This is a genomic window from Hansschlegelia plantiphila, assembly GCF_027922265.1.
GTDB classification, from domain to species: domain Bacteria; phylum Pseudomonadota; class Alphaproteobacteria; order Rhizobiales; family Methylopilaceae; genus Methylopila; species Methylopila plantiphila.
On sequence record NZ_BSFI01000004.1, the window covers coordinates 1 to 111,872 of the forward strand.

Consider the following 111,872-nt stretch of genomic DNA (forward strand, 5'->3'; position numbering starts at 1 on the left):
ACGACCGTGTGCTCAGTTCGGTGAGCTACTCGTTGGCGGGCCAGTATATCGAGCGGTTGAGGCTGACCGGCGACGGAGACGTCAACGGAACCGGCAACTCGCTGAGCAATATAATAGCCGGCAACTCGGGCGATAACGTCATAGACGGCGGCAAAGGCTCAGACCGGATCGGGGGCGGCGCGGGCCGCGATACATTCGTGTTCGCCAATGCGCTCAGCGCGAGCAATGTCGACGTGGTCGCCGACTTCAAGGCGATCGACGACACGATCCGGCTCGAAAACGGAGTATTCACCGGTCTGTCGGCAGGTGGATTATCATCCGACGCGTTTTACATCGGGACCGGCGCGCACGACGCCTCCGACCGCATCATCTACAACGCAAATTCCGGCGCGCTGTTCTTCGATAGAGATGGGACGGGATCGGTCCAGGCCGTTCAGTTCGCGACGTTCGAAAACCACGCCACGATCACGGAGGCGGATTTCACGGTGGTGTAGCGCGCGCCCGGGCAAAGCCCTGACGAGGCGCGCCATAGTGCCGGGGCGGGAGAACGGTCAGGGCTTCTTGTCAAGCGCCAGCTTCTCGGAGAGCCGGTCGAGGATCTCGGTCTGCTTGTCGTTCGCCTCCTTGATAGGGCCGATGCCGGCGGTCCAGAGCGCGCCGGTGCCGCCTCGACGACTGCCGCTTTGGCCTCCGGGATCCGCGCCACGATCTTGTCGATCAAGCGCCGTCGGATTGTTTGAGGCCGGCGACAGACTCGGGGTTGTTCGCCTTGGTGAACTCAAGCGTTTCGGAAACGACAGTTCCCTGCACGATCGCGGCTGGCAGAAGCCCTGCGTCGAGCTTGCGGGCGAAGATCACCTTCAGACCCGTCTCCATGGTCCGATAGAGCGAGAGCGCGAGCTTCTCGTCCTTGATCGCCTTCAGGGCGCTCGCCGCCCGCGCCGCGACCCATGCGCCGAGGATCGAGAGGAGGCCGAGCCCGATCCCGTCAATGGCGGTGATCGCCTGAGGCCGCATCTCGGCCCAGAGGTCGCCGACGAACGGACCCGGCGCCACGGCGGACGAGACGTCGAGCGCGTAGGAGGCGAGCGAAAGCGCGAGCAGGCAGCAGACGCCGGCCCGGACGAGCAGGTTCATGGGAGGTGCTCCAGTAGTTCGAAAGGAGGGCTGTACGGCGCCCGCCGCCGCCCGACGTCAGTTCAGACGCGAGGAGATCGAAGCGATGAGCGACGAGAAGACGAAGCCGCCATACGGGACGTCCATTTCGAAGCCGGACGAAAAGGCCGGGGTCGAAGTCGGCGGTGGGGACAAGGCCGCAGCCGCGCACAGCGAAGAGGCCAGGAAGGAAAGCCGCCACGACCATTCGCCTGACGACGAGATCGAGGAGGACGATTGGGGCGAGGCCTGATCTTCGACGTCAGGCCGCCGCCTCGATCGCTGCGACGCGCGCCTCGAGCTTCGTCAGGCGCAAGGTGAATTCGTCATTGACCGGGCTGGCGGGGCAACGACTGGCGCCGCCTCGAGCGCCTCAAGCCGGCCGTGGATTGCGGCGCGGGTCTTCGGCCCGGCCATGCCGTCCGTCGCGAGGGACGCGCCGACGGCCGAGCGCGACCGCCTCGAGGGCGAGCTGGCGGACGCCGGCGCGGTGGAAAAGGTCGTCGGGTGCATCCGGCCGCGATCGAGAGCTACCGGCGGGACATCACGGCACTCTCGGAAAGCCTCAACCGCACCTTCGCCGACAGCGACAGGCTGCGCGATCGCCGCCTTCCGCTCACTGGTCGAGACGGTGACGATTCAGCCCATCTGTCGCCGGCGAGAAGGTCGTGGCGAACGTGTAAGGACGCCTCGGCGCGCTGCTTGATCACGACCTGTTCCCTACGCGCAAAGTGTCGGGGGGGTCGGTGGTAGCGGAGGAGGGACTCGAACCCCCGACACGCGGATTATGATTCCACGTTAAGCTACCGATTTTGTTGCGCTTTTTCTCCAACTACGGAGTAAAGGCATCGTGTTGCATCAGTACCTTACCGGCGTTCTGCCAACTAAAACTGGTCCTCCCCCGGCACGAAAACGGTCGCTCCGATTGCCCCTCGGAACGACCGCTATCGACGTTGCCACGCGGGATTGCAGCCCGCGCGAATACCGCGGGAAAGGACCCCGACGATGCTTCAAAATTACAGTGAACCTGTTCGAAACTCAAGCGATCGCGCCGCCAGTATCCTCGGCGCGGGCGATCCGCTGGACCGCAAACTGCGGCTCACTCAGTTCCCGGATCGGGCGGCGGCTAGCAAGACTGATCTGAATCTCTCGCTACGCGAGTTGGGCACTTCGATCCGTGAAGCATGCGCGGCCGAAAAGAGTGGCCTGCCGTGGTTTAAGCTTGCTGTTTTCGGCGACATCCGCACCGAGCGGCGGTGCCTGAGGCACAACGCGAACGTCGTCGAAGTGACCGGCGTCGAGGCCGATTACGACGACGGCGTGCTCTCGGCCCTTGAGGCAGTCGACCGGCTGACGGAGGCCGGGATAACCGCGCTCGTCTATGAGACGCCGGGCAGTACGCTGGAGCGGCCGAAGTGGCGAGTGCTGGCGCCGTTCTCCCGAGAGTTGGAGCCGGGCGAGCGCGACCGCCCCATGGCCCGCTTACACGGCCTCTTCGGAGGCGTCTTCGACCCGGCGTCCTTCACGCTGTCTCAGGCCTATTACGCCGGCAACGTGGAGGGGAAGCCCGACGTCGGCGTCCGGCTGGTTAAGGGCCGCCGCTACCTCGACGAGGCCGACGACCTCGACGCCGGGGCGATCGGCCGCCCGGGGCGCTCCAGCGGGGGGTCGAGCGCCACGGCGGGCGTAGCAGGTGATCGGACCTATCTGCCTTTCGACGAGTTCGCCGACGCCGTCCGCGCGATCCCGAACGACGACGCCTCCTTCGACGTCTGGCTCAAGATCGCAATGGCGGTGCACCACGAAAGCGCCGCTTCGGACGAGGGGCGGACGCTGGCCCATGAATGGTCGGAGCGGTCGACCAAGTACGACGCGGACGACCTTGATCGCCGATGGGGCTCCTTCGGTCGCAATGGCGGCGCGACGGTGACTGGCTGGGAGGTGCTGAGACTCGCTTCCGACCATGGCTGGCGCAACCCGGCGAAGAAGCGCGCTCTGGAGTCGATGCCGCCCTCCGACGTCGCGATCGACCCTGTGACTGCGCGACTGAACAAGAGCTTCGCGGCGGTCCGGCTGGGCGGTCGGACCCTCGTCGCCGAGTCGAAGCCCGACGGGTCGTTCGACCTCGGAAGTGTCGACGACCTCCACCGCTGGCACGAAAACGACCTCGTCCTCGAACCGGGCGGCCGGGCGCGGGAGCCCGCGTCGAAGCATTGGATGCGCGACCCTGACAGGCGGCAGTATCGGGGCATCGTCTTCGACCCGTCCGGCCATGCGCCGCCGGCCGCCCTCAATCTCTGGACGGGCTGGGCGGTCGCGCCGGAGGCGGGCGCGACATGTGAGCGGATCGTCGAGCACGTCCGCGAAGTGGTTTGTGACGGCAAGCCGAAGCAGTTCGGCTACGTGATCGGATGGCTTGCGCACCTAGTCCAGCGACCCGCTGAGAAACCGGGCGTGGCGTTGGTGCTGAAGGGCGGGAAGGGCGCGGGCAAGGACACGCTCGCGGAGGTCGTGCGTCGGATCGTCGGGCAGCGGCACGTCGCCCACGTCGACAACCCGGAGCGCCTCACGAGCCGCTTCAATGCGGGATTTGCGACCGCGATCGTGGGCCACGTCGAAGAAGCGTTTTGGGCAGGCGATCGGGCCAAAAAGGGAGCGCTTCAAGCGTTGATCACATCGCCGACGATGACGCTGGAGCGGAAGGGAATCGACCCGATCGTCGTCGATTCTTTCCTGCGGCTCATCATGACGACGAACGAAGACTGGGCTGTGCCAGCGTCGGCCGACGAGAGGCGATATGCGATCTTCGACGTCTCAGATTTCCGGATTGGTGATCGTAAGTATTTTTCGGCGCTTTACGCGGAGATCGAAGGCGACGGGCCGGCGGCCTTCCTCAACTACTTGCTGGGCGTCGACCTTACGGATTTCGAACCGCGCGACGTGCCCCAGACGGCGGCGCTGCGGGACCAGAAGGTCGCCTCGCTTCAGGGTTTCGACCGCTGGTGGTTCGACATCCTTCATGAAGGTGTCTTGCCCGGAGACCGTGCCGCTTGGGAAAGCGGCGAGGTCGAAGTTCCGCGTGACGCGCTTCGGGACAGCTACGACGCTTTCATTCGAGACCAACGGTTTCAGGGCGCAGCGATCAACGCCACGCAGTTCGGTCAAAAACTCAATCAGGTGCTGCCGAGCGTCCAGACGATCCGCCCGCGTTCGGAGCGCGGAGCGCGTCTCCGTCTCTATGTTGTGCCGATACTCGACCGATGCCGCGAAGAATTTGAGGCGTGGATCACGATGCCGGTCGATTGGGGGGCTTAGCGGTCCAACTGGTCCGGCTGCACCCTGAAAACAGAGCTTCAGTTGGACCAGTAATTGTCAAGCATTCTCAGGGATTTACTAGCTATGGTCCAACTGGTCCAACCGGTCCAACTGAATATCAACTCATACGCACATGCGCATGCAGGCGCACGCCCACGCGCATGCGCGCATACACGGGGTACGAACCTGCCCGGACCAGCTGGACCAGTTGGACCACCCCAAGAAGGTCAACGGTCTGCCAAGGATGCTCAGTTGGCCCACGGGCTGGGCCAGATGGCCCGGATGCCGGTATCGGGCAAAAGCGTCTTGCCCGGACGACGGGTCCCTCCGGGCGCCGCCACGCCGCGGGGCGCGCTGAGCCGCGATCTATCACTCGGTGAAAACGTTTTTACTGCGATTTCGCGGGAGGCCGGTCGTTATGAGTAAAGCGGCTTTTACCTCGCGCATCGCCAGCATTCTCGGCGACGACGACGACCCTCCCTCCATCGAGGTCGTCAACGCGGCGGCCGTCGGCGATCTCGTCGGCGTCACGGGTCGACGTATTGAACAGCTCGCCAGCGACGGAGTGATCCTCCGGATCGGCGTCGGGCGTTTCGACAAGCGCGCTTCTGTCCGGGCCTATTGTGATTTCCTCCGCGCTGGCGCGACCGGGCGGGGCAACGTCGACAAAGCTTATCGGGACGCGAAGACGCGTGCTGCGGCGGCCCAAGCCGAAAAGATCGAAACAGCGAATGCAGTCGCCGCCGGCGAGTTGGTCTCCGCAGCCGACGTCGCCGCCGCTTGGTCGACCATCCTCGCGGACGTTCGCGCCGCGATGCTGGCGATCCCGAGCCGAGTCCAGGGTATCGATCGCCACGCGATCGAGTTGCTTGACCGGGAGATCAGAGAAGCGCTGGAGGGTCTCGCTGATGCTGGCTGATCTTCGACGCGACGCTCTGAAGGCGCTACGGCCTCCGCCGAGGATCGACCTAGCCGACTGGGTCAGCGCGAACGTCTTTCTGCCGTCGAGCCTCGCAGCTCATCCCGGACGAATGCGGCTGTGGCCGCATCAGGTCGAAATCGCCCGGAGTATGGGTGCGCGGGACGTCGAGCGGGTCTCGATCCTGAAGTCGGCGCGTATCGGATACACGCAGCTCGGCGTGGCGGCGCTCGGCAACTTCGTGGCGAACGATCCCGGCCCAATCCTCGTCGTCCTGCCTGCCGAACAGGACTGTCGCGATCTTATGGTCGGCAATGTCGAGCCGACTTTCGCGGAGTCGCCGGCGCTTAGGGCCGCGCTGTCGTCGACCGCCTCAGATCGCGACACGCTTTTCAGTCGGCGCTTCCCGGGCGGCTCGCTCAAGCTGGTCTCCGCGCGGGCTCCTCGAAACCTCCGTGGCCATACGGCTCGCGTGCTGTTCCTCGACGAGGTCGACGCATTCGAAGTCGACGTCCGCGGCGAAGGCGATCCTGTCGCGCTCGCCGAGCGGCGCACGACGACCTTCAGCAACCGCAAAATAATCATGGGTTCGACGCCCGTTCACGAGCAGACGTCGCGGATCGTTCGCGCCTATGAACGGTCCGACCGTCGCGTGTATGAGTGCGCCTGTCCCGCCTGCGGCGAGCGCCACGAGCTGCGCTGGAAGGACATCCGCTGGCCCGACGACGCGCCCGGTCGGGCCTTCTGGAGCTGTCCGGGGTGCGGTGGCGTCGTCGAAGACGCCGACAAGGCTACGTTCGTCTCCGGCGGCCGCTGGCGGCCCACGGCGTCCCATGTGAAGGGGCATCACGGCTACCGGGTCTCGGCGCTCGTGAGCCTCCTGCCGAACGCGAGCTGGGGTCGTCTCGCGGGCGAATTTCTGGAGGCGAAGAAGAGTCCTCAGACGCTCCAGACATTCGTCAACACCGTGCTGGGCGAGGCATGGCGCGACGACGGCGAAGAGCTGGACGAAGGCGCCCTTGCGGGTCGCGCGGAGGGTTTTGGTCTCGACGAGCTTCCGCCGGAAGTACTCGTCGTGACCGCTGGCGTTGACGTGCAGGACGACCGGATCGAGATCACGACTGTCGGCTGGACCAAGGACGGCGCGGCGCTCGCACTCGGTCATGGCGTCGTCTGGGGCTCCCCGCTCGACGAGGAAACATGGCGCGAGGTCGATGACCATCTCCGGCGCACGTGGAAGCATCCGAACGGCGGGCTCCTTCGGGTCGACGCCGCGATCGTCGACTCCGGCTCCGGCGGCCATACGGACGCCGTCTACGCGTTCTGTCGTCCGCGGACCTCACGGCGCGTGTTCGCCGGCAAGGGCGTCCCCGGCTTCGCCCGGCCAATGGCGGAGGTCTCCAAGGCGCGAGCGCTCCGGCTGGTCCTCGTGGGCGTGGATGCGATCAAATCGCAGATCGTGAACCGCCTTCAGTCGGGCACGTCGATCCGGTTCTCGGCCGGCTTGTCGGCGACGTGGTTTGAGCAACTCGCCTCGGAGAAGCGCGTCGTCCGGTACACCCGAGGGCAGCCCTTCCGCGCCTTTGAGCGCATTCCCGGACGTCGATCGGAGGCTCTCGATTGTCTGGTCTATGCGTTCGCTGCTCGCCAGATGGTAGGGGTGGACCCAGGGCGTCGGGAAAATGAGCTTTCGAGCGAGGCTATGCCGGCCGAACGACTGACAGTAATCAAAAGCGCTTGGCTCTCAAATTCGAAATTTTCGATACGATATTGAGTATCTTTGACGTGTATTGCCGCGCCTTCTCCGCTGGTATCCTAACTGACCCATGCACTATTATATTTCTGACTTCGAGTGCTTCCTGAATAGTCGAAAGATCATAGTTGTTCAATATGTCTTCCCGATGAAGACGATCGATAACGGATCTAATCGAAAGTCTATTAAATTTCTCTCCGTCTTGGGTTAATATCTGTTTCGCAACTTCCTCGAATGCGTTCCAAGCATCGATCAGCTCCAGCGTATAACCTGCGGCAAGACGCTCTTGGATTTCAAAATCGTCTCTCGATTTCTTATACCGGACAACGGCGGCTGCTAAGACAGCGAAAAACAGCCCACTGGCTCCGGTAAATAATATCAACTGCTGTCTGAAAGAAATTTCAAGTTTATAGAAGTCAAAAAGAAAATATAAAATCGATCCTATGGCAACGGTCAATCCAAATACTTGATAAATGTACATTGTAGTATTGAACATGTAATCGCGCCTTGAGCGAGATAATACAGAATCCGACTCAATGCTTTTTATATTCTCGACGGAGCTTTTGATTTCGTCGGCCATCTTAGGAGCCCCTCATTATTGATATAGTTGTTACTATAATAGTAAGGGCGGCAAGGCCTAGGAATATGAGCATATTGACTTGATTTGTGAGACTAGAGGGATCGTAAAGCATTCCTACTATGAACGATAAAGCTGAAGACACAGCATTTAGTATCTTGGGCCATATCGTTATTTTGGGGGAGCCAAAAGTTTGTTTTTGTGATGACACGGCGTCATTGACCATGCCTTGGGTAATTTCAGTTGTGCCATCGGTGCTGTTTCGGGTTGCTTCGATTCGATTTGCCTCTTTGATCAAATCGACGGCGTATTGTTCGACAGCCTTTTTCAAGTGCTCCCGTGCGGGTGCCGTAAAGCCCCCGAGATCGTCTTCTGCAATCTGAAAATCGAGAGGCATGTTTTGTCGTGCTTTGGCTGCGAAGCTACGAGCATAAGTTGAACGCTCGGCGAAGCCTAGCCGCTAAGAAGCCCAAGTGACGTTCCACACAGCCGAAACGGTGAGATGGACCCGTCACGATCAGCTTGGGCCTCAGGAGAGGACTGAGAGACCAAGACCTGCGGGTCGGCTGATCGGGCGGACGCCTCAGGGGAGAGCGCCCAAACAGCGGGCGAGATACGCCAACGAATCCGACAGGCGTTTAGATGGGTAAAAATCGCCAAAAAATATTTCTTATCAAACGAACGATCGTTACTTTGAAACTTTGTTACCAAAAACCCAAGATTTTCTAGGCAGGACATCTGACAAGGCATTGTGAGATAATGTTTACGGCAAGATGATTTTTACCGCGTAGTGTTTGTTATTTGAATCTTATTGCGACGGAGCGTGGCTCCTCATAGATTGGCGAAAGTCAACTAGGAGGGCCCTCCCGTGAGCGAAGTCGAGCACTACGGCGGACTGTTTTACGTGCCCGAAGTTCAGGAGCGAGACCCGTCGCTCCTCCCCCTCGGGGTCGTGGCCGCTTTGACCGCTCGGCCGGGCGATGACCTTTCGCTTCTCCGAGACCGACTCGCCCATCACAGGAAAGAGGGCCACCTGACCCCCGCCGCTCGGGAATCCGGCGTCAAAGGCGCATGGCTCTTCGATCTCGGCGGCGTCGTGCTGGCGGCGATCCTGCTCAGGCTTTGCGAGCTAGGGATCAAGAACGCCGAGGCCGTTCGGGCTGTCGTCCTTGCCGCAACCACGTGGACGGCGGAGGACTTCGAGGCTCTCGGCGGACCGGGGGTGTCCCCACTCGGCGAGGTCATCGCCCGCCACGAGCAAGGCGAGCGCTCGTTCGGCCTTCAGCTCCATTCGCTTGCGCCGCAGGCCAGCGGCCCCATTCGCTATGCAGCCCGGCTCTACTCGACCCGCCGGAACGAAGGAACGTTCTGGCACGTCCCAACCGACGGGTATGACTCCCGCGCCGTCGTCTCGATCGACCTGATCGACATCCTCGACCGCATCACCGCTCGTCGTCAGGCCCACTGATGCTCGACCGCGCCCGCGCCTTCGTTGCCGACATGATCCGCCCGGCCGCACCGGGCAGCGTCCGCCGTTTCGACGGTGCGACGGGCGGCCGGCGTGCGGGAGGCATTGGTTCGTTCGGGTCGATCAATCCTGAGATCGGCGGCGCGGCGGCAACGGTCCGCGGCCGCGCTAGATACCTCGCTCGGAATAACTCTTGGCTTGCGAACGGCGTCGCCAACTGGACGGCCGCGCTCGTCGGCAGCGGCATCCGTCCGACGAGCCCCAGCCCGGACGCGGTCGCGACCTTCGATCGCTGGAGCCTCGACGCGGACGCGGACGGTCGATCAGATTTCTTCGGCCTTCAAGCAGCGATTGCGCGCCACCTCGTCGAGGACGGCGAAGCGTTCGTTCATCTCCGGGCGGATGACGACGGCGGCTTCCGTGTCCGGGTTCTGCCTCCCGAACAGGTCGACGAGACGTTGACGCGCGATCTCGGCGACGGCCGCGCCATCGTCCAAGGCGTGGAGTTCGACGCCGCCGGCCGGCGCGTCGCCTACTACGTGACGCCCCAAAACCCGACGCAGCAATTCATGACCTACGCCGCGCCTGTGCGGGTCGACGCGGCCGACGTCCTTCATATCTTCGCCCCGCTCGCGGCCGGACAGGTGCGCGGCATTAGCTGGCTCGCCCCCGTGATCCTGCCCGCGAGCGAATTGGACCAGCTCACGGACGCCCTTCTGGTCGGGGCCAAGGTCGCGGCGATGCATGCCGCGTTTCTGGTCGACTTGAATGTTGCTGGCGAGCCGTTCGACGGCGACCTGACGAACGTCTCTCTGGAGCCCGGCACCGTCCGACGGCTGCCCAACGGCTTCGACATGAAGTTCAACACGCCGCCTCAGACGCAGCAGACGGCCGAGTTCGTCAAACACTCGCTCCGCGGCCTCGCAGCGGGCCTTGGCCTGCCGTCGCACATGCTCGACGGCGACCTCTCCGGCGCGAACTACAGCAGCCTTCGGGCGGGCCTGATCCCGTTCCGGCAGCGGGTCGAGCAGATTCAATATCACGTGCTCGCGCCGCAGCTTCTCCGGCCCGTCTGGGATCGCGTCCAGTTGCTGTTCGGAGATCACGACGCACGCGCTGAGTGGCTCCCGCCGGCATGGCAGCAGGTCGACCCGCAGAAGGCCCTCGAAGCGGATACGGCGGAGATCACCGCCGGCCTCGCCTCGCGCCGTCAGAAGGTCGCGGAGCGCGGCTGGAGCGTGGAGGAACTGGACGCCGAGATCGTCGCCGACCGGGCGCGTGAAGAGGCTCTGGGGCTGAGCTTTGGGGCCGCCGCGGTCACTCCGAACGAAGACAAGTCCGACCCCGAGAAGGAGCCAAAGCCGTGACCGCGACCGTCCGCGATTTTCGCGAGATTGACCCCGCCAAATTCAAGGCTGCCGCGATCCTCCTCATGAAGGGGCACGGCAACCCGCCGCGCCGCCTGGTGCGCGCCATGAAGCACGCCCCGGCGAAGCTGGTCCTCGCCGGCCTCTTCGACGTGTTGCGGCTCCCGTATCTCGATCTGGAGATCGACGGCCAGATTATTCGGGTCGTCGAAGCGCAGGGGACCGCCTGATGATCACGCTAAGCGCAGGGCATCGGCGCGAGCCCGAACCCGAGGTAATGACCCGTAGAGCCGCCACGAAGGGCAGCTTCGACAGCGAGGCCATGGTGATCACGGCCGTCGTGGCGAGCGGTTCGCCCGTCGGTCGGCGCGATGCGCGTAGCGGGTTCAACGAAGTGCTCGACGTGGCCGGCGCTCGCCTGCCGATCGACGTGCCTTTGCTGGACTCCCACAATCAAGGTCGGGCTGCGGCCACGATCGGCCGCGCCTTCAACTTCCGGCGCGAGGGTGACGTCATCCTCGCCGACATCCGCTTCAGCACGGCGCCGGACGTCCAGCCCATCGTGGATCGCTTTCGCGACGGCACTCTCAATTCCTTTTCGGTTGGATACCGCGTCTCTCGTTGGGAAGACACGAACGCTGCCCCGCGTGTCCGCACTGCAAAGGACTGGGAAATTTTTGAGGTCTCGGTCGTGTCGATCGGGGCTGATCCCAACGCACGCAAAAGGAGCGGGGCAATGGACGACGAGACTGACGTGATCGACGCGGCGGCCGCTGAGCCGACGATCGTCGAAACCCGAGCCGCCATCCGCGGGATCGCCCGGACGGCGGGCCTGCCGACGACATGGGCCGATGAGCAGATCGACAATGAGGCGACCGTCACGGAAGCGCGCGCCGCCGCGTTCGAGGCGATGCAGGCGCGGACCCGGCGCACGCCGGCAATCCGCACCGCGGCCCCTGTCGCCGACGGCGAGGTCCGCTTCCGCGCCATGGAAGACGCTCTCGCCGTCCGCACGACGGGAGCGCTGCCGATTGACGCGGCCCGCGCCGAAGCCGCCCGGCCGTTCGTCGGCCATAGCCTCCGGGACTTCGCCCGTGAGGCCCTGACCCTCCGCGGCGTCTCGACGACGGGGATGAGCCCCGACGAGCTGTTCCGTGCGGCCATGCACACGACGACGGATTTCCCGAACCTCCTTACGGGCGCGGGCCGGCGAAGCTTGCTGGCGTCGTATCAGGCCGCGCAGAGCGTCCTCAAGTCGATCAGTCGGCAGGGCAGCCGGGTCGACTTCCGCTCGGGCTCGACGATACGCCTGGGCGAACTGGGCGCTCTCCAGCGTGTGAGCGAGGCGGGCGAGATCAAGGCGACTTCGCGTGCGGAGACGGCCGAGAGCTACGCGATCGATACTTATGGCGCAATCTTCTCGATCAGCCGCAAGGCGCTCGTGAACGACGATCTCGGTGCGTTCAATGACTGGTCCCGCGCCGCCGGGCAGGCCGCCGCGACGACCGAGGCGAACCTGCTCTACGGGCTGCTCTCGCAGAGCTCGGGCGCGGGGCCGACCATGAGCGACGGGAAGAGGCTCTTCCACGCGGACCACGGCAACACAGTTACTTCCGCCACCCTGTCGAGTCCTGCTTTGTCGATCGACGCTCTGTCCGCGGCCCGCCTCGCGTTGCGCCTCCAGACCGGCGTTGACGGCAAGACACGGATCGCGGCGACGCCGAAGTATCTCGTCGTCGGGCCGAAGCTGGAGACGCTCGCCGAGCAGGTCTTGGCGGCGCTCTCGGCCACTACGACGGACGGCGTGAACCCCTTCTCCGGCAAGCTCACGCTGCTCGTCGAGCCGCGGATCACGGACGTTTCTTGGTACGTCTTCGCCGATCCGGCACAGCTCCCAGTCCTCGAATACTCCTACCTCGCAAGCGCCCCGGGGCCGCAGCTCTCCGAACGGGAGGGCTGGGACGTCTTGAGCCGCGAATTCCGCGTCTTCGAGGACTTCGGCGCGGGCGCGATCGACTGGCGCGGCGCCGTCCGCAGCTCAGGCGTCAGCTAATGCCCGCGACCGCCGAGCAGCTTCGCCAATGGCGGGACGGGCTGATGCAAGCCCGTCTCCAAGGGGTCCGCGAGTACCGCGACTCCAACGGTGAGGCCGTCACCTACAAGTCGGATTCCGAGATGGCTCGCGCCATCGCGGCTGCCGACGCTGAGATCGCCGCCCTCGCGGGGCCGCGGCCCAACGCCTTCACCTTCCAGACCTCGAAAGGACTCGACCGATGAAGAATTACGTTCAGGCCGGGGTCAATCTGACCCTTCCTGCCCCCTACGCCCTGAAGGGCGGCGACGGCGCTCTCGTCGGCCTGATCTTCGGCATCGCGGCCGAAGACGCGGCTCAAGATGGCGAAGTCGACCTCGTGACGAAGGGCGTCTTCAACCTCGCCAAGGTTGGCGCGGACGCCTTCGCCGTCGGCGCGGCCGTCTACTGGAACAACACGTCCAAGCTCGCCACATCGACGGTCGGCAGCAATGCCAAGATCGGCGTGGCCGTGTCGGCGTCGGTCTCAGGCGCGGCCTCGGTCGCTGTCCGCCTCAACGGCGCCTTCTGACGTGTCCCGTCGCCCGCCCATGTTCAGACAAGCCGACGTCGTGAGAGCCGTGAAAGCTGCTCGCGCATCGGGTCTTGACGTGGGTGGGATTGAGATCGCGCCGGACGGGCGCATTATCGTTCACAGTCAAGCCGAGAAGGTTCCCGCGAGCCCGCTCGATGAGTGGAAGGCGAAGCGCGATGCGCGTGCGGCTGAAGGGTCTTAACAAGGTTACGAAGCGGCTCGCCGATGGGCGGACCGTGACTTACCACTACGCATGGAAGGGTGGACCGGCGCTGCCGGGGAAGCCCGGGTCGGCAGAATTCGTTGCGGCGTACAACGAGGCGGTCGCCAAGCGCACGGCGGCTCCAGATGGAGTCTTGCTGAAGGTACTACGCGACTATCAGTCATCGTCGAACTTCGATGGGCTCGGCGAACGGTCCAAGAAGGACTACGTGCGCCAGATCAAGCGCATCGAAGCCGAGTTCTCAGACTTCCCACTCGCCGCGCTTGCGGACCGCCGCACGCGCGGGGAGTTCATGGCGTGGCGCGACCGGCTGGCGAAATCGTCGCGTCGGCAAGCTGACTACGCCTATGCGGTGCTCGCGCTCATTCTCGCATGGTCGTTCGACCGCGGACTCGTTCTGTCCAATCCGTGCGAGCGCGCCGGCAAGGTCTATCGGTCAAAGCGTGTCGAGAACGTTTGGACGGCCGACGACGAGGCGGCATTCATGGCGAAAGCGCCGGCTCACCTGCGGCTCGCCTTCATGCTCGCGCTGTGGACCGGACAGCGGCAAGGCGACCTCTTGCGGCTGCCGTGGTCGGCCTATGACGGCCAACGCATCCGCCTGAAGCAGGGCAAGACCGGAGCCCGCGTGTCCGTCCCGATTGGCGCGTCCCTAAAAATCCTGCTCGACGCCACGAAGAAGCGTGCCGTCACGATCCTCACGACTGAAGCAGGAACGGCGTGGACAGAGTCCGGCTTTCGGGCGTCATGGCGCACCGCCGTGAAAAAGGCTGGGGTCGTTGGGGTGACGTTCCACGACCTTCGCGGCACGGCCGTGACCCGACTTGCCCTCGCGGATTGCTCGGAAGCGGAGATCGCGACGATCACCGGCCATAGCCTGAAAGATGTCGGGGCGATCCTCGACGCGCACTATCTGCGGCGTGATTCCGGCCTTGGCGTCTCGGCTATCCGTAAGCGCGAGGCGCACGAAGCCGGAACGAAAACTCCCAACTGAACGCCCAACTAACCGTCGAGAGTTAAAGTCGAGAGACCGAAAAAGCGTAATAAAATCAATTGGTAGCGGAGGAGGGACTCGAACCCCCGACACGCGGATTATGATTCCGCTGCTCTAACCAGCTGAGCTACTCCGCCCCGGCGGCCCGACATCGGCGGGCGCGGCGCGGGCGGATATAAGAAAGCGGCGGAGACGGTGTCAAGCAGCGCCGGTCCGGGATGGACCGAGGTCCTCAGCGCTTGGGACGCGCCGTCTTCGCCGCGGACGCGCCGGACGGGTCATAGCCGACGAGGATGCGCCAGCCTCGGAACCGGTTGTCCGGGATCGGCACCACGATGTTGTCCTCGATATGCGTGAAGTCGGCCATGCCCTGGCCGGCGGGCACCGTCACGTCGACCAGATGGCTCTGCGAATAGACCGGCTTGTCCGCCTCGTCGACGACCGCGATGCGCAGCGGCACGCGGTAGGTTCCCGGTGCGCCCTTAGGTCCAAGGATCAGGCGGCCGACGACGCCGACCCGCAGTCCCGCCTCGACTCCGAGATTCGAACACTCCCGCGCGGTGTCGGCGAGCGTCGCCTGGTAGCGCAGCTGGAACGGGTCCGTCGAGCCGGCGGCGTCGTAGACCGGATAGGCGGCCGCGCCCGTCAGGATGTCGATCGGAGGGCATTCGCGCTTGATCGCGAGGTCGACCGGCGGGGTGACGGGCGGCGGGTTGGCGTTGCCAAGCAACAGCTTGGTCGCAAGCGAGTCGGATTGCCGGGGGCCGCCCGCATCTGCGCCCTGGTCGCCGCCGACCGTGCTGCAGGCTGTGAGAAGGCCCATGAACGCCGCGGCCACTGGCACGCGCATCGCCTTCGGCAGGATCGGGTGGACGCCACGCATACGCAAAATCCCCGGGCCTCGGCCGCTCCGCGATGGGCGGCGCGCGAGTTATAGCAACCGGTTTCCGGGCTTGGGAAGGCGGCGCCGCGACTTGACACCCCGCTCCCCGCCGCCCCATCTCGGCGTCTGGCCGCCGTCATCGGCCGCACGCGCCGCCGCCGAGACTGCAACGCGATCCCCCGAGCTCGATGACCGCTCCGAAGCCGCCACTCCGCATCCTGCTCTGCGCGCCGCGTGGCTTCTGCGCCGGGGTGGTGCGGGCGATCGACGTGGTCGAGGCCGCGCTCGCGCGCTTCGGGCCGCCGGTCTATGTGCGTCACGAGATCGTGCACAATCGCTATGTGGTCGACGCGCTGAAGCGCAAGGGCGCGGTGTTCGTCGAGGACCTCGACGAGGCGCCGGACGGCGACGCGCCGGTGGTGTTCTCCGCCCACGGCGTCGCGAAGTCGGTGCCCGAGGCGGCGCGCGCCAGGAACCTGATCGCGATCGACGCGACCTGTCCGCTGGTCACCAAGGTGCATCGCGAGGCGGAGGTCCATTTCCGCCGCGGGCGACTCGTCGTGCTGATCGGCCACGCCGGCCACCCCGAGGTCGTCGGCACGATGGGGCAGCTGCCGGACGGCGCCGTGCTGCTGGTGGAGACCGAGGCGGACGTCGAGCGTCTTGAGATTTCACCCGACCGCGAGCTCGCCTATGTCACGCAGACCACGCTGTCGGTTGACGACACGGCGGCGGTCGTCGTCGCGCTGAAGCGGCGCTTCCCGGCCGTGGTCAGCCCGCACAAGGAAGACATCTGCTACGCCACCACCAACCGCCAGGAAGCGGTGAAGCGGGTGGCGCCCCAATGCGACGCGCTGATCGTGGTGGGGGCGGCGAACTCGTCGAACTCGCAGCGGCTGCGCGAGGTCGCGGAACGGGCGGGCTGCCCGGTGGCCCAACTCGTCGCACGCGCGGTCGACATCGACTGGGCGGCGTTCACTGGCATCCGCACCCTCGGAGTGACGGCGGGCGCCTCGGCGCCCGAGGTGCTGGTCGACGAGATCATCGACGCCTTCGCCGAACGCTACGAGGTCGAGGTCGAGACGGTGTCGACCGCGGACGAGAACGTGTTCTTCCCGCTGCCGCGGGAGCTTCGGCCGGCGGCCGAGTGACGCCCCCAGCCGCGTCGCCATTGCAGGGGCGGGCGGGAGTTCGTAGGAGGGGCGCCATCGCTCGCGCCCCAGAGTCCGTCCCGAATGGCCGTCTACACCGAAGTTCCGGACGACGAACTCGCAGCCTTCGTGAAGGCATACGACATCGGCGAGGTCGTCTCTTTCAAGGGGATCGCCGAGGGCGTCGAGAACTCGAACTATCTGCTCGCGACCACCAAGGCGCGCTTCATCCTGACGCTCTACGAGAAACGGGTGAACCGCGACGACCTGCCATTCTTCCTCGGCCTGCTCGAGCACCTCTCGGCGAAGGGCCTGACCTGTCCGCAGCCGGTCGCCGGGCGCGACGGCGAGGCGCTCCGAATGCTGTGCGGCCGGCCGGCGGCGCTCGTCACCTTTCTCGACGGCGTGTCTGTGCGGCGTCCGACTGCTCGGCACTGCGCGGAGCTCGGCCGGGCGCTCGCCGAGCTCCATGAGACCGGCAAGGGCTTTGCGCTGAGGCGGCCAAACGCGCTTTCTGTCTCCGGCTGGCGGCCGATGGCGGAGGCCGCGAAGGGCCGCAGCCAAGCGGTATCGCCGGAGCTCGATGCGATCGTCGCGGCCGAACTCGATCATCTTGAGGCGACCTTTGCGCGGCTCGACCTGCCGAAGGGCGTGATCCATGCGGACCTGTTCCCCAACAACGTGTTTTTCCTCGGCGACCGGCTGTCGGGACTGATCGACTTCTACTTCGCCTGCGACGACGCCTTCGCCTACGACGTCGCGATCTGCCTGAACGCCTGGTGCTTCGAGCCGGACCAGTCTTTCAACGTCACCAAGGGGCGCGCGCTGCTGTCGGCCTATCACGCGACCCGGCCGCTCGAGCCGGACGAGGTGGCGGCGCTGCCCACGCTCGCGCGTGGCGCCGCGATCCGCTTCCTGCTGACGCGGCTGGTCGACTGGCTCGACACGCCGGCGGGCGCGCTGGTGAAGAAGCTCGACCCGCTCGAATACCTCAAGAAGCTACGCTTCCATCAGCAGGCGAACGACGCCACAGCCTTCGGCTGGCGGCCTTGAGCGGGACGCCCCCGCGCGCGGCGCCCGAAGGCGTGCCGACGACGCCCGGCGCGGTCGAGATCTTCACCGACGGCGCGTGCTCCGGAAATCCGGGCCCGGGCGGCTGGGGCGCAATCCTGCGCTTCGGCGACGCGGAGAAGGAAATCTGCGGCGGCGAGGCGCTCACCACCAACAACCGGATGGAGCTGACGGCCGCGATCACCGCGCTCGAATCCCTGAAGCGGCCGTGCGTGGTCGTGGTTCATACCGACAGTCAGTATCTGCGCGACGGCGTGATGAAGTGGCTTGGCGGTTGGAAGCGCAACGGCTGGAAGACCGCCGACAAGAAGCAGGTCAAGAACCAGGATCTGTGGATGCGGCTCGACGACGCGCTGAAGGTCCAGACGGTCGAGTGGCGCTGGGTGAAGGGTCACGCAGGCCACGTCGAGAACGAGCGCGCGGACGAACTCGCGCGCGAGGGCATGAAGCCCTTCGCCAAGGCGAAGGGCGGCTGAGGTGAGTGTTCAGGCCACCGACGCCGCGCCGACCCCTTCCTCCGACACGCTGACGGCGGCAAGCGTCGCACGGTTCGCCTCCCGGACCGCCGCCGCCGCGTCATCGTAGAGGAAGGGGAGGAAGGCGTAGCGCACGCCGCTCGTCACCTTCGACACCGCGTGCAGGAACGAGCACGAGAACACCACGGCGCCGCCGGGCGGCGGCTTGAAGGAGCGCGGCCCGAACTCCGGAAAGCTGACCTCGCCGCCGTTGAAGTCGCCGTTCAGGTTGATCGACACCGCGAAGCGGCGATGCGCGGTGCCGGACGTCGTGTTGTCGCGATGGGCGCGGAAATGGCCGCCATCGTCGGCCGAGTAGCAGCCGACGATGTAGCGCTCCATCCGCGTGGCGTTGAAAGCATGCGCCTTCATGATCTCGGGCGCGACGCGGCGGCGGAAGCGGATCTGGATCTGACGGATCAGCTCCTTGTCCTCGATCTCGACGTCACGCCGGCGCTTGTGGGCGTGGTCGTGGACCCCGACCGTCTTGCCGTCAATCTGGCGCATGAAGCCGGATTCGACGCCGCCGGTCGCCTCGTAGAGGTCGATGAGGCGCCGGCAGAGTTCGGGCTCGAACACGTTCGGAAGGAACAGCACGGGCGCCTGCAGCTCGATTCCCGCGAAGCGGCCGGGCTCCGGCAGATGCTCGATCAGCTCGAACACAGTCTTCATGTCCGAGCCGTCGGGCGCGAAGGGCACGTTGGCGAGCACGCGCATTGTCGGGTCGAGCACCAGCCAGAAGCGCCGCGCCTGTATCGGCCCTCGATCGGGCGCAGAATCGCGCGCGATCGCTCCGTAGAGCCGGCTGACCTTGCCGTCCGTATCGAAGAAATGGCGGACTCCAGGCAGCATCATCTGCACCCGCCCCTCGGTCTCGTCGCGCGGATCGAGCGTGACGCCGAAGAAGCACGCGCGCTGGTCGTCGAACAACCGCCGGTTCGCGGCCACCGCTTCGAGCCTCGCCTTCGCCTGCGGTTCGGCGGAAGAGGCGTAAAAGCACAGCACGAGGTAGCGCCCCGCCGCCGTGTCGAAGGCGTAACGTGGGTTGCCGGTGGCGCGCTGGCTGAACCAGGGCGCCGGATCGCCGCGGGCGATATGAACGAAGGAGGCTGGCTCGGCCATGCGCGTCGATCGTGGTTCCCGGCGGGCGCGGCCTTGCGCCCGCGACACAATGTGCCCGATCACGATGCGAGGAAAGTCAGGCTTTCTCCTTACGCCGCAGCGTGCAGGGTTTAGAATCGGAGCGTCGGCCCGCGTTCGCGTCGCCGGCGTCCGTCACAAGATTCCCGGGGTCGGCGCGCGATACTTGCGCGGGTGGCGCCTCGGGCGGGAAGACCGTGAATGAGCGAAGCGAGCTTTTTCGGCGATCTGCTCCAGACCATCGCGGAACGCGGCCGGCGGCTGCTCGCGCTCGGCGGGGGCGATGGCGGCGCGCGTCCACAGGACATGCGCACGCTCTGCGACACGCTGCTGTCGAGCCGAGGCGAGGCGTCGGGCATCGCGCTCGCGAAGGCTGTGCTCGATCGCTGGACGCGAGCGAGCGAAGAAGAGCGGCGTGACTTTATGACGATGCTGCTGGAGCAATACGGGCCGGACGAGGTGGCGCTGGGACAGGCGATCGCGGCCTACCAGGCGGCGCCTTCCCCACCGACGGCGCAGGCGCTGCATGGAGCGTCGGAGTCGCGCCGGCTTGAGCTTCTGCGCCGTCTCAACCTTGCGCCCGAGGGCATGTCGACGCTCGTCCGGATGCGCGAGGCGCTTCTGCGGATGAAGGCCGACGCGCCGGCGCTCGGCGTGGTCGACGACGATTTCGCGCATCTCTTCACGTCGTGGTTCAACCGCGGTTTCCTGGTGCTGCGGCCGATCGACTGGGCGACTCCAGCGAACGTGCTAGAGAAGATCATCCGCTATGAGGCGGTGCACGAGATCCGCGACTGGGACGAGCTTCGCCGTCGCGTGGAGCCGACCGACCGGCGGTGTTTCGCATTCTTCCATCCTCGACTGATCGACGAGCCGCTGATCTTCGTCGAGGTCGCGTTGACGACCACGATGCCCGCGACCGTCGAGGAGGTGCTCGACCCCGCCCGGGCGCCGATCCGCGCTGAGGAGGCGAACGCCGCGGTGTTTTATTCGATCTCGAACTGCCAGCACGGCCTGCGCGGTGTGTCGTTCGGCAACTTCCTGATCAAGCAGGTGGTCGAGGATCTGAGGCGGGATCTGCCGGAACTTTCCACCTTCGTCACGCTGTCGCCCGTACCCGGCTTCGCCGCCTGGCTCGCCCGTGAGACCCAGGGCGACGGATCCCCGACCCTGAGCGCCGAGGATCGCGCTTTGCTCGCCGAAGCGGACGACCGCGGCTGGGTGGACGACGAGGCCAAGGTCGAGCGGCTGAAGCCAGTGCTGACGCGCGCATGCGCGTCCTATCTGCTCAACGCGCGCAATCCGCGTGGCGGGGTGGCCGATCCCGTCGCACGCTTCCATCTCGGCAATGGAGCGCGGCTCGAACGCGTTAACTTCCTTGCCGATCGCTCGGCGCGCGCCGGGCGTCAGGCGCACGGGATGATGGTCAACTACCTCTACGAACTCGACGAGATCGAAGCGAACCACGAGGCGTTCTTCGCGCGCGGCGAGGTGGTCGCATCGTCGTCGGTCCGCAGGCTCGCGCCCCGCGGCCGACCCGTGACGGCGGACGCCACGCCGGCGCGGTAGCAGGCCCGCAGGCCTGCAAGCGGCCTGGTGGCTCCAGCGGTGTTGAGCGTCGCTGCGACAAACGCGCTCGCTGCATCACAAAACCCTCGCTGCCCGGCGCCCGCGTGGGCGACGGCTTGTTTGTGACATTTGCCGGCGTCCATATCGCTTTCCACACGGCGTTCATGCGGCGTCGGCTAGCCGGCGTCCGCGCACGACCTAGGGAGACGACGGCTCATCATGGCGGCGAAACATGACCACGCCCTCGCCGGCGGACCCGAGGAGAGCCCGGCCCCGGCGCCGGCCGGAAATCCGGTCGCGGACAGCCGCGAATTGGAGCTGAAGCTCGATCTTTCGGCCGCCGCGCTCAAGGCGGTGGGCGAGCGGTTGGCTGGGCAGGAGAACGCGTCGCGACGCCGCGCCGTCTCCCTCGTCAGCGGTTACTTCGACACCGAGCAGCAAGATCTTCACAAGGCGGGCGTCACGCTCCGCATCCGACGGCAGGGGCGCAAGCGCACCCAGACGCTGAAGCACGGCGAAGGGGGTTTCGGCCTGTTCGACCGGCTGGAGATCGAACGCCGCGCGACCGGCGACGCGCCCACCTTCACCGATGAGGAGAGCGAGGCGCTCGGCCGGTTGATCAACGCGCCGCCGTCGGCCGATCAGCTCGCGGCCGTCTTCGCGACCACGGTCAAACGCACCGTCTTCGACATCGCGCACGGCGAGAGCACAATCGAGATTGCGCTCGACACGGCGTCGATCGAAGCGGGCGAGCATCGAGTCGAATTCTGCGAGCTGGAACTTGAGCTGCGCGCAGGCGCCGCGGCCGAGCTGTTCGGCGTCGCGCGGGAGCTCCTCGACGTCGCGCCTCTGCGGGTGAGCGTTCAGGCGAAGTCGAGCCGCGGCTATGCGCTGCTGGAGAATGGCGAGCCTCGCGCCTTCAAGGCCCAGGGATCCCCGATCCGGCGCGGCATGACGGTGGAGCAGGCGTTCCTGGCGGTAGCCGCGGACTGCGTCACGCAGTTCCGCCGGAACGAGGACCTGCTGCTGACGCAGCCGACGAGGTCCGCGATCCATCAGGCGCGGGTCGCGCTGAGGCGGCTGCGGTCGGGCTTCGCCATCTTCAGGCCGGCGATCGCCGACTACCGGGCGCCTGTCCTTGTGAGCGAACTGAAATGGCTCGCTGGCGCGCTCGGCGCCGCGCGCGATCTCGATGTGCTGATCGAGAAGCAGGCGACCGTCGCCGAGACCTCCGACGAGGCCGCCTCAGCGCTGCCCGAGCGGCTGCTAGCGAGCCGCGCCAAAGCCTATGGCGACGCGCTCGACGCTCTGCAATCGCGCCGGGCGCTCGACCTGATGCTCGACCTTACGGAATGGGCGGCGGTCGGCCGCTGGCGCGCCGATCCGCAGACCGCCGCCGCGCGGGAGACGAAAATCGAGCGCTTCGCCGTCGAGGTGCTCGACCGGCGGCTCCGCCGGCTGCTGAAGCGGTCCCGTGGGCTTGTGAAACTCGCGCCGGAGAAGCGGCACGAGGCGCGCCTTGAGGCCAAGAAGCTGCGATACGCCGGCGAGTTCTTCGGCGCGCTCTATGATGGCGGCCGCAGCGGCAAGCGGTACGAGCGGTTCATGAAGCGTCTTGTCGGGCTGCAGGACCAGCTTGGCGAACTGAATGACATCGCGACCGCGCAGACGCTGACCTATGGCATCGCCCAGGATGCGGGCGCCGCTCGCGACGGCCCGTCGGCCTTCGCCGCGGGCATGCTCGCCGGTCGCGCCGAGAGCCGCACGGCGGAGGTCGTCGAGAAGGCGAGGATCCGCCGCGCCAAGCTGAACAAGGCGAAGCCGTTCTGGACGTGAGGCCGCGGCCACGAGAACGACGAGAGCGCCGAACGGAATAGGAGATGACCTCAAGGCAAGGCAGAATCAGCGCCGATCAGGCGCATCGCCGCGTCATGGCTGGACCTCCGCGGAATTCTGTCCGTCGAGCCGGAGGATCGCATAGTCCGCGGGAATTGCGTCGACTGTGGACGGTTGCGGCGCAAGGCGGCTCGATTTCGTCGGCGAAGGCGGTGTTGACGTCGCGCCGCACGCCCATGGTGATGCTGAACGCCATCGGCAGCCGCGCGCCATCGAAGGCCGGCGTTACCTTGATGATGACGAGGGGCGGCGTCTCGCGGGACGCGAAATAGCCGGCGAGCGGATCCCAAACCACAGCGACGTCGACCTCGCGAGGCCACGGCGTCGATGATGCGCGACGGCGGATGCGGCTCACTGCATTCATCATAGAGGTTGTAGGCGCGGACGTTCGCGACGATCCCCGCCGCGACAGCGGACGAAGCGCCAGCGGGCCGCTGGCGTGCTCGCGTTGCGGCTAAGCGGCCCTAAGTGAGCAGCGCGAGGGCGCCGCGATATTTCACGAGCCGCCGCTTATCCCGCTCGGTGACCTCCGGCAGCCGCGACAGGTCCATGTTGTCGGCAAGGTCGGCGATCATGACCTCGCGCCCGATCGGGTCGTGGCCTGCGCGGACGATGAAGTCGCGATAGCTTTCGCCATCCCGACGGGTGACCGCGTCCACCCCGGCAAGCGCCACTTCAGAGAAGCCCTCTGCGCGAAGCTGTTCGATCGTCCAGGGCGTGTTCTCGATGACGTCGTGCAGGACGCCCACGATGCGGGCGTCGCCTTCCGGCAGACAGGCCGCCACCCTCAGCGGATGCAGGATGTAAGGCTCGCCGGCCTTGTCAGTCTGGCCGGCGTGCGCCTCGGTCGCGATCTCGATCGCTCTGTCGATCGTGCTCATTCCGCTCCCCCACACCACGTTGGTCGAACCCATGGCTGATCCCATTTCATTCGACGAGCCGCTGGGCAGGGTATAGCGTGACGTCGCCGTTCACATGATCGCTGGGCGAAGGTCCGAGCCGTGTCTCGCTGAAGGCCCCAACTGTCATGAGGCAATACGAGGCCCCCGAAGACGCTCAGACGCTCGCGATGGCTATCGTCGAGACCATTCCCGAGCCGTTCGTCGTTTTGGACGACGCGCTCTGCCTGATCGCCGCTAACGACGCCTTCTACAAGATCTTTGATATCGATCCCGCGCGTTCGCTCGGGATCATGCTCTACGACCTTGATGAACGGCAGTGGGATATCCCCGTGTTGCGCGGGTTTCTCGAACTGGCCGTTCCTCAGCACAGAGCCATCGCGGATTTTGAATTCGAGCGCGACGTTCCACCTCTCGGTCGGCGGATCATGCTGCTGAGCGCCAGAACAGTGCGTTATGAGGGGTCCGATCGTTCGAACACTTTGCTAGCGTTCCGAGACGTCACTGAGGCGAGAAAGGCCGAAGCGGAAAAGCAAGCCCTGCTGGAGCATACCGAGAAGCTGCTGGAGCAACAGCGTGTGCTCTTCCAGGAAATGCAGCACAGGGTCGCAAACAGCCTTCAGATTATCGCGAGCATATTGATGCTCAAGGCTCGAGCTGTAACCTCAGAGGAGACCCGCCATCATCTCGAGGACGCCCATCAACGAGTAATGTCCGTGGCGGCGGTTCAGAACTATCTTCACCTCACCGACGGGATCGATCAGATCGAGGTCGCCGCCTATCTCAGGAAGCTCTGTGAAGGGCTCGCCAAATCGATGGTGCTGGATAGCAATCCGGTGACCATCGACGTTACCGCCGACCGGAGTTCCATTCCTTCCGCGAACGCCGTCAGTCTCGGCCTCATCGTCACCGAATTGGTGATAAACGCGATCAAATACGCCTTTCCAAGCCCCAGACTGGATGCCCGCATCCTCGTCAGCTATGAGGTCCAGGATACGGACTGGAAGCTTGTCGTTTCCGACAACGGGAGGGGCAAGATCGAGACAAACGCACCGCCGGAACCCGGTTCCGGCCTTGGCTCTCTCATCATCAAGGCCCTAGCCCAGCAACTCGATGCGCAAGTCGCGCTCACATCGACCGATGCAGGCACAAGCGTGGCGATCACCCGCGCGACATTTACCTCCCGGATGCCCAACGCGGCCTGAAGCGGGCTGGAATTCCGGTTCGCACAGGCGGCGAACCATCATCTGGGATGCAGGCGTGATGCGCCGATACGTCAGCCCGCGACCTCCGCCGGCCTGCACGCCGGCGCAGGTCGCGTTGTGGCTATTCAAGGCGACCCGATCGCCGGGATCGCCGATCAGGCACATTCCCCGACCGCTCGTTGGGACTTCATCGGAGTTTCTGCGCCGCTCCGCGCCAAACCGCTTCGTTTGATACCTTCCGTTCCGCTGCGCTCCGACGAACGGAAGGACACAGAACCCGGAAAATCGTTCAATTCTAAGGGGAAAAACGTGGAGCGGGCGACGGGAATCGAACCCGTGTGTGCAGCTTGGGAAGCTGCCGTTCTACCATTGAACTACGCCCGCGGCGGGCGGGAGCATAAGCGGGCGTGGGGCGGGGGACAAGACGGGGTCGGCTCTCTGTGCGCGTGGTCGTGATGGGATGCGGCAAGGTCGATGTCGACGCCACGATGCGACAGGCGTAGGAAGGCGCCTCTCCCGGTGGCCGGCCGCGGCCGGGAGAGTGTCGCAAGCGTCGCGTTCCAGACGGAGTTCCCCGATGTCCTCCCGCACGGCCTTCATCGCAGGCGCCTTCGTTTTCGTTCTCGGCGCCGCCGGACTCGCCGCCGCCCTCTTTCAGCTTCAGGGCGCCGGTCAGACGGCCACGCAGGCGTCGAGCGTCGGGGGGCCTTTCACTCTTGTCGATCAGGACGGCGCGACCGTCACGGAAGCGGCGCTCAAGGGCAAGCCGCATATCGTCTTCTTCGGGTTCACGCACTGTCCCGACATCTGCCCAACGGCGCTGTTCGACATCACCCAGGTTCTCGACGCGATGGGGCCGGACGCTTCGAAAGCCGGCGCGCTGTTCGTGACCGTCGATCCGGGTCGCGACACGCCAGAGGCCATGAAGGCCTATCTCTCCGCCTTCTCGCCGCTGATCCACGGCCTGACAGGCACGCAGGAGCAGGTCGACGCGATGGTGAAGGCATACAAGGTCTACGCCAAAAAGCAGCCGCTTGAGGGTGGCGACTACACGATGGATCACACCGCGGTGGTCTATCTGATGGACAAGAACGGCGCGTTCGTCGCCCCGCTCAACCTCAAGCGTCCTCCCCAGGAAGTCGCCGAGGAAGTCCGCTCTTACACCTGAACGGTCTCCGTCAGGTCTGAGGCGGCGCGGCGCGCCGGGTCGAGACGCCGTGCGTGGTCTTCTCCCAATGGCTCGTCTGGCCGCGCGCGATCTGATAGAGCGCGCGCCACGCCGCGGCGCCGACCAGCAGCCAGTAGAACGGCAGGGTGAAGAGACCGGCCGATAGCGTCGCCGGCCCGCGGCGTTCGACGCCCATCCAGCCGCAGGCGAGTCCGGTCGAATAACCGACGATCAGACTTGCGACGCAGAAGCCCGCAAAGGTCGCGTCCGCGAGGCTCGTCGCCGGCGCCAGCAGCGAACCGTCGACCGCCCGCCACAGGATGGCGAGCATGACGACGGGATAGGCGAGCGCCGTGAGCGCAACCCCGCCGACCAGCATCAGGGCGGCGCCGAGCGCGAGGGGGTCGAGCTTCGCTGCAAGACCCCTGACGCCGCGGCCGTGGACGATCGTCGTCACCATGAAACCCTTCATCCAGCGGGTGCGTTGCTTGAGCCACGGCCAGACGCGCGTCGGCGCCTCCTCCCATGTGGTGGACGCGATCGTGCGGGTGGTCCAGCCGAGCCGAGCGAGCCGCAGGCCGAGGTCTGCGTCTTCGGTCACATTGCCAGCGTCCCAGCCGCCGACGCTCCGGAGCGCCGCCGTGCGAAAATGGTTCGACGTGCCGCCGAGCGCGATCGGCAGACCGAGCGAGGCGAGCGCCGGCAATACGACGTCGAAAAGAGCGGCGTATTCGATCGCGAACTGGCGCGCGAGCCAGCCGTCGGCAAGGTTGTCGATCGCGAGCCGCGCCTGCACGCAGGCGAGCGTCCCGGGGCCGCGACGGAAGGCGTCGAGGGCGAAGCGCAACTGGCTGGGATCGGGGTGATCCTCGGCGTCGAACACGGCGAGATACTGCCCGCGCGCGGCGAGCAGACCGGCGTTGAGCGCCCGCGGCTTGGTCTTCGGCCCTCCGGGCGGCAGCTTGAGCACCTCGATCCCCGGTCGCGGCGGACGCCGGTCGAGCGCGCCGAGGGTGTTCCGGTCGTCGGCTTCGACAAGAAGCTTGATGTCGAGTTTCGCCGCCGGATAGTCGAGCCGTTCGAGGGCGTCCAGCAGGTCCGGCACCACCGCGGCTTCCTTCGCCAGCGCGACGAGCACCGTGTAGATCGGCAGATCCCGGTCCTGCCCGCGGGCGGGCGGCGGCAGGTCGGTTTCGGGCGTGCAGGCGACCCATAGCCTGAAACTGTTCAGCGCGGCGAACATCAGGCTGCTGAGGGCGAGCGCGGCGCTGCCGGCCGCCTCGAACAGGAAGCTAGAGACCGCGCCGGCGATGACGGCGACGATCGTCGTCCAGCGCCAGAACGCGCCGATTTCCGGGAGACCTCCTGCGACGGTAAGCTTCGGGAACAGCAGCGAGGGCCCCTCGCAAGCCCGCGCGGCGAGCGCCGATCCTGCTCGCGCCACGACGAGGTCGGCGAAGGCGCGCGGGCCGGCAAGCACGAAATCGGACCGTCGACCGCGGCGCTTCCGCGTCACCAGCGCAAGCCGGCCGACATGGGGGCCGCGCGCCGCGATGAAGAGGCGGGGGCGGCCGCGCCGATCGCGAAGTCGGACGGCGCCGGTGCGCAGCGCCATGGCGCAGGCGTCGGCGTCGATGCCGGGGCCCTCGAAATCGTCCGGCCCGAGGGCGTCGACGCCGATGCCGCGCGCCAGCAACAGGACGAGCTCATCCTCGCCCAGGCCGGCGATCCCACACAGCGCGTCGAACGGCGCCACGCCAGCGCGCGCGGCCTCGCGCTGCGCTGCGAGCAGGGGGCCAGGGGCGAAGCCGGTGGCGGCGAGCGCCGCCAGTTCCGGCGGGAGGACTGGAACGACAGAATGGTCCGTCGAAAGCGCCCGCAAAGCGGGGCGCTGCGCATCCGCGAAAACCTGCGCGGCAGTCTCGCGCCCGGCCGAACTCCAGGATGTCATGCAGGCCGCTCCCCCCGGAGACCTGCGGCGCCGCCGCGTTCATTCCCGACCGAACCCGGAAAGGGTAGAATCGGGACGAGCGAGGAGTCGAGTCTATTGCAACCTGCCAAGATTTTTCGGGGGCCGCTGAGCGTTATGCTCGCCGTGGCGTCGTTCGCCGTGGCGCAGCCGGCCCCCGCCGGGGCGATCGACCCGCCGACCGTGGCGGTCCCACGCTATTCCGATCCCAAGGCGCGGCTCGAGCGGCCGGACCTGCCGGCCGGGCGGATCGTGAAATGGGCGACGGGAGACGACTATCCGCCGTTCCACTACATTGACGCCGACGGTCAGCCTGCAGGGTTCGCGGTCGATCTCGCCCGCGCGATCTGCTCCGAGCTGAAGATCGCCTGCACGCTGCAGGCCTGGCGCTGGGACGCGCTGCTCGACACGATCGACAAGCGGCAGGCCGACGTCATCCTCGCCATGGCGAAGCCTACCCCCGAGATCCGCGCCCGCTTCGCGATGTCGGAACGCGTGCATCAAACCCCCGCGCGCTTCGTCGCGCGCAACGAGGCCGCGCCGAAGGACGTCACTCCGGAAGCTTTGGGGGGCAAGACGATCGCCGTCGTCGCGGGCTCGGCGCATGAAGCGTTCCTGAAGGCTTACTTTCCGCAGAGCCGTCTGAAGCCGTTCGACAAGGCCGATGCGGCGCGCGCCGCCGTGAAGGACGGGCAAGCCGATCTCGCCTTCGGCGACGCGGTCTCGCTCGCCTTCTGGCTGAACGGCACGGCGTCGGGAGGCTGCTGCAGCTTCGCCGGCGGCCCCTATATCGATGCGCGTTATTTCGGCGAGGGGGTTGGCGCGCTGCTGCGGCCCGGCGACGAGAAGCTCCGGCAGGCGATCGATTACGCGCTGCAGCGGCTCGACGAGTCCGGCGCTTTCGCCGAGATCTATCTCAAGCATTTCCCCGTCGGGATCTGGTGAGCTCGAGATAATTTGCGCGGCGCGCCAGGCCTCTCTACCGTGCGCGTCCTTTCGGACTTCGGAACCTGTTTCGCATCATGACGACCCTCGCCGCCACGGACTCCTCTCTCGTCGATTTCGCCCGCACTTCGAGCGCATGGCCGTTCGAAGAGGCGCGAAAACTGGTCGAGCGGCTGAAAAAGCGGCCGAAGGACGAACCGGTGCTGTTCGAGACCGGCTACGGCCCGTCGGGACTGCCGCATATCGGCACGTTCGGAGAGGTCGCGCGGACGACCATGGTCCGCAACGCCTTCCGTCTGCTGACCGAGGATCGCGTAAAGACGCGGCTGCTGTGTTTCTCCGACGACATGGACGGGCTGCGGAAGGTCCCGGACAATGTGCCGAACCGGGAGATGCTGGCGAAACATCTCGGCAAACCGTTGACCGAGGTTCCAGACCCGTTCGGCAGCCCCGAAGGCTCGTTCGGGGCGGCGAACAACGCGCGGCTCAGGGCGTTCCTGGATCGGTTCGGCTTCGAGTACGAGTTCGCCTCGGCGACGGACTATTACCGGTCCGGCCGCTTCGACGCTGTGCTGATGCGGATGCTCGAGCGTTTCGATGCGGTGATGGAGATCATGCTGCCCTCGCTCCGCGCCGAGCGCGCCTCGACCTATTCTCCCTTCCTGCCGATTCATCCGAAGACCGGGATCGTCATGCAGGTGCCGATCGACGAACGGAACGTCTCCGCAGGCACGATCGTCTGGCGCGACCCCGACACCGGCGAGCGCTTCGAGACCAAGGTCACCGGGGGCCAAGCCAAGCTGCAGTGGAAGCCGGACTGGGCGATGCGCTGGACGGCGCTCGAGGTCGACTACGAGATGGCGGGCAAGGACCTGATCGACAGCGTGAAGCTCGCGGGCGAGATCTGCCGCGCGCTCGGCGGTCAGCCCCCGGAGGGCTTCAACTACGAGCTGTTCCTGGACGAGAAGGGGCAGAAGATTTCGAAATCGAAGGGCAACGGGCTGACGATCGACGAATGGCTGGCCTACGCCAGCCCCGAGAGCCTGTCGCTCTACATGTACCAGAAGCCGCGCGAGGCGAAGAAGCTGCACTTCGACGTCATTCCGCGCGCCGTCGACGAGTACTTCCAGTTCCTCGGCGGCTTCGAGCGTCAGGAGGCCAAGCAGAAGCTCGGCAATCCCGTCTGGCACATTCACGGCGGCAATCCTCCGAAGGAGGTCCTGCCGGTTTCGTTCGCGCTGCTGCTCAATCTGGTCTCCGCCTCCAACGCCGAGAACCGCGCGGTGCTGTGGGGCTTCATCGGTCGCTACGCGCCGGGCGTCACGCCCGAGACGCACCCGAAACTCGACGAGCTCGTGGGTTATGCGCTGCGCTACTACGAAGACCATGTGAAGCCGACCAAGCGCTTCCATGCGCCAGACGAGGTCGAGCGCGCGGCGCTGGAGAGCCTCGACGCCGCGCTTGGCGTCCTGTCCGTCGATGCGACGTCGGAGGAGGTGCAGACCGCGCTCTACGACGTCGCGCGCGCCGTGCCGCGCTACCAGGATTTCTCCGCGAAGGGCGCGACGCCCGAACGACCGGGCGTCAGCCAGGAGTGGTTCTCCGCGCTCTACCGCATCTTGATCGGGCAGGAGAAGGGCCCGCGTTTCGGCTCTTTTGTCTCGCTCTATGGCGTAGATGAGACCCGCGCGCTCATTGGCCGGGCGCTGGCCGGCGAACTGGCGCAGGCGGCGTGAACGCCGAGCGGAAGGAGGAGATACGACCCATGGCCGCCGGCTCCAATAGTCTGACCCGCGTGTTCGGCGGCTCGCCGATCGGCGTGCTCCTCCGGCTCGTCCTGCTCTGCGTGATCGTGGGGCTGGTGATGGACCAGTTGAATCTCAACGCCTTCGAGGTGCTGCGCCATGCCGCCCGCGCGATCGAGGAGCTGATCGCGAACAGCGCGGATCTGCTGCGGCACATCGGTCGCTACTTCCTGATCGGGGCGATGGTGGTGATCCCGATCTGGATACTTCTTCGCATCTTCAGAATGGGGTCGGGCCGGGGCTGACCAGCGCGATATTCGTATTCTTGATATAAGCTGTTTTAATATAGCGACGTTCTTGTTGCCGTTTCTCGGATTCTGCTGATGGTCCATGCGATCTGACGCATCCGGAACAGCATATGTCGAACGCCATACACGCCGATGTCGCCGTCGTCGGTCTCGGGGCCATGGGGGCCGCAGCGCTCTATCAGCTTGCGCGGCGGGGCGTCCGTGCGGTCGGGATCGATCGGTTCGCGCCGCCGCATCAGTTGGGTTCGAGCCATGGCGAGACCCGGATCACCCGGCAGGCGGTCGGCGAAGGCGCCGCCTATGTCCCGTTCGTCACAAAATCACACGAAATCTGGCGCGAACTCGAGGCGGAGACCGGCGAGACCCTGCTTGTCGAGAGCGGCGCGCTGATCATGGATCCCGGCGGCGCGCCGAGTTCGCACCACGGCAAACCGGATTTCGTCGCGCGCACGGCGCAGGCTGCGACCGACTACGGGATTGAGCACGAGACGTTCGGCGCCGACGAGGCGCGCAGAAGGTTTCCCCAGTTTGCAGTGGCTGAGGACGTCCAAGCCTATTACGAGCCGCGCGCCGGCTATGTGATTCCCGAGCGCTGCATCGCCGCGCAGCTGACGCTCGCACGGGCGCTCGGCGCTGACGTCCGTCTGGGCGAGATGGCGACTTCTGTCGCGCAGGCGGGAGATGGGGTCGAGATCGGACTCGATGGGGGAGTGATCCGCGCCGACCGTGTGATCGTCACGGCGGGCGCCTGGATCGGCCCGCTGCTCGGGCCGCCGTTCAACCGGCTGTTGCAAGTGAAGCGGCAGACGCTGCACTGGTTCGAGACCGAGGAGGACGCCTCGTTCGGAGAGCGGCCTCCGGTCTTCATCTGGATGCACGGGGCTGGCGACAGCGACTACCTCTATGGCTTCCCTCCAAGCGGCGGCAGGATCAAGGTCGCGAGCGAGCAATATGCGATCTCGACCACAGCCGGCTCGGTCGACAGGATCGTTCGTCCTCAGGAGTCCGTCGAGATGTTCGCCGCCCATGTCCGCGGACGGATCCGGGGCGTGACATCCAAGGTCGCGAAGGCCGCCGCCTGCGTTTACACCGTGACGCCCGACTTCGGTTTCATCATCGACGAACACCCGTCGCAAGACCGGATCACCGTGGTCTCTGCATGCTCCGGGCACGGGTTCAAGCATTCGGCGGGCGTCGGCTTCGCGGTGGCCGAGCAAGCGGTGACCGGGCGCAGCGTGATCGACCTGTCGCCTTTCTCGATCGGGCGCTTCGTCTAAGGGTTACGCGCCTGGTCCGGCGGCGGCGATCGCCGCCGCATCCCGCCCGACGAGCGGGCCGAGCGACGTCGCGCCCTCGCTCGACACGGCCGCAGCGAGGAATTTCCCGATCTCGGAGACGAGTTTCGGCCCTTCGAACACCAACGCGCTGTAAAGCTCGATCAGCGTTGCGCCGGCGCGGATCTTGGACAGCGCGTCCGCGCCGGACGCCACGCCCCCGACGCCGACGATGGGCATGGCGCCCTCAAGCCGCAGATAGGTCTCGGCGAGCGCCCAGTTCGCGCGCCGGAGCAGCGGGGCGCCTGAAAGCCCCCCGGTCTCGCTGCGCGCGGCTTCCTTAAGCGACGGCGGCCGGCCGAGCGTGGTGTTCGAGACGACGAGGCCGTCCAGCCCGCGCGCAAGAGCGACCGACACGACGTCGTCGATGCCGGCGAGGTCGAGATCCGGAGCGATCTTGAGCAGCACGGGCCTCCGGTGAAGCCCCCCGGCCGTCGCCGCGTCCCGCGCCTCGATCACCCTGGCGACGAGGTCGTCGAGCGCCGCCATCGCCTGCAGGTCCCGTAACCCCGGCGTGTTGGGGGAGGAGACGTTGACGACAAAGAAATCGGCGTGCGACGCGAAGAGTCTGACGCCGGTCACATAATCGGCGGTGCGGTTAGACGAATCCTTGTTGGCGCCGACATTGACGCCGATCAGGCCCGGTCGCCCGCGTCGGCGTTCGAGCCGCTTCAGCGCCGCCTCGGCCCCGGCGTTGTTGAAGCCCATCCGGTTTATGATCGCCCGGTCGGCGGGCAGCCGGAACAGCCGCGGCTTGGCGTTCCCGGGCTGCGGCCGAGGCGTCACCGAGCCGATCTCGACGAAACCGAAGCCGAGCGCCAGCATCGCGTCCGGCGCGCGGGCGTCCTTGTCGAATCCCGCAGCCAGTCCGATCGGATTCGGGAAGTCGAGGCCGAAGGCCTGGACCGCGAGCCGGGAATCCGAAGCCAGCGGCGTGCGGGGCGGCAGCAGCTCCAGCGCCGCGAGGGACGCCTGATGCGCCCGCTCGGGATCGAGAGCGTGCAGAAGGGGCCGGATCAACGGCCACAGCAGGCCGATCACGGCGCCATCTCTGGGAACGCATGACGGCCCTCGGGACCCAGAGGCAGCGGCGCCGTCCAGATCACCGCGGCGAGCGGCAGGGGACCGTAGAGATGGGGAAACAGCGCGCCGCCACGGGAGACCTCCCATTTCAGCGCCGGTCCAAGGAGCCTTACGTCGACAGCGACCAGAACGAGGTCGGCCTGTCCCGCAAAATGCCTGTCGGCCGTCTCCCGCGCCTGGGCCGCGCTGGAAAAATGGATGTAGCCGTCCGAAAGGTCGATCGGTGCGCCGATGAACGCCCCGGCCTCTTCGGCTGCGCGCCACAGCGCGGAAGGCGCGATCTTGTAGATCGTTGCGGCGGCCATGATCGGTTCTGGGTCTTTCGCTATGCCGTTCGATCCGGAACGCAGTCCGGCCCGGCGCGTTATTCGCGAAGCGGCGCGAGCTTTAGAGCCGCAACGACGTCGGAGCAAGTTTCCGCGCCCTCCTTTGGTGGACAACTGGGGTAAAAGGTACTAATTCCTATTATTGACATCCGCGGTTTTGCGAGGACGCGGCTAGGGAGACGGCGGACGACATGCTCGGCCATGGCCAGATCTGGGCGGCGATCGACGCGCTGGCGGCGAAGAACGGTTTATCCGCTTCCGGCCTTGCGCGAAAATCGGGGCTCGACCCTACGACTTTCAATCGCTCCAAGCGCATCGCCGCCGATGGCCGGCCGCGCTGGCCGTCGACCGAGTCGATCGCCAAGGCGCTCGACGCCACCGCGACCAACCTCGACAACTTCATGGGCTTGCTTGTCGAAGGCGGCTCCCAGTCTCCGCGCAACGTACCGCTGATCGGCCTCGCGCAAGCGGGGGAGGGTGGTTTCTTCGACGACGCCGGCTTCCCGACTGGGCAGGGCTGGGACGAGATCCCGTTTCCGGACGCTGATCGCGGTCAGGTCTATGCGCTGGAGATATCCGGCGACTCGATGGCCCCGGTGTTCCGCGACGGCGACGTGGTGCTCGTCGCTCCCGGCGCCGCCGTCAGGCGCGGAGACCGCGTGATAGTGAAGACGACCGACGGCGAGGTGATGGCGAAGGAGCTGGCGCGACGCACCGCCAAGCAGGTGGAGCTGCGTTCGCTGAACGCCGAGCACGCCGACCGCACGTTTCCAGCGAACGAGATCGACTGGATCGCCCGGATCGTCTGGGCGAGCCAGTAAAGGCTCGTCAGAGCCCCCGGCTCACCCACCCCTTGGTCATCTCGACGCCCCGATCGAGATCGGCCGGAAAATCGAGTTCGCTCCATTCGAGCCCCTCGATCGACCGCACGCCCACGATGCTCTGGTAGCGCGCGATGCCGTCGATCGCCGAGAGGTACCAGCGCTTCAGGCCTTCCTCGGAACGCATGAGCCGTTCGATCTCGCTGACGAACGCCCGACCGCCTTCGTCGGTGAAGCGCAGGAAGCCGATGGATTCGCCAGTGACCAGATCGTTCGGCAGCGTCTTGCCGATCGCGAGCAGGCGGTCGCCCTGCGTGCGCACCTTCATGTCGTCGGTGTCATACTCGCCCTTCCGGTCGATCGTGACGGTGATCGGAGCGACGGCGGGATCGGCGAGCACCCGCCGTGCGATCTCCGGCTCGATCAGCGTGTCGCCGTTGAGAATGAGGAACGGCGCCTTCATCTCGTGACGCGCGATCCAACAACTGGCGAGGTTGTCGGCGAGCTCGAAGAACGGGTTGTGGGTGGCGTGCACGTTCACGCCGGTGATGTCGATCCCTTCCAGCACCGCCTCGACCTTACCGGCCTCGAAGCCGGTGACGACGATGATGTCGGTCACGCCGGCCTGGGCGAGCGAACGGACCTGCCACTCGACCAGCGTCCGACCGGCGAAGGGGATAAGGCACTTCGGCGTTTCGGCCGTCAGCGGCAGCAGCCGCCGACCTTGCCCCGCGCTCAAGATGATAGCTTTCACGTCCGGCTTTCTTCCATGCGCGCCCCCGAGGCGCCGGGCGCTCACGGGGCTGGGCGCTTCCGATACCTCTATCGCTCGGGCGAGGCAAACGGGAGCAGGAGCATATGACTCGACTTAGGCCTGCCTGACCTTGTCGAACTGGCCAGCTTTGCGGAAGCGCACCAGATAGGACGGAGCGACCGCCTCGATCGGCGTGGGCGACACGCCGAGACCTTCCAGCGTATGGCCGGTGGCGCGAGCCTCGTCGGAGACGACGTTGTCGCTTTCCAGCATCGCAACCTGGTCGACGGTCAGCGGCGCGTTCGGCAGCAGCTGCAGAACCTTCGCCTGCAATCTTGCGACCGCGAACGGCACATTCAGCAGCATGCGGTGACGACCGGTCTCCTTCAGCACGTAGCGCAGAATTTCCTCGAAGGTGAGCACCTTCGGGCCGCCGAGTTCATAGGGGGCAGGTCCGCCCTCAGCCTCGCCGCCGACCGCAAGAGCGACGACGCGGGCGACATCGCCGACGAAGACAGGCTGGAAGCGGGTGCGCCCGCCGCCGATCAACGGCAAAGCAGGGGAAAACCGCGCCATGGCGGCGAAGCGGTTGAAGAAGTTATCTTCGGGGCCGAAGACGACCGAGGGTCGAAGGATCACGGCGTCTGGATAGACCGAAAGCGCCGCCTCCTCGCCCGCGGCTTTGCTGCGGCCATAACGGCCCTTGCTTTCCCGATCCGCTCCGATGGCGGACATTTGAACGAAGCGCGCGGCGCCTGCCGCATGCGCGGCTTCGGCGACGATCCGGGGTCCCTCGCCCTGTATCGCGTCGAAGCTCTGCTTGCCGCTTTCCGCCAGGATGCCGACGAGATTCACGACTGCGTCCGAGCCTCGCGCCGCCTGGGCGACCGACTCGCGGAACCGCAGGTTCGCTTGGATCGCGACGATCTGACCGACGCCGCCAAGCGGCTGCAGATGGCCGGCGAGCGACGGATTCCGCACGGCGACACGGATGCGCCAGCCCTCGCGCGCGAGAGCGCGAACGACATGCCTTCCGATGAAACCGGAGCCGCCAAACACCGTGACAAGCTTGTCACCGACCGGACGCATCCCAGGGGCGAACGCCATGCCGTGCTCTCTTCCGATGCCGTCTCGAACAGGGCCGAGACCTAAGGCGGAACCCTAGCGCGGTAAAGCCTCTGCGCGAAACCCTGCGCGCCGCCATTGACACGGCGGCATGCGGACCCCTAAGACCCGCCTCCGAGCCCAGGTGGCGGAACTGGTAGACGCGCACGGTTCAGGTCCGTGTGGGTAACACCGTGGAGGTTCGAGTCCTCTCCTGGGCACCACAGATCGCGCCGGGGCGCCGCGGAACTATCCGCGGCGCCCCGGATGCGTTTTCCGGGAGGCCTCCGGCGTCCCTGCTCCGACCGACCCGAGGCGGCATTGACGATCCGGCTTCATCGCGGCGACCTTCCCGACGATTACGAACCCGGCGCATCGGTTGCGATCGACACCGAGACGCTCGGCCTCAACCCCAATCGCGACCGGCTCTGCCTCGTGCAGATCTCGACGGGCGACGGTTCGGCCGATCTCGTAAAAATCGCGCCGGGCCAGCAGAGCGCGCCCAATCTCGAGCGTGTGCTGCGCGATCGGTCGGTTCTCAAGCTGTTCCATTTCGCCCGCTTCGACGTCGCGGCGCTCTACAAGGCGTTCGGGGTGATGACCGAGCCGGTCTACTGCACCAAGATCGCCTCGAAGCTCGTGCGCACCTACACCGATCGCCACGGCCTCAAGGACCTGGTCCGCGAGCAGCTCGGCGTCGAGATCTCCAAGCAGCAGCAGTCCTCCGATTGGGGCTCCGAGGAACTGAGCGACGCCCAACTCGCCTACGCCGCGAGCGACGTGCTCTATCTCCACGGATTGAAGGCGAAGCTCGACGTGATGCTGGCGCGCGAAGGCCGCGCCGCCTTCGCCGACGCCTGCTTCGCCTTCGTGCCAGTCCGCTCGGCGCTCGATCTCGCCGGTTGGGCCGACAACGACATTTTCGCCCATGCCTGAGACGCGCCGGCGTGGAAATGTCGCCGGCGGTCGAGCGCGCTAGCCGGCGCCCCTTTGCGCCCGTCCGGGAAATGCTTAGCTTCGCCGACGCTGGCGTTGGAACATGGTGCAGAAGAAACCATGGCGGCGACGCCAAAGAAACGCCGATCCGCCGAGGAGCCGCTGATGAGACTGACGATCGCCGCTTTCGCCGTTCTCGCTCTCGCCGCTCCTGCGACGGCGCAGCAGGCGGTGACGAGCGCCTTCTCCGGCTTCTCCGTGCGTTCCGATGAGCCCACCAATGTCGAAGCCGACAATCTCGAGGTCCGGGACCAGGAGCATGCGGCGATCTTTTCCGGCAATGTTGTGATGAAGCAGGGCATCTCGACCCTGCAGACCCGGAAGCTCACGATCTACTATTACGACAAGGACAAGCCCGCTCCCGCCGCCGGCAACGCGCCGAAGCCCATACAGGGCGAGACGAAGAACCCCAGTGGCGGTGCGAAGCCGGAAAGCGGCCGCGACATTCGCAAGATGGAGGCGGAGGGCGACGTCGTCGTGACCCAGAACGACCAGAAGGCGACCGGAGCCCGCGGCGTGTTCGACACGCAGGCGAACACCGCCGATCTGACGGGCGGCGTGGTCGTCACGCAGGGCGATAACGTCATCCGCGGCGATCGTCTGCACGTGAACCTCACGACGCAGACATCGCGCATCGAAAGCAGTGGCGGCGGCGGTCGCGTTCAGGGCGTGTTCAAGCCAAAGCCTCGCGACCAGGCCGCAAGCGGCGCTAAGAACTGATCCCGTCCGATCTCAGTGGGTTTAGAGTGACGAACTTCATCGTGCGGACGGATGCGGGCGTGGCGCTCGCAGCGCCTGAAGGCGTGGGCTCGGGCGTCCGGCGTGGCGGCGAGCATGACTTCGCCTTCGCGGACAAGGACGCCAACGGCTCGCTGGTAGCGAGCGGGCTGGCGAAGAGCTATGGCTCCCGCGCCGTCGTGAAGGACGTGAGCCTGTCCGTGAGGCGCGGGGAAGCGGTCGGCCTGCTCGGACCGAACGGCGCCGGTAAGACCACGGTGTTTTACATGATCACCGGTCTGGTGCCCGCGGACCGCGGCCGCATCGAGCTCGACGGAAAGGACGTGACGCGGCTGCCGATGTTCCGGCGGGCGCGGCTTGGCGTCGGCTATCTGCCGCAGGAGGCCTCGATCTTCCGTGGCCTCACGGTCGAGGACAACATCCGAGCGGTGCTCGAGGTGGTGGAGCCCGATCGGAAGCGCCGTGTCCATGACCTCGAGGGCTTGCTTGAGGAGTTCGGCCTCGGCGGCATTCGTAAATCGCCCGCGATCGCGCTCTCGGGCGGCGAACGCCGGCGTGTCGAGATCGCCAGGGCTCTCGCGAGCCGCCCGGGCTTCATGCTGCTCGACGAACCGTTTGCGGGCATCGACCCGATCGCGGTCGGCGACATCCAGGCCCTGGTGCGTCATCTGACCAACCGCGGCATCGGCGTCCTGATCACTGACCATAACGTGCGCGAAACGCTCGGACTGATCGACCGCGCCTACATCATCCACGCCGGCGGCGTGCTGATGGAAGGCTCGCCGGAGCAGATCGTCGCCAACCCTGACGTGCGGCGGCTTTACCTCGGGGAGGAATTTCGGCTTTAAAAGGGGACGGAAACATCCGTATGCAAGAATCGGCCCACAGGCCTTCGGCCTGAACGTCGACAGACTACGCCGTCGCGTAGGCGAGCGTCGTGCTGGAGCTTCGCCTCATGTCCCTGATCCCCAAGCTGATGTTGCGGCAATCCCAGTCTCTGGTGATGACCCCGCAACTGATGCAGGCGATCAAGCTGCTTCAGCTGTCGAGCCTCGACCTTGCAGCCTATGTCGACAAGGAACTGGAGCAGAACCCGCTGCTCGAACGCCTCGATGGGCCCGACGCTCACCGGATCGAAACCTCCGAGCGTCCGGCGAGCGAGGCCGCGGAGCACAATGGAGGCGAGGCCGCCGAAGGCGTGGAGCGCTGGGACGCCGCCCCGCCGCCGGAGTCGCGGTCCAACATCGAGGATCGCCTCGACACCGATTTCGGCAACGTCTTTCCCGACGACCCGCCTCAGGGCGCCGAGAGCGTCAAACCTGTCGCCTCGCCGGAGCCCGGCGATTGGTCGGGCCTTGGCGTCGGAGGGGCCTTTTCAGGCGAAGGCGCGGATCTTGAAGCTTACGTCTCCGAACGTCTGACGCTCGCCGACCACCTCGAACGCCAGCTCTCGCTCGCCGTCACCGACCCCACCGACAGGATGATCGGCTCCTATCTCATCGATATGGTCGATGCGGGCGGCTATCTGCGCGAGCCGATGGAGATGGTGGCCGAACGCCTTGGCGCCAGCCTCGCCGACGTCGAACGCGTGCTGTCGGTGATCCAGACGTTCGAGCCGACCGGCGTCGCCGCGCGGTCTCTCCAGGACTGCCTTGCAATCCAGCTCCGGGAGCGGGACCGTTTCGATCCCGCGATGCAAGCTCTGGTCGAGAATCTGGAGCTCGCCGCCCGGCGCGACTTCGCCGCCCTGAAGAGGATCTGCGGCGTCGACGACGACGATCTCGCCGACATGCTGGCGGAAATCCGCCGACTCGATCCCAAGCCCGGACATGCTTTCGGGTCGGAGATCGTGCAGCCGGTTGTGCCCGACGTCTCCGTCCGGACGGCGTCCGACGGATCGTGGATCGTGGAGCTCGTGGCCGATTCGCTGCCCCGCGTGCTCGTCAATCAGTCCTACTACGCGAAGGTGGTCCGCACCGCGAAGAACGAGACTGAGAAGACCTTCATGACGGAGTGTCTGCAGACGGCGAACTGGCTAACCCGCAGTCTGGAGCAACGCGCCCGCACCATCCTGAAGGTCGCAACCGAGATCGTCCGCCAGCAGGATGGCTTCCTGACCCACGGAGTGGCGCATCTCCGACCGCTCAACCTTAGAATGATCGCCGACGCGATCGGCATGCACGAATCAACCGTCTCGCGGGTCACCGCCAACAAGTACCTCGCGACCCCGCGCGGCGTGTTCGAGCTCAAATACTTCTTCACCGCTGCGATCGCCAATTCCGGCGGCGGCGACGCCCACTCGGCCGAGGCCGTCCGCCATCGCATACGCACGATGATCGACGCTGAAAGCGCCGATGACGTGCTGTCAGATGATACGATCGTCAAGCTCCTGCTCGACGGCGGCGTCGAGATCGCCCGGAGGACGGTAGCCAAATACCGTGAAAGCCTTCGGATCCCCTCCTCGGTGCAGCGGCGGCGGGAGAAGAAGGGGGCCGCTGCGGGAAGCTGATGCGGTATTTCTTGCTGATATTTCAAAGATCTATCGACTATCCCGCCCGGGCGGTGCGGTTCATTGACTTCGCGCCCGGCCGCTCGTACTGCTTGTCGCACCCCGGGGGATCGGCCCACCGATCGGAGCGGTCCCCGGACGTCTTGAATGGAGCGGACTAAATGGCCTTGCGCGTTTCCGGTAAGAACCTCGATCTTGGCGAGGCGCTTCGGGGACAGGTCGAGGACCGTATTTCCGACGCCATGACGAAATATTTTGGCGGAGGTTTTTCCGGCCACGTGACCGTCGCGAAGGACGGATCCGGCTTCAAGACCGAGTGCTCCCTGCATCTTGACAGCGGCATCGTCCTCCAGTCCGTCGGGGCCGCGCCGGACGCCTATGCGAGCTTCGACCAGGCGGCGGGCCGCATCGAGACGCGGCTGAAGCGCTACAAGAATCGTCTTCGCGATCACCATGCGGACGCTGACGGCGGAGATCCGCTGTCTTATGTCGTGTTCGAGGCGCCCGACGACGAGGTCGAGGAGTCTGACGGGTGGAGCCCGGTGATCGTCGCCGAGTCGACAAAACCCCTAAGGCGCATGACCGTTGGTTTTGCGGTGATGGAGCTCGATATGACGGGGGCGCCTGTCGTCGTGTTCCGCCATGCGAGCCACGGAAGAGTGAACATCGTTTATCGACGAGCGGACGGGAACGTCGGTTGGATCGATCCGCCGCCGTCGGGCGCCGTGGACGGTCACTGAGTCAATTGCGACGGCTTGAGGCGATGAGCCTCGCGCTTTCCTGCACCCGCGCATCCGAGGTTATAACGTCTGATGCCACTCAGCGATCTTATCGCGCCGAACGCCATATTGCCGGCGCTCAAAGTGAATTCGAAGAAGCAGGCGATTCAGGAACTCGCGGCGCGCGCCGCCGAGCTCACAGGCTTGCCCGAGCGCGACGTGTTCGACACGCTGCTCCAACGGGAACGGCTGGGTTCGACGGGCGTCGGCGCCGGGATCGCAATCCCTCACGGCAAGCTGCCGAAGTTCGACAGGCTGTTTGGGCTGTTCGCGCGGCTGGATCGGCCGATCGATTTTGACGCCCTCGACGGCGAGCCGGTCGATCTCGCTTTTCTGTTGCTCGCTCCGGAGACGGCCGGCGCCGATCATCTGAAGGCGCTCGCGCGGGTCGCGCGCGTTCTGCGCGATCCCCTCACGGCGCAGAAGCTGCGCGCCTCGCGGGACGCTTCCGCGCTGCACGCCGTCCTTACCCAGGTCGCCGCACCGAACGCCGCCTAAGCGGATGGGGTTTTGGGCGCCCAAAGTGCGGGCGCCCCCGAACCTCAATGGATGCTGACTGTCACCAGCTCGTGTTCGCGCGCGCTCTCGACGAGCGCCTCGCGGGTGTCCGCCACGACGATAGGGGACCCGTCGGCGCCGAGCAGGGCGAACAGGCGAAGACCGGGCTCAAGCTCCGGCGCCTGCGGGAACAGCGCATTGAGCTCCTCCGACAGGATCGGCTTCACGTAAGCAATGTGTCCATCGCCGATCGCCGCGAACTCAGCGGTGCTCAGAGGGCTGCGGATGGCTGCGGATTCGTTCATCATGACTTTTACTCCTTCTCCGCGATGCGGCGACTATCGTCACGCGCCCTTATGGCGATACGCTGGACGGATCGCTTCGGTTCCGGACGCACGAGATCAACGACTAGCAGACCCGTCGCAAGATCCGCGCCGAGCACCTCCATTCCCTCCGCAAGCACGAAGGCGCGCGTGAACTGGCGCGCTGCGATGCCTCGGTGAAGGAAGACGCGGTCCTCGCGCTCCGCAGGTGCTCGCCCGCGAATGACAAGTTCGTTCTTCTCGAGCGTAACGTCGATCTGGTCGGGGCCGAACCCGGCTACGGCCAGAGTGATCCTCAGCCGCTCTGGCTCGCCCTCCAGCGGCGGCAAGCGTTCGATGTTGTATGGCGGGTAGCCGTCCGCGCTTTTTGCAGCACGGTCGAGCGCCCGCTCCAGGCCGTCGAACCCGAGCAGAAAGGGGCTTTGCAGACTCGTCAAACGCGACATCGTTCAAAGTCCTCGCCAGAAGCGACTTTGACGGAGCCTCGTAAACAAAGCGCTCCGCTCAGCCGATAACCTTATCGGCTGGCTCTGAAGATGGTTTGAGGGGGACGTTCTTTCAAGCGAACGCGCTGTCAGAGTCTGGCGCCGCTCTGCGCGTCGAACATATGCAGGTGCTCCCTGAGCGCGCCTAGACGAAGCCGGCCATCCGCTGGAACCTGCGGCGCGGCTGCCAGCCGGGCGACGACCCTATGGGGCCCAACGCTGCCATGCACGATAACGACTGCGCCTGCGTGCTCGACCTCGTCGACCATCATCGGCAGCGTCGCCGCCGGAGCGGGCCCTTCCCAACCGGGCGTCACGGCGAAGAGGTGTTCCGGGCGCACGCCAAGCGTCGCGAACACCGCAGTCGTCATCACGCTGGCGCCGCCGAGGTGTGTTCCGTCTTCAAGCGACAGGCCGGTCTGGTTGGCGCGCACCGGAAGAAGGTTCATGGCGGAATGACCAACGAGCGAAGCCACGGCCGCCGTCACGGGCGCCGCATAGATCTCGGCTGGCCTTCCTGCCTGCAGGACACGCCCTTCGTCCAGGACGACCAGCAAGTCAGCGAGCGCTAGCCCGTCCTCATGGTCGTGCGTGGCGTAAAGAGTGGTCGTCCGCGACGTCCGCTGGAGACGGCGTAGCTCACGGCGCATCGTGATGCGGCGGGCCGGATCGAGACCTGCGAAGGGTTCGTCGAACAGCAAGGCGCGCGGCTGGTGCGCGAAGGCGCGGCCAAGCGCGAGAAGGCTGCGTTCGCCGGATGACGCCCGCCCCACCTTCCGCGCCAGAAGAGAACCGAGCGCAAGCGTGTCGGCGGCCCGCAGCGCGCGCTCCTCGATCTCCTTCTTTGGAAGGCCACGGCTGCGCAGGCCGCGTGTGAGGGAATCATAGACGTTGCGAGACGGATCGAGCGCGGAGGCGTCGATCAGTTCAGCCACATCAGCGCGCCCGCCGCTCCACGATTGGCGCGCTGCGTCGCCGATCTCGATCAGGCCGCTCGTCAGTTCTTCAGCCCCGGCGATCAGGCGGAGCAGAGTGGACTTCCCGCAGCCGGTCGGGCCGACGAGCACGCAGAATGCGCCGTCCGGGACGTCGAGCGTGATGTTTCGGACCGCGGCGATTTCGCCGCGATAGATCTTGGTGACGTCGGTCAGCGTGATCGCGGCCATGCGGCTCCTGGCGTTGGGTGTCAGCCATAGATCAGCAGGCCGATAAGACCCGCGGCCCCGACGATCATGCGCCACCAGGCGAATGGCGCGAAGCCGTGGCGGGAGATGAAATCAAGCACATAGCGCACGACGATCAACGCCGTCACGAACGCGCAGACGAAGCCCACCACGATCAGCGCGCCGTCGTCGAAGCTCAGCGCCGAACGGTTCTTGTAGAGATCGTAGGCGAACGCGCCTGACATGGTGGGGATCGCGAGGAAGAACGAGAACTCCGCCGCCGCTCGCTTGCTCGACCCGAGCAGCAGGGCGGCGACGATCGTCGAGCCCGAGCGCGAGACGCCTGGAATCAGAGCGAGGCACTGAGCGAAGCCGACGATCAGGCACACGAGCGGCGGGAAGCGCATCGCGTCGTCGTGCCAGTAAAAGACGGGCCGTGGCTGAGCCGCCGCCGGCTGCGGCCCGTATCGGCGGTCCACGAGGAGTAGGACGACGCCGCCGACGATCAGCGCGACGCACACCACGGACGGCGTCTCGAACAGCACGTTCTTGATGAAGCCGTGAAGGCCGGCCCCAATGACGGCGGCGGGCAGGAACGCGACCAGCACGCCGAGGACGAAACGCCGCGCCGCCGGATCATTCGGAAGCCGCGTCGCGACGCTGGTCAGCCGTCCGGCGTAGACGACGAGGATCGCCAGGATCGCGCCGAGCTGGATCAGCACCTCGAAGGTCTTGCCCGTCGACTCGAAGCCGAGGAAGTGGCCGAGCAGAAGCAGATGCCCGGTCGAGGACACCGGCAGAAACTCCGTCAGACCCTCGACCACGCCCAGCAGGGCGGCTTCAAGCAGGCTGGCGATGTCCATGGTTCGCTCCTGGGGGGAAATGCGCGGCCGATTCGGGAGTTGTCGCGCGGCGAACGCGGTTCTATACGGGGCTCCTGCGCCGCGCCATCGACAGTCCGGCGTTCCGACGGGCCGCTTCCCCGCCGGCTCGATTCCCCCCGCCCGCGCGACCTTTCGGCGACATATGGCGATCCTCTATCACCATCCGCTCTGCCCGCATTCGCGCTTCGTGCGCCTTGCGATGAGCGAATACGGCCTCGAGGCCGACCTCGTCGAAGAAAAGGTGTGGGAGCGCCGAGCGCCGTTCCTTGCGCTCAATCCGGCGGGCGCCACGCCCGTGCTGGTGGAGGCCAGCATGCCGTCGGTGCCCGGCGCGGACGTCATCGCGGAATATCTCGACGAGACACGGGGGCTCGCCCTAGGCGACCGCAGGCTGCTGCCGGAATCGCCGCGCGAGCGCGTCGAGACGCGGCGTCTGACCGACTGGTTCAACCGCAAGTTCTTCGACGAGGTGTCGAGCCATCTCGTCATGGAGAAGATCTACAAGCGCTTCATGCCGACCAATCTCGGCGGCGGAGCCCCCGAGATGGCCGCGATCCGCGCAGGACGCGCCAATATCCGCTACCATCTGAAATATGTCGGCTACCTGATCCGGCAGCGAAAATGGCTTGCGGGCGACCGGCTGACCTACGCCGACCTCGCCGCCGCCGCGCATTTCTCGGTCGTGGACTATTTGGGCGACGTGCCGTGGGACGAGGACGAAACCGCGAGAGGCTGGTATGCGCGGGTGAAGTCGCGGCCGTCGTTCCGGCCGCTGCTGGCCGAATCGGTTCCGGGAACCGCGGCCGCGCCGCATTACGCCGATCTCGATTTCTGACGCTTCGATCGTTGTCGCCCGGCGGGCGAGGCCCGCGATGATGGATCCTGCGAGTCTCAAGGCCACGCTCATTGCTCGCGCCACGGCGCTCGGCTTCGGCGCGGTCGCGGTCACGACGCCTTCGGCGATCCCGGAGGCCGCCCCCCGTCTCGCTCGGGCGCTCGCGGAAGGCCATCACGGCACGATGGAGTGGCTGGCGTCGCGTGCGGAATGGCGCGGCGATCCCGCGGCGTTGTGGCCCGAGGCGCGCTCGGTCGTGATGCTCGCGATGAACTACGGGCCGCAGGACGACCCGCGCGCCGTGCTCGACCGGCGCGATCGCGCGGCGATCTCCGTCTACGCCCAGGGCGACGACTACCACGAGTTGATCAAGGGGCGGCTGAAGCAGGTCGCAGGCGCGCTCGCCTCTTCGGGCGCCGGGATCAAGGTCTTCGTCGACACCGCGCCGGTGATGGAGAAGCCGTTGGCCGCCGCCGCGGGCCTCGGCTGGCAGGGCAAGCACACCAATCTGGTCTCGCGCGACTTCGGCTCGTGGCTGTTTCTCGGGGCGATCTTCACCACAGCCGAACTACCGCCGGACAAGCCGGCCGCGGACGCCTGCGGCTCCTGCCGCGCTTGTCTCGACGTTTGTCCGACGGATGCGTTCCCCGCGCCATACCGCCTCGACGCGCGGAGGTGCATCTCCTACCTCACGATCGAGCACGCCGGGCCAATCCCACTCGAATTCCGGGAGGCGATCGGGAACCGGATCTATGGATGCGACGACTGTCTCGCCGCCTGTCCCTGGAACAAGTTCGCGCAGGCGGGGCGCGAGGCGCGACTTTCGGCCCGCGACGAACTGCGCGCTCCGCCTCTGGGGGCGCTGGCCGAACTTGACGACGCGGGCTTCCGCGCACTGTTCGCAAAGTCCCCGATCAAGCGGATCGGCCGCGACCGCTTCGTACGCAACGTGGCGATCGCCATCGGAAATTCGCGGGTTCCCGCCCTCGCGGGCGTGGCTGCGACGCTCGCGGGCGACGCCGCGCCGCTGGTTCGTGGCGCTGCGGTTTGGGCGCTCGCCCGTCTCGCCCCGCCTGCGACAGTCGCAGCCCTTGCGGCGGCCCGTGCTCCGACCGAAACCGATATCTCGGTTCGCGAGGAATGGGACGCGGCGATGGTCCTGGAGAACGCGTGAGACGGCTCGTTGTATTCGGCTGCGGTTATTCGGCCCGCCGCTTCGCTGAACTCCACGGCGCCGCGTTCGACGCGGTCGACGTGACCGCCCGTTCCCCTGAAACGGCCGATCGCCTCCACGCCGAGGGCCTGTCGGCGCATGTCTTCGACGGCGGACAGGCGACGGGGCCTCTTACCCGGGCGGTGCTCAAGGCCAGCCACATCCTCGTCTCGGCGCCGCCGGATCCCGCCGGCGACCCCACGCTGCGCGGCGTGGGCTCGGCGCTGGAACAGGCGTCCGGGCTCCGATGGATCGGCTACCTCTCCACGATCGGGGTCTATGCGGACGCCGGCGGGGACTGGGTCGACGAATCCACGCCGCCCGAAGCCGACAGCGAGCGGGGACGACGCCGTATCGACGTCGAGCGAGACTGGCTCACCTTCGGAGCCCGCAGCGGCGTCGCCGTCCAGATCTTCAGGCTCGCCGGGATTTACGGCCCCGGCCGCAGCGCAGTCGAGAACCTTCGGGCTGGAACCGCCAAGCGGCTCGTCAAGCAGGGACAGGTGTTCAACCGGATCCACGTGGACGACATCGCGGCGGCGGTCGCGGCCGGGATCGAGCGGCCGACCGTCGGTCCGGTCATCAACGTCGCCGACGACGAGCCGGCCCCGCCGCAGGACGTCGTCACCTACGCCGCCGGGTTGCTCGGGCTGAAGCCGCCGCCCGAGATCGCGTTCGAGACAGCCGAACTCTCGCCCATGGCCCGCAGCTTCTATTCCTCGAACAAGCGCGTCCGGAACAGGACGTTGCGCGAGGGGCTCGGCGTCCGACTGACGTATCCGACGTATCGCGAAGGCATCGCCGCGCTCGTGCGCTGACCGCCGCTTGCCGTCCTCGTTAGGGCGTGGTCTGGATCGCCAAAATGAAACTTAAGGGAAGAAAACCCATGCGCCGCCTGGCAATTCTGCTTCCGGTCCTGTTCGTCACCCCGGTTCTCGCGGACGGAGGGTTTCACCTCCCGCCCCGCAAGCCCGGACAGTGGGAAATGAAAATCCAGGTCGACACCGCGGCCATGCCGCCGCAGATCATCTCGATGTGCCTCGACGCCGAGTCCGACAAGCTGCTGAACGATCGGTTCGGCGGCATGGCGTCTTCGATGTGCAGCAAGCAGGAGCAGCGCAACGAGGGCGACGCGATCATCCTCGACAGCGAATGCAAGCTCGGCGGGATGAGCTCGTCCTCGCACAGCGTGGTGACCGGCGATTTCAATGACGCCTACACGATGAAGACGTCGATCAAGATGTCCGGCCAGCGCGACGGGCCGCAGAACGTCGACAAGGTCGCGCCGCAGGGCCCGGACACGCAGGAGACGACGATCGAGGCGAAACGCACGGGCGATTGCACCGCCGGGGCGAAGCCCGGCGACATCGACTTCGGCGGAGGCCGCACGATCAATGTGCGCGACATGCCAGCGCCGACGATCCAGTAAGGTTAGGAAGCCGTTAGTCCGGAAGCGCGAACTGCATCAGCAGGGTGCGCTGGAGGATCGAGAAATTATCGTCGGATACGAGCGTGAGGACGGTGCGCCCGCCCTCGCCGCGATGCGCCGATATCCCCTCGAAATTATCGATCGCTTGAGCGAGCGTGGCCTCCATCAGCACGGGACCGTCGATGACGGCCCCGGGCTTGATGTCCGAGCCCGCGAGCCGCCTGATCCTGACCGTCAGCGAGAAGGGTGGCCGCCAGCGCCGTTCCAGCACCGCGAAGCCGCCTCCCGGCAGCTGGGTCAGGTCGGTGGGCGAGAAGTCGTCTGTCCGGCGTACCGCGAATGCGTATGGAGCCGCAACGCCGACCACGAAAGCCCGGTTGTCGCCGTTGTCGTCGAGGAACTTTTCGCCGACCAGAACGACGCCGCCGGACGGCAGCGCCGCGATCGCCTCGTAACCTTCGTTGCGAGGCGCCTTGGTCGCTATGCCGGGCAGAGGCACGGCGACTCCGCGGCCCTGCGGAAGGCCGTCAGGCCTCAGAGCGTAGCGGGTGAGCCAGGTGACGCGCTCCGAGGACACCCATGCCGTCCGGCCCTGGATCTCCAGCGCCTCGGTGTCGAGGCCGCGGCGTCCGGCAAGCGGCTTGCCGTCGCGTCCCGGCGTCGGAGAGCGGGTTACGTCCGATACGCCCGCGAGCCTCGATCCCTCATAGGCGAGCGCGCCGTGAAACCAATTTCCCCGGTCGCTGATCGCCGTGAGGCTGCGCCCGTCGCCCGCGAGCCGCAGGCCGGACAGACCGCCGAAGTCCGGGTCGCTGGAGCTGATCTGGAGACCGCCGAGAAAAATAAGGTGACCATAGGCGCCCCCGATCGGCGTGCGGGAATCGAACCGCTCGATCGGCTTGACCGAGACGTCGACGGCCGCCGCGTCATCCGCTATCGCCGCCGACGCGACGGAAAAGGAGGCGGCGATCAGAAGAGCGGAAAGAACGCGGATCAACCCCGACCGCGCCTCGGAGCGGCGGCAGGCGTCTCCTCGAACAACTCCGCCAGCTTCTCGGTCATCGCGCCCCCCAGCTCTTCAGCGTCCACGATCGTCACTGCGCGCCGATAATAGCGGGTGACGTCGTGCCCGATGCCGATCGCGATCAGCTCGACCGGCGAGCGCTGCTCGATCTCGGCGATCACGCGCCTCAGATGTTTCTCGAGGTAATTGCCGACATTGACCGAGAGCGTGCTGTCGTCGACCGGCGCGCCATCGGAGATCACCATCAGGATGCGGCGCTGCTCCGGCCGGCGGAGCAGCCGCTCATGCGCCCAGGCGAGCGCCTCGCCGTCGATGTTCTCCTTGAGCAGTCCCTCGCGCATCATCAGCCCGAGGTTCTTACGGGTCCGTCTCCAGGGGGCGTCAGCCGCCTTGTAGACGATGTGGCGGAGGTCGTTCAGCCGGCCGGGGGCCATCGGCTTGCCGGCCGCGAGCCACTGCTCGCGCGATTGGCCGCCCTTCCATGCGCGGGTCGTGAAGCCGAGGATCTCGACCTTGACGCCGCAACGCTCCAGAGTCCGAGCGAGGATGTCGGCGCAGGTCGCCGCGACCGTGATCGGCCGCCCGCGCATCGAGCCGGAATTGTCGAGCAGCAACGTGACGACCGTGTCGCGGAAGTCGGTGTCGCGCTCGCGCATGAAGGTCAGCGCGCTCATCGGGTCGATGACCACGCGCGACAGGCGCGAAGGGTCGAGCATGCCTTCCTCGAGGTCGAACTCCCAGGCGCGGCTCTGCTGGGCCAGCAGGCGGCGCTGCAGGCGGTTCGCAAGCCTCCCGACCACGCCTTGAAGCGCCGAAAGCTGCTTGTCGAGATAGGATCGGAGCCGCGCCAGCTCCTCGGGATCGCAAAGCTCCTCCGCCAGCGCCTCCTCGTCGAACTTGGTCGTGAAGGCCTGGTACTCCAGGCGTTCGCGCTCGTTGCGCTTGTCGTCGTGGGGCCGCCAGGGCTCACTCGCTTCCTCGGCTTCGCCGAGTTCGTCCTCGTCCGGCGCATCGGTCGGCGGCGCATCGGCCGCCTCCATCTGCTCGGCGTCGTCGTCGATCTCGGCGGAGGCCTCGGTCTCCGACTGATCGGAGCCGTCGCTTTGGTCTTCCGGCGCGTCGGAGGATTCGCCCTCCTGCGGCGGCGGCTCCTCGCCCTCCGACTCGCCTTGCTCCTCGTTCTCCTGTCGATCCGACGACAGCTCCTCTCCCATGTCCAGCGAGGTCAGCAGGTCGCGGATCGTCCGGGCGTAGGCCCTCTGGTCTTCCAGCAGCCCATCCAGCTTGGCGAGGTTGGGGCCGGCCTTCTCCTCGATCCATGGCCGCCAGAGCTCGACCAGCCGCTTTGCGGCCTCGGGCGGCTTCTGGCCGGTCAGTCTTTCGCGGATCATCAGCGCCACCGCGTCCTGCAGCGGCGCGTCGGCGCGGTCGGTGATCTCGGCGTAGGGCCCGCGATGGTAGCGGTCCTCCAGCATCGCGGAGAGATTCGCGGCCGAGCCCGTCATGCGGCGGGAGCCGATCGCCTCTACGCGCGCCTGCTCGACCGCGTCGAACACCGCACGGGCCTCGCTGCCCTGCGGCGCAAGTTTCGAATGGGTCGCGGCGTCGTGGCAGGCGAGGCGGAGCGCCATGGAGTCGGCGTAGCCGCGCAGAACCGCGACGTCCGCCGGGCTCAGCCTTCGCGGCGGCTCCGGCAGACGCGCCTTGGTTCCCATCAAAGCCGGACGCTCGGACGCGAAGGCGACCTCGACCTCCGGATCCCCCGCGATCGCGCGCAGGCAGCCCGCCACCGCCCGCTTGAGCGGTTCCGATGGCGGCGCTGGCTTTTCGCCCGGTTTGCGGTTCGAGATCACCTGAAGGGATCAGCTCATTGCGACGTTGACCGCGCTCTCCGGCAACTCCTTGCCGAAGCAGCGCTGGTAGAATTCCGCGACCAGCGAACGCTCGAGCTCGTCGCATTTGTTGAGGAAGGTCAGGCGGAACGAGAAACCGATGTCGCCGAAGATGTCGGTGTTCTCCGCCCATGTCAGCACGGTGCGCGGGCTCATCACGGTCGACAGATCGCCGTTCATGAAGGCCTGCCGCGTCAGGTCGGCGAGCCGCACCATCTTCGACACGGTGTCCCGCCCGGTCGGCGAGTCGCGGTAATGCGGCGCCTTTGCGAGAACGATGTCGACCTCGCGGTCGTGGGCCAGATAGTTCAGCGTGGTCACGATCGACCAGCGGTCCATCTGCCCCTGATTGATCTGCTGCGTGCCGTGATAAAGGCCGGACGTGTCGCCAAGGCCCACGGTGTTCGCGGTCGCGAACAGGCGGAACGCAGGGTGAGGGCGGATGACGCGGCTCTGATCGAGCAAAGTCAGCTTGCCCGACACCTCGAGCACGCGCTGGATCACGAACATCACGTCGGGCCGGCCGGCGTCGTATTCGTCGAACACCAGCGCGACGTTGTTCTGCAGCGCCCAGGGCAGGATGCCGTCTCGAAACTCCGTGACCTGCTTGCCTTCCTTCAGGACGATCGCGTCCTTGCCGATCAGGTCGATGCGGCTGACGTGGCTGTCGAGATTGACGCGCACGCAAGGCCAATTGAGGCGGGCCGCGACCTGCTCGATATGCGTCGATTTTCCGGTGCCGTGATAGCCGGTGACCATCACGCGTCGATTGCGGGCGAAGCCTGCGAGAATCGCGAGCGTGGTGTCGTGGTCGAACAGGTAATCGGGGTCGAGATCCGGCACCGCGCCGCGGGCTTCGCCGAAGGCCGGAACCTCCAGATCGCTGTCTATGCCGAAGACCTGGCGGACCGAGACCTTCATGTCCGGCAGCAGGGAGTCGGCGTACGGCGCGTCGATGAGAGCAGTCATGAGGCCTCCTGGCCGGGCGTTCGCCGACCCGTGCGGGGGCAGGCCCAGCGGCGCGCCAGGGTCAGCGCGCGGAACGTGTCGATCAGCAAAAGCCGGCGGATCGAAGATAGTTATAGGCTTGGATGATCTCGCGCAATTTGTCCTCGGTGCCGCGATCGCCCCCGTTGGCGTCGGGGTGCAGCCGTTTCACGAGCTCCTTGTAGCGCGCCTTGATCTCGTCGGCCCCGGCGGAGGCGCCGAGGTTGAGCGCCTCCAGCGACTTGCGCTCGACCTTCTTGAGCTCGCGTTCGGGCTCCGAGGCGGCCTTCGCGCCGGTCTCCTCGCCGAAGATCCGGAAGCTGTCCTCGAATACGAACTCGCTCGCCCAGCCGCGCTTGCGGCCGCGGGCGCTCGCGGTCCGCTTGCGCTCCTCCGCGCTGGCCGCGCCGTTACGGCCCATCGCCCAGGTCGGACGGTGGCCGACATGGGCGTCCTTCTCATAGGCTCGGAGGTCGTCGTCAGACATTCCGGCGAAGAAGTTGTAGGCGTTGTTGTACTGCCGAACGTGGTCGAGGCAGAAGCGCCAATACTCGTCCTCCTTGCCGCGGCCCTTCGGCGCGCGGTGGAGTCCGGGCTGCCGGCAACCCGGATGTTCGCAATGAGAGGCCTGCGCTTCCGGGCGAGTCTTCTCGCCGCGCGAAACGCGAATCCGGTCGAACCATGGGCTGTCGAGCTTCATCACGGACCCATTATGGGCGCCGGGCCCGGGGTGAACAAGAACGGTCCGCCGCAACCCGGAACGGCGTTGTGCGGGCTTGACGGGCGGCCGAGGCGACGCGCCTCATCGGGGTAACAGGCGGTTAACAACGGTTAATCGCGAGTTAATTGCGCGCCAAGTGGGAGCGAAACAATGACCGTGCGAGCCCGCATCGAGACAACCCTGACCGACGCGCTCGCTCCCCAGCGGCTGGAGGTCGTCGACGAGAGCCACCTTCACGCCGGCCACGCCGGCGCGCGCCCGGAGGGAGAGACGCATTTTCGCGTCCGGGTGGTGTCGGCGGCGTTTTCGGGCATGAGCCGGGTCGACCGGCACCGCCGGGTCAACGCGCTGCTCGCCGCCGAACTCGCCGGCCCCGTTCACGCGCTCGCGATCGACGCGCGGGCGCCGGAGGAGCCGGGGCGCCCCTGAAAAGGCGTCAGCGCGGCTGGGCGAAGGCCGGCGCCGTGACGCGCTCCGGCCTGAAGCCGACGCCGACGATTCGGGCGGGCAGGCGGGTGAGGATGGGAAAGCTCCGCATCAGCCGCAGCGCGAGCGGCGGGGAGAGCGGAAGCCCCCCTGCGAGCGATGGCGTGATGATGCGGTTCTGCACGGCCACCTGAAGCCTCTGGGTGAGCTTCGTCGGCAGTTCCCTCCGGGACTGCACCTTTGCGACGTCCTCGTCCGTCAGCCGCCGCTCCCTCAGGGCCGCTCCGAGCAGGTTGGCGGTCGCGACCGCATCCTGGATCGCCAGATTAATGCCGACGCCGCCGACCGGGGACATGGCGTGCGCCGCGTCGCCGATGCAGAGCACGCCGGGCGCGCTCCAGCGCTTCAGGCGGTCGACCGCGACGGTCAGCAGGCTGACGTCGTCCCAGCTCTCGAGCTCGTGCGTCCGGTCGGCCGCGAACGGCGCGAGCCGGTCGACCGCCGCGCAAAAAGCCGCCAGGCCTCTCGCCCGGACGGCGTCCGCGCCGCCCTTCGGGATCAAGTAGGCGCATTGCCAGTAGTCGCCGCGGTTGATCGTGAACAACACGGCCCCCGCGCTGAAGCGGCCCGCGGTCGCGTCGCCGTCGCTCAGCTTCCTCGACAGGCGGAACCACATCACGTCCATCGGCGCGCCGATCGTAAGCGTCTCGAGGCCGGCCGCCTCACGCACCGTCGAGCGTCGCCCGTCGCAGCCGACGACGAGGTCGGCGTCGACCGATAGTTCGCCTTCCGGCGTCGACGCCTCCACGCCGACGACCCGGCCGTCACGCTGGATCAGTCCGCTGGCCGCGGCGTTGCGGATCAGCCGGAAGCCCGGATAGCGCTCGGCTTCGCCCGCGATGAAATCCAGAAAGTCCCACTGCGGCATCATTGCGATGAAGCGCTTGCGGGTCGGGAGATGGCGGAAGTCCCCAATCAGGAACGGCTCGTCCTCGACGAAGCCCGTCATCGTGGTCACCTCCTGATGCGGCAGCGCGAGGAAGCGATCGAGCAGGCCGAGATCGCCGAGCACGTCGAGGGTCGAGGGGTGGATGGTGTCGCCGCGGAAATCCCGCAGGAAGTCCGCGTGCTTCTCCAGCACGACGACGTCGACGCCCTGACGCGCCAGCAGCAGGCCGAGCACCAGACCGGCGGGGCCTCCGCCGACCACGCAGGCCTGCGAAGTGAGCCGCATCGGCCGGGCCTCCTTAGCCTTTCGCAGCGGTCCGCCCGGGATGACGGCCGAGCGGTCCGTCGACAGCCGCTTGGATCGCCTACGCCAAGCCGGCGAATGCGGCCGCGAGGTCGCGCGCCACCAGATCCTGCGCGCTGCGCGCGTGTCGGACAATATCGCCGAGCCCGAAGAAGCCGTGCGTCACGCCCTCGACGTCGAGCTCAGTCACGGCCGAGCCCGCAGCGCGCAGCTTTTCCGCCAGCGCATGGCCTTCCGAGCGGAGGGGGTCGATCTCGGCGGTGACCAGGGTCGCGGGCGGCAGGCGGGACAGGTCGGCGCGCCCGACGAGATCGATCCTCGGGTCGTCGCGCTCGGCCGGTCCCAGCAGGGCATGGCCGAAATACCAGAGCATCATCGCCTTGTTCAGCGGCCTTGCGGTCTCGTTCGCCCGGTAGGACGGCGTCGCGAGATCGGAACCCGCGATCGGATAGACCAGCGCCATGTGGAGCGGCGGCGTCAGCATACGGTCGCGCGCGGCGATCGCCACGTTGAGCGCGAGGTTGCCGCCGGCGCTCTCGCCCATCACCGCGAAGCGTTCGCCGTCGCCGCCGAACGCCTTCGCCGACTGCAGCGCCCAGCGCCACGCGGCCACCGCGTCGTCATGGGCTGCGGGAAACTTGTGCTCCGGCGCCAGCCGGTAATGCGCCGAGAGGACAAGGGAGCCGGTGCGCTCGGCGATCGCGCGCGGGCTCGCGTCGTAATCGTCGAGCCCGCCATAGACCCAGCCTCCGCCGTGGAAATAAACGATCGTCGGCAGGCCCGCGCCCGCGCCCTCCGGGCGGTAGATCCGCGCCGGGAGCTCGCCATCGGCGCCGGGAAACGTGACGTCGTGCGAGGCGACCCTGTCGTCGTGGGGCGCGACGCCCATCTTGGCGAGCAGCGAACGCGCCGCGTCCGCCGCGCTCGGCTGCCGGCGCGCCTCTTCGGGCGTGAGGTCCTCGATCGGCTCGGCGCCGAGCAGCTTCAGTTCCTCGAGCACCCGCGCCATGTCGAGCTCGGCCCGCGCCAGCGGGTCGCCAGAGACCGCGCCCAGCATCCGTGTGACGCGTTGGCCGAGCGTCGGCTGCGGCGCGTTGTCGTCCGGCGTGGACATAGGGGCTCCCGAGGCTCTGCACGTGTCGTCCCGTGATTCTGGACCACGGGGCAGGCTAGGGAAGGGGGTGCGAAGGAGTGCGTGCCTTTCGGGAGGGCTGCTGCGCAGCCTCTTCAGCGTGAGGAGGCTTGCCTATTTGCCCGTCACCAGCCCCTGGCGCTTGACGAACTCGGCGTCGATGCGTTTCGCGAGGGACTCGTAGTCCTCGTCGAAATGGTGGCCGCCGGCGAGCTCGAGACGGGCGGAAGGTGGGATCGCGTCAGTCGCGCAGGCGACGTCGTTGTCGGCGTCCTCGAGCTCTTCCTTGCCATAGATGCAGAGCACGCGGTCCATCGGGAGCGCGGAGGCGGGCTTCAGGACGTCGTGATCGCCCGAGCCGACGCCGAGCCAGCCTGCGACGCTCACCTCGAAATCCGCGGTCTTTGACAGCCCGAGCAGCGCCATCAGCTGCACCTGGTTCTTCACCGATCGCGAGATGTGCTGCCACGCGAAAGGGATAACGTCGGCGCCGAAGGAATAGCCCGCGAGCAGCAGCCGCTTGGTCTTCCATTGCGTCGAGTAGCGGGCGACGATCGACTCGAGGTCGTCGCCCAGCTCGCGCGGGCTCTTCTCGTTCCAGAAGTAGCGCAGCGTGTCGACGCCGATGACGCCATAGCCTTCCTGCTGGAAGTAGCCGGCGATCGACTTGTCGAGATCGCGCCAGCCGCCGTCGCCGGCGTAGATGATCGCGAGGCCCTTGGGGTTCGGACCCTTCGGTTCGTAGAGAACGAGCGGCAGGGAATTCACCGCGTCCTGGTCGCCCCCGCCGATGTCGAAGGCCGCGTCGCGGGCGGCGGCCGCCATGTCGGCGCCGTCCGGCTGCTCGACGATGTCGGCGTTGTCGAGGTCCTTGATGAAGTCCTTCGTCGCCTGCGGAGCCGGCGTCGGCGTCAGGATTCGCCACTCGCCCTGCAGGCCCTCGGGCGGGTCGGCGCCGAGCATGATGTCCGCCCCCTCGCGGCGGGTCGATTTCGGGCCGTCGCAGAGCGGCTTCGGGAAGCTCAGCCTGTCGGTGAAGCCGACCGAGACCGCGCCCGAGAACATGTTGGCGGGCGCCTGGGACAGCATGGCGTAGGCGAGGTCGCCGCCGGCGCCGACGCCGAGCAGCGCGGGCAGGCGATAGGTCTTCATGTTCAGCGTCTTGCCGGCGAGACGGGCGTAGTCCTCGATGTCGCCGGAGAAGAAGATGCAGTCCTCGTTCGGCAGGTTCGAAACCTCGAGGTAGCGCTTCATGTCGATCTCGATGACGAGGGCGCCTTCGCTGGCGAGGGCGACCGCCTCCGCCTCCCGGGCGGGCGTCCAGCCGTCGGCGTCGGAGATCAGCGCCACGATCGCCTTGGGTTCGTCGGCGGGGCCGATGACGGGCACGTCCTTCATCACCTCGTTCTCCACGGTGATGCGGCGCAGGTCCGCAGCCGCCGCGGGCGAGGCTGCGAGCGTCAGCAGCGCGAGGCTGACGAGAAGGGCGCGCGTCATGCCGCGGAATCCTGCGGGGCTTCGAGCGCGACGTCCGGCGGCGCGCTGCCCGCCCGCTTCGGCGCGGCGCTGATCAGGGCAGTGATGTCGAGCAGGATCTGCGGCAGCACCCAGCCGCCGGGACAGGCGAGGTAGCGCGGCTCCCATGTCGGATGGAACTTGGCTTTGTATGTCCGCAATCCTTCGAAATTGTAGAAGTTGTCGCCGTAGCGGAACAGGAAGGCGCCGATCCGGTTCCACGTCGGCCCGAGCGGATGGTCGGCGAGACCGGAGAGCGGCGCCATGCCGAGGTTGAACCAGCGGTAGCCTTCCGCCTTCGCCTTCAGCATCAGGCGCACGAACAGCGCGTCCATGACGCCCTTGGGCGCGTCGGGGGCGTAGCGCATCAGGTCGACGGTCGCCTCCTCATGGTCCGCGCCGTACCACATGTTGGCGAAGCCCACGATGCGGCCGCCATGGCGGACCACCGCGATGTCGAAGTGGCGGAGATAGTCTTCCGACCAGAAGCCGAGCGAAAAGCCCTTCTCGGCGTTCTTCTTGGCGTTCATCCAGCCGTCGGAGACGCGCTTCAGCTCGGGATAGAGCGCGACCGCGTCGGCGGCGGGAACGACGGAGACCTCGACGCCGTCCTTGGTCGCCTTGCGGTCGATGTAGCGCCACTCGTAGCCGGCCTTGCCCTCCAGCGTGAAGCGGCCGAGGTCGACGCGCGCCTCCTCGCCGAGCTTGAGCAGCGAGAGGCCGAGGTCGAGATAGGTCGGCAGCCGGGCGACGCTCGCCTGGTAGAACACCGGCCAGCCGCCATGCTGGTCGGCGAGCTCCCGGAACGCCCAGAGCAGCTCCGAGGTGCGCTCAGTCGGGCCGACCGGATCGCCCATCGCGATCCAGGCGCGGCCCTGCACCTGGTACATGATGAAGGCGTCGCCCGCCTCGCAGAACAGGAAGCGCTTGTCGCCGAGGAAGGCGAGGTTGGAGTCCGCGCGGGGCGAGGTCGCGACGATCGCGGCGATCCGGCCCGTCGGTTCGGGGGCGCCGGCTTTCGGCCGGCCCTGCCGGTGCAGCAGCGCGTGCAGGCCGATCGCGAGCGCCGCCACGCAGGCGGCGAGCGAGGCGCGCAGGAAGCGCGGCGCGTCGCTGCGATAGGCGAAGTCCCACCACAGGTCGTTCGAGTAATCGACGTCCTGATAGGCGAAGAAGCCGAGCCAGATCGAGCCTCCGAGCACGATCGCGACCGCCGCGATCCAGGCCGGCGCGAGGTCCTGGTCCCAGAGCGACGCACGCCGGTAGAAGGCGCGGCGGTTGACGGTGAGAAGAGCGAGCACCACGCCGAGAACGCTGGCCTCCTCGACGTCGAAACCCTTGGTCAGCGAGAAGATAAGGCCGGCGGCGAGCAGCACCTGCGCGACCCTGTAGGCGCTGTCGAGCCGCCGCATCAATCCGCGCGCGACCACCAGGAGCACGACGCCGACCACGCTGCCGAGCAGATGGGAGGCCTCGACGAAGGGCAGAGGCACGACGTGGCGGAGATAATGCAGCCGGTCGGTCTCGGCGGGGAGTGCGCCCGAGACCAGCAGCACGATGCCGCCGAGGAACACCGCGGCCGCCAGCACGATCGGCGCGACCGGCCGCATCACGGCGGCGAGCAGCACGCCCGCGCGGTTCAGGTAGCCGCGCCGGCGCGTGAGCTCGGAGCCGCCGAGCAGAGCGAGCGCCAGGGTGAAGGGGATGAGGTAATAGACCACGCGCCAGAGCAGCAGGCTGGCGAGCACCGCGTCCGGCGACAGGTCCGGCAGCGCGAGCAGCACCGTCGCCTCGATCACGCCGGCGCCGCCGGGCGCATGGCTCAGCATGCCGAGCGTCATCGCGACGACGAACAGCGCGGCGAAGGTCGGGAAGGCGATGGTCGCGTCCGCCGGCAGCAGGGTCCAGAGCGCGAACGCCGCGCCCAGGAGATCGACGAGGCCGATGAGGATCTGGACGGCGGTCGATTTCAGGCCGGGCAAAGCGAGCCGGTAGCCCTCGACGGTGACGGCGCGCTCGCGTCGGCTGATCCAGACGAGGTAGGCGACCAGCGCCGCGATGATGGCGAGGCCGATCGTCATGTTGAGCGCCGGCGACAGGCCGTCGAGCATCGCGACGTCGTCGGCTTCCGTGACGAGGCCGAGCGCGAGCGTGAAGAAGATGCCGAGCCACAGCGTCAGCGCCGAGATCGCGGTGATCGCGGCGACCTCCGCCGCGCCGAGTCCCGCGCCGGCGTAGATCCGGTAGCGCACCGCGCCGGCCACCACCAGCTGGAAGCCGATGGTGTAGGAGAGCGCATAGCCGGTGAAGGAGGCGAGGGCGGCGACCGGATAGCCGACTTCGCGGCGTTTGATGTGGACGATGCCGAACCAGTCGTAGCCGGTGAGCGCGACATAGCTCGCCGCCGTGCCGAGCAGCGCGATCCCGATCGTCCGCCACGGCGTGGCGGAGGCGGCGGCCTTGACGTCGGAGAGGCTGACCTCCTGGACGAGGCGGTGGAGGACGAACAGCACGACCGCGAACATCGCGATCGAGCAGACCGCGCCGACGACGCGCCACGGCACGGTCTCGGCCCAGGCGCGCAGCCGGGGAAAGCGCACGGGCTCGGCTTCGCCGTCCAACCGTTCGGCGGGCGCGCCGCGGGCGTGCGGCTTCTCGGGGTCGGTGGCCGTGTCGGTCTGTCGGGACATGTCAGCCGTGAGGAGATGTCATTCGGCGCCGGGCTGCGCAAGCCGGTCGTCCGCTGGCGCGCGGACACAAGCGAAGGAGTGCGGCGGACATAGGGCGGTTTTTAACCTGATTGTCGTACGGTGATGTGAAGGGCCGCGGACGGCGGCGAAACGACGCCCTATCCGCCCGCCGGAGCCTGCGCGGACGATCACTTTGGAGCAGCGTCATGTCGCTCGCCACCCTACCCGTCGAAAAAGCGCCGCGCCGCGCCGGTGAGGGAGGCCTGCCTCCGCTCGCCGTCGACGTCGACGGCACGCTGATCCGGGGGGACCTTCTGGCGGAATCTGCGCTGCAATATCTGCGCGGCAACCCCTTCCGGGCTTTCACGCTGCTGTACTGGCTCGCCGGCGGCCGGGCCGCGCTAAAGCGCAGGCTCGCCGAACGCGTCGAACTCGACGTCTCCGAACTGCCCGTGAACGAGGAGCTGGTCGCGCTGGTCGAGGCCGAACACGCCCGCGGCCGGACGATACACCTCGCCACCGCGTCCGACGCGCTGGCGGCGGCGAAGCTCGCGAAGCGCTTCGGTTTCGTCGACGGGGTGATCGCGAGCGACGGCGTCACCAACCTCAAGGGGGAGACGAAGGCCCGGGCGCTGGCCGAGCTGTTCCCGGACGGCTTCGCCTACGCCGGGGACGCGGCGGCCGATCTCGCGGTCTGGCGGGCGGCCAAGGAGAGCGTCGTCGTCAACGCCGCCCGCTCCACGCTCAGGGCCGCCGAGGCGATCCGCCCGCCGCTCGCGGTGATACCGCGCAGACCCCTCGGCCTCAGAACGCTCGCCAGGGCCGCCCGCGTCCACCAATGGGCGAAGAACGCGCTGGTCGCGGTGCCGCTGATCCTCGGCGGCCGGGCCTTCGAGCCCTCGGCGTGGGCGACCGTCGCCATCGGCTTCGCGCTGCTTGGCCTGCTCGCCTCCTCGACCTACGCGCTCAACGATCTCTGGGACCTCGACGACGACCGCAGGCACTGGTCGAAGCGCGACCGGGCCTTCGCCAGCGGCCGCCTGCCGATCGCGGCCGGCCTGGTGGCGGCGCCGCTCGGAATCCTGATCGCGCTCGTCGGCGCGGCCATGCTCGGGCTCGCGGCGTTCGCGAGCTTCGTCGCCTATCTCGTCGTGACGCTCGCCTATTCCTTCCGGCTCAAGCGGGTCGCGGTGCTCGACGTCTTCACGCTCGCGTCGCTGTTCACGCTGAGGCTGGTCATCGGCATCGCGCTGGCGGCGGTGCCGGGTTCGCCGTGGCTGCTGGTGTTCTCGATGTTCGTGTTCTCCTCGCTGTCCTTCGCCAAGCGCCACACCGAGATGGTGCGCGTCGCGCGCTCCGGCGCCGACAAGGCGCACGGGCGCGGCTATGTGGCGGCGGACGCTCCGTTCCTGATCGGCATGGGGGTTGCGACCGGCATGTCGGCGGTGCTCGTCATGGTGCTCTACCTGATCGACGAGGCGTTCCGCGCGGGCTTCTACTCCACGCCCGCCGCGCTTTGGGCGTTCCCCTGCGTGCTGTTCCTCTGGCTCGGACGGGTGTGGGTGCTGTCCGGCCGGAACGAGCTGCACGACGACCCCGTCGCCTTCGCGGTCCGCGACAAGCCGAGCCTGCTGCTCGGCGCGGTGATGGCGCTCGCCTTCATGGTCGCCGTGGCGCCGCGCGCGCTCGTCTTCTGGTGAGGCCGATGCAGGATCTGGCGTTCGCCCTCGTGCCCTCCGCGCTGCGCTCCCGGATGACGCCGGAGGAGATGCGCCGCATCGGACGCTTCCTGCTCGCCGGCGGCTTCGCGGCGCTGGTCAACTGGGGCGCGCGGTTTCCGCTCAACGCGGTGATGCCGTTCGGCGCCGCCGTGATCGCCGCCTATGTCGTCGGCATGGTGGTCGGCTTCTTCCTCTACCGCTTCTTCGTGTTCGAGGCGCATGAGGGCGCGGCCGGCTCGCAGCTCTGGAAGTTCATCCTCGTCAATGCGGTCGGCGCGGCCGAGGTCTGGGCGCTCGCGGTGTTCTTCGCGCACTGGCTGGCGCCGGCGGTCGGCTGGACGCTCTGGGTCGAGCCCATCGCCCACGCCGCAGCCATCGGCATCGGCGCCGCGACCAGCTATGTCGGCCACCGCCTCCTGACGTTCCGCGGGATCTGAGCCGACCACAAAACGCGCTGTCTCGGTCCGGCTTGACCGGACCATCCGTGTCGTGCGCCGCGCTCGGCTTCGAGGCGCGTCCTTCCGGCCAAGCCGGGCGGCGACGCAACATGACATCGTCCGGCCCTGATCGTATGGCGTAGCACCCGCCGCCGGAGCCTGGCTCCGGCGAAGCGTAATGCGGTGCGATCGGAAGCGGCGTTGACCTACCGGCCAGAACTCGACGGGTTGCGCGCGGTCGCGGTCCTTGCGGTGCTGCTGTTTCATGCGACCGGCGCGCTGCCCGGCGGGTTCGCCGGCGTCGACGTGTTCTTCGTGATCTCGGGCTACGTGATCACCTGCGTGATCGCGGGCGACCTCGACGCCGGGCGGTTCAGCGTCGCGGGGTTCTACGAGCGGCGGGTGCGGCGGATTGCGCCGGCGCTGGTCGCGACCATCCTCGCGACGGCGCTCGCCTCCGCGTTCATCCTGATGCCAATCGACCTGAAGTCGATGGGACGGAGCGCGGCGGCGGCCGCGCTGATGGTCTCCAACATCCTGTTCTGGAACGAGAGCGGCTATTTCGACGCCGCCGCCCAGACCAAGCCGTTGCTGCACACGTGGTCGCTGGGAATCGAGGAGCAGTTCTACCTGCTCTACCCTCTGCTCGTCTCCGGGCTCTGGCGGCGCGCGCGATCGGCGCTGACCGCCGCGCTGCTCGCGATGTTCGTCGCGTCGCTCGCCGCCGCGGCCTGGATGACCGCCGACGAGCCGTCCACTGCGTTCTATCTCGCGCCGTTCCGGTTCTGGGAGCTCGCGCTCGGCGGCCTGATCGCGCTTCGCCCCATGAAGGCGCTAGAGCGGGCGCCGTTCGCGTGGATCGGGCTTGCGATGATCGCGGCCTCCTTCGCCGTGTTCGACGCCACGACGCCGTTCCCCGGTCTGCCGGCGCTGCTGCCGACGGTCGGGGCGGCCCTCGTCATCAACGGCGCGCGGGGCGCTTCGCTCGCGGCGAGGACGCTGGGGTCGCGGCCGTTCACCTTCGTCGGCAAGATTTCCTATTCGCTCTATCTCGTGCACTGGCCGCTGATCGTGCTGCTGGAATACCGGCAGGGCGCCCGGCTCGACGCCTGGCAGGGCGCCGCGGTCGTCGCGGGTTCGATCGCGCTGGCCTGGATCTCGTGGCGTGTCGTGGAGCAGCCGTTCCGGCGTCCGGCTGGCCGAGGCTCTCGGCTCGCGGTGTTCGGCGGGGCGGGCGCCGCGGCGGCGCTGTGCTGCGCGGCGGGCGCGGTCTTCGTCGTGACGAACGGGCTTCCGGAGCGCCTGCCGCCCGATGTGCGCCAGATTTATTCGATGATCGGCGACGACTGGCCGGAAAACGCGCAGTGCTTCGTCGACACCAAGGGCACGCACGGACCGCAGCCGGACGACATCCGCGCGGGACGGCTGTGCTCGATGGGTCCGAAGCCGACCGGCCGCCCGGACTTCCTCGTCTGGGGCGACTCCCATGCGCCGGCGATCGCGCCCGGCATCTTCGCGGCCGCCGACAGGGTCGGCGCGCGAGGACTGATCGTCGGGGCGGGCGCCTGTCCGCCGCTCGTCGACTTCCGGACGCTGACCGCCCGCGACGCCACGAACAGGCGCTGCGCCGAAATCAATGCGGCTGCGCTCGATCTGATGAAGTCTAAGGAGATCCCGCTGGTCTTCATGGTGGCCCGCTGGCCGCGGAGCGCGGCCGGCAACGGTTATGGCGACGAGGGACTGTTCTTCGATCCCGCCGACATCGCGGCGCCGATCCCGGGCGAGGACCTCAAATTCAAGGCGGCGCTCGAGGCGACGCTCGCCAGGCTTCAGGAGATCGGCGTCCGGCCGGTCATCGTGATGGACGTGCCGGAGGCCGGCTACAACGTGCCCTACGAACTCGCGCGGGCGAAGATGGCGGGCCGGTCGATCGACGTCGACCCGACGCGCGCGGTCTATCGCGAGCGCGTCGAGCGGGCCCGCGAGATCATCACGGCGGCGGCCGAGGCCGACAACGCCGAGATCGTCGACCCGACGCGATGGTTCTGCGACGACGACGATTGCGACGTCCAGAGAAACGGCCTGCCGCTCTACCGCGACACCGACCACATCACCCGGCAGACCGCCCTTGCGCTGAGCCCGTTCTTCGATGACGCCTTCGGTCGCGCAATGGCTGAAGCGGGGGAGTCGGCTCGACGGATCGCGCAGTGAAGGCGGCTTACGCGCTCGCCTTGGTCAGCGACGCGATCGCGAAGGCCGCGACGTTGAGCCCGATCGCATAGGTCGTCAGCAGCTTGAACACATTCAGCCGCTCGGCGACCTTTTCCGGCGCGCCGGTGAAAGCGCCGGCCATCAGCAGCACATACAGCACCGGCAGCCAGTCGAGCGCGTAACGCTGCACGTTCTGCTGCGAGAACCCGTTCGAGTGGTAGAACATCGTGATCCCCGCTATCGCCAGAATGACCGGCAGGCCGACCAGCAGGCGCATGTCGGCCCGGGCGTAGAAGGCATAGAGCACGAAGGGGCTCGCCGCGAGGATCGATGTCCCCATCGGGTCCATCCGCACGATCTCCGTCATGTACTTGCCGGCGAACTCCATGTGGAAGCCCTGCAGGAACATGTAGGCGAGGTTCGAGACGAAATAGTCGCGGTTGAACAGGCCGCCGTCGATGATCCGCCAGGTGATGAAGTTGCGGTCGTTCTCCGCGGGATAGGCCGCGATATGGGCGTAGCCCGTCTCGAACGGCGCGCCGAAACGGGCGTAATTGTAGGCGCAGTAGGCCGCGATCGCGATCAGGATCGGCGCCGCGAGCTTGACCGCGTCCGCGACGGTCTCGCGGTCGAAGGCGATCAGCTTGGCGCCTTTGGGGCGCGCCAGCACGAAGATGAAGGGCGCGAGGAACAGCGCCATCTGCCGGGAGAGAAAGGCGAGGCCGATGAGAACGCCCGCGAGAAGCACCCGGCGGTCGAGCGCGCTAAGGATCGCGAGGCTGACGAGGCAGAGCCCGACCGCCTGCGCGAAGAACCACACGCCGTCGCCGCGCAGCGTCACGAAGATCGCTGGCGCGCCGAACATGAAGGCGAGCGTCGCCCAGGCGCGCGCCTCGCGGTCGAGGCCGAGGCGGCCGGCGATGCTCCACCAGGACCAGCCGGTGACGATCGCGAGCAGGCCCGAGATGATGATGAAGCCGGAGGCGTTCGGCCCGAACAGCGCGACCAGCGGCGCCGCGATCAGCGCCGGGACCGGCGGGAAGATGACGTAGATGCGCTCCATGAAGCGCGCGCAGTCGCTGTCGAAGCAGGTCGGGCTGTCGAAGCGGCCGTGCAGCAGCGCGTCGGCGAGCAGCGCGTAGCTGTTGCCACCGCCATGCTCGGTGAGCGCGCGGTAGACGAGCGCCAGAATTAGCATCCCTGCCAGGCCGAAAGCCGCGATCGCGACCGCCGTCCAGCGGTCGAACGACAGGCCGGGCGCACGGCCCCTGACGGCTTCCATCACGGTCATCCCCCAAAGCTCCGTTGGCGGGGCTCGAAGTCCCACGATGGCGCCAAAGGCTTGGCGAATGGCTAACGACGGCGTGCGGCTTCGACGCCGTCGCCTGCAAGTTGTATTATGGCGCCGACGGCCTCGGCGCCGGGAGAAGCTCCATTCGATGCGGTCCCTGATCGTCGCAGGTTTTCTCGGATGGGCGATCGCCTCGGCGCCGGCCGCGGCGGCGCCCGCTCCGGCGCCGAGGCCCGCGGAGGCCGCAGGGTCGCCCGCGGCTCCCGACGCCCCCAGGCCTGAGGCGCCGGCCGCTGGGTCAGAGCCCTCGCCGGAGGAGACCAGGCTGCGCGGCATGGTCCGGGCCGCCGCCTTCGCCGACGGGCTGCCGCCGGAGATCGCGGAGGCGGTGGCCGAGGTCGAGAGCGGCTTCAACCCGAACGCCGTCGGCGGCGTCGGAGAGATCGGCCTGATGCAGGTGATGCCCTCGACCGCGAGGATGCTGGGCTTCGCCGACCCGCTGCCGAAGCTGTTCGATCCGGAGACCAACATCCGCTACGGCGTCCGCTACCTCGGCCAGGCGTGGCGGATCACCGGCGAGGACATCTGCGCGACCGTCATGAAGTACCGGGCCGGCCACGGCGAGACGCGCTACTCTCAGCGTTCGGTCGCCTACTGCGTGCGGGTGCGGGCGCTGCTCGTCGCCCGCGGTTTCCCGGTGACGGGCGTCGTGCCGGTCGCGACCTTCGGCGACCCGGCCGGCCCCGCCTTCGGCCTGCGCGGCGGACGGCGGCTGGCGAACGGCCGGGTGCGGATGCGGTTCAGCTGGGGCGCGGTCGACAGCCGCCGCCGCGCGCTCGACCGGGCCGGCCAGGCCAGCCTGTCGATCACGGAGTGACGGACTGCCGCCCATTACCCCTAAAAAGCATGCGTCGCTCGCAACTGGGGCTGGACGCAGCCCGCGCGGCGCGGCATGTGAGGGCCGGGGATCAAGGAGACGTCAGGCTGCACGCCGTCCGCAAACGACGGCGCTGCTTGCGTGGAGCAAAAATGATCGGTCCGCTGTCGGCCGCAAAGTCCGCGCGCAATGAAATCCTGCTTCTGATCCTGGGCTTCGCCGTGCTGGTCGTGGTCGGAGCCTCTTCGGTCTGGATCGCGGGCCGGAACGCCGTGTTCAACGCGCAGCTCGCCCAGACGTCCGAGCTGAAGTCGCATATTCTGCTGACGCTCAGCGTCGCGCAGAACGCCGAGACCGGCCAGCGCGGGTTTCTGCTCACGAACGACGAGGGCTACCTCACGCCCTATGAGACGGCGCTCGCCGCCTGGGAGCCCCGGATCAGACGGCTCGCCGAGCTCGTCGGTCCGACCGGGCCGCAGCACGACCGCGCCTCGGCGCTGGCGGCGGCGCTCAAGATCAAGATGGACGAACTCGCCGAGACGGTCGCCCTTCAGCGCGCCGGCAAGTTCAGCGAGGCGCATGCGGTCGTCGAAACCGACAGGGGCCGCGACGCGATGCTCGAGGTGCGCCGCATCGTGACGGAGATGCGGGCTTACGAAGACGACCAGTTCGCGAAGCGCTCTGGGGACGCCGCCTGGGGCGCGAAGCTTCAGCTCGCCGTGGTGATCATCGGACTGCTGGTCGCCGCGGCCCTCGCCTACGGCGCGCAGGTGATCGTCCGTCGCCAGACCAGAACGCTCAAGGCGGCGCAGGACGAACTGTCCCGCGCGAACGCCGGCCTGGAGGCGGCGGTCGCCGAACGCACCTCCGAGCTCACCACCGCGAACGACGAGATCCAGCGCTTCGCCTACATCGTGAGCCACGATCTGCGCGCGCCGCTCGTCAACGTCATGGGCTTCACCAGCGAGCTCGACGCCGCGCGCCGGGTGCTGAAGGACCAGATCGACGCCCTGATCGAAGCCTCGCCCGGCAGCGTGGGCGAGGAGGCGCGGCTTGCGGTCGACGAGGATCTGCCGGAGGCGATCGGCTTCATCCGGGCCTCGACGACCAAGATGGACCGGCTGATCAACGCCATCCTCAAGCTGTCGCGCGAGGGCCGGAGAGTGGTGACGCCGGAGAGCGTGTCGATCAGGGACGTCGCGGAGCAGATCGCCGCCACCCTCCACCAGCAGACCCAGTCGGCGGACGCCGAGATCGTCGTGGAGCCCGGCACGCCGCCGCTCGTCACCGACCGGTTCTCGATCGAGCAGATCTTCCAGAACCTGATAGAGAACGCGGTGAAGTATCTCGATCGCTCGCGGCCCGGACGGATCGTCGTCCGCGGCCGTCGCGTCGGGGCTCAGGTCGAATATATGATCGAGGACAACGGTCGCGGCATCGACGCGAAGGACCACGAGCGGGTGTTCGAGCTGTTCCGACGGGCGGGCGCGCAGGACCAGCCGGGCGAAGGGCTCGGTCTCGCCTTCGTGCGCGCAAGCGTCCGCCGTCTCGGCGGCGTCATCACCCTGACCTCGAACCCCGGCCAGGGCTCCACCTTCCATCTCACCTTCCCGGCCGTGTTCCGGGTCCAATCCGAAAGCCGAGCGGCATGAGCGCCAGCAACCAGCGGTCCGTCGTCATCGTCATGATCGAGGACGACGAGGGCCACGCCCGCCTGATCGAGAAGAACGTCCGCCGTGCGGGCGTGAACAACGAGATCCGCCATTTCGCGGACGGCACCTCCGCGCTCTCCTACCTCAAGTCGCCCGAGGTGCGCGAGAACGGGCCGATGCTGATCCTGCTCGACCTCAATTTGCCGGACATGACCGGGATCGACATCCTGACGATCCTGAAGGGCGACGACCGCCTCAGGCGCGCGCCCGTCATCGTGCTGACGACGACCGACGACAAGGTCGAGATCCAGCGTTGCTACGACCTCGGCTGCAACGTCTACATCACCAAGCCGGTGGACTACGACACCTTCGCCACCGCGATCCGCCAGCTCGGCCTGTTCCTTTCGGTGATGCAGGTTCCCGACGCATGATCGACGAGCCCGCCCAAGGCTCGCGGAAGGTCCTCTACATCGAGGACGACGACGGCCTGCGCCGTCTGGTTTCGCGCGACCTGACGCGGGCGGGCTACGAGGTCGCGGCGGTCGCGACATGCGGCGAAGGGCTCGAGCTGCTGATGACCGGCGTCTTCGACGTCGTCGCGCTCGATCATTTCCTCGCGGGGGAGACCGGGCTCGACCTGCTTCCCGCGATCCAATCGCTGCCGGCGCCGCCGCCCGTGGTCTACGTCACCGGCACCGACGACGGCCGCGTCGCGATCGCGGCGCTGAAGGCGGGCGCGTCGGACTACGTCATCAAGGACGTCGCGGGCGAGTTCCTGCCGCTGCTCCGCGCCGCCCTCGCGCAGTCCGTCGAGCAGAGCGAGATGCGTCGCCTGAAGGAGGCCGCCGAGCGCGCGGTCGTCGAGGCCCGCGACCGCGCCGAGACGTTGCTGCGCGAGGTCAACCACCGCGTCGGCAACAGCCTGCAGCTGGTCTCGGCCTTCGTGCATCTGCAGTCCGCGGGTCTCGCCGACGGCCCGGCGCGCGACATGCTGCGCGAGACCGAGGCGCGGATTCTGGCGATCGCCCAGATCCACCGGCGGCTCTACACCTCGCACGACGTCCGCTCGGTCGACATGGACGAGTACCTCACCGGCCTCGCCGAGGAGCTCGAAGGGTCGCTGCGCACCACCGACCGGCCGCACCATATCCTGCTCGCCGTCGAGCCGATGAAGATGGCGACCGACCGCGCCGTCTCGCTCGGCGTGATCGTGACGGAGCTCGTCACCAACGCGTTCAAATATGCCTATCCGGCCGGGGTCGAAGGCGAAGTGCGCGTCAAGCTCGTCCGCGCCGGCGCCACTTTCGCGCTCACCGTCGAGGATGACGGCGTCGGCATGACCGAAGACGCCGAGCCGCGCGGCACCGGCCTCGGCCAGAAGATCGTGCGCACCATGGCCTCCACCATACAGTCGCGCATGGAACGCGACGCAGGCCACAGCGGGACGAGGATCGTCCTGGCGTTCCCGGCTTGAGGGACCGTCGAACGTAAAGTTCACCGTCGTCCTCCGGCTCGCGCTCGGATCGGCTGCTGCCGATCTGAGCCGTCCGGAAAGGGAAACTCGGGAACACCCGAGTTTCCGGAGGACCAACCGCGGACGTCGAGCGCTACGATCGAAGGCGGGTGGTCCGGTCAAGCCGGACCACGACGGCGGTGTTTAAACCCCTGACCCCTTACGCCAGCGCCGGCTCCAGCGCCCGCATGCTCGCCAGCATGCGGCGGATCTCCGGCAGGCAGGAGCCGCAGTTCGTGCCGGCTCTTGTCGCGGCGCCCACAGCCGTGGCGTCCGCGCAGCCCGAGCGGACCGCGCCTTCGATGACGCCCTTCGGCACGCCGTGGCAGGCGCAGACCAGCGGGCCGCTTGCGGCCCCGTCGCTCGGCCGCCCCGCCAGCAGCAGGCTGCGGATCTGGCCCTCCGACAGCGGCTGGCCGAGCCTGGTCCTCAGATGGGTCCAGGCGTTCTCCTGGCGCCCGGCGCCGACGAACAGGCAGGCCTCCAGCACGCCGTCACGGAAGATCGCCGCGCGATAGCTCTTGCGGGCGGGATCGACGAAATCGACGATCTCGTCGTCGCGCTCAAGCCCCGGCAGCAGCGTCTCGAGCGCCGGCGCGTCGTCGCAGGCGAACAGCAGGCCGGCGCCTTTGGGGGCCGCGGCCTTCGCCCACCACATCTGCGCCGGCGGCTCGCCGAGCGCCCCGCGCGCGAGCGCGAAACCCTGGCGGGCGAAGGCGACGGGGGCGACGGCGGCAGGCGTCGCCTTGGCGTCGGGCTGGCCGGACTGCGGATCGACGAAAGCATGGACCAGCGCCCCGACGCGGCCGTCCGACGAGGTCTCCGTTGTCCAGTGGATCGGCGCGAACAGCGCGCCCTGGCGCGCGCCGGGCTCGACGCGGACCCGAAGCACCGCCTCGCCGTGGGATGACGAGACTTTGGCGAAGCCGCCGTCGACAAGGCCCTCGCGGGCGGCGTCGGCGGGATGGATCTCGATGAACGGCTCGATGATGTGGCTGGCGAGCCGGGGGCTGCGGCCCGTGCGCGTCATGGTGTGCCACTGGTCGCGGATGCGGCCGGTGTTGAGGCGGTAGGGGAAGGTTCTCGTCGGCGTGGCCGCGGGGGTGATCGGCTCGACCGCGACGAAGCGGGCGCGGCGGTCGGGGGTGAAGAAGCCGCCCTTCGCGAAAAAGCGCGTCTCCTTGCGGGCCGCTCCCGTCTTCGCCGGCCACTGGATCGGCTCCAGCTTGTCATAGTCGCGGGTGTCGAGGTCGGCGAGCGCGCCGATGTCGAAGTCGCGCCCGCCGTTGTTCTCGAACGCCGAGAGCGCCGCGTGCTCGCGGAACACCTCCCCGGGCGTCCGCCAGTCGAAGGCCTCGGCGAAGCCGAGGCGGCTCGCGACCTGAGTCACGATCCACCAGTCCGGCCTCGCCTGTCCGGGCAGAGCGAGGAACGCCCGCTGGCGCGAGATGCGGCGCTCGGAGTTGGTGACCGTGCCGTCCTTTTCGCCCCACGCGGCGGCCGGCAGGCGGATCTTCGCGCCGGCGCCCAGCGTGTCGTTCGACGCCACGTTCTCCGACACCACGAAGTGCTCGAGATTGCGCATCGCCGCCCGCGCGGCGTCGGCGCGCGGCAGCGAGACGGCGGGGTTGGTGCCCATCACCCAGAGCGCCCTGATCTCGCCGCGCTCGACCGCGTCGAACATGTCGACCGCCTTCAGCCCCTCGGCCCGGGCCATGCGGGGCGCGTCCCAGAAGCGGCGGACCTTCTCGATCGACTCGACGTCGAAGCCCATATGGGCCGCGAGCTGGTTCGAGAGGCCGCCGACCTCGCGTCCGCCCATCGCGTTGGGCTGGCCGGTCAGCGAGAACGGCCCCATGCCCTCGCGGCCGATGCGGCCCGTCGCGAGGTGGACGTTGACGATGGCGTTGACCTTGTCGGAGCCCTGCGCGGACTGGTTGACGCCCTGGCTGTAGAGCGTCACGACCCGCTCGGTGGCTGCGAACAGATCGAAGAACGTCTCGACGTCGGTTGGGTTGAGCCCGCAGGCGGCGGCCGTCGCGGCGACGTCCGGCGCGATCTCGCGGGCTCGGTCCAGCGCCGCAGTGAAATTGCTGGTGTGGCTGTCGATGAAGCCGTCGTTCAGCGCCCCTCGCTCGGCGAGCGCGACCAGCAGGCCGCAGAACAGCGCGCTGTCGAAGCCGGCCTCGATCGGCAAATGGAGGTCGGCCTCCTCCGCGGTCGCCGTGCGGCGCGGGTCGATCACGACGATCTTCGCGCCGCGCGCGACCTTCGCCGCCAGCATGCGCTGGTAGAGCACCGGATGGCACCAGGCGGCGTTGGAGCCGACCAGCACCAGAAGGTCGGCGGTCTCGAGGTCGCGATAGGTTCCGGGCACGGTGTCGGAGCCGAAGGCGCGCTTGTGGCCCGCGACCGAGGACGACATGCAGAGGCGGCTGTTGGTGTCGACGTTGGCCGAGCCGAGGAAGCCCTTGAACAGCTTGTTCGCGGCGTAATAGTCCTCGGTCAGCAGTTGCCCCGACAGATAGACCGCGATCGCGCCCGGTCCGTGCTCGTCGAGCACGCGACGGAAGCCCTCCGCCGTAGCGTCGAGCGCGTCCGTCCAGCTCGCGCGGGCGCCGTCGATCGCGGGATGCAGCAGCCGGCCCTCGAGCGACAGCGTCTCGCCGAGCGCCGAGCCCTTCGAACACAGCCGCCCGAAATTCGACGGATGGTCCGGATCCCCCGCAATCGTCGCGCCGCCCATCCGGTCGGGCTGCGCGAGCACGCCGCACCCGACCCCGCAATAGGGACAGGTCGTGCGCGTCGGCGGCGCCGGCTGCTCGGGGGCGTGGATGTTCATCGGCGGGCCGGAGAGGAAGGACCACGCTCCATCGATGCAGCGCGGCCTTCGCAGACGAAGCGCGGGCCTTCACCTCTCCCCGGCGGGGAGAGGTCGGCGCGGCGTAAGCCGCGGCGGGTGAGGGGGCCTCGTGTTTTCCGGAGGGGTCCGGACCCCCTCACCCGGCGCTGCGCGCCGACCTCTCCCCGCCGGGGAGAGGTGAAGACGGATGCCCCTGTCGCGTCCCCCATCAATACACGTCCGCCTGGTAGCGGCGGGCCCTGCGGAGGTCTGCGACGAAGGCCTTGGCGGCGTCGGGGGTCTTCGCCCCATGCTCGGCGACGATCTCGACCAGCGCTCTCTCGACGTCGGCCGCCATGCGCTTGGCGTCGCCGCAGACGTAGAAATGCGCGCCCTTCTCCAGCCAGCTCCAGAGTTCGGCGCCGGCCTCGCGCATCCTGTCCTGCACGTAGACCTTGCGGTCGCCGTCGCGCGACCAGGCGAGGGAGAGCCTCGTCAGCGCGCCGCAGGACTGCAGCTCCTCGATCTCGTCGCGATAGAAGAAGTCCGTCGCCTCGCGCTGGTGTCCGAAGAACAGCCAGGCGCCGCCGGGAGCCTGGCGCGCTTTCCGTTCGCGCAGGAAGGAGCGGAACGGCGCGATCCCGGTGCCCGGGCCGACCATGACGATCGGGACGCCGCCGTCCTTCGGCAGGGCGAAGCCGTGGGCCTTCTGGACGTAGACCTTGAGCTTCGAGCCCGGCTCGACGCGGTCCGACAGATAGGTCGAGGCGAGGCCGAGCCGGGTGCGGTCGCCCACGCGGTAGCGCACGCAGTCGACGGTGAGGCTCACCTTGCCGGGGTCGGCGGAGAGCGCCGAGGAGATCGAATAGAGCCTGGGCTGCAGCGGCTCGACCGCGCCGAGAAACTCCGCCACGGGCGGCGTGGCGGCCGGGAACTTATCGAGCGCGGCCAGCACGTCGAGCGTAGCCAGGTCGCCGTCGGGGTCCTCGCCCTCCGCAAGGCGCGCGAGCTTGGCCTTCTCGTCGGCGTCTTCGGCGTAGACCGACAGCAGCTCGAACAGCGCGTCGGGGGCTGCGCCGAGCGCGACCTTCTCCGACAGCCAGACACCGAGCGTGTGGGTGTGGCCGTCATGGCTGACGGAGGCTTCCATCGCGACGCCGAGCCGCGCGGCGACAGCCTCGCAGAGCTCCTGCGCGTTGGTCGCGAACAGGCCGAAGGAGTCGCCGGGCTCGTAAGTCAGCCCGCATTGCGACAGGTCGATCTCGATGTGATTGGTTTCTTTTTGGGAGCCCTCGTTCAGTCTGCGCTTCGATAGGAACGTCGCCTCGACCGGAGTCTCCCGCGAGCGGCCGGGCTCGTTCGCCGCCGGCGCGGCCGCAGGCTTCTCCGCGGGCGCCGCGCCGCCGTCGAGCTCGACGGCGAGCGTCTTCAGCATGCGCTGGGTTTCCTTGCCGCCGGGCACGCAGAGGTTGAGCTTCTTCTCCTCGCCCTTGGCGATGGCGGCGGAATAGCTCTCGCAGAGATAGCCGCACTGGCCGCAGTCCTGCTGCGCCATCGCCGCGAACAGCCGGCGCGGCAGCGGCTTGCCTGCGGCGAGCTGCATGCGCTCGTCGATCGGCATCGAGGCGTCGTGCCATGGCGCGCCGTCGTCCTCCTCGGGCGGAGCGGCCTCGCCCGGCAGGGGCGAGCCCAGCAGCGCGGCGGCGGCGTCGCGCGACAGCGACTGCACGCCGCCGTCCATCGACAGCAGGCCGGCGAAGAACCCGTTCAGCCAGGCGCGCTGCTCGGGGCTGAACGGCGCGTTCTCAGGCACGAGCGGCGGCAGGACGGCGGACTGCTCGGTCATGAGGTCACGCGCCCTCCAGCGCGAAGATCGTCTTCAGCGCGTCGATCTCGTGGCGGCGGGTGAAGGCGGCGAAGGTCTCATCGGGGCCGGAGCGGCGCGCGAGGTAGCCGCGCAGCATCTTCTCCACCACGGCGGGGCAATCCTCGCCCCTCACGTTCTGCACGAGCTCGCGGCCGATGGCGGCGTCGGTTCCGAAGCCGCCGCCGACATGGAGGTGGAAGCCGTCGACGCTGTCGTCCTCGCCGACCGGCACGCGCGCGCCGATCAGGCCGATGTCGCCGATGTAGTGCTGCGCGCAGGAGTTGTGGCAGCCGGTGGCGTGGATGTTGATCGGCGTGTCGACGGTCAGGCCGACGCCGTCGATGTGGGTCGCGATCATGTCCGCGAAGCCCTTGGTGTCGGCGGCGGAGAACTTGCAGCCGCGGTTGCCGGTGCAGGCCACGAGACCGGCGCGGACGTTCGACGCCGTGGTCGCAAGCCCGATCGCCGCGATTCTGGCCTCGACCTCGGCGACGTCCTCGTCGCGGACGCCCGAGATCAGCAGGTTCTGCCAGACGGTGAGGCGGATATCGCCGTCGCCGAACTCCTGAGAGATGTCGGCGAGCGCGCGCATCTGCGCGCAGTCCATGCGGCCGAGATTGAGCCCGACGCCGATCCAGTTGAGTCCGGACTGCTTCTGGGGATGCACGCCGATATGGGCGAGCCGGTCGCTCTCCGGCCGCGGCGCGACCGCCTCGGCGGGCGCGCGGACCAGCTTCGCGTCGAGCTGCTTCTCGACCTCGCCGAGGAAGGTCCCGAAGCCCCAGGCGTCGAGCACGTATTTCAGTCGCGCCTTGTTGCGGTCGGTGCGGTCGCCGCTCGCGATGAACACGCGCACGATCGCGTCCGCGACCTTGATCGCCTGGGCGAGCGGAACGATCACGCCGGTGTCGCGCGCGAAGTCGCGGTGGCCGGTAACGCCGCCGAGCGCGAGCCGCCACCAGACGCCGGCCTCGATCCCGAAGCCGTCTTTCACCTCGACGGCCTGGAAGCCGATGTCGTTGGTGTCTTCGAGCGCAGCGATCCGGCCGGCGCCGTCGAACGCCACGTTGAACTTGCGCGGCAGTCCGTAGAGCGAGCGGTCGTTCAGGATGTGGTGGTGCCACTCCCTGGCGTAAGGCCGCGTGTCGACGAGCTCCTGCGGGTCGACGCCCGCCGTCGGCGTTCCGGTGATGTTGCGGATGTTGTCGGCGCCGGAGCCCTTCGACGTCAGGCCGATGTCGACCAGCCCCTCGATGAAAGGAATGCCGTTCTGCGCGTTGATCTCGCGCACCTGGAGGTTCGCCCGTGTGGTGACGTGGGAATAGCCGCCGCCATAGGCCTCCGCGAGATCGGCGACGCCGCGGAATTGCCAGGCCTTCAGGACGCCATTGTGGATCCTGAGCCGACACATATACGAGTCCTGCGTCGGGCCGACATAGAACAGCCCGTGGAAGCGGATGCGGAAATCGTCGAGCTGCTTGGCGTATTTGTTCTCCGCCGCCATCGTTTTGAAGCGCGCGTAGGCGTCGAACGGGTGCTCGTCGCGCTTGGCCTTCTCCTGCGGGGACAGTTTCTTCCCGGCCTTCTCGAACCGCGCCATCGCCTCGATGTGGATCGCGTCCGGGCCGGCCGGGACGGGCTCGGCCTGCGGCGCGTTTGCGGCGGGCTGGTTCTGGAAGGGCGCGAGGCCGCCGAAGCCGGGCGCGCCGCGCGCGCCTCGGATCGCCTGCACGCCGGAGACGAAGCCTTCGAGATATCGCTTCTGGTCGGGGGAGAAGTCTTCGCTCATCGGGTCGTCGCCTTTGCCGGCGCCTTATCTTTCTTCACCTCTCCCCGCCGGGGAGAGGTGAAGGCCTGCGCCTCTTGGTCGAAAACAGGACCATTCCCCGCCTCCGTCACGCCGCGGCCGCGAAGCCGCGGCCGAAGGCGAGGTCGTCGCGTAATGGCCCGAGGGGAGCGCGGCTCGCGATGAGGTCGAGGTACCAGAGCGCGTCGGAGGCCTCCCCGACGAGGATCGCGCCTTTGAGCCGGTCGTCGCGGACGATCAGCTTGCGGTAGTGGCCGTGGCCGGGATCGGCGAGGGTGACGATCTCGTCGCCGTCCTCGGCCTCGATGACGCCAGCGGAGAACACCGGAACCCCGGAGACCTTGAGGTTGGTGGAGAGCAGGCTGCCGGCGTAGGACGCCGCCTCGTCGCCGGCGAGCTGGGCGGCCAGCGTCTTCGCCTGCTCATAGGCCGGCGCGACGAGCCCGTAGACCGCGCCGCGATGCTCGGCGCATTCGCCGAGCGCGAAGATTGCGGGGTCGGAGGTTCGCATCGCGTCCTCGACGAGGATGGCGCGGTTGCAATCAAGGCCGGCGGCCTTGGCCAGCGTCACGTTCGGCTGGACGCCGACCGCCATGACGATCATGTCGGCGGGAAGGACGGCGCCGGATGCGAGCTCGAGGCCGGTGACGTGCGTGTCGCCGGCGATGCGCGCGCTGGACGCGCCCATGACGAAACCGATGCCCTTCGTTTCGAGCGAGCGCCTGAGGGTCGCGGCGCCCCGGTCGTCGAGCTGGCGGTTCATCAGTCGGTCGGCCGCATGCACGACGGTCGCCTTGCAGCCGAGCCTTGCGAGGCCATAGGCGGCTTCGAGCCCCAGTAGCCCGCCGCCGATCACCACGGCGCGCTTGCCCGGCCCGGAAAGCTCCTTCAGCCGCATGGCGTCGAGACGGTCGCGGAACACCAGCGCCTGCGCGAGATGCGCACCCGGCAGCGGCAGTCGGATCGCCTCGGAGCCGGTGGCGAACGCCAGCTTGTCATAGGCGAGCACACGCCCGTCCTTCAGCGTCACGCGTCTGGCGGCGCGGTCGATCGCCTGAGCGGCGACGCCCGTGAACAGCCGGTAGCCGTTCGCGCCGTACCAGGCGCGGTCCCTCAGGCGGATGTCCTCGTCGGCGGCCTCGCCTGCGAGCAGCGACGACAGCAGCACGCGGTTGTAGGCCGGCTCCGGTTCGGCTCCGACGACGGTGACGTTGTAGCGCCCGGGGCAGGCCGCCTTGAGCTCCTCGAGCAGCCGAAGGCCCGCCATGCCGGCCCCGATCACCACCAGCCGTTCGCGCTCCATGGCCGGCGCGTGCATCTCAGGCCGCCTCGACGAAGCGGTGGCGCTCATAGAGGAACTTGAGCACCGCCGCGCGCGCCGCGATGTAGCCGCGGTCGGAAACGAGCTCCAGCCGCTTGCGGGGGCGGGCGAGGGCGACTTCGAGGACCTCGCCGATCCGCGCCGAGGGACCGTTCGTCATCATCACGATGCGATCCGACAGCAGCACCGCCTCGTCGACGTCGTGGGTGATCATCATCACGGTGTTGTTGAGCTCCGCCTGGATCTGCATGACCTGGTCCTGCAGATGGGTGCGGGTCAGCGCGTCGAGCGCGCCGAAGGGTTCGTCGAGCAGCAGCACCTTTGGCTGCATGGCGAGCGCGCGGGCGATGCCGATGCGCTGCTTCATACCGCCCGAGATCTCCGACGGCCGCCGGTCCTTGGCGTGGGCCATGTTGACCAGCTCGATCTGGCGCATGGTCCATTCGTGACGCTCGGCGCGAGACTTGGTCTTGGCGAAGACCTTGTCGACGGCGAGCGCGACGTTCTCGTAGGCCGTGAGCCACGGCAGCAGCGAATGGTTCTGGAACACGACCGCCCGGTCGGGACCAGGCTCGTCGACCACCTTGCCCTCGAGGAACACCACCCCCTTGGTCGCCTGCGTCAGGCCGGCGACGATGTTGAGCAGCGTCGACTTTCCGCAGCCGGAATGGCCGATGATCGAGACGAATTCGCCTTCGCGGACCTCGAGCGAGATGTCCTTGAGGACTTCGTTGGTCATCGCCCCGCGGGTGAAGCTCTTCTCGACTTGCTCGATCTTCAGGAACGACTTCGCCATGACGCTCATCCTCACGTGGTTGCGGCGCCGCGGGTGACCGCGACGGCGATGAGGGCGACGATGCGGTCCAGCACGAAACCGACGGCGCCGACGTAGACGAGCGCGAGGATGATGTCGCTGATGCGCGACGAGTTCCACGCGTCCCAGATGAAGAAGCCGATGCCGACGCCGCCGATCAGCATCTCGGCCGCGACGATCGCGAGCCAGCTGAGGCCGATGCCGATGCGCAGGCCCGTGAAGATGTAAGGCGCGGCCGCCGGCAACATGATCTTGTGGAAATACTCCCAGCCGTTGAGCCGGAGCACCTGCGCGACGTTCTTGTAGTCCTGCGGAATGTTGCGGATGCCGACCGCGGTGTTGATGATGATCGGCCAGATCGCGGTGATGAAGATCACGAAGATCGCCGACGGCTCGCCGTCGCGGAACGCCGCGAGCGACAGCGGCAGCCAGGCGAGCGGCGGGATGGTGCGCAGCACCTGGAAGACAGGGTCGAGCCCGCGCATCGCCCAGCGGGACTGGCCGACCAGCGCGCCGAGCGCGATGCCGCCGATCGCCGCCAGCGCGTAGCCGAGCGCGACGCGCTTGAGGCTGGCGAAGATCTGCCAGAACAGGCCCTTGTCGTTGCCGCCATTGTCATAGAGCGGATTGACGATCAGCTCCCAGGTGTCGCTGACCACCCGCGACGGCGACGGCAGCGCCGAGGTCGGCGAGCGGCACAGCAGCTCCCACAGCAGCAGAAGGGCTGCGATGGTCAGCACGGGCGGGATGACCGCCGACGCGAGGTCGATGAGCCGGGTCTTCGTCCGCGGGCCGAACATCGGCCGTCTCGCGGGCTGCGGCAGGGCCACCACGGCGGACGGAGCTGCCGTCTTGAGCGGCGTGACGTTGGACGCCGCCGCGGCTGACTGGGTCATGATCGATCTCCGAAGGGGCCGCGTCGTCACGCCATGCGCTTGATGTCGAGGCTCGCCAGGTAATCGGCGGGCTTCTCCGGGTCGAACACCTTGCCGTCGAAGAATTTCTCGACGCCGCGGGAGGCGGAGGCCGGGACGCCCGACACGCCGAGGTCCTTGGCGGCGTCGCGCCACAGGTCTTCGCGGTTCACCTTGTCGATGAGCGCTTTGGCGTCGAGATCCGCCGGCAGGTAGCCCCAGCGCTGATCCTCGGTGATGAACCAGAGGTCGTGGCTCTTGTAAGGATAGCCGGCGTTGTCGTCCCAGTAACGCATCCTGAACGGGCTGTTCTCGACGAGCGGCTTGCCGGCGCCGTAGTCAAAATTGCCCTTCATGCGCTCGTCGATGTCGGACACGGGAGCGCCGATCCAGTTGCGCTTGGCGCAGATGGTCGCGAGCTCTTGCTTGTTCTCCGGCTTCTCGCACCACTGCTGGGCCTCCATCACGGCCATCAGCAGGGCTTTCGCCGACTTCGGGTTTGTCTCCACATAGTCGGCGCGCATCGCGAACGCCTTCTCCGGATGCTTGTCCCAGAGCTCGCCCGTGGTGAGCGCGGTGTAGCCGATCTTCTGGTTCTTGAGCTGCTCGTTCCACGGCTCGCAGACGCAGAAGGTGTCCATCGTGCCGACCTTCATGTTCGCCACCATCTGGGCGGGGGGCACGACGATGGTCTGGATGTCCTTGTTGGGGTCGACGCCGCCGGCCGCCAGCCAGTAGCGGATCCACAGATCGTGGGTGCCGCCGGGGAAGGTCATCGCGGCCTTCACCTCCTTACCGCCGGCCTTCTTGGCCTCGAGCGCCGCCTTGAACGGCTTGCTGTCGACGCCGAGCTTGAGGTCGGCGTACTCCTGGCCGACGGAGATGCACTGTCCGGCCACGTTGAGCCGGCCGAGGATCATCATCGGCGTCGGCTGCTTGTTCTGGGTCACCGCGCCAGTCGTGATCAGATACGGCATGGGGCTCAGGATGTGCGCGCCGTCGATGCCGCCGCCGGCCGAGCCGAGCACGAGATTGTCCCGCGTCGTGCCCCAGGACGACTGCTTGGCGATCTCGACCTCGGTCATCCCGTATTTGTCGAAGAAGCCCTTCTCCTTGGCGACGAAGAGGGGCCCCGCGTCCGTCAGCGCGATGAAGCCGAGCTTCGCCTTGGTCGTCTCCGGACCCGCGCCCTGCGCGAACGCGCCGGCGGGGGCGAAGGTCTTGGCCGCGATCATCGTCGCGGCGGCGCTCGTTCCCGCGCGCAGCACCTGGCGGCGGGTCGACGCTCCACTCAGCAAAGTCCTGAAGTCGGTCATTGTTAGTCGGCTCCGGAACGCCGTTGGCGGTGGCTGCGAAGGTCGCCCTTCCGGGCGGTTGAAACGAAAAAAGCCGCTGACGAGACGCGCGGAAATCGCGTCTGTTCAGCGGCGGTGCTGGCGGGCCCTTCAATGGGCGTGCGGGTCAAGACATCAGCGCTGACGCGACCCTGCGACGACCTACATACAAGCCTCGTGCCAGTTGCGCCGCCGAAGGTCGGCCGCTCAATTCAGTTTCGATTTAGAGAATTGTGGAAGAGCACGTGGAGGTTGGGAAGCGCCGCGGGCGCCCGAATGAAGTGCTGGCGGCGCCGCAATATTGTGCGGTGCACATATCGGCGCTTCGCCGCTTCAGGCTGTGAACAGCCCGAGCGGATCTTCAGCCTCGGCGCGGGTCGGCGCGCCGACCGCAGCGTCGTAGAGATCGCGGCGATAGACGGCGGCGGCCGCGTCGCCGCTGTCGTCTGGCGCCTGGCCCCAGCGCGTCATCTGGGCGTGCAGCCAGCGCGCGTGTCGGGGGTCCGGGCGGGTCTCGCTCTCCCGATCGAACAGGATGTAGCTGTCCGAAACCCGCTCCGGCTCCGGCCCTCCGACCGGCAGCCGGCCGTCAAGCGTGCGCCTGATGATCGGCGCCGGGACATCCAGGCGGTTCGAGACGGCGAGCCGCTCGGCGGCTTCCTCGCGGTTCGCGGGATCCTGCAGCCAACGCGCCGCGCGCACGCAGGCCCGCACCAGCCGCTCGGCGATCTCCGGCCGCTCGTCGAGCCACGAGGTCCGCACCGCGAGCACCTTCTCGGGGCAGCGGCGGACGAGGTCGACGCCGAGATGCAGGATGCGGCCGATGCCGAGTTCGACCGCGACCGAGTTCCACGGCGAGCCGACGCAGAAGCCCTCGACATGGCCGTTGGCGAGGGCGTCGACCATGTAGGGCGGCGGCACCACGGCGAGCCGGACGTCCTCGTCCGGCTTGAGGCCGGCCGCGTCCAGCCACAGCCGGAGCTGATAGTTGTGGGTCGAGAACGGAAAGGTCATGCCGAGCGTCGGCGGCTCGTCGCCGCAGGCGCGCCTGGCGCGCACCACCGCCGCGAAGGCCGCTCCCGTCGCCCGGGGGTCGGCGAGGTCGGCGCCGGGGGCGAGGCGCGAGACGAGCTGGTCGTAGAGGTGCGGCGACAGAGTGATCGCATTGCCGTTCAGCCCGAGCGCCATGGGGGCGGCGAGCGGCGCCTTGATCGAGCCGAGGCCGAGCGTGGTGGAGATCGCGAGCGGCGCCAGCAGGTGAGCCGCGTCGAAATGGCCGAAGGCCAGCCGGTCCCGGATGTTCGCCCAGGAGATCTCGCGCGCCAGCTCGATCTCCAGCCCCTCCTCGGCGGCGAAGCCGACGTCGGCGGCCATGATCGGGATCGCGGCGTCGACCAGCGGGATGAAGCCGATCCTGATCCGGTCGGCGCTCACGAGAACAGCTCCGCGGCGGTGACGACCGACTGCGCGATCTCGGCGATCTTCTTCTTCTCGTTCATCGCGACCTTGCGAAGCAACGCGTAGGCCTGCTCCTCCCCGATGTTCTTCGATCGCATCAGGATCCCCTTGGCGCGGTCCACGATCTTGCGCTCCTCCAGCTGGCTCTTGGCCTGTTCAAGCTCCGCCCGCAGCCTGGAGAAGGCGTTGAACCGGCTGATCGTCATGTCGAGGATCGGCTTGACGCGCTCTTTCCTCAGCCCGTCGACGATATAGGCCGAGACGCCGGCGTCGACCGACGCTTCGATCGAAGCCGTATCCGTCTGGTCGACGAACATGCCGACAGGGCGACGCACGGAGCGGCTGACGTGGAACATCTGCTCCAGCACGTCGCGGCTCGGGTTCTCGAGTCCGATCAGAATGACGTCCGGATCGATCGCGTAGATGCGCTCGAGGAGATTGGCGTAGTCGGCGATCCGCGTGATCGCGGCGTGGTTCACCGCACGCAGACCCTCCTCCAGAATCGCCGCCCTGACCGGGCTCTCGTCGATGAGCACGATCTTCAGAGGGCGGTCGGCGGTCGGGACGCGGTCTGGCATTTGTGGTCCAGCGCGCGGGCGGCCTCGCGCGGGACGTCATATTCCCCAACGGGAACGCTTCGCTCAAGGGGCTGCTTCGCCGCGGCCGGCGAGGCGCGCGCGCTCAGGCGGGAGAGGCGGCCGGCGCCGCCCCTCCCAGGCGGGCTTGCCGGCGTCGACGGGCGAGCGCGGAAGCCGACCGAAGCCGTTCAGGCGGCGTGGCGACCGGCGCCGGCGCCGTAATAATCCACGTAGCGCGGGTTGATCGCGGACCGGGGCAGCACGATCAGCACGTCGGTGGCGCCGAACTGGCGATCGACCACCGCGCCGTCGCCGACATGGGCGCCCAGCCGCAGATAGCCCTTGATCAGCGGCGGCAGCGTCCTGAGCGCCGCCCGCGGGTCGATCGCCTCGCGCGGGATCAGGTCGAACGCCGCGCGCCGCTCCGGCAGCGCCGAAGCGGTCCATTCCGGCGGCGCCGCGTGGAAGTGCTTGAGGTAGGAGAGCGCCAGCGACAGCAGCTGCGGGTCGGTTCCCTCCAGGCTCGCGCAGCCCAGCATGACGTCGACGTCGTGGGCGAGCACGTAGGCCCAGATGCCGTGCCACAGCAGCTCGACGGTGCGCTTGTCGCGATAGGGCTTCGACACGCACGAGCGGCCGAGCTCGAGGAAGGACAGGCCGGGATGACGCGCGATCAGCGGCTCGATCGCAAATTCCCCCGCGCTGTAGAATCCGAAGGCGCGCTCCGCGGTCTCCTGCCTCAGCAGGCGGTAGGCGCCGACGACCTTGGGCTTGCGGGGCGTCGGCGCGGCCAGCGGCTCGACGCCTTTGATCTCGAAACCCTGCAATGCGGGAAACGGCGTCGACGCCTTTGCGCCGGGGGAGGGGGCCGCGGTGTCCAGCACCAGAAGGTGGTCGCAGACCGCGTCGAACGGGTCCATGTCACGCCGGGAGAGCCGCGCCAGCGGGTCCGGGATCGCCGACATCTCCTCGAAGAACACCTTGTAGCGCAGCCGCTGGGCGCGCTTGACCTCCTTCGGCGCCTGCGCGAGCCGGACCTCGAGCGAGCCGATCCGGCCGAGCGGGGAGGGCAGGCGGGTTGGGGCGTCGACGCGCGTATCGCCGAGGTCGGGACGGAAGCCGGCGAGCCATTTCGCGCCGCCGGCGACGCTGCGGTGGGATCTGATGCGGCCGACGAGCGACGTCACGCCTCCGCCTGCGCCGGGACGATTGGCCATGGAACGCCTCCGTTGCGGGACGCCGCTGTCCGGCGCCGCGACCGCCGGGAAGCGCATGAGACGCCGCCGCCCGGGAGGCCGTATCGGCCCCGCGCCATCTATCAGCATAATGGGCTGACGCGGATGTGACAAAGCCGGGAGCGAGCGCGCTCATCCCTCGTCCGCGCCGACGTCAGGAGGATCGGCCGCCTGATTGCGAGACGCGGAAACCCTGATCGCTGCTTCGCTCGAGCAGGGCGGCGAGCGCCCTCGAATCGAGCGGCTTGATGAGCACGGCGTTGACGCCGGCCTCGATGGTCGCCGCGCAGTCATCGTCGGCGACGTTGGCGGTGAGCGCCAACAACAGAGCAGGGGGCCGGCCCTCGTTCGCTTCGATCGCCCGTATGCGCCGGGCGACTTCGCAGCCGTCGAGCCCCGGCATCCGAAGGTCGAGCAGCACGGCGTCGAAGCGCTGGTTCTCGAAGGCCGCGCACGCCGAGACGCCGTCGGCGACGTGCTCGGCCGAATGACCGAGCCTCGCGAGATGGGCGAGCGCGATCAGCGCGCTGACCGGATCGTCCTCGGCCAGCAGCACGCGCAGGCCCGTTCCGTTGGGGAAGGACACGGGCGGGACGGGCTCGGCGGATGGCGTGGTCCGGTGGGCGCGCGGATCCTCCAGACGGTGAATCAGGGAGGCTGCTCGGACCGGCTTCACGAGGTAGCCGTCGAAGCCGTCGGCGGCGAGCGTCGGGAGCTCCCCGCGCTCGGCCGGAGACAGCATCAGCAGCACGCGCGAGGCGCCGGCGTGGCGCGCGGCGGTGGCGAGCCCCGCCGCATCCGTCGTCCCGGGCCGGTCGATCAGCACCGTGTCGTGGCCGACCGCGGCCACCGCGACGTCGGCGTCCGGCGCGGCGAGCGAGGCTTCCGCGCCCCAGTCCTGCATGCGCTCGACCAGCCATGGTCCGCTGAACGGTCCGCGCGAGACCACGAGGATGCGGCGGCCGACGAGCGGGTCGGACGGCGCGAGGGTCGGCCCGCCGAGGTCCGTCGCCCGGAGCGGCAGAGCGAGAAGGAAGGTCGAGCCCTCGCCGGGCGTCGAGCTCGCCGTCAGCGCGCCGCCCATCGCGTGCGCCAGCTGGCGGCTGATCGCAAGGCCGAGGCCGACGCCGCCCGCGGCGGGCTCCGCGCCCTGCTCGAACTCGCCGAACAGCCGCTCCGTTTCGGAAGGATCGAAGCCGGGCCCGGTGTCGCCGACCGAGAACCGCGCGTCTTCGGCGTCGACGTCGACCCGGAGGCCGACGCCCCCGCGAGCCGTGAACTTGATGGCGTTGCCCGCAAGATTGAGCAGGATCTGCCGGATGCGCGGGGCGTCGCCCAAGAGATGCGTCGGCGCGCCGGCCCCGACCATGACGGCGAGGTCGAGCCCCTTCGCCTGCGCGCGCGGGGCGAGCAGCTCGGCGACGCCCTCGACGAGCTCCGCCACGCCGAACGGCGCGTCCTGCGTCACGAGGCGATCGGCGTCGATGCGCGAAAGGTCCAGGCTTTCGTCGACCATCGTCAGCATCGCCTCGGCCGATTGCTTCACGGCGACGGCGTAGGTGCGCTGGTCGGGAGCGAGCGCGGTGTCGAGCAGCAGATCGGCCGCGCCGATCACGCCCGACAGCGGCGTGCGCATCTCATGGGTGACGGTGGCGAGGAATTTCGCTTTGGCGCGCGCCGCGGCGTCGGCGCCGGCGAGCGCCTCCGCAAGGGCGAGCCGGCCTTCGGTCCGCGCGCTCTCCTCGCGCTCCTCGGCCCGCCACGCCGCGTCCTGCTGATGCTCCAGCTCTTTTTCGAGCACGGCGAAGCGCCGGCGCAGCGCGGCGAGGCGTGCGAGCGCGACGTAGGCGATCGCCGCCGCGACGAGCGCCGCCCCGGCCAAAGCCGTTGTGATCCCAGACACCACGCCAACGCTCCGCGCAACGCTCGAGCCCGCAGGCTCGCGCCTCGATGGTCATGAATGCTAGGCTGCACGCGTTGAGGAAGTTTTTACGCTGCCGGCTTTTTCGCTTCATGCGCGCATCGCGCGTGGTTCGCGCGCAAGACCGGCCGGGAACGGACACGGATATGAGCGTCGCATTCACCAAGGAGCAGGATCTCGAGGCGACCGCCGCCGATCTACCGGATCGGCCGATCTCGGAGCACCCCAACCTGGTGACCCCCGAAGGCCTGGCCGCGATCGACGAGGCGCTGGCGGCTGCGCGTGCGGCTTACGCGAGCGCGCAAGCGGCGGGTGGCATCGACGCGGACCGCACCGCGATGGCGCGCGCCGCGCGCGACCTGCGCTACTGGTCGTCGCGCCGCGCCAGCGCCGAGCTCGTGCACCGCAATCCGGCCCGGGAGACGGTGGCCTTCGGCGCGCGCGTGACCTTCGAACGCGAGGACGGCCGCCGCCAGAGCTACCGCATCGTCGGCGAGGACGAAGCCGACCCGACCAAGGGTTCGGTCTCCTACATCGCGCCGCTCGCCCGCGCCCTGATGGGCAAGGCCGTCGGCGACGTCGCCCAGGCGCCGAACGGAGAGGTCGAGATCGTCGCGGTGGAATGAGCGGCTTTCGGCGCAGGCGCGCGAAAGGGCCGCGTCGTATCCTCATTCGTCATGCCCGGCGAAGCCGGGTATGACGACTGGACTGCGGCGCCTTACGACAAAGTCGTGGATACCCGCGAAGGCGGGCATGACGGCGGCGTCAGAGCGGATTTACTTCGCCGTGTCGGCCGGCGCGTCTCGGAAGTAAGGCTCGACCGGGCCGCGCAGCAGGATGGTCATCGGGTTGCCGGCGCGGTCCTTCGCGGTTCCCGCGGCGACGCGGATCCAGCCTTCGCTGACCGAATACTCCTCGACATTGGTCTTCTCGACGCCCTTGAAGCGGATGCCGACGCCGCGCTCCAGCGCGGCCTCGTCATAGAACGGGCTCGAAGGGTTGGACGACAGGTGGTCGGGCGGCGTTTCGGCCATGATGATCTCGGCTCGTTTCGTTCGGTTCCCGCCTCAAGGCCATCGCGCACGCCGTCCGTCAACCCCGCAACGTCTCCCGCGACGAATGCAAGGCTCCTTTGTTGCGTCGCAATATTGAATTATGCATCGCAGCATACACATCAATCCAGCGTCGCGCCGCTTTGGCGGCGGAGGCGCGTCAAGGAGATGCAATGGCCGGATTCGGCGACATTCCAGCGGGTCTGGCGCGTCAGCGCCCGTCCGCCTGGGCCAAGGGCGCCCCGCGGACTGCTGCGTCGGCGTCGAGGCTGCAGGAGATCAGCGACTTCGGGGCCAATCCGGGCGCATTGCGCATGCTGGCCTATGCGCCGCCGGGGCTCGCGCCCGGCGCGCCTCTGGTTGTGGTGCTGCACGGCTGCACGCAGACGGCGGACGCCTACGAGTCCCACGCCGGCTGGACCAAGCTCGCCGACCGCGACCGGTTCGCCGTGCTCTATCCCGAGCAGAAGCGCTCCAACAATCCGCAGGGCTGCTTCAACTGGTTCCTTTCCGCCGACACCGCGCGTGGTCTCGGCGAGACCCGTTCGATCCGGGAGATGATCGACACCGCGATCACGACGTTCTCGAGCGACCGCGGCCGGGTCTTCGTCACCGGACTGTCGGCCGGCGGCGCGATGGCTTCCGCCCTGCTCGCCGACTATCCGGAAGTGTTCGCCGGCGGCGCGATCATCGCAGGGCTCCCTTGCGGGGCCGCGGCCAGCATGGGCGAGGCCTTCGAGGCGATGTCGCGGCCGGCCGAGCGCAGCGCCGCCGAACTCGGCGACCGCGTGCGCGCGGCGTCGACGCACAAGGGCCCGTGGCCGAAGATCTCGATCTGGCACGGCGGCGCGGATTCGACCGTGGTTCCCAGGAACGCCGAGGCGCTCGCCCGGCAGTGGACCGACGTGCACGGCGTCGCCCTGGAGGATTTCCGCGAGGAGACGACCGGGACCCATCGCCGCCGCGTCTGGAGCGTCGCCGGGCAGGAGGTCGTGGAGCTGACGACCATACCGGGCATGGGCCATGGCACGCCGCTCGACGGCGCCGAGGGCGAGCGCAAGGGGCCGTTCATGCTCGACGTCGGGCTGTCCTCGACCCGGCGGATCGCGGCGTTCTGGGGCGTCTCGAAACCGCACGCCGCGGCGTCTCCGGCGACCCGGCCTGCCGCCTTGAAGCCTTCGGCGTCTGCGCCGCGGGAGGCCGTCAACCCGCGGTCGACGCCTCGTCCGGCCGCCGCTGCGGCCCGCCCGGAGGCTCCGCCCCCGAGCTTCGACGTCGGCTCGGTGATCTCCCGCGCGCTGAAGGCCGCCGGCCTGATGAAGTGACGCCCACGCCGCCCGCCGGACCCAAAAGCTCGGAACGGCTGCGTCTCCGCCGCGTTGCACAACGGGCCTGAGGCGCGAACGGGGGCGACGCGGTGATTTCCGATCTCTGGTACAAGAACGCCGTAATCTATTGCCTCTCGGTCGAGAGCTTCATGGACTCCGACGGCGATGGGGTCGGCGATTTCCGCGGGCTGACGCGCCGGCTGGACTATCTGCATGGGCTCGGCGTCACGGCGGTCTGGCTGATGCCGTTTCAGGCCTCACCCGGCCGCGACGACGGCTACGACGTCTCCGATTACTACAACGTCGATCCGCGCTACGGCACGCTGGGCGACTTCGTGGAGTTCACCCACGCCGCCAAGCAGCGCGGCATGCGGGTGCTGATCGATCTCGTCGTCAATCACACCTCGGACCAGCACCCGTGGTTCAAATCCGCGCGCTCCGATCCGGATTCGCCCTATCGCGACTGGTACGTCTGGTCCAAGACGAAGCCGAAGAACGCCGACAAGGGCATGGTGTTCCCCGGCGTTCAGACGTCCACCTGGACCTACGACGAGGCGGCCAAGGCCTACTTCTTCCACCGCTTCTACGACTTCCAGCCGGACCTCAACACGGCCAATCCGCATGTGCAGGCCGAGCTTCTCAAGATCATGGGATTCTGGATCCAGCTCGGCGTCTGCGGATTCCGCATGGACGCGGTGCCGTTCGTGATCGCCGAGAAGGGCGCGAGCGTGCCGATGACCCCGAAGCTCGACTTCGACATGCTCCGCACGTTCCGCGAGTTCCTGCAGTGGCGGAAGGGGGACAGCGTGATCCTGGCGGAGGCGAACGTCACGCCGGACGAGAACGTCAAATACTTCGGCGACGACGGCGACCGCATGCAGATGATGTTCAACTTCCACGTCAACCAGCGGCTGTTCTACGCCCTGGCGAGCGCGGACACGGCTCCGCTCGCCAAGGCGCTGAACGAGACCAGGCCGGGCTATCCCACCGCGCAATGGGGCGTGTTCCTGCGCAACCATGACGAGCTCGACCTCGGCCGGCTGGAGGACGACCAGCGCCAGGCGGTGTTCGACGCCTTCGGGCCCGACAAGTCGATGCAGCTCTACGACCGCGGCATCAGGCGGCGGCTCGCGCCGATGCTGAAGGCCGACCGGCGGCGGCTGGAGCTCGCCTACAGCCTGATGTTCACGCTGCCGGGCACGCCGGTGCTGCGCTACGGCGACGAGATCGCGATGGGCGACGACCTCAAACTGCCCGAGCGCAACTGCGCGCGCACGCCGATGCAGTGGTCGGGCGAGGCGAACGGCGGCTTCAGCAAGGCGAAGAAGACCTTCCTGCCCGCGATCTCCGGGGGAGGCTTCGGTTTCGAGACCGTCAACGTCGCCCAGCAGCGGCGCGATCCGAACTCCATCCTAAACTGGATGGAGCGCGTCATCCGCATGCGTCAGGAGCTGCCCGAGATCGGCTGGGGCGACTTCCGGGTCATCCCGACCCGCGACAAGGCGGTCCTCGCGCTCCGCTACGACTGGCGAAACAACGCCGTGGTGGTGCTGCACAACTTCGACGGCGAGCCGCGCGAGACCGCGTTCGATCCCGGCGACAAGGACGACGAGCCGAGCGTGCTGATCAACCTGCTGGCCGACGACCACAGCAATCCGGAGGCGGACGGCCGCCACCGCATCGTGCTCGAGGGCTACGGCTATCGCTGGTACCGGCTCGGCGGCCTCGACTATCTTCTCAACCGCACCGAAATCTGACGATGCTGGACGTTGCATGGTGGCGCCGGGGCGTCGTCTATCAGATCTATCCGCGCTCGTTCCAGGACAGCGACGGCGACGGGATCGGCGATCTCGAAGGCGTGCGCCGGCGGCTCGACCATCTCGTCGCGCTCGGCGTCGACGCGGTCTGGCTGTCGCCGATCTTCCCCTCGCCGATGGCGGACTTCGGCTACGACGTCGCCGATTACTGCGGCGTGGATGCGATCTTCGGATCGATCGACGATTTCGACAGGCTGCTCGACGACGCTCACGGTCGCGGACTGAAGGTGATCCTCGACTTCGTGCCGAACCACTCGTCCGAGGCGCACCCCTGGTTCGTCGAAAGCAGACGCGACCGGAGCGATCCCAGGCGCGACTGGTACATCTGGCGCGACGCCGCGCCAGGCGGCGGGCCTCCGAACAACTGGATCAGCAATTTCGGCGGCCCCGCTTGGACGTTCGACGAGACGACCGGGCAGTACTACCTGCACAGCTTCCTGCGCGAGCAGCCGGACCTGAACTGGCGGAACCCCGAGCTGCGCGCGGCGATGGCCGACGTGCTGCGCTTCTGGCTCGACCGCGGCGTCGACGGCTTCCGCATCGACGTGCTCTGGCTGCTGATCAAGGACGAGGAGCTGCGCGACAATCCGGAAAACCCGGATTACGCGCAGGGCGATCCGGACATCGGGCGGCTGCTGCAGACCTATTCCTCGGATCGCGAGGAGGTGTTCGACGTCATCCGCGAACTCCGGGCCACCGTCGACGACTATGACGACCGGGTGCTGATCGGCGAGATCTACCTGCCGGTGGATCGGCTCGTCGCCTATTACGGACCGGATCTTTCCGGCGTGCACCTGCCGTTCAATTTCCAGCTCATCTTCGCGGACTGGCATGCGCGGGCGATCGAGCGTCGGATCGCGGAGTACGAGGCGGCGCTGCCCCCCGGCGGCTGGCCGAACTGGGTTCTGGGCAATCACGACCAGAAACGCGTCGCCACCCGGCTCGGGGGCCCGCAGGCCCGCGTCGCCGCCATGCTGCTGCTCACGCTGCGCGGTACGCCGACGCTCTATTACGGCGACGAGATCGGCCTCGCCGACGTGCCCGTGCCTCATGATCTCGCGCAGGATCCCTGGGAGAAGAACGAGCCGGGCCACGGCCGAGACCCCGCGCGCACCCCGATGCCATGGGACGCGACGACGAATGGCGGGTTCACCGCCGGCGCGCCCTGGCTGCCGATGAACGATGTCGGCGCGCTCAACGTCGCCGCCGCGGCGCGCGATCCCCGATCGATACTGGCGCTGCACCGCGCCCTGCTCGCGCTTCGGCGGGGGAGCCCCGCGCTGTCGCTTGGCGCCTATGAGGGCGTAAAGGCGCAGGGCGACGTGCTGGCCTATCGCCGCCGGCACGGCGAGGAGGAGCTGCTCGTGGCGCTCAATCTCGGAGACGAGGGCGCCGAGCTCGCCCTGCCGATCGCTGCGACTGCGCTGCTGTCGACGCATATGGACCGCGAGGGCGCGGAGCAGCCGGGCGTGCTGAAGCTACGGCCGAACGAGGGCGTGGTGCTGAGACTGTGACCGCGGGCCAGCCCTAGACCGAGAAGCGCCTCACGCCGCTTTCGCCCGGGCCTCGGGCGCGGCGCGATAGGCGAGGGCTTCGGCGATGTGGAGGCGGCCGACCGTGTCGGCGCCATCAAGATCGGCGATCGTGCGCGCCACCTTGAGCACGCGGTGATAGCCGCGGGCGGATAGGCGCAGTCCGTCGGCGGCGTCCATCAGCAGCTTGCGGCCGCCGGCGTCGGGCCGCGCGATCTCCTCGACGGCGGCCACCGGCAGATGGGCGTTCAGCGCCGTCGGCGACAGGCCGAACGCCGCGTGGCGGCGGGACTGCCGCAGGCGGGCCTCGAGCGCGCGGGCGGCGACCGTCGCGCTGTCCTCGCTCGAGGACGGCGCCATCAGGTCGGCGGCGCTCACCGAGGGGACGTCGAGCCTGAGGTCGATGCGGTCGAGCAGCGGGCCTGAGATGCGCGCCTGATAATCGGCGGCGCAGCGCGGGCCCCGCCCGCAGGCGTGGCCGCCGTCTCCGCCGCCGCAGCGGCACGGGTTCATGGCGGCGACCAGCTGGAACCGCGCGGGGTAGGACAGCCGGTGGTTCGCCCGCGCGATCACCGCCTCGCCGCTCTCGAGCGGCTGGCGCAGCGCGTCGAGCGCCTGGGCGGAGAACTCCGGCAGTTCGTCGAGGAACAGCACGCCGTTATGCGCGAGCGCGATCTCGCCGGGCCGGGGTCGAGCGCCGCCGCCGACCAGCGCCGCCATCGAAGCCGAATGGTGGGGGCTGCGGAACGGACGGCGGTTGGTCAGCCTGCCGCCGGCGAGGTCGCCCGCGACCGAACGGATCATCGCGACCTCGAGCAGCTCCTTGGGCTCGAGCGGCGGCAGCAGGCCGGGAAGCCGGCTCGCGAGCATCGACTTGCCGGCGCCCGGCGGACCGGAGAGCAGCAGATTGTGGCCGCCGGCGGCCGCGATCTCCAGCGCGCGCTTCGCGGTCTCCTGACCGCGGACGTCGCGCAGATCCGCAAGTGGCGCGCCGGCGTCCGGCAGGCCGGGCCGGGGGCGCGCCAGGATCTGCACGCCCTTCAGGTGGTTCGCGATCTGGATCAGCGAACGCGGCGCGACGATCGGCAGATCCGCGCTCGCCCATGCCGCTTCCGCGCCGCAGGCCTCGGGGCAGATCAACTGGTGGCCGCGGGCGTGGGCCGCGACCGCCGCCGGCAGGGCGCCCGCGACGCTCGCGATCGTGCCGTCGAGGCCGAGCTCGCCGAGCACCGTGCAGCCGGCGAGCGCGTCCTGCGGCACGGCGCCGATCGCAGCCATCAGGCCGAGCGCGATCGGCAGGTCGAAATGGCTGCCTTCCTTCGGCAGGTCGGCGGGCGCGAGGTTGACGATGATGCGGCGCGGCGGCAGAGCGAGACCGGAGGCGATCAGCGCAGAGCGCACCCGTTCGCGCGCCTCGGAGACCGCCTTGTCGGGGAGGCCGACGATCGCGAAGAACGGCAGCCCCGGCGAGACCTGGACCTGGACGTCGACGGCTCGGGCCTCGATCCCCTCGAACGCGACGGTCGAAACCCACACCACCATGACGCGCGCCCTCCGTCGCCTCATTGAAGAGTAACGGGCCGCCGTCTGGCGTCAAGAACAATAAGCGAACATTGTCGGCCGATCAGGCGCTTTCCGCCGCCCCGAGCGAGGGCGCCACCACGCAGCAGTTCTTCCCCGAAGTCTTCGCGCGGTAGAGCGCGGCGTCGGCGGCGTCGAGCAACTCGCTCAGCTCGTCGCCATGGTCGGGCGCGAGAGCGACGCCGACGCTGACGCCGATCCGCACGGTGACGTTCGGTTCGAGCTGGTAGACCGCGCTGAGCGAGTGGATCAGCCGCTCCGCAAAGGCGGGCGCCTGCGTTCGGTCGAGGCCGTGCACGAGGACGACGAATTCGTCGCCGCCGATGCGCGCTGCGACGTCGTCCGTCCGAAGCAGCCGGCGAAGGCGTTCAGCCGCCATGTTGAGCAGGCGGTCGCCGGCGCCGTGCCCGTGGGAGTCGTTGATCGCCTTGAACCCGTCGAGGTCGAGGTAAAGCAAAGCCACCGACCGCTCCCGGCGCGCGACCATGGCGCGGCGCAGGCCGGCGCGGTTCGGCAGGCCGGTCAGCGGGTCGTGCCGGGCCTGGTGCTCGTGCTCCCGCTCGGCGCGCATGGTCGCGACCAGCAGCCCGTTCAGCTTCAGCGCCGCAATGCGCATGCTGACGATATAGAACGGAATCTGGAGGAAAGCGGCGAGGAACACCGGGTCGCCGGCGAAGGGCGCGGCGGCGCAGATCGGCCCCATGCTGCATAGCGTCATCGCGGCGGCGAGCCGCGGGGCGCCGAAATTGCGGAAGCAGATTCCGCCGACCATCGCCCCGGTCGAGAGGCAGGCGAGCGCCGCAACAGCCCAGTCGCCGCTGAGGATGCTGATGAAGGTTCCGTAGCCGACGCTCGCCGACCAGAGCACGCCGAGCACGAGGTAGAGGTCGGTCGGCGTCGTCCGGCGCTGCTCGGAGCGGCGGAAGGAAATGAGCAGCGCCGCGAGGCGCACCACGCACAGCAGGATCTCGCACGCCAGCCAGCCGATGAAGGGCGCCGTTTGCATCCGCGCCGCCGCGATGGCCGCGACCAGCGTCGAATTGATGACGCCGCCCGCGAAGATCGGAAGCGTGCCGAACAGGCTCGCGACGAGCGCGCGCTGGATCTCCAGCGGCACATCCTGCCCGGCATGCGCCAGCCAGCGCGTCGCTGCCCAGGTGGGCAGGCTGAATGTGCGAAGCTTGTCCCGCATGCCGGGAAAAACGCATGGTTTGGATTGAGGCTTTGTTAAGCTGGCGTCACATTTGAGAGAGCTGTCGAAAACGTCCCCAGATCAGGAAACCTCAGTATTCGACGACGCCGTCGAGCGCGTAATGCTTGATCGTCTTGCGGTTGGCGATCAGCTCGTCGATCGTCGGCTCGCCGTTCATCGCGCGCTTGATGGCGAGCTTCGTCGCCTCGTAATTCGTACGGTAGAGGTCAGCCTTGTCGAGGTTCGGATCCTCGGCGCAGCGCAGGTCGAGCCAGACGGTCAGGATGATGCAGATCTCGTCGACGATGTCCTTCGGGATGACGCCGTCGATCACGCTGTCGAGGATCGCGTCGCCGATCGCGCCCTGAACGACGCCGCCGAGCAGGTCGACATATTCCGCCGAGGGGATCGTGACCTTGCTGGTCATGATCGCGGCCGGCTTCACCGCCTGGTTGAGGTCGCGGACCACGAACATGCGGGTGTGGCCGACCGACTGGCCGAGCATCGAAGCGAAGGCGGTTCCGACCGGGCCGTTCACGGCGCCGATCACGATTTCGGGCATCGCGTCGGTGGCCTGGCCTTCGGCCGCGAGCACGGTGGCCTCGCCGGTGCGGAAGATGATGTCGGTCATGTCGTCTCCTTGGTCGAGAAAATCACTCGGTGGGCACGTCCGCCCAGAAGCCGCGGTCGTCGCGGCAGCGCAGGCAGCCGTCGGCGACGCCGAAATGCATGCCGGTGAGGCCGAGCGCGCCGCTTTCGACGCGCTCGCGGACCCAGGGGAAGGTCATCAGGTTCTCGATCGTGACGCCGACGCAGGCCTCCTCCGCCGCGCGGCTGCGCGCTGCGCCTTCGAGCGCGGGGTCGACGGCCTTACGGGCGCGGCTTGCGGTCTCCATCCATGGAACCACGAAGTCGGAAGCCTCCGGCGGCGCGCCGTCGAACAGCGCGTTCACGCCGCCGCAGCCAGCGTGGGCCAGCACGACGATCCGGCTGACGCCGAGCACGCGCACCGCGAATTCGAGCGCCGCGCTCGCGCCGTGATGCGAATGGTCGGGCGTGTAGGGCGGCACCAGCGCCGCGACGTTGCGCAGCACGAACAGTTCGCCGGGGGCGGCGCCCAGGATCTGCTGCGGGTCGACGCGGCTGTCGGAGCAGCCGATCACCATGGTCTTCGGCGACTGGCCCTTGGCGAGGGTCTCGAACTTGCGCTGCAGCTCGGGCCAGGTGGCCTCGCGGAAGCGGCGATAGCCTTCGAACAGCGCGTCGAGCGACCCGGCGGGCGTCGTGTCGGCCAATATCTCCCCCTTATCGATAGCAGATCCCGCCGGCGGGGCGGCGCAGCGGCACGGGATAACGACAGCGGCTCCGGCGTCAAGGCCGGAGCGTCGCGCCGATGATCGCGCGACGGCCGCTTTCCCTTTCCTGGAGCAGTTCTATCTGGGATTGTCGGATGGCCGGAGCGCGTTTTCAGCGCCGGAGCGCCCCGTGAGGAAACGTGCATGACGGTTTCCGCAGGATCGCAGCGCGACGCCGACGGGAGGGATCGCGAGGCGGCGGACGCCTGGGCCGCGGTCCGCGCCGCGCGCCATGGCGCGACGGTCCCGGCCGCGCTCGAAGGCGCCGAGCTCTGCCGCATGCTGCTGCCGGTGGCGCGGCCTCGCGCGCTGGTCGTCGCCCAGCTCGGCCAGTCGCTGGACGGCCGGATCGCCACCGTCACCGGCGCCTCGCACTTCATCAACGGCCCGGCCGGCATCGATCATCTGCATCGCCTGCGGGCGCTGGTCGACGCGGTCGTGGTCGGCGTCGGCACGGTGTGCGCCGACGACTGCCGGCTGACCGTGCGGAGGGTCGAGGGCGCTTCGCCCGCCCGCGTGGTCATCGACCCCGGCGGCCGGGCGCCGCTCGACGCGCAGATCTTCGCCGACGACGGCGCGCGGCGGCTGACGATCCGCGCGGAAGGCGTCCCCCGCTGTCCCATAGCGGGCGTCGAGACCGTGCACCTGCCGCTGAGCGCCGGCCGCATCGCTCCCGGCGACGTCGTGGCGGCTCTCGCGAGGCGGGGGTTGCGGCGGCTGCTGATCGAGGGCGGCGCGACGACCGTGTCGGCCTTCGTTGCGGCGGAGGCGGTCGACCGGCTGCACGTCATGGTCGCGCCGCTGATCGTCGGATCGGGGCGGCAGGGCCTGACGCTCGCCCCGGTGCGCGACCTGGCGTTCGCGTGGCGGCCGCAGGCCGCGGCCTATCCGCTCCCGGGCGGCGACGTGTTGATGGACTGCGACATGCGGACCTGCGCCGGCGGCTCCGCCCGAGGGGAGGAACAGGCCGATGAACGAGATCAGGACGACGCCCGCCGCCGGCGGCTACACGCTGACGGCTAAGATCCTGCACTGGCTGGTCGCGATCGCCGTGATCGGGCTGATCCTCGTCGGGCTGTCGCTCGACTCGATCCCGAAGGGACCGAGCCAGGATCTCGCATACTTCCTGCATAAGTCGACCGGCGTCGTGGTTCTCGCGCTGATGACGGCGCGCATCGCGTGGCGGCTGACCAACCCGCCGCCGCCCTCGGAGCCGGACCTGGCGCGGTGGCAGGTCGGTCTGTCGCACGCCGTGCACTGGACGCTCTACGCGATCCTGCTGGTGATGCCGGTCCTCGGCTGGGCCGGCTCGAACGCCTTCGGCGCGCCGGTGAGCGTCTTCGGCCTGTTCACGATGCCGACGCTGCTGGCCGAGGACAAGGAGCTCGCGAAGCAGATTCTCGGCTGGCACGCGCGGCTCGGGATCACGGCGGGCCTGCTGATCGTTCTCCACATCTCGGCCGCGCTCTACCACCGCTTCGTCCGCCACGACGCCGTGTTGGCGCGGATGACGTGAAGGACCTCCGGCGCCCGCCTCACTGCGGCGGCAGGAACAGCCCGTCGAGATGCCAGACCTCGACCGATCCTCGGGGGATGGCGGCGACGCGGAACGCGAGCCAGTCGGCGAGGCCGTGCGGAGGATCGGGCGCCTCCGAGGCCGCCTGGGCGATGCCTGCGAGGAGTTTGCGGGTGAGCGCTTCGTCGTCCGGGCCCAGCCGCCAGACGCTCGGGCCGAGGTCGACCGAATAGCCCGCGCCGGCCATCCGGCCGTCGAGCGCCGCGCCGGCTGCGGAGCCGAGCGCGAAGCCGAAGCCCTTGTCGGTCCCCTGGTGACGGTTGAAAGCGGCGTTCACGGCGTCGTCGAGGGGATGAGCGGGGAGGAAGGCGTTTCGCCCGTCATAGGTCAGTCGGGCGTAGAGCGGGCGTCCGGCCTCCGCCAGCAATCCGCTGAAGCGGTCGAGCCATTCCGCGCCGACGAGATCGAAAAACGCCGAGGCCGTCACGAGGTCGGCGCTCGCCGCCGACGCCGGCAGCGGCGTCGCCGCGAGGTCGTGGGCTTCGAACGCGACCGTGATCTCCCGCTCGCCCTTACGGAGCAGCAGGCCGCCTTCGGCGTCCGCCGCGCCGTCCGCCCAGTCCGAGAGACGTCGGCGCGCATGGGCGAGCAGGGCGGGATCGTGGTCGATCAGCGTCCAGCTCTGGCGGGGGCCGAGATGTTCGCTGAGGGCGCGCAGGGTCGATCCCGAGCCTGCGCCGAGATCGGCGACGGAGACAGTCGGGCGGCTTCCAAAGACAGTCCTGACCCGCGCCAGCGGCGCGTGCGCCCATGCCGCGTGGTCGGCGCGTTCGCGGAGGTCCAGCCATCCGGCCTCGAAGTTTTCGACCCGCGCGCTGGCGTCGGGCTGCTCCAGGAGGCGCTCGAAGACATTCGCCGTCTGCGCCCAGCGCGGCAGCGTCGCCGCATGCGCCCAGGCGGCGTCCGCCGCCGCCCTGCGGGCCTCCGGGTCGGCGATCAGTCGCCGTAGCGCGGCGGCCAGCGCGTCGACGGAGCCGACATGCGCGCCGGCCGCGGCCGGGACGAGCGCTGCGGCCGCCGCGTCGTCGCCGGCGACGACGGGGAGCCCGCGCGCCAGGGCCTCGGCCCAGGCCATGCCGTAGCCCTCGAAGCGTGAGGGCAGGGCGAAGAGGTCGGCGGAGGCGTAGGCCGCCGCCAGTTCAGCCGCGCCAAGCTCGCCGGCGAATTCGACGCGGCCGCCGATCCCGAGCGCCTCGATCAGGCGGCGCAGTTCGGCGGAGCATGCAAGGTCCCGGTCCGCGGCGCCGACGATGCGCCAGCGCCAGTCGATGTCGGCGAGGCGCGCAAGCGCTCCGGCGAGCCGCGCATGGTTCTTTCGCGGCGTGATCGTCGCGACCGTCAGGATCACCGGCGGGGCCCCAGCGCACGCCGCGCGCGGCGCCGCGTCGACGCCGGGCGGCGCGACGAGGATATGCTCCGCCGTCGCCCCATGGTCCGCGACGAGCAGAGCGCGCGTCGCCTCGCTTGTCGTGATGATTGCGGAGGCGCAGCGCAGGGCCTCGCGTTCCGACGCGCGCAGCCGCTCGGCGGTCTGTCGGTCGAGCCCGGTCTCGAGGGCGAGCGGGTGATGAATGAGCGCAATCAGTTCGCGGCCGAGCGCCTTCAGTCCAGCGGCGGGCAGCGCGCCGAAGGCGAGGCCGTCGACGATCAGCGCGGCCGACCGTGACGCGGCGCCGAGGAGCCGGAGGGCTTCGCCGATCGCGGGCTCCGACGCCATCGGGAAGCCGTCGGGCAGCCGGAGGATCGCGACGCGGTGGCCCCGCGCGCGCAATTCGGTCGCGACGCGGGCGTCGTAGATATAGCCGCCTGTCAGCGTCTCCGGATCGCCGGGGATCGCGAGGACGAACTCACCCAAGCGCGATCGGCCCCTCGAACCAGGCGCGTGCGACGTGGGATTCGTTGAGCGTGACGCGCAGGCTCGAGAGGCCGCCGGCGTGCGCGCCGAGCCGGCCCGCACGGGCGGCGTCCGCCATCCGGTCGAAGATATGGCGGCAGAGGAATTCGGTGGTGGTCGCCTTGCCCGCGAACTCCGGAACGGCGTCGAGGTTGACGTAGTTGAGCGGCGCGAGCGTCGCCTTCAGCGTCTCGGTCGCGGCGCCGATGTCGACGACGATGTTGTCGGGATCGAGCTCCTCGCGGAAGAACGCGACGTCGACCACGAAGGTCGCGCCGTGCAGCGCCTGCGCCGGGCCGAACACCGCACCCTTGAGGCTGTGGGCGATCATGATGTGTTCGCGGACTTCGACGGCGTACATTCGGGCGTTTCCTTCGAGGATCTCAGACGTAGTCAAGCACGATGCCGAGCCCTTCGGCGCCCGGCTCGAACAGCGCGGGAAGGACGCTCGGCGCGTCTTCGAACGGCACGGAGACGTCGAGCAGCAGGTCGTGGCGGTCGTCGGCGGCGAGCAGCGCGAGCGCCGCGGCGAGGCGGCGCCGGGCGCTCCAGCGCGGGCGGCGCGACGGGGCGACCTGACCGACCTGCGACGACACCAGCTTCAGCCGGCGGGCGTGGAAGGCGCGGCCGAGCGGCACCGCGACGTCGTCGGAACCGTGCCAGCTCAGTTCGACCACGGTCGCCTCCTCGCCGGCGGCCGACAGCGCGGTCGCGAGCCCGGCCGCGGACGCGCTGGCGTGCAACACGACATCGGCGTCATGGGGCGTGTCGCGGGGCAGGGCGAAGGTTGCGCCGAGCGCCTCCGCGACGCCACGGCGACGGTCGTCGGCGTCGACCAGCGTCACCTCGACGCCCGGCAGTCGCCCGAGCAGCCATGCCGAAAGCAGGCCGACCACGCCGCCGCCGACCACCACCGCGCGGTCGCACGGGCCGGCGCCGGAATCCCACAGCGCGTTAAGCGCGGTCTCCATATTGGCGGCGAGCGTGGCCCGCCGCGGCGGCATGCCTTCGGGCAGCAGATGAAGCGCGGATATCGGCGCGACGAAGGCGCTCTCATGCGGGTTGAGGCAGAACACCGCGCGGCCGCGCAGCTCCGACGGGCCGTCCTCGACGATCCCGACAGCGGCATAGCCGTATTTCACCGGGCCGGGAAAATCCCCCTGCTGGCGGGGCGCGCGCATGCGGCCCCACTCGCTTTCGGGGATGCGGCCCTGGCTCACCAGACGCTCCGTGCCGCGGCTGACGCCCGAAAAAAGCGTCCGCACCAGCGCATCGTCGCCAGACCGACCGGCGGCCATTTCCGAACGCACCTCCACGCCGCCGCGGCCGTCGTACCAGAGGGCGCGGGACATCATCGTTTCGCGGGACGTGTTGTCGGGACCAAGGTTCCGCCTAATTGCTGGCAGGGTCGCGCCGGTTGGACGGCCACGCCTTGTGTTATAGCGGCCCGCTCCGGGGCGGCCAGACCGTGCTGACCGCCCGCCCATCGAAAGCGTGACATGCGTCCAAGCATCGACCTCGAACAGAGCGTCGCTCCTCGTTTCTCCCGCTCTTCCGCCCGTCGCGCCCCTTCGGCTGCGAACGAGACGCGGCCGGCGCTCCGCTTGCGCCGAATCACGATGGCGGCCCTCGTGCTCGGGACCTGCGCGCTGCTCGCCCTTGCGCTCGGCGCGGTCCTTTCGGCGGACGGCTGGACGATTCCCGAAATCGTGATGTTCGCCTGCTTCCTGGTGTCCTCGCCGTGGCTCGTCATCGGCTTCTGGAACGCGATGATCGGTTTCGCGCTGCTGCGCTTCTCGGCCAACCCGGTCGCGGCCGTGGCGCCATGCGTCGCACGGACCCGCGCCGACGAGCCGGTTTCGGGCCGGCATGCGGTGGTGATGTGCGTCCGCCACGAAGACGCCGGCCGCGTCGTCCGCCGGCTCGACGCGGTGCTCGCGAGCCTCGACGCCACGCGCTACGGCGACCGCTTCGACCTTTTCGTGCTGAGCGACAGTCAGAAGCCCGGCCTGGTCGCGGAGGAGGAGGCGACGGTCGCCGCCTGGCGCGCGACGCTCGACGATCCGAGCCGGGTGATCTATCGCCGTCGCCTCACCAACAGGGGGTTCAAGGCCGGCAACGTCCGGGACTTCCTGACGAGCCGCGGCGACGACTACGAGGTGATGATCACGCTCGACGCCGACAGCGTCATGTCGGGCGAGGCGATCCTGCGGCTGGTCCGCGTCATGCAGGCGAACCCGAAGCTCGGCATCCTGCAGACCCTGGTCGTCGGCCTGCCGGCGCGCACCGTGTTCGCGCGCGCCTTCCAGTTCGGGATGCGCGCCAGCATGCGCTCCTATTCGATGGGCGCGGCGTGGTGGGCGGGCGACTGCGGCCCCTATTGGGGCCACAACGCCGCGATCCGCGTGCAGGCCTTCCGAGATCACTGCGCGCTGCCTGAGGTTCCGGGCGGCCCGCCGCTCGGCGGCGCGATTCTCAGCCACGACCTCTATGAGGCGGTGCTGATGCACAAGGCCGGCTACGAGGTGCGCGTCCTGCCGGAAGAGGGCGGCTCGTGGGAGGACAACCCCGCGACCCTCGCCGAATTCACCCGCCGCAACCTGCGCTGGTGCCAGGGCAACATGCAGTATCTCAGGCTGATCGGCGCCCCGGGTCTGCCGCTGATGGGCCGCGTGAACCTCGCGATCGCCATCCTGATGTACGCCGGCGCGCCGGCGTGGATGCTGTTCATGGTCGCCGGGGCCGTGCAGGCCTGGGGGCCGCCCGCGGTGATCGCGGCGTCCGGCGCGGGCTCCGGTCTGTCCTGGGCGCTCGGCGCGGCGTTGCTCGCGGCGATGATGCTGGTGCTGTTCGCGCCGAAGATCATGGGCTACCTCGACGTCGTGATGCGGCCCGCGGAAAGCCGGCGCTACGGCGGCGCCGGGATGTTCCTCGCGGGCGTCGCGGCGGAGGCGGCGTTCGGGCTGCTGTTCGCGCCGATCGTCAGCTTCACGGTCACGGTCTTCCTGCTGCGGCTGTTCATCCTGCGCCGTCCGGTCGGCTGGGAGGCGCAGAATCGCGAGGGCGAGCGAATCGGCTGGAGCGAGGGCGCCCGGCTGCTGTGGCCCGCCACCGCCTTCGGGGCCGCGCTGACGCTGTCGCTGGCGCTGTCGGCGCCCGCGGTGCTGCCGTGGGCCGCTCCCGTGCTGCTGAGCTTCCTGCTGGCCGTCCCGTTCGCGGTGCTGACGTCCTGGGACGCGCCGGGCGCGGACGCCGCCCTCGCGGGGATCGTCGCCATCCCGGAGGAGACCAACCCGCCAGTCGAGGTCAGGGCCGTGACGGAGGGATTTGCGGTGCGGGCCGCGCCGTCCGGCCCGCTCGAGCCGTTCCGCTTCGACGCCGATCCGCGTGATTATTCGGCTGCGGCGTCGCCGGCCGAATAGCGCTGCAGCAGGGGCGCCTGCGCCATCGCGAACACCATGGTGAGGGGCATCATCCCCCACACCTTGAAGGCGACCCAGACGTCGGTGGTCTGGGTCCGCCACACGATCTCGTTGACCGCGGCGAGGAACACGAAGAACCACGCCCAGCGGCGCGACAGCTTCATCCAGCCCTCATGCTTCAGGTCGAAGGCCTGGTCGAACACGATCGCCAGCAGGGGCTTGCCGAACGCGAGGCCGCCGAACAGCGCGCCGGCGAACAGCAGGTTCACGATCGTGGGCTTCAGCTTGATGAAGAGCTCGTTCTGGAGCGCGAGCGTGAGGCCGCCGAACACCAGGACCACGGCCCCCGAGACCAGCGGCATCACCGGCAGGCGGCGCATCAGGATCCACGACACGACGAGCGCGACGATCGTCGCCGCCATGAACGCGCCGGTCGCGAAGAACAGGTTGGTCTTGGCGTTCGCGACGAAGAACACCAGCAACGGCCCGAGCTCGAGCGAGAGCTTCAGGGCGGGGTGGACGGCGCGGGCCGGGCTGTCCGGGGAACTCATGCGCTTGCTCTGCCTCCGGGGATCTCGGCGATCAAGCCGAAATGCGCCATTTTCCGCGCGCCGGTCACTGATGATCCGCGGCGGGTGCTGCGCTTCTGCGCCCGAAATCCGGCGCCGCCGTGTCCTGTCCCTGCTCGATGATGTCCCGGCGGATGGCGCGGGTCCGGGTGAACAGCTCGAACAGCTTGTCGCCCTCGCCCCAGCGGATCGCGCGCTGGAGCGCCGTCAGATCCTCGACGAAGCGGCCGAGCATCTGCAGCACCGCGTCTCGGTTGTTGAGGAAAATGTCGCGCCACATCGTCGGATCGGACGCCGCGATGCGCGTGAAGTCGCGGAAGCCCGAGGCCGAATATTTGATGACCTCGGACTGCGTGACGTCCTCGAGATCGGCGGCGGTTCCCACGATGTTGTAGGCGATCAGATGCGGCACATGGCTCACGATCGCGAACACCAGGTCGTGGTGCTCCGGGGTCATGACGTCGACCTTGGCGCCGATCCCCTCCCAGAGCGCCCGCAGCTTGGCGACGGCGGCCGGATCGGCGTCGGGCGAGGGCGCCAGAATCGTCCAGCGGCCTTCGAACAGCTCGGCGAAGCCGGCGTCGGGCCCTGAGTCCTCGGTGCCGGCGATCGGGTGGGCCGGAACGAAATGGGCGTGCGCCGGCACGTGGGGGGCCATCGCGCGTATGATCGCGCCCTTGACCGAGCCCACGTCGGAGAGGATCGCGCCGGGCTTCAGCCCCGGACCGACCTCGGCGGCGATCGCGCCGCAGACGCCGACCGGAGCGCAGACGATGACGATGTCGGCGTTTGCGGCGGCCTCGCCGGAGTCCGCGAACACCTCGTCGCCGAGGCTGAGCGCGGCCGCGCGCTCGCGCACACGGCTGTCGGGGTCCGCGAGCAGGATCGTCTCTGCGAGCCCGGCCTTCCGTACGGCCCGCGCGATCGATGAGCCGATCAGGCCGACGCCGATGATCGCAAGCCGCTTGAACAGGACTTTAGCCACGCGGCGCGCTTTCCACGAATTCGCCGAGCGCTTCGAGCACCGCCCGGTTCGCCTCCTCCGTCCCGATGCTGAGGCGCAGGGCGTCCGGCAGGCCGTAGGCGCCGACCGCACGCAGGATCAGCCCGCGCGCGGTGAGGAACGCGTCGGCGTCGGCCGCGCTCCGGCCCGGCGTCTGCGGAAAATGGATCAGGATGAAGTTCGCGACGCTCGGCGTGACCTCGAGGCCGAGCGCGCGCACGCCCTCGGTGAGCGTCGCCAGCCAGCGGGCGTTGTGATCGACCGCCGCCTCGATATGCGCACGGTCCGCCGCCGCCGCGGCGCCCGCGGCGATCGCGGGTCCCGAGACGTTGAAGGGTCCGCGGATCCGGTTCAGCACGTCGACCACGCCCTCCGGCCCGTAGAGCCAGCCGATCCTGAGGCTCGCCAGTCCGAACGCCTTCGAGAAGGTGCGCGTCATCACCACGTTCGGCGCCGAGCCGGCGAGCTCGACGCCGGCGGCGTAGTCGTTCGCCCGGACATATTCCGAATAGGCGGCGTCGAGCACCAGCAGCGTGGTTTCCGGCAGGCCGGCATGCAGCCGCTTGACCTCGTCGAAGGGCAGGTAGGTGCCGGTCGGGTTGTTGGGGTTCGCGATGTAGACGATCCGCGTGCGCTCGGTGACGCGTTCGAGAAGCGCGTCGACGTCGGCCGTCAGGTTCGTCTCCGGCGCGACGACGGGCGTCCCCCCGGCCGCGAGGATCGCGATCTTGTAGACGAGGAAGCCGTGCTCGGTGAACAGGCCCTCGTCGCCGGGCTCGAGATAGGCGAGCGCAAGCAGCGAGAGCAGTTCGTCGGAGCCGGCGCCGCAGACGATGCGCGCGGGGTCGAGCCCGTGCGCCCGGCCGATCGCCTCGCGCAGGACCCGCGACGTGCCGTCAGGATAGACTTCGAGGTTCGCCGCAGCCTCCCGGAACGCTTCGACCGCCTTGGGGCTCGGGCCCAGCGGCGTCTCGTTCGACGACAGCTTGTGCAGGCGCACGCCGGCCGGCGCGCGGCTCTTGCCGGGGACATAGGCGTCGATCGCGAGCGCGCTCTCGCGCGGACGGAGCGTCGGCGCGCGGAGGGACGATGGGGCGGGAACGGGGCTCATGGCTTCGTCATTCAGGCGCAGGCGTAGCCGCCGAGCGCGACCGCGCCCGGGGCGGGGGAGGCGTCGCCCTTGACCGCGACGAGCCGCGACCGCCGGCCGTTGCGGGTGACGGAGGCGAGCGTCTCGACGTCGGGGCTGAGCGTCGCGTCGCCGTCGTCGGCGAGGCCCCAGATCGTGGTCTCCGACGAGCTCGCCGGTCCGAGCGGCCGCGCCAGCACAAGGGCGGGGATCGCCGCCGGGTGGCCTTCGCCGCCGAAGAACGGCAGTCGCGCCATCACCTGCGGGCCGTCTCCGCCGAGGCCCTCCCACCAGATCGAGGCGGGCGCCGCGTCGAGGCGCACGAGCCCGAGGTCGCCGGTCGACCGCGCGACCGCCTCGACGACGCGGCCGGGCGTGGAGTGGCCGGTGAGCGGCACGTCGAAGCCGACATGGAAGCGCGCGAGGTCGTGCATCGCGAGCGCCTCGCCGCCCTGCTCGACATGCAGCGTGAAGGGCACCTGAACATGGGTGAAGGTGGCGATGATCGTGCGCCAGAGATGCTCGGCGGTGGCGAGCGGCAGATGGCCTTTATGGCGGGCGGCGAGCCGGCGCATCATCTCGGCCTCGCGGCCGGGGCGGAAGGCGGACCCGGTCTCGGAGGTGCGCTTGACCTCGACCAGCCGGTCGATCACCGCGCCGCGCTCCATCAGCAGCAGGTGCATCGCCTCGTCGATCCGGTCGATCTCGCGGCGGATTTCGGCGAGCGGGTCTGTCGGGGCGTCGTTCATGGAGCAATCGGCCGTAAGCGGCGGGCGCGGAGCATCCAGGCCGCCCTATTCAGGGGGCACTTCATAGACGAAGCCGGCGGCGGAGGCCAACCGCTCCGAACCGCCGACCGCTGGCGCCCGCTCAGGCGTGCGAAGCGGCGCTCTTCTCCGGCGCGTGCGTGTCGGCGGCCCCGCCGCTGTCCGCGGCGCTCTGGCCGTGAAGCAGATGCGTTTTAGCCTCGATCATATGGCCGTGGTCGCTCAGCCAGTCGGCCAGCGCGAGGAACACGCCCGACACGACGAACACCACGTGGATCACCGCCATCCACCACAGATCGCGGTCGCTCGCCGCGCCGAGATCCATGAACGCCTTCAGCAGCTGGATCGCCGAGATCGCGACGATCGAGGCGATCAGCTTGAGCTTGAGGCCCGAGAAGTCGATCTTGCCCATCCATTCCGGCCGCTCGCTCTGGTCCGCAAGGTCCATGCGCGAAACGAAGTTCTCGTAGCCGGAGAAGATCACAAGCAGAATGAGGTTCGCGGTCAGCGACAGGTCGATCAGCGACAGGATGCCGAGGATCACCTGACTTTCCGTGGCGTGGAGCACGCCCTCGGCGAAATGGATGAGCTCCTGCGCGAACTTGACGAGCAGGACGACGAGGCCCGCGACGAGCCCGATATAGAACGGCGCCATCAGCCACCGGCTGGCGAACAGGCCCCGCTCGATCGTCTTCTCGATCATCGTCCCAGAACCTTCCCACGGCGCATGATGCGGAGCAGCATCAGACGCGCATCGCATGACGCGCGGCGGCGGGCAAGCCGGCGCCGCCCTTCGCCGGCGCGGCGGCCCTTGGAAAACAGCGTCGGCGCCGATGTCTTCGCGGAAAGAAGGCGGTCTTCACGACCTCGTTACGCTCGGCCGCGGCATATGCCCGGCGTCTCCTGTGCGATCAGGACGCCGCGCCGATCGGGCGCCTGCGGCGGCGTCCGAGCAGCATCAGCAGAATTCCGACTATCCCGAGCACCGCGAAGGTCGGCTGCGCGAGCAGGGCCGACAGGCCGGCCTCGCCGGCGGGCAGCGAATTCGCGACGAAGGCGCGGGCCTTATCGAGCGTCTCGGGCGAGGCCGCGGACCAGCTGGTCTGTGCGCTCGTCAGGCTGATTCCGCCGGAGGCGATGGAGCGCGTGCCGTCGATCACGAGCGCGACGAAGCCGCCGGCGAGGATGAGGAAGCCGATCAGACGGAGCAGGAAACGGATCATGGGCGGGTCGTCTCACCTGTCGCTGGGAGTCCGCGCAGGGCGTCCCGGCCCCGCGGCGTGAGCCAAGATGGGATCAAACCGGCCGCCCGGCAATCCGCGGCGGTAGGCCTCGCGCCCCGGCCGCTTCCGGAGGCGTCCATTCACCGCGCTTGTCACGACGCAGCGCCCTTGCTAACTCCGCGCTCCCGGAGGGGTGGCCGAGTGGTTGAAGGCGCACGCCTGGAAAGTGTGTATACGGGAAACCGTATCGCGGGTTCGAATCCCGCTCCCTCCGCCAGCTCTGCATGATTGTACGCAATGGCGCGATATTCCGCGCTATGGCTACGCAATCACCGCCGATTTTCCGCCGCGGCGGAGAGCTGCACGCTCGTTCGCTGTGCCGATCCGTCATCGTGCGAGACCGGCGACGCGTGCGATCAGAAAGGCAAGCGTCACGTAAGCCACCCTCTAGTCGAGCGGCGAATGGCCGAAAAACACGGCTCCGCATCTTAGCGCTTACTCGACGACGGCGAGCCCCGTTAGATGGCTTTTATCTCCGCGCCAGCTCAATCAGCAGGTTTACCGCCCGCGAGCGCTTGCGCGCCGGCGAGGCCATCAGGCCGAATCGGCGGCACAGAGACGGATCGACCCGCGCCGTTCGCAGGCCTTTCCGGTTGTCGGGCAGCGTCGATTCCGGCACGAGGCTGACACCCACAGCTTCCCTGACCAGGGCAATAGCGCTGGTCCAGTCACGAACCTCCATTCGCACGTCCGCGAGCGAAAGGCCGGCGGCCTCGGCGAGCGTTCGTGCATTGACGTGGCACCCACCGGTCGCGAGCACGAAAGGTTCGCCAGCCAGTGAAGCAAAGGACAGTGCGCCACGTCGACCAAGTCGGTGTCCCGACGGCAGCACGGCGACCCAGGCGTCCTGTCCGATCGGGACCGCACCGCTGTCCGGCGACGGGTTGAGGACGACGCCGATATCGATGGACCCCGCCTTCAGCCAGGCCTCGACCTCCCGGTCGTCCGTTTCGAGCGCAACCAGCTCAATACCCGGATAGAGAGCACGGAAGCGGCGCAGAAGCGGCGGCAACACCGTGGCGAAAATGCTGGGAAAGGCCGCGATCCGCACCGATCCGGCTTCCTCGCCGGTCGCCTCCGCCGCTTCTTTCCGGATCGCCTCCAGATGCGCGAGCGCAGCACGGGCATGGTCTAGCGCCTGCTCTCCGAAGGCTGTGAGTTCGACCCCGTGTCGCTGGCGCGCCAATAGCTTCACGCCCAGACTTTCCTCCAGCGCCGCTAGCGCCTGGCTCATGCCGGACTGGGTGACGCCGACGCTCGTCGCGGCGGCGGTGAAGCTGCCCGCATCGGCAATGGCGACCAGACTGCGGAGTTGCGTGAGGTTCATAGTAGTAAATCTTATAGCATGATTCTTCGCCAGTAATTTTTCTTATTTCATCACTTGCGTCAATATCGGTCGTGACATCGATCGAGCGCGGAGCCGTCCCCATGAAACTCTATTTCGCCCCCGCCACCTGCTCTCTATCGCCGCATATCGTCCTTCAGGAATTGAAGCTGCCGTACGATCTCGTGCGGGTCGACAACCGCACGAAGCGCACGTCGGAGGATAGCGATTTCCGTTCCATCAATCCGAAGGGCTATGTTGCGGCGCTCGTGCTCGACACCGGAGACGTGCTGACGGAGGGGCCGGCGATCGTCCAGTATCTGGCGGACCTGAGGCCGAATTCGGGACTGGCTCCAGCCAACGGCGCCCTGGAGCGTGTGCGGCTTCAGGAATGGCTAAACTACATCACCAGCGAAATCCACTCTGGATCGAGCCCACTCTTCAACCAAGACCTGCCGGAGACGGTGCGGGAAATTTTCAAGACGAAGCTGTCCCGGCGCTTCGACTTCATCGAAACCGGTCTCGCGACGAGAGACTATTTGATGGGCGACCGCTTCACGGTGGCGGACGCTTACCTCTTCACGGTTCTCGGCTGGATGAAAGGCTTCGGCATCGATCTCAACCGCTGGCCGAAAGTTGCAGCCTTCATGCGACGGATCGAGGTTCGCCCCTCGGTCGCAGCGGCGCTGGAACGAGAAGCAGCAGTCCCGTCAGTCGCGTGAAAAACGCCACTCCCGGCGACGCCCGGAGGCGTCCCGACGCCCGGTGCGCGCGATCACGGGAAGCTCATATCCAAGCCGCCGCGGACGATCGCATCAGTCTCTATGTATAGAGATCCGCATAGCGCTCGCGCAGCAGGTTCTTCTGAACTTTGCCCATTGCGTTGCGCGGCAGGTCGTCCAGAAAAAGCACGCGTTTCGGCTGCTTGAACTTGGCGAGCCGGCCGGAGAGCGCGGAAAGCACCGCCGTCTCGTCGACCGACGCGCCTTTCTCCAGCACGACGAGCGCGGTGACGCCCTCGCCGAAGTCGGGATGCGCGACGCCGATCACCGCGGTCTCCACCACGCCCGGAAGCGCGTCGATCTCGCTTTCGATCTCCTTGGGATAGACGTTGTAGCCGCCCGAGATCACAAGATCCTTTCCGCGGCCGACGATGTGGAGGTAACCGCGCTCGTCTCTCTTGCCGAGGTCGCCTGTTACGAAGAACCCGTCCTCGCGGAACTCGGTCTTCGTCTTCTCGGGCATCCGCCAGTAGCCCTTGAACACGTTCGGGCCCTTCACCTCGATCATGCCGACGTCGCCGTCCGGAACCGGCGCGCCGGTCTCGACGTCGACGACGCGCAAGCTGACGCCTGGCAGCGGGAAGCCGACCGCGCCTGCGACGCGGTCGCCGTCGTACGGGTTCGAGGTGATCATGTTGGTCTCGGTCATGCCATAGCGCTCGAGGACCCTGTGCCCGGTCAGCGCCTCGAAGGCGCGATGGGTCTCGGCGAGCAGCGGCGCGGAGCCCGAGATGAACAGGCGCATATGCCTGGTCGCCTCGCGGGTCAGTCCGCCGTGCTGGACGAGCCGCACATAGAAAGTCGGCACGCCCATCATCGTGGTTGCGCGCGTCATCGCAGAGATCGCCTGATCGGCGTCGAACCTGGGCAGGAAGATCATCGAGGCGCCGGCCACGAGCACCGTGTTGGTCGCGACGAACAGGCCATGGGTGTGGAAGATGGGCAGCGCATGCAACAGCCGGTCGTCGGGCGTGAACCGCCAGTAGTCCTTCAGCGTCAGCGCGTTCGACAGGAGATTGTCGTGGCTCAGCATCGCGCCTTTGGAGCGGCCTGTCGTGCCGGAGGTATAGAGGATCGCCGCAAGGTCGTCGGGGCCGCGTGAGACGTCGTCGAAGGCGGAGTCCGACTCCCCGGCCGCGAGCGCCGTCAGCGAGCCTCCCCCGTCGCGGTCGAGGGTCTCGACGCGCGCGCCGTACTTGTTCCCGATCGGCGTCAGCGCAGCGCGCGTGGCGGGGTCCACCACGAACAGCGCCGGTTCCGCGTCGCCGATGAAATAATCGATCTCCGAGGCTGTGTAGCCGTTGTTGAGCGGAAGGAACACGCCGCCCGTCCGAACGGTGGCGAGGTAGAGCAGCAGGGCCTCGACGCTCTTCTCGACCTGCGCCGCGATCCGGTCGCCGGGCTTCACGCCAATGGAGACCAGCGCGCGCGCAAGCTGGCTCGATCGGGCGAACATCTCGCCGTAAGACAGCGTGCGCCCGTCGGCCGTCTCGATGAAGGGCGCGGCGTCGCCCGGCGCTGCGGTCCGGACCGCCTCGAACAGCCAGTTGCTCATGCCGCCTTCTCGTTCTTTCGGCCCGGGCCGGAGGCGCCTTTCGGCGCGCTCCTCGCCGGCCGGGCCAAGCGCTGGACGGAACTGGAGGCCGCGATCTCCCCCTTGGAGAAGAAGGCCTCATGGTTGGCCTCGATCTCGGACAGTTCGTAGAGATAGTTGACCATCATGCCATGAGCGCCGCGCATCCCGCGTAGCGAACGGTCGCCAAGCGGGTTGATCCGTTCGAGCCGCGCGCCATTGCCGAGATGGAAGCGCGCGACGGCGTCGAGCGGCAGACCCTGCGCGTTCTTGGCCGTCAGGAAATAGCGCGCCGTGGCGCGCGCGAGGATCGGACCGAGCGTTTCGACGGCGGCCGGGTCGGCCGCCCAAGTCGGGTCGTCGACGCGCACAAGTGCCTCGAGCTCCTCGGCTTCAAAGTCCTCGGCCTTCCGGCGCCCGTCGAGCCACGCGGCGAAGCCTGGGATCGGCGAAAGCGTCACGAAGGTCGCAAGGCCCGGCAGTTCTGCCTGGAGGTCGGCCGCCACCTGCTTGATCAGGAAGTTGCCGAAGGAGACGCCCCGCAAGCCCTCCTGGCAGTTCGAGATTGAATAGAACACCGCGGCAGTCGCGTCTCCGGCGCGGATCGGCGTGCGTTCGCCATCGAGCAACTCCGCGATGGTCGAGGCCATCGTGGTCGTCAGCGCGACTTCGACGAAGATGAGCGGCTCTTCCGGGAGCCGTGGATGGAAGAACGCGAAGCATCGGCGGTCTTCGGGCGCCACACGGCGACGGAGCTCCTCCCAGTCGTCGATCTCGTGCACGGCCTCGTAGCGGATGATCTTCTCGAGCACGCTCGCGGGGGTCGACCAGTCGATCGACTTGAGCACCAGGAAGCCGCGGTTGAACCACGAGCCGAACAGATGCGAAAAGTCGGCGTCGACCGGATGGAGCTCGGGGTGCTCGGTCAGCATTCCGAGCAGATCGGCGCGCATCCTGACGAGCGCGCCGACGCCTCCCGGCGCGAGATTGAGCCGGCGGATGAGTTCCTGTCGGCGCGGTTCAGCCGCTTGGTGCAGGATTCGCGCGGTCTCCGGAGAGGGCGCCGCCCGATAGGCGTCGACCGCGCTTGAAAGCCGGGCCTCGTCGGTTCCGAAGCGCCGCAGCAGGATCGTCATGAAATCGAAT

101 protein-coding genes, 4 tRNA genes and 1 pseudogene (1 of these 106 running past the window's edge) are annotated in these 111,872 nt (G+C 68.2%); 52 read left to right on the top strand and 54 right to left on the bottom strand.

The annotated features are described in order from the left end of the window. Nucleotides 1-494, top strand: a pseudogene (locus tag PKE75_RS03405) (hypothetical protein); the annotation flags it as partial. Between the two features lie 223 nt (nucleotides 495-717). Here the strand turns inward: PKE75_RS03405 and PKE75_RS03410 are convergent. After that, nucleotides 718-1,137: a hypothetical protein gene (locus PKE75_RS03410; protein WP_271167298.1), complete on the bottom strand. Its 420-nt coding sequence runs from the start codon at nucleotides 1,135-1,137 to the stop codon at nucleotides 718-720. Between the two features lie 85 nt (nucleotides 1,138-1,222). Here PKE75_RS03410 and PKE75_RS03415 point away from each other — a divergent pair, with 85 nt between their 5' ends. From PKE75_RS03415 to PKE75_RS03430, 4 genes are all read left to right on the top strand, one after another. Next, nucleotides 1,223-1,408: a hypothetical protein gene (locus PKE75_RS03415; protein ID WP_271167299.1), complete on the top strand. Its 186-nt coding sequence runs from the start codon at nucleotides 1,223-1,225 to the stop codon at nucleotides 1,406-1,408. Between the two features lie 1,034 nt (nucleotides 1,409-2,442). Further along, a complete protein-coding gene (locus PKE75_RS03420; RefSeq protein ID WP_271167300.1) occupies nucleotides 2,443-4,470 on the top strand; it encodes a DUF5906 domain-containing protein in 2,028 nt (675 codons plus the stop codon). 418 nt (nucleotides 4,471-4,888) lie between these two features. Beyond that, nucleotides 4,889-5,389 (top strand): hypothetical protein, encoded by a 501-nt coding sequence (locus PKE75_RS03425; RefSeq protein WP_271167301.1) that lies wholly within the window; start codon nucleotides 4,889-4,891, stop codon nucleotides 5,387-5,389. Continuing rightward, the gene (locus PKE75_RS03430) at nucleotides 5,379-7,163 is read left to right on the top strand and encodes a phage terminase large subunit family protein (RefSeq protein ID WP_271167302.1); all 1,785 of its coding nucleotides are present in this window, start codon (nucleotides 5,379-5,381) and stop codon (nucleotides 7,161-7,163) included. Before PKE75_RS03425 ends, PKE75_RS03430 begins: the two co-directional genes overlap by 11 nt. Here the strand turns inward: PKE75_RS03430 and PKE75_RS03435 are convergent. Beyond that, a complete protein-coding gene (locus PKE75_RS03435) occupies nucleotides 7,117-7,722 on the bottom strand; it encodes a hypothetical protein (RefSeq protein WP_271167303.1) in 606 nt (201 codons plus the stop codon). The genes PKE75_RS03430 and PKE75_RS03435 overlap by 47 nt on opposite strands. Before the next feature lie 865 nt (nucleotides 7,723-8,587). Here PKE75_RS03435 and PKE75_RS03440 point away from each other — a divergent pair. From PKE75_RS03440 to PKE75_RS03470, 7 genes are all read left to right on the top strand, one after another. Continuing rightward, nucleotides 8,588-9,187, top strand: coding sequence for a hypothetical protein (locus PKE75_RS03440; RefSeq protein WP_271167304.1), 600 nt, complete (start codon nucleotides 8,588-8,590; stop codon nucleotides 9,185-9,187). Next, nucleotides 9,187-10,554, top strand: a complete 1,368-nt coding sequence (locus tag PKE75_RS03445) for a phage portal protein (protein WP_271167305.1) — start codon at nucleotides 9,187-9,189, stop codon at nucleotides 10,552-10,554. The genes PKE75_RS03440 and PKE75_RS03445 overlap by 1 nt, the downstream gene beginning before the upstream one ends. After that, nucleotides 10,551-10,784 (top strand): hypothetical protein, encoded by a 234-nt coding sequence (locus PKE75_RS03450; RefSeq protein ID WP_271167306.1) that lies wholly within the window; start codon nucleotides 10,551-10,553, stop codon nucleotides 10,782-10,784. The genes PKE75_RS03445 and PKE75_RS03450 overlap by 4 nt, the downstream gene beginning before the upstream one ends. Before the next feature lie 47 nt (nucleotides 10,785-10,831). Further along, nucleotides 10,832-12,607: a prohead protease/major capsid protein fusion protein gene (locus tag PKE75_RS03455; protein ID WP_271167307.1), complete on the top strand. Its 1,776-nt coding sequence runs from the start codon at nucleotides 10,832-10,834 to the stop codon at nucleotides 12,605-12,607. Further along, a complete protein-coding gene (locus tag PKE75_RS03460; protein WP_271167308.1) occupies nucleotides 12,607-12,831 on the top strand; it encodes a phage head-tail joining protein in 225 nt (74 codons plus the stop codon). The genes PKE75_RS03455 and PKE75_RS03460 overlap by 1 nt, the downstream gene beginning before the upstream one ends. Continuing rightward, nucleotides 12,828-13,157 carry a DUF2190 family protein gene (locus PKE75_RS03465; RefSeq protein WP_271167309.1) on the top strand — a complete coding sequence of 110 codons (330 nt, stop codon included), beginning with the start codon at nucleotides 12,828-12,830 and terminating at the stop codon, nucleotides 13,155-13,157. Before PKE75_RS03460 ends, PKE75_RS03465 begins: the two co-directional genes overlap by 4 nt. A gap of 179 nt (nucleotides 13,158-13,336) precedes the next feature. Continuing rightward, complete coding sequence (locus tag PKE75_RS03470) at nucleotides 13,337-14,377, top strand: tyrosine-type recombinase/integrase (RefSeq protein WP_271167310.1); 1,041 nt, start codon at nucleotides 13,337-13,339, stop codon at nucleotides 14,375-14,377. Between the two features lie 60 nt (nucleotides 14,378-14,437). On the opposite strand, the gene PKE75_RS03475 is transcribed toward PKE75_RS03470, so the two are convergent. Continuing rightward, nucleotides 14,438-14,514, bottom strand: a tRNA-Met gene (locus PKE75_RS03475). Nucleotides 14,515-14,609: 95 nt separating this feature from the next. Then, nucleotides 14,610-15,260, bottom strand: coding sequence for a hypothetical protein (locus PKE75_RS03480; protein ID WP_271167311.1), 651 nt, complete (start codon nucleotides 15,258-15,260; stop codon nucleotides 14,610-14,612). Nucleotides 15,261-15,448: 188 nt separating this feature from the next. On the opposite strand from PKE75_RS03480, the gene ispH reads away from it, so the two are divergent. The 3 genes from ispH to rnhA all read left to right on the top strand — a co-directional run bounded on the left by ispH (nucleotide 15,449) and on the right by rnhA (nucleotide 17,958). Then, a complete protein-coding gene (gene ispH, locus PKE75_RS03485; RefSeq protein ID WP_271167312.1) occupies nucleotides 15,449-16,411 on the top strand; it encodes a 4-hydroxy-3-methylbut-2-enyl diphosphate reductase in 963 nt (320 codons plus the stop codon). 84 nt (nucleotides 16,412-16,495) lie between these two features. Further along, nucleotides 16,496-17,464 carry a homoserine kinase gene (locus tag PKE75_RS03490; RefSeq protein ID WP_271167313.1) on the top strand — a complete coding sequence of 323 codons (969 nt, stop codon included), beginning with the start codon at nucleotides 16,496-16,498 and terminating at the stop codon, nucleotides 17,462-17,464. Further along, nucleotides 17,461-17,958: a ribonuclease HI gene (gene rnhA, locus PKE75_RS03495; RefSeq protein WP_428979099.1), complete on the top strand. Its 498-nt coding sequence runs from the start codon at nucleotides 17,461-17,463 to the stop codon at nucleotides 17,956-17,958. Before PKE75_RS03490 ends, rnhA begins: the two co-directional genes overlap by 4 nt. A gap of 9 nt (nucleotides 17,959-17,967) precedes the next feature. Here the strand turns inward: rnhA and PKE75_RS03500 are convergent, their stop codons facing one another. Beyond that, nucleotides 17,968-19,119 (bottom strand): 2OG-Fe(II) oxygenase, encoded by a 1,152-nt coding sequence (locus tag PKE75_RS03500; RefSeq protein ID WP_271167314.1) that lies wholly within the window; start codon nucleotides 19,117-19,119, stop codon nucleotides 17,968-17,970. 219 nt (nucleotides 19,120-19,338) lie between these two features. On the opposite strand from PKE75_RS03500, the gene PKE75_RS03505 reads away from it, so the two are divergent. After that, nucleotides 19,339-20,706: a malonyl-CoA decarboxylase gene (locus PKE75_RS03505; RefSeq protein ID WP_271167315.1), complete on the top strand. Its 1,368-nt coding sequence runs from the start codon at nucleotides 19,339-19,341 to the stop codon at nucleotides 20,704-20,706. A 219-nt stretch (nucleotides 20,707-20,925) separates the two neighbouring features. Continuing rightward, nucleotides 20,926-22,542 (top strand): CYTH and CHAD domain-containing protein, encoded by a 1,617-nt coding sequence (locus PKE75_RS03510; RefSeq protein WP_271167316.1) that lies wholly within the window; start codon nucleotides 20,926-20,928, stop codon nucleotides 22,540-22,542. Nucleotides 22,543-22,618: 76 nt separating this feature from the next. Here PKE75_RS03510 and PKE75_RS03515 read toward each other — a convergent pair whose 3' ends face one another. Together PKE75_RS03515 and PKE75_RS03520 are read right to left on the bottom strand one after the other, a co-directional pair. Next, entirely contained in the window at nucleotides 22,619-22,957 is a 339-nt protein-coding gene (locus tag PKE75_RS03515; RefSeq protein WP_271167317.1) for a type 2 periplasmic-binding domain-containing protein, read from the bottom strand. Nucleotides 22,958-23,066: 109 nt separating this feature from the next. Next, nucleotides 23,067-23,516, bottom strand: a complete 450-nt coding sequence (locus PKE75_RS03520; protein ID WP_271167318.1) for an HD domain-containing protein — start codon at nucleotides 23,514-23,516, stop codon at nucleotides 23,067-23,069. Nucleotides 23,517-23,671: 155 nt separating this feature from the next. Here PKE75_RS03520 and PKE75_RS03525 point away from each other — a divergent pair, with 155 nt between their 5' ends. Continuing rightward, complete coding sequence (locus PKE75_RS03525; RefSeq protein WP_271167319.1) at nucleotides 23,672-24,706, top strand: sensor histidine kinase; 1,035 nt, start codon at nucleotides 23,672-23,674, stop codon at nucleotides 24,704-24,706. Nucleotides 24,707-25,016: 310 nt separating this feature from the next. Here PKE75_RS03525 and PKE75_RS03530 read toward each other — a convergent pair. After that, nucleotides 25,017-25,090, bottom strand: a tRNA-Gly gene (locus PKE75_RS03530). A 193-nt stretch (nucleotides 25,091-25,283) separates the two neighbouring features. Between PKE75_RS03530 and PKE75_RS03535 the strand changes: the two genes are divergently transcribed. Then, nucleotides 25,284-25,874 (top strand): SCO family protein, encoded by a 591-nt coding sequence (locus tag PKE75_RS03535; protein WP_271167320.1) that lies wholly within the window; start codon nucleotides 25,284-25,286, stop codon nucleotides 25,872-25,874. A gap of 10 nt (nucleotides 25,875-25,884) precedes the next feature. Here PKE75_RS03535 and PKE75_RS03540 read toward each other — a convergent pair whose 3' ends face one another. Next, nucleotides 25,885-27,825 carry a glycosyltransferase family 2 protein gene (locus PKE75_RS03540; protein ID WP_271167321.1) on the bottom strand — a complete coding sequence of 647 codons (1,941 nt, stop codon included), beginning with the start codon at nucleotides 27,823-27,825 and terminating at the stop codon, nucleotides 25,885-25,887. Between the two features lie 135 nt (nucleotides 27,826-27,960). Between PKE75_RS03540 and PKE75_RS03545 the strand changes: the two genes are divergently transcribed. The 4 genes from PKE75_RS03545 (at nucleotide 27,961) to solA (ending at nucleotide 32,118) form a co-directional block, all read left to right on the top strand. Next, a complete protein-coding gene (locus tag PKE75_RS03545) occupies nucleotides 27,961-28,788 on the top strand; it encodes a transporter substrate-binding domain-containing protein (RefSeq protein ID WP_428979100.1) in 828 nt (275 codons plus the stop codon). A 77-nt stretch (nucleotides 28,789-28,865) separates the two neighbouring features. Further along, on the top strand, nucleotides 28,866-30,524 hold the full coding sequence (locus PKE75_RS03550; protein ID WP_271167323.1) for a lysine--tRNA ligase: 1,659 nt from the start codon (nucleotides 28,866-28,868) through the stop codon (nucleotides 30,522-30,524). A 29-nt stretch (nucleotides 30,525-30,553) separates the two neighbouring features. Beyond that, on the top strand, nucleotides 30,554-30,838 hold the full coding sequence (locus PKE75_RS03555) for a DUF6460 domain-containing protein (protein WP_271167324.1): 285 nt from the start codon (nucleotides 30,554-30,556) through the stop codon (nucleotides 30,836-30,838). A 113-nt stretch (nucleotides 30,839-30,951) separates the two neighbouring features. After that, on the top strand, nucleotides 30,952-32,118 hold the full coding sequence (gene solA / locus PKE75_RS03560; RefSeq protein WP_271167325.1) for an N-methyl-L-tryptophan oxidase: 1,167 nt from the start codon (nucleotides 30,952-30,954) through the stop codon (nucleotides 32,116-32,118). 3 nt (nucleotides 32,119-32,121) lie between these two features. On the opposite strand, the gene PKE75_RS03565 is transcribed toward solA, so the two are convergent. Together PKE75_RS03565 and PKE75_RS03570 are read right to left on the bottom strand one after the other, a co-directional pair. Then, nucleotides 32,122-33,216: a quinone-dependent dihydroorotate dehydrogenase gene (locus PKE75_RS03565; RefSeq protein WP_271167326.1), complete on the bottom strand. Its 1,095-nt coding sequence runs from the start codon at nucleotides 33,214-33,216 to the stop codon at nucleotides 32,122-32,124. After that, a complete protein-coding gene (locus PKE75_RS03570; RefSeq protein ID WP_271167327.1) occupies nucleotides 33,213-33,563 on the bottom strand; it encodes a DUF952 domain-containing protein in 351 nt (116 codons plus the stop codon). The genes PKE75_RS03565 and PKE75_RS03570 overlap by 4 nt, the downstream gene beginning before the upstream one ends. Before the next feature lie 212 nt (nucleotides 33,564-33,775). Between PKE75_RS03570 and PKE75_RS03575 the strand changes: the two genes are divergently transcribed. Beyond that, nucleotides 33,776-34,405, top strand: coding sequence for a S24 family peptidase (locus PKE75_RS03575; protein ID WP_271167328.1), 630 nt, complete (start codon nucleotides 33,776-33,778; stop codon nucleotides 34,403-34,405). 7 nt (nucleotides 34,406-34,412) lie between these two features. Here the strand turns inward: PKE75_RS03575 and PKE75_RS03580 are convergent, their stop codons facing one another. Together PKE75_RS03580 and PKE75_RS03585 are read right to left on the bottom strand one after the other, a co-directional pair. After that, entirely contained in the window at nucleotides 34,413-35,159 is a 747-nt protein-coding gene (locus tag PKE75_RS03580) for a phosphocholine cytidylyltransferase family protein (RefSeq protein WP_271167329.1), read from the bottom strand. Between the two features lie 114 nt (nucleotides 35,160-35,273). Continuing rightward, entirely contained in the window at nucleotides 35,274-36,266 is a 993-nt protein-coding gene (locus tag PKE75_RS03585; RefSeq protein WP_271167330.1) for a complex I NDUFA9 subunit family protein, read from the bottom strand. 136 nt (nucleotides 36,267-36,402) lie between these two features. Here PKE75_RS03585 and PKE75_RS03590 point away from each other — a divergent pair. From PKE75_RS03590 to ptsN, 7 genes are all read left to right on the top strand, one after another. Continuing rightward, nucleotides 36,403-36,487: transfer RNA gene (locus PKE75_RS03590), tRNA-Leu, on the top strand. 97 nt (nucleotides 36,488-36,584) lie between these two features. Next, entirely contained in the window at nucleotides 36,585-37,199 is a 615-nt protein-coding gene (locus PKE75_RS03595) for a ribonuclease D (protein ID WP_271167331.1), read from the top strand. A 165-nt stretch (nucleotides 37,200-37,364) separates the two neighbouring features. Continuing rightward, on the top strand, nucleotides 37,365-37,979 hold the full coding sequence (locus tag PKE75_RS03600) for an LptA/OstA family protein (protein ID WP_271167332.1): 615 nt from the start codon (nucleotides 37,365-37,367) through the stop codon (nucleotides 37,977-37,979). 26 nt (nucleotides 37,980-38,005) lie between these two features. After that, nucleotides 38,006-38,845, top strand: coding sequence for an LPS export ABC transporter ATP-binding protein (gene lptB / locus PKE75_RS03605; protein ID WP_271167333.1), 840 nt, complete (start codon nucleotides 38,006-38,008; stop codon nucleotides 38,843-38,845). Between the two features lie 107 nt (nucleotides 38,846-38,952). Then, nucleotides 38,953-40,506 carry an RNA polymerase factor sigma-54 gene (gene rpoN, locus PKE75_RS03610; protein ID WP_271167334.1) on the top strand — a complete coding sequence of 518 codons (1,554 nt, stop codon included), beginning with the start codon at nucleotides 38,953-38,955 and terminating at the stop codon, nucleotides 40,504-40,506. A gap of 161 nt (nucleotides 40,507-40,667) precedes the next feature. After that, nucleotides 40,668-41,246 (top strand): ribosome hibernation-promoting factor, HPF/YfiA family, encoded by a 579-nt coding sequence (gene hpf / locus PKE75_RS03615; protein WP_271167335.1) that lies wholly within the window; start codon nucleotides 40,668-40,670, stop codon nucleotides 41,244-41,246. A gap of 72 nt (nucleotides 41,247-41,318) precedes the next feature. Further along, the gene (gene ptsN / locus PKE75_RS03620) at nucleotides 41,319-41,783 is read left to right on the top strand and encodes a PTS IIA-like nitrogen regulatory protein PtsN (protein WP_271167336.1); all 465 of its coding nucleotides are present in this window, start codon (nucleotides 41,319-41,321) and stop codon (nucleotides 41,781-41,783) included. 44 nt (nucleotides 41,784-41,827) lie between these two features. Here the strand turns inward: ptsN and PKE75_RS03625 are convergent, their stop codons facing one another. The 4 genes from PKE75_RS03625 to PKE75_RS03640 all read right to left on the bottom strand — a co-directional run bounded on the left by PKE75_RS03625 (nucleotide 41,828) and on the right by PKE75_RS03640 (nucleotide 44,617). Beyond that, nucleotides 41,828-42,091 carry a BQ00720 family protein gene (locus PKE75_RS03625; protein ID WP_271167337.1) on the bottom strand — a complete coding sequence of 88 codons (264 nt, stop codon included), beginning with the start codon at nucleotides 42,089-42,091 and terminating at the stop codon, nucleotides 41,828-41,830. 5 nt (nucleotides 42,092-42,096) lie between these two features. After that, the gene (locus PKE75_RS03630) at nucleotides 42,097-42,552 is read right to left on the bottom strand and encodes an Hsp20 family protein (protein ID WP_271167338.1); all 456 of its coding nucleotides are present in this window, start codon (nucleotides 42,550-42,552) and stop codon (nucleotides 42,097-42,099) included. A gap of 128 nt (nucleotides 42,553-42,680) precedes the next feature. Next, on the bottom strand, nucleotides 42,681-43,757 hold the full coding sequence (locus PKE75_RS03635; protein WP_271167339.1) for an ABC transporter ATP-binding protein: 1,077 nt from the start codon (nucleotides 43,755-43,757) through the stop codon (nucleotides 42,681-42,683). A gap of 20 nt (nucleotides 43,758-43,777) precedes the next feature. After that, nucleotides 43,778-44,617, bottom strand: a complete 840-nt coding sequence (locus PKE75_RS03640; protein WP_271167340.1) for an undecaprenyl-diphosphate phosphatase — start codon at nucleotides 44,615-44,617, stop codon at nucleotides 43,778-43,780. Nucleotides 44,618-44,780: 163 nt separating this feature from the next. On the opposite strand from PKE75_RS03640, the gene PKE75_RS03645 reads away from it, so the two are divergent. The 4 genes from PKE75_RS03645 to PKE75_RS03660 all read left to right on the top strand — a co-directional run bounded on the left by PKE75_RS03645 (nucleotide 44,781) and on the right by PKE75_RS03660 (nucleotide 48,115). Then, nucleotides 44,781-45,473 carry a glutathione S-transferase family protein gene (locus PKE75_RS03645; protein WP_271167341.1) on the top strand — a complete coding sequence of 231 codons (693 nt, stop codon included), beginning with the start codon at nucleotides 44,781-44,783 and terminating at the stop codon, nucleotides 45,471-45,473. A gap of 40 nt (nucleotides 45,474-45,513) precedes the next feature. Then, nucleotides 45,514-46,647 carry a tRNA epoxyqueuosine(34) reductase QueG gene (gene queG, locus PKE75_RS03650; RefSeq protein ID WP_271167646.1) on the top strand — a complete coding sequence of 378 codons (1,134 nt, stop codon included), beginning with the start codon at nucleotides 45,514-45,516 and terminating at the stop codon, nucleotides 46,645-46,647. Then, the gene (locus PKE75_RS03655) at nucleotides 46,644-47,504 is read left to right on the top strand and encodes an SDR family oxidoreductase (RefSeq protein ID WP_271167342.1); all 861 of its coding nucleotides are present in this window, start codon (nucleotides 46,644-46,646) and stop codon (nucleotides 47,502-47,504) included. Before queG ends, PKE75_RS03655 begins: the two co-directional genes overlap by 4 nt. A 68-nt stretch (nucleotides 47,505-47,572) precedes the next feature. Next, nucleotides 47,573-48,115, top strand: a complete 543-nt coding sequence (locus PKE75_RS03660; protein WP_271167343.1) for a DUF3617 domain-containing protein — start codon at nucleotides 47,573-47,575, stop codon at nucleotides 48,113-48,115. A 13-nt stretch (nucleotides 48,116-48,128) separates the two neighbouring features. Here the strand turns inward: PKE75_RS03660 and PKE75_RS03665 are convergent, their stop codons facing one another. From PKE75_RS03665 to PKE75_RS03680, 4 genes are all read right to left on the bottom strand, one after another. After that, the gene (locus PKE75_RS03665; protein WP_271167344.1) at nucleotides 48,129-49,112 is read right to left on the bottom strand and encodes an esterase-like activity of phytase family protein; all 984 of its coding nucleotides are present in this window, start codon (nucleotides 49,110-49,112) and stop codon (nucleotides 48,129-48,131) included. Beyond that, nucleotides 49,109-50,992 carry a cobaltochelatase subunit CobT gene (cobT, locus tag PKE75_RS03670; protein ID WP_271167345.1) on the bottom strand — a complete coding sequence of 628 codons (1,884 nt, stop codon included), beginning with the start codon at nucleotides 50,990-50,992 and terminating at the stop codon, nucleotides 49,109-49,111. Before cobT ends, PKE75_RS03665 begins: the two co-directional genes overlap by 4 nt. A 9-nt stretch (nucleotides 50,993-51,001) precedes the next feature. Beyond that, nucleotides 51,002-52,000 carry a cobaltochelatase subunit CobS gene (cobS, locus tag PKE75_RS03675; protein ID WP_271167346.1) on the bottom strand — a complete coding sequence of 333 codons (999 nt, stop codon included), beginning with the start codon at nucleotides 51,998-52,000 and terminating at the stop codon, nucleotides 51,002-51,004. Nucleotides 52,001-52,082: 82 nt separating this feature from the next. Continuing rightward, a complete protein-coding gene (locus PKE75_RS03680) occupies nucleotides 52,083-52,718 on the bottom strand; it encodes a J domain-containing protein (protein ID WP_271167347.1) in 636 nt (211 codons plus the stop codon). A gap of 171 nt (nucleotides 52,719-52,889) precedes the next feature. Here PKE75_RS03680 and PKE75_RS03685 point away from each other — a divergent pair, with 171 nt between their 5' ends. Beyond that, entirely contained in the window at nucleotides 52,890-53,168 is a 279-nt protein-coding gene (locus PKE75_RS03685) for a BolA family protein (protein WP_271167348.1), read from the top strand. Between the two features lie 7 nt (nucleotides 53,169-53,175). On the opposite strand, the gene PKE75_RS03690 is transcribed toward PKE75_RS03685, so the two are convergent. From PKE75_RS03690 to mprF, 4 genes are all read right to left on the bottom strand, one after another. After that, nucleotides 53,176-54,399: an FAD-dependent oxidoreductase gene (locus tag PKE75_RS03690; RefSeq protein WP_271167349.1), complete on the bottom strand. Its 1,224-nt coding sequence runs from the start codon at nucleotides 54,397-54,399 to the stop codon at nucleotides 53,176-53,178. A gap of 79 nt (nucleotides 54,400-54,478) precedes the next feature. After that, nucleotides 54,479-55,531, bottom strand: a complete 1,053-nt coding sequence (locus tag PKE75_RS03695; protein ID WP_271167350.1) for an alpha/beta hydrolase — start codon at nucleotides 55,529-55,531, stop codon at nucleotides 54,479-54,481. A 132-nt stretch (nucleotides 55,532-55,663) separates the two neighbouring features. Continuing rightward, a complete protein-coding gene (locus PKE75_RS03700; protein ID WP_271167351.1) occupies nucleotides 55,664-57,046 on the bottom strand; it encodes an AcvB/VirJ family lysyl-phosphatidylglycerol hydrolase in 1,383 nt (460 codons plus the stop codon). After that, complete coding sequence (gene mprF, locus PKE75_RS03705) at nucleotides 57,043-59,754, bottom strand: bifunctional lysylphosphatidylglycerol flippase/synthetase MprF (RefSeq protein WP_271167352.1); 2,712 nt, start codon at nucleotides 59,752-59,754, stop codon at nucleotides 57,043-57,045. The genes PKE75_RS03700 and mprF overlap by 4 nt, the downstream gene beginning before the upstream one ends. A gap of 206 nt (nucleotides 59,755-59,960) precedes the next feature. Here mprF and PKE75_RS03710 point away from each other — a divergent pair, with 206 nt between their 5' ends. The 3 genes from PKE75_RS03710 to PKE75_RS03720 all read left to right on the top strand — a co-directional run bounded on the left by PKE75_RS03710 (nucleotide 59,961) and on the right by PKE75_RS03720 (nucleotide 64,123). After that, the gene (locus PKE75_RS03710) at nucleotides 59,961-61,454 is read left to right on the top strand and encodes a UbiA family prenyltransferase (protein WP_271167353.1); all 1,494 of its coding nucleotides are present in this window, start codon (nucleotides 59,961-59,963) and stop codon (nucleotides 61,452-61,454) included. 5 nt (nucleotides 61,455-61,459) lie between these two features. Continuing rightward, complete coding sequence (locus PKE75_RS03715; protein ID WP_271167354.1) at nucleotides 61,460-61,912, top strand: GtrA family protein; 453 nt, start codon at nucleotides 61,460-61,462, stop codon at nucleotides 61,910-61,912. Between the two features lie 201 nt (nucleotides 61,913-62,113). Next, the gene (locus PKE75_RS03720; protein WP_271167355.1) at nucleotides 62,114-64,123 is read left to right on the top strand and encodes an acyltransferase family protein; all 2,010 of its coding nucleotides are present in this window, start codon (nucleotides 62,114-62,116) and stop codon (nucleotides 64,121-64,123) included. A gap of 7 nt (nucleotides 64,124-64,130) precedes the next feature. Here the strand turns inward: PKE75_RS03720 and PKE75_RS03725 are convergent, their stop codons facing one another. After that, nucleotides 64,131-65,414 (bottom strand): glycosyltransferase family 39 protein, encoded by a 1,284-nt coding sequence (locus PKE75_RS03725; RefSeq protein ID WP_271167356.1) that lies wholly within the window; start codon nucleotides 65,412-65,414, stop codon nucleotides 64,131-64,133. A 148-nt stretch (nucleotides 65,415-65,562) separates the two neighbouring features. Here PKE75_RS03725 and PKE75_RS03730 point away from each other — a divergent pair, with 148 nt between their 5' ends. From PKE75_RS03730 to PKE75_RS03745, 4 genes are all read left to right on the top strand, one after another. Next, on the top strand, nucleotides 65,563-66,291 hold the full coding sequence (locus PKE75_RS03730) for a lytic transglycosylase domain-containing protein (protein WP_271167357.1): 729 nt from the start codon (nucleotides 65,563-65,565) through the stop codon (nucleotides 66,289-66,291). Between the two features lie 152 nt (nucleotides 66,292-66,443). Then, complete coding sequence (locus tag PKE75_RS03735) at nucleotides 66,444-67,943, top strand: sensor histidine kinase (protein WP_271167358.1); 1,500 nt, start codon at nucleotides 66,444-66,446, stop codon at nucleotides 67,941-67,943. Then, complete coding sequence (locus tag PKE75_RS03740; RefSeq protein WP_271167359.1) at nucleotides 67,940-68,374, top strand: response regulator; 435 nt, start codon at nucleotides 67,940-67,942, stop codon at nucleotides 68,372-68,374. The genes PKE75_RS03735 and PKE75_RS03740 overlap by 4 nt, the downstream gene beginning before the upstream one ends. Next, nucleotides 68,371-69,417: a sensor histidine kinase gene (locus PKE75_RS03745; RefSeq protein ID WP_271167360.1), complete on the top strand. Its 1,047-nt coding sequence runs from the start codon at nucleotides 68,371-68,373 to the stop codon at nucleotides 69,415-69,417. Before PKE75_RS03740 ends, PKE75_RS03745 begins: the two co-directional genes overlap by 4 nt. 199 nt (nucleotides 69,418-69,616) lie before the next feature. Here PKE75_RS03745 and PKE75_RS03750 read toward each other — a convergent pair whose 3' ends face one another. From PKE75_RS03750 to PKE75_RS03800, 11 genes are all read right to left on the bottom strand, one after another. Next, nucleotides 69,617-72,298 carry a nitrate reductase gene (locus PKE75_RS03750; RefSeq protein WP_271167361.1) on the bottom strand — a complete coding sequence of 894 codons (2,682 nt, stop codon included), beginning with the start codon at nucleotides 72,296-72,298 and terminating at the stop codon, nucleotides 69,617-69,619. 229 nt (nucleotides 72,299-72,527) lie between these two features. After that, nucleotides 72,528-74,144, bottom strand: coding sequence for a sulfite reductase subunit alpha (locus tag PKE75_RS03755; RefSeq protein ID WP_271167362.1), 1,617 nt, complete (start codon nucleotides 74,142-74,144; stop codon nucleotides 72,528-72,530). Between the two features lie 4 nt (nucleotides 74,145-74,148). Then, the gene (locus PKE75_RS03760) at nucleotides 74,149-75,954 is read right to left on the bottom strand and encodes a NirA family protein (protein WP_271167363.1); all 1,806 of its coding nucleotides are present in this window, start codon (nucleotides 75,952-75,954) and stop codon (nucleotides 74,149-74,151) included. Nucleotides 75,955-76,060: 106 nt separating this feature from the next. Further along, on the bottom strand, nucleotides 76,061-77,290 hold the full coding sequence (locus tag PKE75_RS03765) for an NAD(P)/FAD-dependent oxidoreductase (protein WP_271167364.1): 1,230 nt from the start codon (nucleotides 77,288-77,290) through the stop codon (nucleotides 76,061-76,063). A 1-nt stretch (nucleotide 77,291) separates the two neighbouring features. Then, entirely contained in the window at nucleotides 77,292-78,089 is a 798-nt protein-coding gene (locus PKE75_RS03770) for an ABC transporter ATP-binding protein (RefSeq protein ID WP_271167365.1), read from the bottom strand. A gap of 11 nt (nucleotides 78,090-78,100) precedes the next feature. Next, nucleotides 78,101-78,907: a nitrate ABC transporter permease gene (ntrB, locus tag PKE75_RS03775; protein ID WP_271167647.1), complete on the bottom strand. Its 807-nt coding sequence runs from the start codon at nucleotides 78,905-78,907 to the stop codon at nucleotides 78,101-78,103. A 122-nt stretch (nucleotides 78,908-79,029) separates the two neighbouring features. Next, nucleotides 79,030-80,337 (bottom strand): CmpA/NrtA family ABC transporter substrate-binding protein, encoded by a 1,308-nt coding sequence (locus tag PKE75_RS03780; RefSeq protein ID WP_271167366.1) that lies wholly within the window; start codon nucleotides 80,335-80,337, stop codon nucleotides 79,030-79,032. 351 nt (nucleotides 80,338-80,688) lie between these two features. Continuing rightward, nucleotides 80,689-81,789, bottom strand: coding sequence for a CmpA/NrtA family ABC transporter substrate-binding protein (locus PKE75_RS03785; protein ID WP_271167367.1), 1,101 nt, complete (start codon nucleotides 81,787-81,789; stop codon nucleotides 80,689-80,691). After that, a complete protein-coding gene (locus PKE75_RS03790) occupies nucleotides 81,786-82,391 on the bottom strand; it encodes an ANTAR domain-containing response regulator (RefSeq protein WP_271167368.1) in 606 nt (201 codons plus the stop codon). The genes PKE75_RS03785 and PKE75_RS03790 overlap by 4 nt, the downstream gene beginning before the upstream one ends. A gap of 188 nt (nucleotides 82,392-82,579) precedes the next feature. Beyond that, a complete protein-coding gene (locus tag PKE75_RS03795; protein ID WP_271167369.1) occupies nucleotides 82,580-83,608 on the bottom strand; it encodes a GNAT family N-acetyltransferase in 1,029 nt (342 codons plus the stop codon). Between the two features lie 172 nt (nucleotides 83,609-83,780). Then, nucleotides 83,781-85,529, bottom strand: coding sequence for an ATP-binding protein (locus PKE75_RS03800; RefSeq protein WP_271167370.1), 1,749 nt, complete (start codon nucleotides 85,527-85,529; stop codon nucleotides 83,781-83,783). Nucleotides 85,530-85,693: 164 nt separating this feature from the next. Between PKE75_RS03800 and greA the strand changes: the two genes are divergently transcribed. Then, on the top strand, nucleotides 85,694-86,173 hold the full coding sequence (gene greA / locus PKE75_RS03805) for a transcription elongation factor GreA (protein WP_271167371.1): 480 nt from the start codon (nucleotides 85,694-85,696) through the stop codon (nucleotides 86,171-86,173). Between the two features lie 150 nt (nucleotides 86,174-86,323). Here the strand turns inward: greA and PKE75_RS03810 are convergent, their stop codons facing one another. Next, entirely contained in the window at nucleotides 86,324-86,581 is a 258-nt protein-coding gene (locus tag PKE75_RS03810) for a DUF3297 family protein (RefSeq protein ID WP_271167372.1), read from the bottom strand. A 191-nt stretch (nucleotides 86,582-86,772) separates the two neighbouring features. On the opposite strand from PKE75_RS03810, the gene PKE75_RS03815 reads away from it, so the two are divergent. The 3 genes from PKE75_RS03815 to PKE75_RS03825 all read left to right on the top strand — a co-directional run bounded on the left by PKE75_RS03815 (nucleotide 86,773) and on the right by PKE75_RS03825 (nucleotide 91,258). Beyond that, nucleotides 86,773-87,924: an extracellular catalytic domain type 1 short-chain-length polyhydroxyalkanoate depolymerase gene (locus PKE75_RS03815; RefSeq protein ID WP_271167373.1), complete on the top strand. Its 1,152-nt coding sequence runs from the start codon at nucleotides 86,773-86,775 to the stop codon at nucleotides 87,922-87,924. A 92-nt stretch (nucleotides 87,925-88,016) separates the two neighbouring features. After that, nucleotides 88,017-89,684 (top strand): alpha-amylase family protein, encoded by a 1,668-nt coding sequence (locus tag PKE75_RS03820; protein ID WP_271167374.1) that lies wholly within the window; start codon nucleotides 88,017-88,019, stop codon nucleotides 89,682-89,684. 2 nt (nucleotides 89,685-89,686) lie between these two features. Next, nucleotides 89,687-91,258, top strand: a complete 1,572-nt coding sequence (locus PKE75_RS03825) for an alpha-amylase family glycosyl hydrolase (RefSeq protein ID WP_271167375.1) — start codon at nucleotides 89,687-89,689, stop codon at nucleotides 91,256-91,258. Nucleotides 91,259-91,288: 30 nt separating this feature from the next. Here PKE75_RS03825 and PKE75_RS03830 read toward each other — a convergent pair whose 3' ends face one another. The 4 genes from PKE75_RS03830 to PKE75_RS03845 all read right to left on the bottom strand — a co-directional run bounded on the left by PKE75_RS03830 (nucleotide 91,289) and on the right by PKE75_RS03845 (nucleotide 95,344). Then, nucleotides 91,289-92,818 carry a YifB family Mg chelatase-like AAA ATPase gene (locus PKE75_RS03830; protein ID WP_271167376.1) on the bottom strand — a complete coding sequence of 510 codons (1,530 nt, stop codon included), beginning with the start codon at nucleotides 92,816-92,818 and terminating at the stop codon, nucleotides 91,289-91,291. Nucleotides 92,819-92,900: 82 nt separating this feature from the next. After that, a complete protein-coding gene (locus PKE75_RS03835; RefSeq protein WP_271167377.1) occupies nucleotides 92,901-94,049 on the bottom strand; it encodes a GGDEF domain-containing protein in 1,149 nt (382 codons plus the stop codon). Nucleotides 94,050-94,140: 91 nt separating this feature from the next. Beyond that, complete coding sequence (gene fae, locus PKE75_RS03840; RefSeq protein WP_271167378.1) at nucleotides 94,141-94,680, bottom strand: formaldehyde-activating enzyme; 540 nt, start codon at nucleotides 94,678-94,680, stop codon at nucleotides 94,141-94,143. A gap of 22 nt (nucleotides 94,681-94,702) precedes the next feature. Next, nucleotides 94,703-95,344 (bottom strand): carbonic anhydrase, encoded by a 642-nt coding sequence (locus PKE75_RS03845; RefSeq protein WP_271167379.1) that lies wholly within the window; start codon nucleotides 95,342-95,344, stop codon nucleotides 94,703-94,705. Between the two features lie 204 nt (nucleotides 95,345-95,548). Between PKE75_RS03845 and PKE75_RS03850 the strand changes: the two genes are divergently transcribed. Next, nucleotides 95,549-96,427 carry a RibD family protein gene (locus tag PKE75_RS03850; protein WP_271167380.1) on the top strand — a complete coding sequence of 293 codons (879 nt, stop codon included), beginning with the start codon at nucleotides 95,549-95,551 and terminating at the stop codon, nucleotides 96,425-96,427. Further along, nucleotides 96,375-96,920, top strand: coding sequence for a cytochrome b (locus PKE75_RS03855; RefSeq protein ID WP_271167381.1), 546 nt, complete (start codon nucleotides 96,375-96,377; stop codon nucleotides 96,918-96,920). Before PKE75_RS03850 ends, PKE75_RS03855 begins: the two co-directional genes overlap by 53 nt. Nucleotides 96,921-96,939: 19 nt before the next feature. Here the strand turns inward: PKE75_RS03855 and PKE75_RS03860 are convergent, their stop codons facing one another. Genes PKE75_RS03860 through PKE75_RS03870 form a run of 3 tightly spaced genes read right to left on the bottom strand, consistent with a single transcriptional unit; the run spans nucleotide 96,940 to nucleotide 100,226 of the window. Then, on the bottom strand, nucleotides 96,940-98,835 hold the full coding sequence (locus PKE75_RS03860) for a glycosyltransferase (RefSeq protein WP_271167382.1): 1,896 nt from the start codon (nucleotides 98,833-98,835) through the stop codon (nucleotides 96,940-96,942). Continuing rightward, on the bottom strand, nucleotides 98,828-99,235 hold the full coding sequence (locus PKE75_RS03865) for a 6-pyruvoyl trahydropterin synthase family protein (protein ID WP_271167383.1): 408 nt from the start codon (nucleotides 99,233-99,235) through the stop codon (nucleotides 98,828-98,830). The genes PKE75_RS03860 and PKE75_RS03865 overlap by 8 nt, the downstream gene beginning before the upstream one ends. A 22-nt stretch (nucleotides 99,236-99,257) precedes the next feature. Further along, complete coding sequence (locus PKE75_RS03870; protein WP_271167384.1) at nucleotides 99,258-100,226, bottom strand: zinc-dependent alcohol dehydrogenase; 969 nt, start codon at nucleotides 100,224-100,226, stop codon at nucleotides 99,258-99,260. Nucleotides 100,227-100,373: 147 nt separating this feature from the next. Here PKE75_RS03870 and mdoH point away from each other — a divergent pair, with 147 nt between their 5' ends. Continuing rightward, nucleotides 100,374-102,296, top strand: coding sequence for a glucans biosynthesis glucosyltransferase MdoH (mdoH, locus tag PKE75_RS03875; protein ID WP_271167385.1), 1,923 nt, complete (start codon nucleotides 100,374-100,376; stop codon nucleotides 102,294-102,296). Here mdoH and PKE75_RS03880 read toward each other — a convergent pair. The 6 genes from PKE75_RS03880 to PKE75_RS03905 all read right to left on the bottom strand — a co-directional run bounded on the left by PKE75_RS03880 (nucleotide 102,266) and on the right by PKE75_RS03905 (nucleotide 106,987). Beyond that, the gene (locus PKE75_RS03880) at nucleotides 102,266-102,847 is read right to left on the bottom strand and encodes a septation protein A (RefSeq protein WP_271167386.1); all 582 of its coding nucleotides are present in this window, start codon (nucleotides 102,845-102,847) and stop codon (nucleotides 102,266-102,268) included. The two genes, mdoH and PKE75_RS03880, sit on opposite strands and share 31 nt — an antisense overlap. 64 nt (nucleotides 102,848-102,911) lie before the next feature. Further along, nucleotides 102,912-103,850 carry a prephenate/arogenate dehydrogenase family protein gene (locus PKE75_RS03885; RefSeq protein WP_271167387.1) on the bottom strand — a complete coding sequence of 313 codons (939 nt, stop codon included), beginning with the start codon at nucleotides 103,848-103,850 and terminating at the stop codon, nucleotides 102,912-102,914. After that, a complete protein-coding gene (locus PKE75_RS03890) occupies nucleotides 103,843-104,979 on the bottom strand; it encodes a pyridoxal phosphate-dependent aminotransferase (RefSeq protein ID WP_271167388.1) in 1,137 nt (378 codons plus the stop codon). Before PKE75_RS03890 ends, PKE75_RS03885 begins: the two co-directional genes overlap by 8 nt. A gap of 11 nt (nucleotides 104,980-104,990) precedes the next feature. Next, nucleotides 104,991-105,746, bottom strand: coding sequence for a chorismate mutase (locus PKE75_RS03895; RefSeq protein ID WP_271167389.1), 756 nt, complete (start codon nucleotides 105,744-105,746; stop codon nucleotides 104,991-104,993). Nucleotides 105,747-105,867: 121 nt separating this feature from the next. After that, nucleotides 105,868-106,467, bottom strand: a complete 600-nt coding sequence (locus PKE75_RS03900) for a TIGR00645 family protein (RefSeq protein WP_271167390.1) — start codon at nucleotides 106,465-106,467, stop codon at nucleotides 105,868-105,870. Nucleotides 106,468-106,675: 208 nt separating this feature from the next. Then, nucleotides 106,676-106,987 carry a hypothetical protein gene (locus tag PKE75_RS03905; protein WP_271167391.1) on the bottom strand — a complete coding sequence of 104 codons (312 nt, stop codon included), beginning with the start codon at nucleotides 106,985-106,987 and terminating at the stop codon, nucleotides 106,676-106,678. Between the two features lie 187 nt (nucleotides 106,988-107,174). Between PKE75_RS03905 and PKE75_RS03910 the strand changes: the two genes are divergently transcribed. Further along, nucleotides 107,175-107,264 (top strand) — tRNA-Ser (locus tag PKE75_RS03910). A gap of 252 nt (nucleotides 107,265-107,516) precedes the next feature. On the opposite strand, the gene PKE75_RS03915 is transcribed toward PKE75_RS03910, so the two are convergent. After that, nucleotides 107,517-108,374 carry a LysR family transcriptional regulator gene (locus tag PKE75_RS03915; protein ID WP_271167392.1) on the bottom strand — a complete coding sequence of 286 codons (858 nt, stop codon included), beginning with the start codon at nucleotides 108,372-108,374 and terminating at the stop codon, nucleotides 107,517-107,519. A 101-nt stretch (nucleotides 108,375-108,475) separates the two neighbouring features. On the opposite strand from PKE75_RS03915, the gene gstA reads away from it, so the two are divergent. Further along, nucleotides 108,476-109,093, top strand: coding sequence for a glutathione transferase GstA (gene gstA, locus PKE75_RS03920; protein ID WP_271167393.1), 618 nt, complete (start codon nucleotides 108,476-108,478; stop codon nucleotides 109,091-109,093). A gap of 100 nt (nucleotides 109,094-109,193) precedes the next feature. Here the strand turns inward: gstA and PKE75_RS03925 are convergent, their stop codons facing one another. Then, nucleotides 109,194-110,708, bottom strand: coding sequence for a malonate--CoA ligase (locus tag PKE75_RS03925; protein ID WP_271167394.1), 1,515 nt, complete (start codon nucleotides 110,706-110,708; stop codon nucleotides 109,194-109,196). Continuing rightward, a protein-coding gene (locus PKE75_RS03930; protein ID WP_271167395.1) for a malonyl-CoA decarboxylase crosses the window boundary here: on the bottom strand, nucleotides 110,705-111,872 show its 3' portion. The gene runs 224 nt beyond the window's last position; the window shows 1,168 of its 1,392 coding nt (coding positions 225-1,392); its start codon lies off the right edge, out of view; its stop codon occupies nucleotides 110,705-110,707. Before PKE75_RS03930 ends, PKE75_RS03925 begins: the two co-directional genes overlap by 4 nt.

Excerpts from the sequence above, each read along its gene's own strand:
- ptsN (WP_271167336.1), top strand. The coding sequence starts at position 41,319 with ATGCCACTCAGCGATCTTATCGCGCCGAACGCCATATTGCCGGCGCTC.
- PKE75_RS03415 (WP_271167299.1), top strand. The coding sequence starts at position 1,223 with ATGAGCGACGAGAAGACGAAGCCGCCATACGGGACGTCCATTTCGAAG.
- PKE75_RS03790 (WP_271167368.1), bottom strand. The coding sequence starts at position 82,391 with ATGCCAGACCGCGTCCCGACCGCCGACCGCCCTCTGAAGATCGTGCTC.
- PKE75_RS03410 (WP_271167298.1), bottom strand. The coding sequence starts at position 1,137 with ATGAACCTGCTCGTCCGGGCCGGCGTCTGCTGCCTGCTCGCGCTTTCG.
- PKE75_RS03555 (WP_271167324.1), top strand. The coding sequence starts at position 30,554 with ATGGCCGCCGGCTCCAATAGTCTGACCCGCGTGTTCGGCGGCTCGCCG.
- PKE75_RS03865 (WP_271167383.1), bottom strand. The coding sequence starts at position 99,235 with ATGTACGCCGTCGAAGTCCGCGAACACATCATGATCGCCCACAGCCTC.
- PKE75_RS03625 (WP_271167337.1), bottom strand. The coding sequence starts at position 42,091 with ATGATGAACGAATCCGCAGCCATCCGCAGCCCTCTGAGCACCGCTGAG.
- PKE75_RS03535 (WP_271167320.1), top strand. The coding sequence starts at position 25,284 with ATGTCCTCCCGCACGGCCTTCATCGCAGGCGCCTTCGTTTTCGTTCTC.
- PKE75_RS03700 (WP_271167351.1), bottom strand. The coding sequence starts at position 57,046 with ATGACGCGCGCCCTTCTCGTCAGCCTCGCGCTGCTGACGCTCGCAGCC.
- PKE75_RS03715 (WP_271167354.1), top strand. The coding sequence starts at position 61,460 with ATGCAGGATCTGGCGTTCGCCCTCGTGCCCTCCGCGCTGCGCTCCCGG.
- PKE75_RS03900 (WP_271167390.1), bottom strand. The coding sequence starts at position 106,467 with ATGATCGAGAAGACGATCGAGCGGGGCCTGTTCGCCAGCCGGTGGCTG.
- PKE75_RS03645 (WP_271167341.1), top strand. The coding sequence starts at position 44,781 with ATGGCGATCCTCTATCACCATCCGCTCTGCCCGCATTCGCGCTTCGTG.
- PKE75_RS03505 (WP_271167315.1), top strand. The coding sequence starts at position 19,339 with ATGAGCGAAGCGAGCTTTTTCGGCGATCTGCTCCAGACCATCGCGGAA.
- PKE75_RS03870 (WP_271167384.1), bottom strand. The coding sequence starts at position 100,226 with ATGTCCCGCGCCCTCTGGTACGACGGCCGCGGCGGCGTGGAGGTGCGT.
- PKE75_RS03735 (WP_271167358.1), top strand. The coding sequence starts at position 66,444 with ATGATCGGTCCGCTGTCGGCCGCAAAGTCCGCGCGCAATGAAATCCTG.
- PKE75_RS03435 (WP_271167303.1), bottom strand. The coding sequence starts at position 7,722 with ATGGCCGACGAAATCAAAAGCTCCGTCGAGAATATAAAAAGCATTGAG.
- PKE75_RS03640 (WP_271167340.1), bottom strand. The coding sequence starts at position 44,617 with ATGGACATCGCCAGCCTGCTTGAAGCCGCCCTGCTGGGCGTGGTCGAG.
- PKE75_RS03510 (WP_271167316.1), top strand. The coding sequence starts at position 20,926 with ATGGCGGCGAAACATGACCACGCCCTCGCCGGCGGACCCGAGGAGAGC.
- PKE75_RS03430 (WP_271167302.1), top strand. The coding sequence starts at position 5,379 with ATGCTGGCTGATCTTCGACGCGACGCTCTGAAGGCGCTACGGCCTCCG.
- PKE75_RS03760 (WP_271167363.1), bottom strand. The coding sequence starts at position 75,954 with ATGAGCGAAGACTTCTCCCCCGACCAGAAGCGATATCTCGAAGGCTTC.
- rpoN (WP_271167334.1), top strand. The coding sequence starts at position 38,953 with ATGTCCCTGATCCCCAAGCTGATGTTGCGGCAATCCCAGTCTCTGGTG.
- PKE75_RS03680 (WP_271167347.1), bottom strand. The coding sequence starts at position 52,718 with ATGAAGCTCGACAGCCCATGGTTCGACCGGATTCGCGTTTCGCGCGGC.
- PKE75_RS03755 (WP_271167362.1), bottom strand. The coding sequence starts at position 74,144 with ATGACCGAGCAGTCCGCCGTCCTGCCGCCGCTCGTGCCTGAGAACGCG.
- PKE75_RS03630 (WP_271167338.1), bottom strand. The coding sequence starts at position 42,552 with ATGTCGCGTTTGACGAGTCTGCAAAGCCCCTTTCTGCTCGGGTTCGAC.
- PKE75_RS03710 (WP_271167353.1), top strand. The coding sequence starts at position 59,961 with ATGTCGCTCGCCACCCTACCCGTCGAAAAAGCGCCGCGCCGCGCCGGT.
- PKE75_RS03725 (WP_271167356.1), bottom strand. The coding sequence starts at position 65,414 with ATGACCGTGATGGAAGCCGTCAGGGGCCGTGCGCCCGGCCTGTCGTTC.
- PKE75_RS03895 (WP_271167389.1), bottom strand. The coding sequence starts at position 105,746 with ATGAACGACGCCCCGACAGACCCGCTCGCCGAAATCCGCCGCGAGATC.
- PKE75_RS03465 (WP_271167309.1), top strand. The coding sequence starts at position 12,828 with ATGAAGAATTACGTTCAGGCCGGGGTCAATCTGACCCTTCCTGCCCCC.
- hpf (WP_271167335.1), top strand. The coding sequence starts at position 40,668 with ATGGCCTTGCGCGTTTCCGGTAAGAACCTCGATCTTGGCGAGGCGCTT.
- PKE75_RS03740 (WP_271167359.1), top strand. The coding sequence starts at position 67,940 with ATGAGCGCCAGCAACCAGCGGTCCGTCGTCATCGTCATGATCGAGGAC.
- PKE75_RS03695 (WP_271167350.1), bottom strand. The coding sequence starts at position 55,531 with ATGTCCACGCCGGACGACAACGCGCCGCAGCCGACGCTCGGCCAACGC.
- cobS (WP_271167346.1), bottom strand. The coding sequence starts at position 52,000 with ATGACTGCTCTCATCGACGCGCCGTACGCCGACTCCCTGCTGCCGGAC.
- ispH (WP_271167312.1), top strand. The coding sequence starts at position 15,449 with ATGACCGCTCCGAAGCCGCCACTCCGCATCCTGCTCTGCGCGCCGCGT.
- PKE75_RS03550 (WP_271167323.1), top strand. The coding sequence starts at position 28,866 with ATGACGACCCTCGCCGCCACGGACTCCTCTCTCGTCGATTTCGCCCGC.
- PKE75_RS03750 (WP_271167361.1), bottom strand. The coding sequence starts at position 72,298 with ATGAACATCCACGCCCCCGAGCAGCCGGCGCCGCCGACGCGCACGACC.
- mdoH (WP_271167385.1), top strand. The coding sequence starts at position 100,374 with ATGCGTCCAAGCATCGACCTCGAACAGAGCGTCGCTCCTCGTTTCTCC.
- PKE75_RS03445 (WP_271167305.1), top strand. The coding sequence starts at position 9,187 with ATGCTCGACCGCGCCCGCGCCTTCGTTGCCGACATGATCCGCCCGGCC.
- PKE75_RS03825 (WP_271167375.1), top strand. The coding sequence starts at position 89,687 with ATGCTGGACGTTGCATGGTGGCGCCGGGGCGTCGTCTATCAGATCTAT.
- PKE75_RS03685 (WP_271167348.1), top strand. The coding sequence starts at position 52,890 with ATGACCGTGCGAGCCCGCATCGAGACAACCCTGACCGACGCGCTCGCT.
- ntrB (WP_271167647.1), bottom strand. The coding sequence starts at position 78,907 with ATGTTCGGCCCGCGGACGAAGACCCGGCTCATCGACCTCGCGTCGGCG.
- PKE75_RS03765 (WP_271167364.1), bottom strand. The coding sequence starts at position 77,290 with ATGCACGCGCCGGCCATGGAGCGCGAACGGCTGGTGGTGATCGGGGCC.
- PKE75_RS03635 (WP_271167339.1), bottom strand. The coding sequence starts at position 43,757 with ATGGCCGCGATCACGCTGACCGACGTCACCAAGATCTATCGCGGCGAA.
- PKE75_RS03810 (WP_271167372.1), bottom strand. The coding sequence starts at position 86,581 with ATGGCCGAAACGCCGCCCGACCACCTGTCGTCCAACCCTTCGAGCCCG.
- PKE75_RS03745 (WP_271167360.1), top strand. The coding sequence starts at position 68,371 with ATGATCGACGAGCCCGCCCAAGGCTCGCGGAAGGTCCTCTACATCGAG.
- mprF (WP_271167352.1), bottom strand. The coding sequence starts at position 59,754 with ATGTCCCGACAGACCGACACGGCCACCGACCCCGAGAAGCCGCACGCC.
- PKE75_RS03850 (WP_271167380.1), top strand. The coding sequence starts at position 95,549 with ATGACGGTTTCCGCAGGATCGCAGCGCGACGCCGACGGGAGGGATCGC.
- PKE75_RS03455 (WP_271167307.1), top strand. The coding sequence starts at position 10,832 with ATGACCCGTAGAGCCGCCACGAAGGGCAGCTTCGACAGCGAGGCCATG.
- PKE75_RS03480 (WP_271167311.1), bottom strand. The coding sequence starts at position 15,260 with ATGCGTGGCGTCCACCCGATCCTGCCGAAGGCGATGCGCGTGCCAGTG.
- queG (WP_271167646.1), top strand. The coding sequence starts at position 45,514 with ATGGATCCTGCGAGTCTCAAGGCCACGCTCATTGCTCGCGCCACGGCG.
- PKE75_RS03730 (WP_271167357.1), top strand. The coding sequence starts at position 65,563 with ATGCGGTCCCTGATCGTCGCAGGTTTTCTCGGATGGGCGATCGCCTCG.
- PKE75_RS03585 (WP_271167330.1), bottom strand. The coding sequence starts at position 36,266 with ATGGCGTTCGCCCCTGGGATGCGTCCGGTCGGTGACAAGCTTGTCACG.
- PKE75_RS03795 (WP_271167369.1), bottom strand. The coding sequence starts at position 83,608 with ATGGCCAATCGTCCCGGCGCAGGCGGAGGCGTGACGTCGCTCGTCGGC.
- PKE75_RS03460 (WP_271167308.1), top strand. The coding sequence starts at position 12,607 with ATGCCCGCGACCGCCGAGCAGCTTCGCCAATGGCGGGACGGGCTGATG.
- PKE75_RS03570 (WP_271167327.1), bottom strand. The coding sequence starts at position 33,563 with ATGGCCGCCGCAACGATCTACAAGATCGCGCCTTCCGCGCTGTGGCGC.
- PKE75_RS03905 (WP_271167391.1), bottom strand. The coding sequence starts at position 106,987 with ATGATCCGTTTCCTGCTCCGTCTGATCGGCTTCCTCATCCTCGCCGGC.
- PKE75_RS03770 (WP_271167365.1), bottom strand. The coding sequence starts at position 78,089 with ATGGCGAAGTCGTTCCTGAAGATCGAGCAAGTCGAGAAGAGCTTCACC.
- PKE75_RS03540 (WP_271167321.1), bottom strand. The coding sequence starts at position 27,825 with ATGACATCCTGGAGTTCGGCCGGGCGCGAGACTGCCGCGCAGGTTTTC.
- PKE75_RS03660 (WP_271167343.1), top strand. The coding sequence starts at position 47,573 with ATGCGCCGCCTGGCAATTCTGCTTCCGGTCCTGTTCGTCACCCCGGTT.
- PKE75_RS03890 (WP_271167388.1), bottom strand. The coding sequence starts at position 104,979 with ATGAGCCCCGTTCCCGCCCCATCGTCCCTCCGCGCGCCGACGCTCCGT.
- PKE75_RS03425 (WP_271167301.1), top strand. The coding sequence starts at position 4,889 with ATGAGTAAAGCGGCTTTTACCTCGCGCATCGCCAGCATTCTCGGCGAC.
- PKE75_RS03780 (WP_271167366.1), bottom strand. The coding sequence starts at position 80,337 with ATGACCGACTTCAGGACTTTGCTGAGTGGAGCGTCGACCCGCCGCCAG.
- greA (WP_271167371.1), top strand. The coding sequence starts at position 85,694 with ATGAGCGTCGCATTCACCAAGGAGCAGGATCTCGAGGCGACCGCCGCC.
- PKE75_RS03690 (WP_271167349.1), bottom strand. The coding sequence starts at position 54,399 with ATGCGGCTCACTTCGCAGGCCTGCGTGGTCGGCGGAGGCCCCGCCGGT.
- fae (WP_271167378.1), bottom strand. The coding sequence starts at position 94,680 with ATGACCGACATCATCTTCCGCACCGGCGAGGCCACCGTGCTCGCGGCC.
- PKE75_RS03575 (WP_271167328.1), top strand. The coding sequence starts at position 33,776 with ATGCTCGGCCATGGCCAGATCTGGGCGGCGATCGACGCGCTGGCGGCG.
- PKE75_RS03835 (WP_271167377.1), bottom strand. The coding sequence starts at position 94,049 with ATGCGGGACAAGCTTCGCACATTCAGCCTGCCCACCTGGGCAGCGACG.
- PKE75_RS03500 (WP_271167314.1), bottom strand. The coding sequence starts at position 19,119 with ATGGCCGAGCCAGCCTCCTTCGTTCATATCGCCCGCGGCGATCCGGCG.
- PKE75_RS03545 (WP_428979100.1), top strand. The coding sequence starts at position 27,961 with ATGCTCGCCGTGGCGTCGTTCGCCGTGGCGCAGCCGGCCCCCGCCGGG.
- PKE75_RS03915 (WP_271167392.1), bottom strand. The coding sequence starts at position 108,374 with ATGAACCTCACGCAACTCCGCAGTCTGGTCGCCATTGCCGATGCGGGC.
- PKE75_RS03600 (WP_271167332.1), top strand. The coding sequence starts at position 37,365 with ATGAGACTGACGATCGCCGCTTTCGCCGTTCTCGCTCTCGCCGCTCCT.
- PKE75_RS03520 (WP_271167318.1), bottom strand. The coding sequence starts at position 23,516 with ATGGGTTCGACCAACGTGGTGTGGGGGAGCGGAATGAGCACGATCGAC.
- PKE75_RS03855 (WP_271167381.1), top strand. The coding sequence starts at position 96,375 with ATGAACGAGATCAGGACGACGCCCGCCGCCGGCGGCTACACGCTGACG.
- PKE75_RS03830 (WP_271167376.1), bottom strand. The coding sequence starts at position 92,818 with ATGGTGGTGTGGGTTTCGACCGTCGCGTTCGAGGGGATCGAGGCCCGA.
- gstA (WP_271167393.1), top strand. The coding sequence starts at position 108,476 with ATGAAACTCTATTTCGCCCCCGCCACCTGCTCTCTATCGCCGCATATC.
- PKE75_RS03525 (WP_271167319.1), top strand. The coding sequence starts at position 23,672 with ATGGCTATCGTCGAGACCATTCCCGAGCCGTTCGTCGTTTTGGACGAC.
- PKE75_RS03490 (WP_271167313.1), top strand. The coding sequence starts at position 16,496 with ATGGCCGTCTACACCGAAGTTCCGGACGACGAACTCGCAGCCTTCGTG.
- PKE75_RS03470 (WP_271167310.1), top strand. The coding sequence starts at position 13,337 with ATGCGCGTGCGGCTGAAGGGTCTTAACAAGGTTACGAAGCGGCTCGCC.
- solA (WP_271167325.1), top strand. The coding sequence starts at position 30,952 with ATGTCGAACGCCATACACGCCGATGTCGCCGTCGTCGGTCTCGGGGCC.
- PKE75_RS03925 (WP_271167394.1), bottom strand. The coding sequence starts at position 110,708 with ATGAGCAACTGGCTGTTCGAGGCGGTCCGGACCGCAGCGCCGGGCGAC.
- PKE75_RS03880 (WP_271167386.1), bottom strand. The coding sequence starts at position 102,847 with ATGAGTTCCCCGGACAGCCCGGCCCGCGCCGTCCACCCCGCCCTGAAG.
- PKE75_RS03815 (WP_271167373.1), top strand. The coding sequence starts at position 86,773 with ATGGCCGGATTCGGCGACATTCCAGCGGGTCTGGCGCGTCAGCGCCCG.